Raw genomic sequence first — 111499 nt, forward strand, 5'->3', positions numbered from 1 at the left:
CGCGGCCGAGGCACCGTCGATCACGCGGTGGTCCCAGGTGAGCGACAGCGGCAGCATCAGGCGCGGCTGGAAGGCCTTGCCGTCCCACACGGGCTCCATCTGGCTCTTGCACACACCCAGGATGGCCACCTCGGGCGCGTTGATGATGGGCGTGAAGTAGCGTCCGCCAATGCCGCCCAGGCTGGAGATGGTGAAGGTCGCGCCGCTCATGTCGGCCGGCGAGAGCTTGCCCTCGCGCGCCTTCTTGGCGAGCTCGCCCATTTCCTGGCTGATCTGCAGCACGCCTTTCTTGTCGGCGTCCTTGAGCACCGGCACCACCAGGCCGTTGGGCGTATCGGCCGCGAAGCCGATGTGCCAGTAGTTCTTGAGCACCAGCGCATCGCCGTCGAGCGAGCTGTTGAACTCGGGAAACTTCTTGAGCGCGGCCACGCTGGCCTTGATCAGGAAAGCGAGCATGGTGACCTTGATGCCGGCCTTCTCGTTTTCCTTGTTGAGCTGCACGCGGAAGGCTTCGAGGTCGGTGATGTCGGCGTCGTCGTGGTTGGTGACGGCCGGGATCACGATGGCGTTGCGCGTGAGGTTGGCGCCGCTGATCTTCTTGATGCGGCTCAGCTCCTTGCGCTCGATCGGGCCGAACTTGGCGAAGTCGACCTTGGGCCAGGGCAGCAGGTCGAGACCCACACCCGTGCCGCCGCCGACAGCCGGGGCCTTGGCGGCCTGGGCCTGCGTCTGCACCGCACCGGCCATCACGGCCTTGGTGAAGTTCTGCACGTCGTCGAGCGTGATGCGGCCCTTGGGCCCGCTGCCCTTGACCTCGGCCAGCGGCACGCCGAGCTCGCGCGCGAACTTGCGCACCGAGGGCGAGGCGTGCGGCAGGCCCACGGGCGGCACCGTGGGGTTGTGCGCGGCCGGCGCGGGGGCCGGGGCGCTCGCGGTGGCAGGCGCGGCCACGGCGGCGGGCGCCGAAGCCGCCGGCGCGGGCGCTGCCGCGGTGGCGGGCGCGGCCGCCGGGGCCGGCGAAGACGCCGGCGCGGCACCACCGCCTTCGACGATCGCCAGCAGGTCGCCGATGTTGACCTTGTCGCCGACCTTGACCTTGAGCTCCTTGAGCTTGCCGGCCGCCGACGACGGGATCTCCATCGAGGCCTTGTCGCTCTCGACCGTGATCAGGCTCTGCTCGACCTTGATGGTGTCGCCGGGCTTCACGAGCACCTCGATCACCGCCACGTCCTTGAAGTCGCCGATGTCGGGCACGCGCACCTCCACCGGGCCGCTGGCGGCCGGGGCCGGTGCGGCGGCGGCCGGGGCTGCAACGGCTGCCGCCGCGGGCGCTGCCGCAGGGGCCGCAGCAGGGGCCGCCGCAGGCGCCGTCGCCTGGGCGGCGCCCTCGGCCTCGAGCAGCACCACCACCGAGCCCTCTTTCACCTTGTCGCCGAGCTTGACCCTGAGCTCCTTCACCACGCCCGCGTGCGAGGACGGGATCTCCATCGAGGCCTTGTCGCTCTCGACCGTGATCAGCGACTGCTCGGCCTTGACCGTGTCGCCGGGTTTGACCAGCAGCTCGATCACCGCCACTTCGTCGAAATCCCCGATGTCGGGCACCTTCACTTCAATGCTTGCCATGTCGGTCTCCGGCACTCAGGCGTACAGGGGGTTGATCTTGTCGGCCTTGATGCCGTACTTCTGGATCGCCTCGGCCACCTTGGCCGCGGGCAGCTTGCCCTCTTCGCTGAGCGCCTTGAGCGCAGCCACGACGATGTAGTGGCGGTTGATCTCGAAGTGCTCGCGCAGCTTGCTGCGGAAGTCGCTGCGGCCGAAGCCGTCGGTGCCGAGCACCTTGTAGGTGCGGCCCTTGGGCAGGAACGGGCGGATCTGCTCGGCGTAGTTCTTCATGTAGTCGGTCGACGCGATCACCGGGCCGGTGGTCTTGCCGAGCTGCTCGGTCACGAAGGCCGTGCGCGGGGTCTCGGTCGGGTGCAGCAGGTTCCAGCGTTCCGCGTCCTGGCCGTCGCGCGTGAGCTCGTTGAAGCTCGGGCAGCTCCAGATGTTCGCGGCCACGCCCCAGTCTTTCTCGAGCAGTTCCTGGGCGAAGAAGGATTCGCGCAGGATGCTGCCGCTGCCCAGCAGTTGCACCGTGGGCGCGTCGGCCTTGAGCGCGGGCGCCTGCTTGCACAGGTACATGCCCTTGATGATCTGCTCTTCGGTGCCGGGCTGCAGGCCGGGCATGGCGTAGTTCTCGTTGAGCAGCGTCAGGTAGTAGAAGACGTTCTCCTGGCGCTCCACCATGCGCTTGAGACCGTGGTGCATGATCACCGCGACCTCGTGCGCGAAGGTCGGGTCGTAGCTCACGCAGTTGGGAATGGTGCCCGCGAGGATGTGGCTGTGGCCGTCCTCGTGCTGCAGGCCTTCGCCGTTGAGCGTGGTGCGGCCCGAGGTGCCGCCGAGCAGGAAGCCGCGCGCCTGCATGTCACCGGCCGCCCAGGCCAGGTCGCCGATGCGCTGGAAACCGAACATCGAGTAGTACACGTAGAACGGCACCATGATGCGGTTGTTGGTGGAGTACGAGGTGGCCGCGGCGATCCAGCTCGCCATGCCGCCGGCCTCGTTGATGCCTTCCTGCAGGATCTGACCGGCCTTGTCCTCTCGGTAGTACATCACCTGGTCCTTGTCGACCGGGGTGTACTGCTGCCCTTTGGGGTTGTAGATGCCGATCTGGCGGAACAGGCCTTCCATGCCGAAGGTGCGCGCCTCGTCGACCAGGATGGGCACCACGCGCGGGCCCAGGGCCTGGTCGCGCAGCAGCTGCGTGAGGAAGCGCACGTAGGCTTGCGTGGTGCTGATCTCGCGGCCTTCGGCGGTGGGCTCGAGCACGGCCTTGAAGGTTTCCAGCGAGGGCACGGTGAAGCTTTCGCTGCTCTTGGCGCGGCGGTGCGGCAGGTAGCCGCCCAGGGCCTTGCGGCGCTCGTGCAGGTACTTCATCTCCGGCGTGTCGTCGGCCGGCTTGTAGAACGGGATCTTGGGCAGCTCGCTGTCGGGGATGGGCACGTTGAAGCGGTCGCGCATGTAGCGGATGTCTTCGTCCGACAGCTTCTTGGTCTGGTGCGCGGTGTTCTTGCCTTCACCGGCCTTGCCCATGCCGTAGCCCTTGACCGTCTTGACCAGCAGCACCGTGGGCTGGCCTTCGTGGTGGTAGGCGCGGTGGAAGGCTGCGTAGACCTTCTGCGCATCGTGGCCGCCGCGGCGCAGCGCCCAGATGTCGTCGTCGCTCATCTTGGACACCAGCTCCAGCGTGCGCGGGTCGCGGCCGAAGAAGTTCTTGCGCACGAAGGCACCGTCGTTGGCCTTCATGGCCTGGTAGTCGCCGTCGAGCGTGTCCATCATGATCTTGCGCAGCGCGCCGTCCTTGTCGCGCGCCAGCAGCGCGTCCCACTCGCGGCCCCAGAGCAGCTTGATGACGTTCCAGCCCGAGCCGCGGAACTCGCCTTCGAGCTCCTGGATGATCTTGCCGTTGCCGCGCACCGGGCCATCGAGGCGCTGCAGGTTGCAGTTGACGACGAACACCAGGTTGTCGAGCTTCTCGCGCGCGGCCAGGCCGATGGCGCCCAAGCTCTCGGGCTCGTCCATCTCGCCGTCGCCGCAGAAGACCCAGACCTTGCGCTGCGAGGTGTCGGCGATGCCGCGCGCGTGCAGGTACTTGAGGAAGCGCGCCTGGTAGATCGCCATGATGGGGCCCAGGCCCATGGACACCGTGGGGAACTGCCAGAACTCGGGCATCAGCTTGGGGTGCGGGTAGCTGGAGAGGCCCTTGCCGTCGACTTCCTGGCGGAAGTTGAGCAGTTGGTCTTCGCTGAGCCGGCCTTCCATGAAGGCGCGCGCGTACACGCCGGGCGCGCTGTGGCCCTGGATGTAGAGCAGGTCACCGCCGTGCGTGCCACCGTTGTCGGTGTTGTCGGCATGCCAGAAATGGTTGAAGCCGACCGCGAACATGTGCGCGAGCGACTGGAAGGAGCTGATGTGGCCGCCCAGGTCGCCGCCGTCGGCGGGGTTCAGGCGGTTGGCCTTGACCACCATGGCCATGGCGTTCCAGCGCATGTAGGCGCGCAGGCGGCCTTCGAGTTCGAGGTTGCCGGGGTTGTGCGCCTCTTCGGACGGCTCGATGGTGTTGACGTAGCCGGTGGTGGCCGAGAACGGCATGTCCACGCTGTGCTGGCGGGCTTCTTCGAGCAGCTGTTCGAGCAGGAAGTGCGCGCGTTCGGGGCCTTCCTTTTCGATGACGGCGGTCAGCGCCTCCATCCATTCACGGGTTTCCTGGGCGTCCAGATCCCCGGCCGCACGGCCGTTGTTCGCGTCGTTCGCTGACATCGCTGTCTCCTGTGGTGTGAAGGCCGAGCTTACGAAGGCCGCCCGGCGCTGTCGCGGATTCTTTCACAGACCGACGGTGATTTCAATATGCGCCAGTGCGTTTCACATTATGGTTTGGGACAGGCTTTGCTCACGGCGCCGTGACCCGCCTCACGTAGACTCGCGGCCTCCATGCAGACCCGCTCCAGCCCGCCATCGGCCCTTGCCAACGCTCCCTGGTGGAAGCGCTGGTGGCGCCGCCTGCCGCCCTCGCGCCAGGACCGTTTCGCCACCCTCGGCCCCCTGCTCGCGGTGCTGCTGTTCCTGTCGGCCATCGTGGTGGCCATTGCCTACCTGCGCTACGAAGAGATCGAGCGCGAGCGCGAGGCCGTGACGCGCGACGTGGAATACGCGCAGCAGCGCCTGCGGCTGCGCCTGCTCGAACGCCAGGAGCAGCTGATGCGCCTGGCGCGCGAGATCGACAACCGCGCGATCGACACCGAAGAATTCACGTTCCAGGCCGAAACCCTGGTGAGCCAGTTTCCCGAGCTGCTGGCCATCACCTGGGTCGACGCGCGCCGCCGCGTGCAGGCCGCCTACGCCTCGCCGAGCGCGCCGATCGCGCTCATGCGCAGCGTGGGCAACTCGCTCACGCCCTCGGAAACCGACGGCAGCTTCGACCTCGCGCGCGACCTGCGCCAACCGATCTACTCGCGCCCGCTGCTGCCGCCCGACAGCCGCACCACCACGCTGATGCTGCAGGTGCCGCTGACCGAGCAGGGCCGCTTCGCGGGCACGGTCATGGGCGAGTACTCGGTGGACGGGCTGATGCGCTTCGGCATGCCCCCGGAAATCATGGCGCGCTACGCCGTGGCCCTGCTCGACGACCGCGGCAACGTGCTCGCGGGCAGCCTGCAGACGGCCGAGCCCGTGCTGTCCTTCCTGCCTTGGACCAATCCCTCGCTCGAACACGAGGTGCCGGTCTCGCCCGTGGGCAACGGGCTGATCCTCAAGGCGCAGGGCTACCGCACCTCTCAGGACATCGTGGGCTCGGGCTTCTTCTGGGTCATCGGCGCGCTGTCGGCGCTCACGGTGTGGATGCTGATCGGCACCTGGCGCCACACGCGCCGGCGCGTGCAGGCGCAGCAGGCGCTGGTGGCCGAGACCAATTTCCGCCGGGCCATGGAGAACTCCATGCTCACCGGCATGCGCGCGCTCGACATGCAGGGCCGCATCACCTACGTCAACCCCGCGTTCTGTTCGATGACGGGCTGGACCGAGGCCGAGCTCGTGGGCCGCACCGCGCCCTTCCCCTACTGGCCCGAAGAAGACCACGAGCACCTGCACGCGCGGCTCGAAGACGAGCTCAACGGCCGCTCCACCCCGGGCGGCTTCGAGGTGCGCGTGCGCCGGCGCAACGGCACCATCTTCGACGCGCGCATGTACGTCTCGCCGCTGATCGACCCCAAGGGCCACCAGACCGGCTGGATGACGTCGATGACCGACATCACCGAGCCCAAGCGCATCCGCGAAGAGCTCTCGGCCTCCTACGAACGCTTCACCACCGTGCTCGAGTCGCTCGACTCGGCGGTGTCGGTGGCGCCGCTGGGCAGCGACGAACTGCTGTTCGCCAACAAGATGTACAGGCTGTGGTTCGGCACCCGCGGCCAGGGCCACCGGCACCTGGTCGACCTGGCGGGCAACCAGCCCCAGCCCAACCCCGATGACGGCGATGCGGTGGACGCCTTCGCCGGCATGCCCACCGGCGCGCTGCCCGATGCGGGCGTGGAAAACGCCGAGGTCTTCGTGCCCGAGCTCGACCGCTGGCTCGAGGTGCGCACGCGCTACCTGACCTGGGTCGACGGCCGCCTGGCGCAGATGGTGATCGCCAGCGACATCACGCCGCGCCGCAACGCCGAGGAACAGGCCGCGCGCCAGGCCGAACGCGCGCAGACCGCGAGCCGCCTCATCACCATGGGCGAGATGGCATCGAGCGTGGCGCACGAACTCAACCAGCCGCTCACCGCCATCAGCAACTATTGCAACGGCATGATCTCGCGCCTGCAGGAGCAGCGCATCACGCACGAGGAGCTGCTGGGCGCGCTCGAGAAGACCGCGCGCCAGGCGCAGCGCGCGGGCCAGATCATCCAGCGCATCCGCGCCTTCGTGAAGCGCAGCGAGCCCAACCCCACGCTGTCCGAAGTGCCGCAGATGGTCAACAACGCCATCGAGCTCGCCGACATCGAACTGCGCCGCCAGCAGGTGCGGCTCACGCCCTACGTGGCCGCGCGCCTGCCGCCGCTCATGGTCGACCCGATCCTGATCGAGCAGGTGCTGATCAACCTGCTCAAGAACGCGGGCGAGTCGATCGCGCAATCGGGCCGTCCGCTGGGTGAGCGCCACGTGGAGCTGCGCGTGGCGCCGCGCCGCCTCGACGAGCAGGACGTGGTCGAGTTCGAGGTGCGCGATTCGGGCAACGGCGTGCCCGAAGAACTCATCGAACGCATCTACGAGGCTTTCTACAGCACCAAGAGCGAAGGCATGGGCATCGGCCTCAAGCTGTGCCGCAGCATCGTCGAGTCGCACCACGGCCGGATGCGGGTGGAGAACCTCTACAATGGCGCGGACGTGGTGGGGTGCTGCTTCAGCTTCTGGATCCCCGTCACGCCGCGTCTTCAACCCCAGGGCCCGGCAGACCTTGCCGCCAACGAGCCGCTGACGGACAAAGAAAGAGCGAGATGAGCCTGATCCCCAAGAAGGGCACGGTCTACGTCGTCGATGACGACGAAGCCGTGCGAGATTCCCTCCAGTGGTTGCTCGAGGGCAAGGATTTCAGGGTGCGTTGCTTCGAATCCGCCGAAGCCTTCCTGTCGCGCTACGACGCCCGCGAGGTCGCCTGCCTCATCGCCGACATCCGCATGGGCGGCATGACCGGCATGGAGCTGCAGGACCGCCTGATCGAACGCCAGTCGCCCCTGCCCATCGTCTTCATCACCGGCCATGGCGACGTGCCCATGGCGGTCGAATCGATGAAGAAGGGCGCGCTCGACTTCATCCAGAAACCCTTCAAGGAAGACCAGCTCGTGGCCCTGGTCGAGCGCATGCTCGAACACGCCCGGGAAGCCTTCGCCACCCACCAGCAGGCCGCCAGCCGCGACGCGCTGCTGGCCAAGCTCACCGGCCGCGAATCGCAGGTGCTCGAGCGCATCGTCGCGGGCCGCCTGAACAAGCAGATTGCCGACGACCTGGGCATCAGCATCAAGACGGTCGAGGCGCACCGCGCCAACATCATGGAAAAACTCGGCGCCAACACCGTGGCCGACCTGCTCAAGATCGCACTGGGCCAGTCGCCCGCCAAGGCCTGACCCCGCACCGCACGCCCAGCGCCCGCCCCCTCAGGCGGGCGTTTCGTTTTCCCACCCTGCATTCCCAGCCATGACCGCCCAGCTCATCGACGGCAACGCCCTCTCCCGCCAACTCCGCGCCGACGTGGCGGCGCGCGTCAAGACCCTGGCCGGCCGCGGCATCACGCCCGGTCTGGCGGTGATCCTGGTGGGCGACAACCCCGCCTCGCAGGTCTACGTGCGCAACAAGGTCAAGGCCTGCGAAGACACCGGCATGCACTCGGTGCTCGAGACCTGGCCCGCCACCCTGAGCGAGCAGGACCTGCTGGCGCGCGTGCACGCACTCAACAACGATCCCACCATCCACGGCATCCTGGTGCAGTTGCCGCTGCCGGCACACATCGACGCGCAGCGCGTGATCGAGGCGATCTCGCCCGACAAGGACGTCGATGGCTTCCACGTGGCCAGCGCGGGCGCGCTCATGACCGGCCTGCCCGGCTTCTGGCCCTGCACGCCGCACGGCTGCATGAAGATGCTCGAGCACATCGGCTACGACCTGCGTGGCAAGCATGCGGTGGTGATCGGGCGCAGCAACATCGTGGGCAAGCCCATGGCGCTCATGCTGCTGCAGGCCAACGCCACCGTCACGCTCTGCCACAGCGCCACGAAAGACCTCGCGCACCACACGCGCCAGGCCGACGTGATCGTGGCCGCGGTGGGCAAGCGCAACGTGCTCACCGCCGACATGGTCAAGCCCGGCGCGGTGGTGATCGATGTGGGCATGAACCGCAACGACGAGGGCAAGCTCTGCGGCGACGTGGACTTCGACGGCGTCAAAGCCGTGGCCGGCTGGATCACGCCGGTGCCCGGCGGCGTGGGCCCCATGACCATCACCATGCTGCTGGTGAACACGCTGGACGCGGCCGAGCGCAGCCAGGGCTGAGGGCGGCGCGCCCGCCCGCTGGTCGCGGGCCGGGGCACGGGGCATCGTTTCGTGATGCATTCGTGCTGACGGACAGCCCGGTTCTTCTGGAACATCGCAGGTTCGCGAGATTCAGGAGAGGACCATGATCACGCCCACGACTTCGCCCTTCGGGCTGCTGTCGCGCCCGGCTCCGCTGGGCTTCGAGCGCTCGGCGTCACAACGCCACCGCCACCTCTTCGGCGTCGACGATCTCGGCGACGACGAATTGCTGGCACTCACGCGCCCCTGCTTCTCGCCGCCGCCGGCCACGCGAGCCCCCTGGGGCACCATGAGCCTGCTGTTCGATCAGCCCAGCGTGCGCACCGCCGCGGGCTTTGCAGCGAGCGGTCTGCGCGTGGGCCTGGTGCCCATGGGCGTGAACGCCCGCGGCCACTGCGCGCGCGCCGACGTGGCCCTGGAAGACGAAGTGCACCAGCTCAGCTACATCAGCGACTGCGTGGTCGTGCGCAGCGGCGAGCCGCTCGACGCCGACGCGCTGCGCCACTGCGATGCCCCGGTCATCAACGCCGGCGATGGCGGCCATGAACACCCCACCCAGGCACTGATCGACCTTGCCGCACTGCGCATGCTGGGCCTGGAAGACCAGCGCGTCACGCTCATGGGCAACCTGCGCGACCACCGCACCCAGCACTCGCTCGCGCGGGTGCTGCGGCGCCTGGGCGTGTCGGTGGTGCTGTTGTCGCCGCCCGGCATGGGCATGCCGGCGCGTTTCGTCGACGGCCTCGCCACCGTCGAAACCGACGACCCGGCGCTGGCCGACGAGGTGCTGGCATCGAGCGATTTCATCTACCTCACGCCCACGCGCTGGTGGAGCACGCCCGAACACCACGGCGGCGAGGCCTTCAAGCTCGATCTCGAGCGCGCGCGGCGGGTATTGCGGCCGCAGGCGCGCGTGTTGCACCCCTTTCCGCGCACCGGGGAGCTCGACGTGTCGGTGGACGCCTCGCCCTACAACGGCTACCACCGCCAACTCGCGCTCGCCAACGGCGTGCGCGCGCGCCTGCTCGCCCACCTGCTCGGGCGCGGACCCTGAAACGGTTCAGCGCCGCGGCATGAGGCGCCACAGCAGCGCACCGCTGCACAGCCACTGCACCAGCACCATGGCCGAGCCCAGGCCATGCCAGAGCTTGAGGTTGCCGCCGCTGGCGCGCGCCGTGACGATGTGGGGCGCGACCACGAATTCCTGCAACACCGCCAGCGCCATGGCCACGCAGATCAGGCCGAGCAGCGGATAGGCCTGCGGCGAAGGCCCGCCCTGGCGCACCAGCGCCAGCAGCACCACCCCGATCACCAGGCCCGCCTGGCACTGCAGCGAAAACAGCTTGGCCGCCACCGGCCCGGCCACGGCCGGGTTGCCCAGGGTGGCGAAGAGCGTGGGCACGGCCAGAAAACTCAGCGCCGTGATGCCGCCCCACCAGAGGGCGGCGAGCATGAGGGCCTGGCGCTGAAACCGCATGGCCGCGCCTCAGGCGTAACGCACCGCGACGATCTCGTAGCGGCGCACGCCACCGGGGGCCTGCACCTCGGCGGTGTCGCCCTCTTCCTTGCCGATCAGCGCGCGCGCGATCGGACTGCTGATGTTGATCAGGCCCTGCTTGAGGTCGGCCTCGTCCTCGCCCACGATCTGGTAGGTCACGGTGGCGCCGCTGTCCTCGTCCTCGAGGTCGACCGTGGCGCCGAACACCACGCGGCCGCCGGCGTCGAGCGTGGCCGGGTCGATGATCTGGGCCGCCGAGAGCTTGCCCTCCACCTCGGCGATGCGGCCTTCGATGAAGCCCTGGCGGTCCTTGGCCGCGTCGTACTCGGCGTTCTCGCTCAGGTCGCCTTGCGCGCGCGCTTCGGCGATCGCGGCGATCACCGCGGGGCGGTCCACGGTCTTGAGGCGGTGCAGCTCTTCCTTGAGCTTTTCGGCACCGCGTTTGGTGATGGGGATGGTCGACATGGGCTGTACTCCTTCTTGGCCGCACCGCTGGCGGCGCCACAAAAGCAAACCGCCGGGCGTTGCCGCGCGGCGGTGTCTGCGGGTGATTATGCCCCGCCCGGGGGGCATCGCTCAAGCCAGCTGGGCGTGCATGTCCTGGACCGAGATCACGTCGAGGTTGTTCACGTACTTCATGCCCTCGACCGCGGCTTCGGCACCCGCGATCGTGGTGAAGGTGGTGACACGCGCGAGCAGCGCCGAGGTGCGGATGGCGCGCGAGTCGGCGATCGCATTGCGGCGCTCTTCGACCGTGTTGATCACGAGCGCGATGTCGCCGTTCTTGATCATGTCCACGATGTGCGGACGGCCCTCGGTGACCTTGTTGACCTGCTGCACCTTGAGGCCCGCGGCCTCGATGGCCGCGGCGGTGCCGCGCGTGGCGATGAGCTCGAAACCGAGCTCGACCAGCTGGCGTGCGACCTCGACCGCGCGCGGCTTGTCGCTGTTCTTGACCGTGAGGAAGACCTTGCCCGCGCTCGGCAGCTTGGTGCCGGCGCCGATCTGGCTCTTCACGAAGGCTTCGCCGAAGGTCTTGCCCACGCCCATCACCTCGCCGGTGGACTTCATCTCGGGGCCGAGGATGGTGTCCACACCGGGGAACTTGACGAAGGGGAACACGGCCTCCTTCACGCTGAAGTAGGGCGGCTCCACCTCGGCGCCGATGCCTTGCGCGTCGAGCGTGCGGCCGGCCATGCAGCGCGCGGCCACCTTGGCGAGCTGGATGCCCGTGGCCTTGGACACGAAGGGCACCGTGCGCGAGGCGCGCGGGTTCACTTCGAGCACGTAGATCACGTCCTTGCCCTCGACCTCCTGGATCGCGAACTGCACGTTCATCAGGCCCACCACATTCAGGCCCTGGGCCATGGCTGCGGTCTGGCGCTTGAGCTCGTCGACCGTGGCCTTGCTCAGGTAGTAGGGCGGCAGCGAGCACGCGGAGTCGCCGCTGTGCACGCCGGCCTGCTCGATGTGCTCCATCACGCCGCCGATGAACACGCGGCCGCTGGCGTCGCGGATCGCGTCCACGTCGCACTCGATGGCGTCGTTGAGGAAGCGGTCGAGCAGCACCGGCGAGTCGTTGCTGACCTTCACGGCCTCGCGCATGTAGCGCTCCAGGTCGCGCTGCTCGTGCACGATCTCCATCGCACGGCCGCCCAGCACGTAGCTCGGGCGCACCACCAGCGGGTAGCCGAGCGCGGCGGCTTTTTCAAGCGCCTCGGTCTCGGTGCGCGCGGTGGCGTTGGGCGGCTGGCGCAGGTTCAGGCCGTGCAGCAACTGCTGAAAGCGTTCGCGGTCTTCGGCCGCGTCGATCATGTCGGGCGAGGTGCCGATGATGGGCACGCCCGCGGCTTCCAGGCCGAGCGCGAGCTTGAGCGGCGTCTGGCCGCCGTACTGCACGATCACGCCCTCGGGCTTTTCCTTCTCGACGATCTCGAGCACGTCCTCGAGCGTGAGCGGCTCGAAGTAGAGCCGGTCGCTGGTGTCGTAGTCGGTCGAGACGGTCTCGGGGTTGCAGTTGACCATGATGGTCTCGTAGCCGTCTTCGCGCATGGCCAGCGCGGCGTGCACGCAGCAGTAGTCGAACTCGATGCCCTGGCCGATGCGGTTCGGGCCGCCACCGAGCACCATGATCTTGCGCTTGTTGGTGGGCTCGGCCTCGCACTCGGCGTCGCCGTGGCCTTCGTACGTGGAGTACATGTAGGCCGTGTTGGTCGCGAACTCGGCCGCGCAGGTGTCCACGCGCTTGTAGACCGGGCGCACGCCCAGCTCCTGGCGGCGCGCGCGCACGGCCCGCTCGTTGGACTTGAGCAGCTTGGCCAGGCGGCGGTCGGAGAAGCCCTTCTTCTTCAGGCCGCGCAGCGTGGTGGCGTCGAGCGAGGCCAGCGCGCCCTCGCCCTTTTGTGCGGTAAGCGCGTCCATCGCGAGCTCGAGCTTCACGATCTCCTCGATCTGCACCAGGAACCACTTGTCGATCTTGGTGAACTGGTGCACCTCGTCGAGCGTCCAGCCGGCGGCGAAGGCATCACCCACGTACCAGATGCGCTCGGGGCCGGGCTCGCCCAGTTCCTTCTCGAGCGTCTCGCGGTCCTGGGTCTTCTCGTTCATGCCGTCCACGCCGACCTCGAGGCCGCGCAGGGCTTTCTGGAAGCTCTCCTGGAAGGTGCGACCCATGGCCATCACCTCGCCCACGCTCTTCATCTGCGTGGTCAGGCGGTCGTCGGCGTCCTTGAACTTCTCGAACGCGAAGCGCGGGATCTTGGTGACGACGTAGTCGATCGAAGGCTCGAACGAGGCCGGCGTGGCGCCGCCCGTGATCTCGTTGCGCAGCTCGTCGAGCGTGTAGCCCACGGCCAGCTTGGCCGCGACCTTGGCGATCGGGAAGCCCGTGGCCTTGGAGGCCAAGGCCGAGGAACGCGACACGCGCGGGTTCATCTCGATCACGATCATGCGACCGTCTTTGGGGTTGATCGAGAACTGCACGTTGGAGCCGCCGGTGTCCACGCCGATCTCGCGCAGCACGGCGAGCGAGGCGTTGCGCAGGATCTGGTATTCCTTGTCGGTCAGCGTCTGCGCGGGCGCCACGGTGATCGAGTCGCCGGTGTGCACGCCCATGGGGTCGAGGTTCTCGATCGAGCAGACGATGATGCAGTTGTCGGCCTTGTCGCGCACGACCTCCATCTCGTACTCTTTCCAGCCGAGCAGCGACTCTTCGATCAGCAGCTCGTTGGTGGGCGAGGCCTCGAGGCCGCGCTTGCAGATGGTCTCGAACTCTTCGGGGTTGTAGGCAATGCCGCCGCCCGTGCCGCCGAGCGTGAAGCTCGGGCGGATCACCACCGGGAAGCCCACGGTCTTCTGCACCGCCCAGGCTTCGTCCATGCTGTGCGCAATGCCCGAGCGCGCCGAGCCCAGGCCGATGCGCGTCATGGCGTCCTTGAACTTCAGGCGGTCTTCGGCCTTGTCGATGGCCTCGGGCGTGGCGCCGATCAGCTCCACGCCGTACTTGGCGAGCACGCCGTGGCGCCAGAGGTCAAGCGCGCAGTTGAGCGCGGTCTGGCCGCCCATGGTGGGCAGGATCGCGAAGCCGCCGGCGGTCTTGGGCCGTTCCTTGGCGATGATCTTCTCAACCGTCTGCCAGGTGATGGGCTCGATGTAGGTGACGTCGGCCGTGGCCGGGTCGGTCATGATGGTGGCGGGGTTGCTGTTGATCAGCACCACGCGGTAACCCTCTTCGCGCAGGGCCTTGCAGGCCTGCACGCCGGAGTAATCGAACTCGCAGGCCTGGCCGATGATGATGGGACCCGCGCCGATGATCAGCACGGTCTGGATGTCTGTTCTCTTGGGCATCTTGTGTGGCGTGTCGGTGGTCGGGCTCAGGCGGCGACGGCGGTGCGCTCGGTCATGAGCGCGACGAAGCGGTCGAACAGGTAGCCGATGTCGTGCGGACCCGGCGAGGCTTCGGGGTGGCCCTGGAAGCAGAAGGCGGGCTTGTCGGTGCGGGCCAGGCCCTGCAGCGTGCCGTCGAACAGGCTCACGTGCGTGGCGCGCAGGTTCGCCGGCAGGGTCTTCTCGTCGACCGCGAAGCCGTGGTTCTGGCTGGTGATGGACACGCGACCGTTGTCGAGGTCTTTCACCGGGTGGTTCGCGCCATGGTGGCCGAACTTCATCTTGAAGGTCTTGGCGCCGCTGGCCAGCGCCATGATCTGGTGGCCCAGGCAGATGCCGAAGGTGGGCAGACCCGACTCGATGAGTTCGCGCGCCGCGGCGATCGCGTAGTCGCAGGGCTCCGGGTCGCCGGGGCCGTTGGAGAGGAACACGCCGTCGGGCTTGAGCTTGAACACCTCGGCCGCGGGCGTTTGCGCGGGCACCACGGTGATGCGGCAGCCGCGCGAGGCGAGCATGCGCAGGATGTTGCGCTTGACGCCGAAGTCATAGGCCACCACGTGGAACTGCGGCGCGTCCTGGCGGCCGTAGCCGCTGCCCAGCACCCACTCGGTCTCGGTCCATTCGTAGGGCTGGCTGGCCGACACCACCTTGGCGAGGTCGAGGCCGGCCATGCTGGGGGCGGCCTTGGCGGCGGCGAGCGCGGCCTGGCGGTGCGTGTCGGTGATGGCTTCGCCGGGCGCGAGCGCCAGGATGCAGCCGTTCTGCGCGCCGTGGGTGCGCAGGCGGCGCGTGAGCGCGCGCGTGTCGAGGTCGGCGATGGCCACGGTGTTTTCGCGCTGCAGGTATTGCGAAAGCGTTTCTTCGCAGCGGAAGTTGGACGCCAGCAGCGGCAGATCCTTGATGACGAGGCCGGCGGCGTGGATGCGGGTGGCCTCCACGTCTTCGCGGTTGGCCCCGGTGTTGCCGATGTGGGGATACGTCAGGGTGACGATCTGGCGGCAGTAGCTCGGGTCGGTGAGGATTTCCTGGTAGCCGGTGAGGGAGGTGTTGAACACCACCTCGCCAGTGGTCTGGCCGACGGCACCAATGGAGACACCTTCAAACACCGTACCGTCTGCGAGCGCAAGAAGGGCTTTCGGGTGGACGGGCAGCACGAGGATCTCCAGAAAAGGGGCGGCTGGCCTTCGCGCGCCGGCGGCAGGTGCCGCGCAGGCTGAGCGTGCACTCCCCCGTGGTGACACGGGTGGGAATGCAGCGAAACCTGGGGTGTGGAGCCGGGGCGCGCGGGGCTTGCGCCGATTGCAGATAAACCGCGGAATTATAGCCGCGCGGATGCGCTGGCATGCAGGCAGATGGCCGCCGCGGCCGCCACGTTGAGCGATTCTTCGCCGCCGGGCTGCGCAATGCGCACGAAGGCGCTGGCGCGCTGCATCAGGGCCTCGCTCACGCCCTGCCCCTCGTGGCCCATGACCCAGGCGCAGGGCCAGGGCAGCGCGGTGCGGTGCAGCCAGTCGCCCTGGTGCGAACTGGTGACCAGCAGCGGCACCTGCAGGGCCTGCAGCGCTTCGGCATCCAGGCCTTCGACCAGGCGCAGCGCGAAGTGCGCGCCCATGCCGGCGCGCAGCACCTTGGGCGACCACAGCGCGGCCGTGCCCTTGAGCGCGAGCACCTGCGAGAAACCCAGCGCGGCCGCACTGCGCAGGATGGAGCCCACGTTGCCCGCGTCCTGCAGGCGGTCGAGCACCACCGACGGCGCCTGCGCATCGGGAGCGGCCACGGCCGGGAGGGTCCATACGAAGCCCATGCGCGGCGGCGAGTCGAGCGTGCTGATGCCGGCCATGAGCGCATCGGGCACACGCAGGTTGCGCGCGGCCGCGCCTTGCAGCGTGTCGTCGGCCTGGTCCCAGCCCGCGGCGGTGAACACGCCGAGCGCGGGGCGGCCGCCACGCGCCAGCAGCGCGCGGCACAGGTGATCGCCGTCGAGCCACACGCGGCCTTGTTCGCGGTAGGCGGTGTTGCCGTGCGCGAGCGCACGCAGCTGTTTGATCAGCGGGTTGTCGCGCGAGGCGATGTCCTGCGGGGTCATGTCACGCGCTCCAGCGCCTGGGCCACGGGCGCGAACGAGCGCCGGTGCACGGGCAGCGGCCCGTGCTCGCGCAGGGCGGCCAGGTGCTGCGCCGTGCCGTAGCCCTTGTGGCGGTCGAAGCCGTACTGCGGGTGCTGCGCGTGCAGCTCGTCGAGCAGGCGGTCGCGTGTGACCTTGGCGAGGATGGACGCGGCCGAGATGGCCTGCACCTTGGCGTCGCCCTGCACGATGGCCTCGGCCACCACGTCGAGCGGTGGCAGGCGGTTGCCGTCGACCAGCACCTTCACGGGCTTGAGGCGCAGGCCCTGCACCGCGCGCTGCATGGCGAGCATCGTGGCGTGCAGGATATTGAGGCGGTCGATCTCGTCCACGCTGGCCTGGGCCACGCTGCAGCACAGGGCCTTGGCGCGGATCTCGTCGAACAGCGCGTCGCGGCGCTTCGCGCTGAGTTGTTTGGAGTCGGCCAGGCCCTTGATCGGGTGCAGGTCGTCGAGGATCACCGCCGCCGCCACCACGGGCCCGGCCAGCGGGCCGCGGCCGGCCTCGTCCACGCCGGCCACCAGGCCAGGCGCGTCCCACACCAGCGAGGCCTGCTCAGCCTTCAAGAAGCGTTTCGATCGCATCGGTGGCCAGGCGCGCGGTGTCGCGCCGCAAGCTGTGGTGCAGGTCGGTGAAGCGCGCGTGCACGGCCTGCATGCGCGAGGGAGCGTCGAGCCAGTCGCGCACGGCCTGCGCGAGCGCGGGCGCCTCGGCCTGTTCCTGCAGCAGCTCGGGCACCACGAAGTCCTGGCACAGGATGTTGGGCAGGCCGACCCAGGGCTGCAGGCGTTGACGTCGCATGATCTGCCACGACAGCCAGTTCATGTTGTAGGCGATCACCATGGGGCGCTTGAACAGCGCGGCCTCGAGCGTGGCGGTGCCGCTGGCGATCAGCGTGAGGTCGCAGGCCGCGAGCACGGTGTGCGACTGGCCGTTGACGATCTGCAGCGCATCGGCCATGCCGGCCTCGCGCGCGATCGCGTCGATGCGCTCGCGCAGCGCGGGCATCGCCGGCACAACGAAGCGCAGGCCCGGCCTGTCGCGACGCAGCAGCGCGGCGGCATCGAAGAAGCGGCGCGCCAGGTACTGCACCTCGGACGCGCGGCTGCCCGGCAGGATCGCGAGCACCGTGTCGCCCTCATCGAGGCCCAGCGCGCGGCGCGCCGCGGCGCGGTCGGGCTCGAGCGGGATCACGTTGGCCAGCGGGTGGCCCACGTAGGTCGCGGCGATGCCGTGCTCGGCGAGCAGCGCGGGCTCGAAGGGGAAGATGCACAGCACGTGGTCGGCGCTGGCGCGGATTTTCTCGATGCGCTCGGGCCGCCAGGCCCAGATCGAAGGGCACACGAAGTGCGCGGTGCGCACGCCCGCGGCCTTGAGGTCGGCCTCGAGGCCGAGGTTGAAATCGGGCGCGTCGACACCGATGAAGGCCGCGGGCCGCTCGCCCTGCAGCAGGCGGTCGCGCAGTTGCCGGCGGATGCCCACGATCTCGCGGTAGTGGCGCAGCACCTCGACATAGCCGCGCACCGCGAGCTTGTCGCTGGGCCACCAGGCGTCAAAGCCCTGCAGCGCCATCTGCGGGCCGCCGATGCCCACGGCCTGCAGATCGGGCCAGCGTTGGCGCAAGCCCCCGAGCAGCAGGCCCGCGAGCAGATCGCCGGAAGCCTCGCCCGCCACCATGGCCAAGCGCCCAGCCAGTGCCATGCGGCGCCTCAGCGAACGATGCCGCGCTGCGCCGATGCGCCTCGCAGGAAGCCGAGCATCATGTCCACGTCCTCGCCCGCGTCGGGCTTGTCGTGGCGCAGGCCGTCGATGCGCTCCATGGCCTGCTGCAGCGTGAGGTCGTCGCGGTACAAGGCCTTGTGCATGGCCTTGACGGCAGCGATGCGCTCGGCCGAAAAGCCCCGGCGGCGCAGGCCTTCGAAGTTCATCGAGCGCGCGCCCGCGGGCTGGCCCTGGGCCATCACGAAGGGCGGCACGTCGGCGAACAGCAGCGAGCACATCGCCGTCATGGCGTGTGCGCCGATGCGCACGAACTGGTGCACCACGGTGAAGCCGCCGAGGATCACCCAGTCGCCCACCTCGACGTGGCCCGCGAGCTGCGAGTTGTTGGCGAAGATGGTCTTGTTGCCCACCACGCAGTCGTGCGCGAGGTGCACGTAGGCCATGATCCAGTTGTCGTCCCCGACCCGGGTCACGCCGCGGTCGCCCGGCGAGCCGATGTTGAAGGTGCAGAACTCGCGCACCGTGTTGCGGTCGCCAATGATCAGTTCGCAGGGCTCGCCCGCGTACTTCTTGTCCTGCGGGATCGCGCCCAGCGAGTTGAACTGGAAGATGCGGTTGTCGCGCCCGATCGTGGTGTGGCCCTCGATCACGCAGTGCGCGCCGACCGTGGTGCCGGCACCGATCTTCACGTGCGGACCGATGACGGTGTAAGGCCCGACCTCGACCGAGCTGTCGAGCTCGGCCGCGGGATCGATCACCGCCGTGGGATGGATGCGCGTCATGCCCTCACCCCGCGACGTCAGGCGATGGTGCGCATGGTGCACATGAGCTCGGCCTCGCAGGCCACCTCATCGCCCACGCGCGTGACGCCCTTGAACTTGTAGATGCTGGCTTTGGCGCGCTCGAGGGTCACGTCCATCACGAGCTGGTCGCCCGGCTCCACGGGACGCTTGAAGCGCGCGCCGTCGATGCCCGCGAAGTAGTAGACGGTCTTGTCGTCGGGGGCCACGCCCAGGGTGTGGAAGGTCAGCAGCGCGGCCGCCTGGGCCATGGCCTCGAGCATCAGCACGCCCGGCATCACCGGACGGTGCGGGAAATGGCCCGTGAAGAAAGGCTCGTTGATCGTGACGTTCTTGAGCGCCTGGATGCGCTGCCCTTTTTCGACCGACAGCACGCGGTCGACCAGCAGGATGGGGTAACGGTGGGGCAGGAGTTTGAGGATCTGGTGGATGTCCATCAGGCGTCGTCCGGTTTCTTGTTCGGCTGGGCCTGCGCAAGGGCTTGTTCCACGGCCTTGAGCCGTTCGCGCAGGCGGTTGAGCTGCTTGAGGGAGGCAGCGTTCTTTTCCCAGGCCGCATTGTCGTCGATGGGAAACATACCGGTGTATTGACCGGGCTGGAGCAGCGAGCGCGTGACCACCGACGCGGCCGACACGTGCACGCCGTCGGCCAGCTTGAGGTGACCCAGCACGATGGCGCCGCCGCCCACGGTGCAATGCGCGCCGATGTCGGCGCTGCCCGCCACGCCCGCGTTGCCGGCCATGGCGGTGTGCGCGCCCACGCGCACGTTGTGGCCGATCTGGACCAGGTTGTCGAGCTTCACCCCGTCTTCGATCACGGTGTCGTCGAGCGCGCCGCGGTCGATGCAGGTGTTGGCGCCGATCTCCACGTCGTCGCCGATGCGAACCGCACCGAGCTGTTCGATCTTGATCCAGCGCCCCTGGTGCGGCGCGAAGCCGAAACCGTCGGCGCCGATCACGGCACCGCTGTGCACGATGCCCCGCGCCCCGATATGGCAGCGCTCGCCCAGCGTGACGCGCGGGTGCAGCACGGTGCCCACGCCCACCCGGGCATCGCGGCCGATCACGCAGTGCGCGCCGATGCGCGCGCCGTCACCGACGCGGGCGCCGGCTTCGATGACCGCGCAGGGCCCGACGTCCACGCCATCGCCCATCACGGCCGCCGGGTCGATCACGGCCGTGGGGTGGATGCGCGCGGGTGGCCGCGGATCGTGGCGGGCGCGCCACCACTGGGTGAGGCGGGCGAAATAGAGGTAGGCATCGTCGGCGACGATGCAGGCTCCGCGGGCCTGGGCCTGGGCCTGGAGCGCGGGCGGCACGATCAGCACGCCCGCCCGCGTGCTCGCGATGCGAGAGGCGTAGCGGGCCTGGGCCACGAAGGCGATGTCGCGAGGCCCGGCGGTGTCGAGGGGCGCGGGCCGCTCGATGGCCAGCCCGGCATCGCCGATCCCCTGGCCGCCGAGGGCCTCGACGATGGCACCCAGCGTGGCGGCCACGGGCGTGCTTACTTGCTGCTGTCGAGCTGGGACATCACGCGGTCGGTGATGTCCACCCGGGGGTTGACGTAGTACGCCTCGTTCACGATCAGGTCGTACTTCTCGGCCTCGGCGATGGTGCGGATCACGCGGTTGAGCTTTTCGATGACCTGCTGCAGGGCCTCGTTGCGGCGCAGGTTGAGCTCTTCCTGGAAGTCGCGCTGGCGGCGCTGCAGATCACGCTCCTGCTCGACCAGCTGGCGCTGGCGGGTGTTGCGCTGGGCTTCGGGCAGCGTGGGGGCTTCGCGGTCGAAACGCTCGGCCGCCTGGCGCAGCTGGTCGGCCGAAGAACGCAGGTCACGTTCGCGCTTGGAGAAGTCCTGCTCGAGCTTGGTGGACACCGCCTTGGCGGTGTTGGAGTCGCGCAGGATGCGCTCCACGTTGACGGCGCCGATCTTGGTGTCTTGCGCACCAGCGCCCACCATGGCGAGCGCCAGGGCCGCGGCAACGGCAACGCGGCGATCGAACAGGCGGTTCAAGGTCTTCATCAAAACGAGGTTCCGATCTGAAACTGGAATCGCTGGATTCTATCCCCGTCGAATTTCCGAACGGGATTGGCGAAAGCGATCCGCAATGGGCCGATCGGCGACAGCCAGCTCACGCCAATACCCGCCGATGCACGCAGGGAGGAGAAATCCATGCGTTCGTTCTCGCCGTAGATGTTGCCGATGTCAAAGAATCCGAACAATCGCAACGAACGGTCATTGCCGGCGCCCGGGAACGGCATGATGAATTCGGTGTTGAGCGCAATCGAGCGGTTGCCGCCGATGTTGATGACCGAGCCGGTGGTGGAATTGAGCACCGGCGAGGTCGGGCCCAGGGTGCCGCCTTCGAAGCCGCGCACCGAACCCAGGCCGCCACCGAAGAAGTTCTTGAACACCGGGTACGGGCGGCCGTTGAGGCCCTTACCGTAACCGAGCTCGGTGTTGAACGCCAGCGTGTACTGGTGCGAGAGCGGTATGTACTGCTGGAACTGGTAGTTGGTCTTGAAGTAGCGCGCGTCGCCCGAGAGGCTGACCTCGGCATTGACGCGCTGCAGCCGGCCGCGGGTGGGCACCAGGGCGCTGTCGCGGCTGTCGCGCGTCCAGCCGAGCGTGAGCGGCAGCGTGTTGCTGGTGGCGCCGAAGGTGTTGGAGTAGTCCTGGTAGGCCTGCGGCAGGAAGGCGCCGGGCTCGATGGTGGTCTGTTCGACACCCGCGCCGAAGAACACCGTGTCCATCTCGGTGAACGGCACGCCGAAGCGCACCGCCAGCCCCTTGGTGACCAGGCGGTAATCGCCCTCGATCTGGTTCTGGTAAGGACGGCGCGTGCGGTAGTAACCGTCGAAGCTGCGCGACACGCCGTCGGGCGTGAAGTACGGATTGGTGGTGCTCAGCACCAGCTGGCGGTTGAACTTGCTGGTGTTGATGTTCAGGCCGAGGTAGTTGCCCGAGCCGAACACGTTTTCCTGCGTGATGCCGGCGATGAGCGAAAGCTTTTCTTCCTGCGAGTAGCCCGCGCCCAGCGTGAGGTTGCCGGTGGGCTTTTCGGTCACGTTGACGACCAGGTCGACCTGGTCGGGCGAGCCGGCCACGGGCTCGGTCTGCAGGTTGACCTCGGTGAAGAAGCCCAGCCGGTCGACGCGGTCGCGCGAGAGCTTGATGCGGTCGGCGTCGTACCAGGCCGATTCGAACTGGCGGAACTCGCGGCGGATGACTTCGTCGCGCGTGCGGTTGTTGCCCTCGACGCTGATGCGCCGCACGTACACGCGGCGCTGCGGCGTGGCGCGCAGCATGAAGGCCACGCGCTTGTTGGCGCGGTCGATGTCGGGCGTGGCCTCGACCTGGGCGAAGGCGTAGCCGAAGGCACCGAAGTACTCGGTGAAGGCCTTGACGGTGTCGTTGACGTCTTCGACGTTGTAGGCCTCGCCGGGCTTGAGGGTGACCAGGGTCTTGAATTCTTCCTCGCGGCCCAGGTAGTCGCCCTGCAGGCCCACGGAGGACACCACGTAGCGATCGCCTTCGGTGACGTTGATCGTGACCGACATGTCCTGCTTGTCGGGCGAGATCGCCACCTGGGTCGAATCGACGCGGAAGTCGATGAAGCCGCGCGTGAGGTAGTACGAGCGCAGCTTCTCGATGTCGGCGTTGAGCTTGGCACGCGAGTAGCGGTCGCTCTTGGTGTACCAGCTGAGCCAGTTGCCGGTGTTCAGGTCGAACAGGCCGCGCAGCGTGGACTCCGAGAACGCCTGATTGCCGACGATGCGGATTTCCTTGATCTTCGCGATCTCGCCCTCGGTCACGCTGAAGTTCAGGTTGACGCGGTTGCGCTCGGACGGCGTGACGGTGGTGACGACCTCGGCCGCGTAGAAGCTGCGGTTGATGTACTGGCGCTTGAGCTCCTGCTCGGCGCGGTCGGCCAGGGCCTTGTCGTACGGCCGGCCTTCGGTGAGACCGATGTCGCGCAGCACGTTCTTGAGCACGTCGTCGCCGAACTCCTTGATGCCCGAGAAGCTCACGCCGGCCACGGTGGGCCGCTCTTCGACGATCACCACCAGCACGTCGCCGTTGATCTGCAGGCGCACGTCGCTGAACAGACCGAGGCCGAACAGCGCGCGAATGGCCGAGCTGCCCTTGTCGTCGTCGTAGCGGTCGCCGATGCGAAACGGCAGCGAGGCGAACACCGTGCCGGGCTCGACGCGCTGGAGGCCTTCGACACGGATGTCGCGCAGGGTGAAGGGATCGACCGCCCATGCCGGCAGGGCGGCAAGCAGGGCCATCGCGAGCGCAGACAAACTCAGGCCGCGAAGACCGTGTTTCTGTGATTTCATGCGAAGGATTGGATCAGCCGGCGAGGCGGGCGACATCGTTGAACAGGGCGACAGACATGAGTGCCATGAGCACCACCACACCCCCACGCTGCAGGCGCTCCATCCAGGCCTCGGACACAGGGCGGCCGGTGAGCGACTCCCAAAGATAATACATCAGGTGCCCTCCATCGAGGACCGGCAGCGGCAGCAGGTTGAGCACCCCCAGACTCACGCTGATGAGCGCGAGAAAACCCAGGTAGGCGCTGATGCCGAGGCTGGCCGACTTGCCCGCGTAGTCGGCGATGGTGAGCGGGCCGCTGAGGTTGCTCAGCGAGGCTTCGCCGATGAGCATGCGGCCCATCATCTTGAGCGTGAGCCACGACACTTCCCAGGTCTTGACCACGCCGCGCCAAAGGCCGTCGAGCGGGCCATGGTGCACGGTGGTCATGGCCGGTGCGTCGCCCACATAGGCCTCCACGCGCGCGATCCAGCGCCCGTCGCGCTGCTGCGGCCGCGGCGTCACGTCGATCGAGAGCACCTGCCCCGCGCGCTCCACGTCCCAGCGCTGCGTGACGGGCTGGCCCTGTGGGCCTACCGCGTCGCGGATGCGCTGGCGCAGCGCCTGGCCGTCGAGCACCTCGCGACCGTCGACGCGGCGCACCAGATCGCCGTCCTGCAAGCCCGCGGCCTGGGCCGCGCCGCCGTCCATCACCTGCCCCACGCGCGGCGCGGTGTAGGGCGACAGCAGACCGATGCGGCGAAACAGCGCGGCGTCGGCCTCGCGCACGTCGAGTGCGGACAGGGGCAGCACACGCGGCTGGGCGGCGCCATCGGGCTGGCGGGCCACCCACAGCACCAGGTCGCGCCCGTCGAGCGCGGCCTGGGTGATGCGCCAGCGCAGGTCCTCGAACGACACCACGTCATCCGCGCTGCTTTCGCCACCCTCGCCGCCATCGGCTTCACCCGCGCGCAGCACCCAGTCGCCGGCGCGCAGGCCGGCGCGCTCGGCCAGCGAACCCGCCACAGGCGTGGACAGCACGGGCTGGGGCTCTTGCACGCCGGCCCAGTTCAGGCCCGCGTAGATGGCCACGGCCAGCAGCAGGTTCGCCAGCGGCCCCGCGGCCACGATGGCAGCCCGCGAGCGCAGCGGCTGGGTGTTGAACGCGAGGTGGCGCTCGGCCGGGTCGACCGGCGCTTCGCGCTCGTCGAGCATGCGCACATAGCCGCCCAGGGGCAGCGCGCACACCACGAACTCGGTGGGCTTGCCGGGCCGGTGCCAGCGCAGGATGGGCTTGCCGAAGCCCACCGAGAAGCGCAGCACCTTGACGCCGCAGGCCACCGCGACACGGTAATGACCGTACTCGTGAATGGCGATCAGCAGGCCGAGCGCGACGATGAAGGCAATGACGGTGAGCATGCGAAGCCTGTGCGGAGGGGGGCCGACGGCCTGACGCTCAGGCCTGCCAGCGCTGGATCACGTGGCGCGCGCGGACGCGGGCCTGTTCGTCGAGCAAGAGCAGATCATCGAGCGAACCCGGCTTGGACGGAAGCACGTCCTGCAAAGTTTCCGCGTTGACGGCGTGGATGCGGTCGAAGCGCAGTCGCCCGTCGAGGAAGGCGGCCACGGCCTCTTCGTTGGCGGCATTGAGCACGGCCGTGGTGCCCGACGGCGCGCGCAGCGCGGCCCAGGCCAGCGGCAGGCCCGGGAAGCGCCGCGCGTCGGCGGCCTCGAAGGTGAGCGCGCCCAGGGCGAGGAAATCGAGCGGCGCCGCGCCCGAGGCGATGCGCTCGGGCCAGGCCAGCCCGTAGGCGATGGGCACGCGCATGTCGGGCGTGCCGAGCTGCGCCACCACCGAGCCGTCGCGGTACTGCACCATGGAGTGCACCACGCTTTGCGGGTGGATCACCACCTCGATGCGCTCGGGCGGCAGGCCGAACAGGTAGCGCGCCTCGATCACCTCGAGCGCCTTGTTCATCATGGTCGCCGAGTCGACCGAGATCTTGCGGCCCATGACCCAGTTCGGGTGGGCGCAGGCCTGCTCGGGCGTGACGTTGGCCAAGGTGTCGGGATCGCGCGTGCGGAACGGACCGCCCGAGGCGGTGAGCACGATCTTGTCGACGCGGCGCTCCCAGGTGGACGCATCGTCGGGCAGCGACTGGAACACCGCGGAGTGCTCGCTGTCGATCGGCAGCAGCGTGGCGCCGCCGCTTCGCACGGCCTCGAGGAACAGCTCGCCGCCCACCACCAGCGCTTCCTTGTTGGCCAGCAGCAGCTTCTTGCCGGCGCGCGCCGCGGCCAGGCTGGGCGCCAGACCGGCCGCGCCGACGATGGCGGCCATCACGGCGTCGACCTCGGGCGCCTCGCTCACGGCGCACAGCGCCTGCGGGCCGTCGAGCACCTCGGTGGCCAGGCCCGCCTCGCGCACGCGCGCGCGCAGCGCGGCGGCGCTGTCGCGGTCCACCATCACCGCATACCGCGGCCGGTGGCGCCGGCACTGCTCGAACAGGGTGTCGACCTGGCGCGCCGCGGTGAGCGCGAACACGCGGTAACGCTCGGGGTGCCGGGCCACCACGTCGAGCGTGTTCTGGCCGATCGAGCCCGTGGCACCGAGCACGGTGAGGGATTGCACGGAAGAAGACATGGGGATCAGAAGGTGACCAGCATCATGGCCAGCGGCAGCACCGGCAGCAGCGCGTCCACGCGGTCGAGCACACCGCCGTGGCCGGGCAGCAGCTGGCTCGAATCCTTGACGCCCGCGGCGCGTTTGACCAGCGATTCGATCAGGTCGCCGCACACGCTCATGGCACACAGGCCGGCCAGCGCGGGCACAGCCACCCAGGGCCCGAGGTGCCAGAGGTAGGCGTACAGGTGATCGGGCGAGGTCCAGCCGGCGCGCGTCAGCCACAGCCACACGCCCGCCAGCACGAAGACACCGATCAGGCCGCTGACGGCACCCTCCCAGCTCTTGCCGGGGCTGATCGCGGGCGCGAGCTTGCGGCGGCCGAAACGTTTGCCGCCGAAGTAGGCCGCGATGTCGGCCATCCACACGAGCAGCAGGACCGACAGCAGAAAACCCAGCCCGAGGATGCGCGCCTGCACCAGCGCCAGCCAGGCGCAGGCGATCAGCAGCAGGCCCAGCCACAGGCGCAGCAGCTGGGGCCGGCGGCCGTAGGCCTCGACGCCGCGGCGCAGCATGATCGCAGCGAGCACCACCCAGACCACGGCCACCGCGGCCCAGAGCTCGCGCCAGGAACGCTCCACCCCGCCCAGCAGCCAGAAGACCAGCAGGGCCACGGCCAGCGCGAGGCCGGCGGCCACCGAGCGCGTGGGACCGCAGCCGTTGATGCGCGCCCATTCCCAGCCCGCGGCCGCGATCAGCACCAGCGTGAAGGCGCCGAAGGGTTCGATGGAGGGATAGAACAGTACCGGCAGGAAGACCGCGAGCAGCAGCAGCGCGGTGATGATGCGCTGCTTAAGCATGCCGGGCTTCGGCGTCGTGCGCCGGTGCGGACTGGGCGCGCTGCTCGGAGGTCTGTCCGAAGCGGCGCTCGCGGCGCGCGAAGGCGGCCAGGGCCAGGTCCAGTTGTTCGGCGTCGAAGTCGGGCCAGAGGCAGTCGGTGAACACGAGTTCGCTGTAGGCGGCCTGCCAGAGCAGGAAGTTGCTGATGCGCTGTTCGCCGCCGGTGCGGATCAGCAGGTCGGGGTCGGGCACGTGGGCCAACGCCGTGGCGCGCGACAGGCTCTCTTCGGTGATGGGCTCGCCGCGCGCAGCCAGGCGCTGCGCGGCCTGGACCATGTCCCAGCGGCCGCCGTAGTTGAAGCAGACGTTGAGCACCAGGCGGCTCTGCGCCGCCGTGGCCTGCTCGGCCGCTTCGAGGTTGCGCACCAGCTTGTCGGACAGGCGCGAGCGGTCGCCAGGGAAATACAGGCGCACGCCGCTCTCGATCAGCCGCGGCACCTCGCGGCCCAGGGCCAGGCCCAGCAGGTCCATGAGGCCGCTCACCTCTTCCTGGGGGCGGTTCCAGTTCTCGGACGAGAACGCGAACACCGTGAGCACGCGGATGCCGCGCTCCACACAGGCCTGCACGATGGCGCGCAGCGCATCCACGCCCTGCTTGTGGCCTGCCACGCGCGGCAGCCAGCGCTTCTGCGCCCAACGGCCATTGCCATCCATCACGATCGCGACGTGGTGGGGCAGCAAAGGGGTGGGCGGGTTGTGCATGCGCAGGCTCGCGGGTGAAGCGGCCTCAGACGGCCATGATGTCCTGTTCCTTGGCAGCCACGAGGCGGTCCACCTCGCTGATCATGCGGTCGGTCAGCTTCTGGATGTCGTCCTGGGCACGGCGCTCGTCGTCCTCGGAAGCGGTCTTGTCTTTCACGAGCTTCTTGACCGCCTCGTTGGCGTCGCGCCGCAGGTTGCGGATCGCCACCTTGGCGGCCTCGCCTTCGCCCTTGACCACCTTGGTGAGCTCCTTGCGGCGCTCTTCGGTCATGGGCGGCATGGGCACGCGGATCAGGTCGCCCTGCGAGGCGGGATTGAGGCCGAGGTCGGACTCGCGGATGGCCTTTTCGATCTTCGCGCCCATGCCCTTTTCCCAGGGCGCCACACCGATGGTGCGGGCGTCGAGCAGCGAGAGGTTGGCCACCTGCGACAGCGGCAGCATGGAACCGTAGTACTCCACGTGTACGGTGTCGAGCAGCGCCGGGTTGGCGCGGCCGGTGCGCACGCGCGTGAGGCTGTTCTTGAACGCCTCGATGGACTGCTGCATCTTGTGCTCGGCGGTGGTGCGGATGTCGGCGATGGTCATGCGGTCTCCTGGTGGCGCGAACGGGGCGTCAGACGTGGACGAGCGTGCCTTCGTCGGCACCCATGACCACGTTGCGCAGCGCGCCGGATTTGAAGATGGAAAACACCCTGACGGGCAGCTTCTGGTCGCGGCACAGGGCGAACGCGGTCGCGTCCATCACCTGCAGGTTCTTGACCATGGCTTCGTCGAAGGAAATCGAGGTGTAGCGCGTGGCCGACGGATCCTTGTTGGGATCGGCGGTGTACACGCCATCGACCTTGGTGGCCTTGAGCACCACCTCGGCGCCGATCTCGGCGCCGCGCAGCGCGGCCGCGGTGTCGGTGGTGAAGAAGGGGTTGCCCGTGCCCGCGGCGAACACCACGACCTTGCCCTCTTCGAGGTACTGCAGGGCCTTGGGCCGCACATAGGGCTCGACGACCTGTTCGATGCCGATGGCCGACATCACGCGGGCCACCAGGCCGGCCTTGTTCATGGTGTCGGCCAGCGCCAGCGAGTTCATCACCGTGGCCAGCATGCCCATGTAGTCGGCGGTGGCGCGGTCCATGCCGACCGAGCCGCCCGCAACGCCGCGGAAGATGTTGCCGCCACCGATCACGATGGCCACCTGCACGCCCAGGCGGGTGACGTCGGCGATTTCATCGACGATGCGCACGATGGTGGCGCGGTTGATGCCGAAGGCGTCGTCGCCCATCAGGGCTTCGCCCGAGAGCTTGAGCAGGATCCGTTGGTAGGCGGGCATGGGGGGCTTTCAGGATCGGTACGCGTGCGCGCTCAGCCGCGAAGTGTAGCGGCGCGCGAACCGGGATCGGACAGGGGTTCAGGTGCGTAACAGACGCACACAAGACAACGGGCCTTGCGGCCCGTTGTGTCTGGAAGCAGGGAGCGCTCAGGCACCCTTGGCGGCGGCGACCTGGGCCGCCACCTCGGCGGCGAAGTCGTCCACCTTCTTTTCGATGCCCTCGCCCACCACGAACAGGGTGAAGGATTTCACCGTGGTGTTGGCGGCCTTGAGCATCTGCTCGACGGTCTGCTTGTCGTTCTTCACGAAGGGCTGGTTGAACAGCGACACTTCCTTGAGGTACTTCTGCACCGCACCGTCGATGCGCTTGGCCACGATCTCGGCGCTCTGGGCCGGCTTGCCGGCGGCCACGAGTTCCTTGTTGGCTTCGTCGGCCTTGGCGGTGGCCACCGAGCGCTCGCGCTCGATGAACTCGGCGGGCACGTCGGCGCTGGTCAGCGACACGGGCTTCATGGCGGCCACGTGCATGGCCACGTCCTTGGCGGCGGTCTCGTCGCCCTCGTACTCCACGATCACGCCGATGCGCGTGCCGTGCAGGTAGCTCGCGAGCTTGGACGCGCCGCTGTAGTACTTGAAGCGGCGGAACGACATGTTCTCGCCGATCTTGCCGATCAGGCCCTTGCGCACGTCTTCGAGCGTCGGGCCGAAGCCGTCCTGGCTGTAGGGCAGCGCACCCAGGGCCGCGATGTCGGCCGGGTTGTGCTGGGCGATCAGCTGGGCGCCGGCGTTGGCCAGGGCCAGGAAGCTGTCGTTCTTGGTGACGAAGTCGGTTTCGCAGTTGACTTCGAGCAGGGCGCCGGTGTTGCCCTGGATCGAGGCGGCCACCACGCCTTCGGCGGTGACGCGGCTGGCGGCCTTGCCGGCCTTGGTGCCGAGCTTGACGCGCAGCAGTTCCTCGGCCTTGGCCATGTCGCCATCGGCCTCGGTCAGTGCTTTCTTGCACTCCATCATGGGCGCGTCGGTCTTGGCGCGCAGTTCGGCGACCATGCTTGCGGTGATTGTTGCCATGGTGAATCTCCTGGAATCGGGCGCCTCACGGGGCGCCGCGTGATGAATGTTCGAACCTGGGTGTGAAAAGGGGGCTACACGAGCCCCCGATTCCGCGAGCGCAGAGCGATCAGGCCTGGTCTTCCGACACTTCGACGAATTCGTCGCCACCTTCGGCGGCAGCGGCCTTGACCACGTCGGACACGGCGTTCGCACGGCCCTCGAGCACGGCGTCGGCGATGCCGCGGGCGTACAGCGCCACGGCGCGGGCCGAGTCGTCGTTGCCGGGGATCACGTAGTCGATGCCTTCAGGCGAGTGGTTGGTGTCGACCACGCCCACGAGCGGAATGCCCAGCTTCTGCGCTTCGAGCACGGCGATCTTGTGGAAGCCCACATCGATCACGAAGATGGCATCGGGCAGCGCGGTCATGTCCTGGATGCCGCCGATGTCCTTCTCGAGCTTCTCCATTTCGCGGTTGAACATGAGCTGCTCTTTCTTGCTCATGCTGTCCAGGCCGGCTTCTTTCTGGGCCTGCATGTCCTTCAGGCGCTTGATGGAGGTCTTGACCGTCTTGAAGTTGGTCAGCATGCCGCCGAGCCAGCGCTGGTCGACGTAGGGCACGCCGGCGCGGCGGGCTTCCTGCACCACGATGTCGCGCGACTGGCGCTTGGTGCCCACGATCAGCAGCGTGCCGCGGTTGGCCGACAGCTGGCGCACGAACTTCTGCGCTTCGTGGAACAGGGGCAGCGTCTTCTCGAGGTTGACGATGTGGATTTTGTTGCGGTGCCCGAAGATGTACGGCGCCATCTTGGGGTTCCAGAAGCGGGTCTGGTGGCCGAAGTGGACACCGGCTTCCAGCATTTCGCGCATGGAGATCGACATGAGATTTCTTTCCAGAGGTTAGGTCTAAAATCCGGCCCCGATTGCCCCGTAGAACAGAACAACACCCGGTTGGGCCGGTTTGCGATTGACTCTGCAAGGTCAAGGCCCGAAAAGGCGCTGTGACAGGTGCAAAGCCTGTCGATTATACATCGCGCACCCGCCCCCTCCTCTGCCTCCACTTCATGAAGATCGCCATCGTGGGCGCCGGCGTCAACGGCCTCGCCACTGCCCATGAGTTGCTGCTCGCCGGACACCAGGTGACCGTGTATGAGCGCCGCGCCACGGCCGCCGAAGAAGGCAGCTTCGCCCCCGCGGGCCTGCTGCACCCGGCCTGGGCCCTGGCCTGGGCCCAGCCCCAGCCCCGCCTGCTGCCCTCGTGGTCGGCTGCCGGCCCGGGCCTGCGTTGGCGCAGTGGCGCCCGCCTCGGGGTCTGGGCCTGGTGGCGCCGCTGGCGCCACGCGCAACGCGCCCGCGCCGCCGAAGCGCAGGCGGCGCTGATCGACCTGCTCGCCATGGGCGAGGAGCGTCAGGCGGCGCTCACGGCCGAACTCGACCTCGACCACGACCGCAGCGACGGCCTGCTGGTGCTGGCCCGCGACGAGCGCGAGTTCGCGCGCGCGCTGGCCGCGGCCCGGGCCTTGAACGAACTCGGCGTGGCCGCGCGCCAGCGCAGCGCCGACGAGGCACGTGCACTGGAGCCTGCGCTCAACCCCGCGGCCCCGCTGGCCGGGGCGATCGAACTGCCGGGCCCGGCCGTCGCGAACTGCCGCGAATGGACCCTGCTGATGCGGCAGGCGCTGCTCAAGGCCGGCGGCCAGTTCGTGGCGCGGCAGGCCGTGCTGGCGGTGCGGCCCCAGGCCGGCGGCGTGGAGCTGACGCTGGGTGACGGCGCCAGCGAGCGCCACGACGCGGTGGTGCTGTGCGCCGGGCTCGACGCCCCCGCCCTGCTGCGCGGCCTGGGCCTGCCGACGCCGTTCGCCACCTGGTGGTCGCATTCGCTCAGCGCACCCATGCGCGAGCCGGTCGATGCGCCGCTGTCGGGCGTGCTGGACCTGCACACCGGCGTGGCCGTGACGCGCCTCGGCCAACGCCTGCGCGCCAGCGGCGGCTGGGACCTGGGTGGCGCGCCCGGGCCCGCGGCCAAGCCCGAGATCGCGCGCCTGGCCGACGGCTTGTCGCACTGGTTCCCCGCCGCGGCGCGCTGGGCGGGTTCGCCGTCGGCGCTGCAGTCGTGGCGCGGCGCCACGCTGGTTGCGGCCGACGGCCTGCCGCTGCTGGGCGAGAGCCGCGTGCCCGGCGTCTGGCTCAACCTGGCCCATGGCCCCATGGGCTGGGCGCTGGCCTGCGGCGCCGCCCACCGCCTCACGCAGGCCCTCACGCTCGGCGATCCCTCCACGATCGTCCAGGCGCTGCGCCCGGCACGCCTCGGTCTTTGAGCGCGGCGTGGTGAAATCCGTCGCATGAGACGGGTTGTCCCCACGCACCTCGAAGCCCTTCACGGCGCGGCCGCCACGCGCGCCATCGAGCAGGCACTGGCCGCGCGACAGCCGCCACACGCGCTGATGGCACGCGCGGGCCTGGCCGTGGCCCGGCTGGCCACGGCCCTGGCGCCGCACGCGCGGCGCATCTGGATCGCCTGCGGGCCGGGCAACAACGGCGGTGACGGCCTGATCGCGGCCACGCACCTGCAGGCATGGGCGCGCACGAGCGGTTGCGAGCTGGTGCTGACCCTGGACGCGGACCCCGGCCGCCAGCCGCCCGATGCGGCCTGGGCGCTCGAACAGGTGCGCGCCGCCGGCCTGCCGATCGCGAGCGACGCCCCCGCCGATGCCGACCTGGTCATCGACGCCCTGCTGGGTCTGGGCGCACGGCCGGTCGCCGACGGTCCGCTGGCAGCGCGCCTGGCCGCCGTGCGGCAGCAAACCGCCCCCGTGCTGGCGGTGGACCTGCCCAGCGGCCTGAACGCCGACACCGGCGACATCCCCGAGCCAGGGCCGGTCCGTGGCCCTCGCCACACGCTGAGCCTGCTCACGCTCAAGCCGGGCCTGTTCACCGCACACGGCCGCGACTTGGCGGGCGAGGTGTGGTTCGACGACCTCGGCGCCGGCGACGCCTCGGATCAGGCCACGGCCTGGTGGGGCGGCTTCGAAGACGGCCCCGACACCCGGATCGGCGATGCGCACGCCGGACACAAGGGGCGCTACGGCGACGTGGGCGTGCTCGGAGGGCAGTTGCCGGGCGAGGCCGGGGTGGCCATGGGCGGCGCGGCCGTGCTGGCCGCCACGGCGGCCCTGCACGCCGGGGCGGGCCGCGTGCTGGTGGCGCTGGTGGGCGACGGGCCGGTGCCCGCGCTGAACGTGGTCCAGCCCGAACTGATGTTCCGATCGCCGCTGCGTCTGCTCGACGCACTCAACGAGGACGGCCTGACCGTGGTGGCGGGCTGCGGCGGCGGCGACGCCATCCGCGCCGTGCTGCCGCGCTGCCTCCATGGCGCGCGGCGCCTGGTGCTCGACGCCGACGCGCTCAACGCGGTGGCCACCGACACGGTGCTGCAGGGCTTCGTGAACGCGCGCAGCCACCGCGGCTGGGTGACGGTGCTCACGCCCCACCCGCTCGAGGCCGCGCGCCTGCTGGGCACGACCACGGCCGCCGTGATGGCCGACCGCCTGGGCCACGCGCAGGCGCTCTCGCAGCGCCACCACGCGGTGGTGGCGCTCAAGGGCTCGGGCACGGTGGTGGCGGCGCCGGGGCAGTTGCCCTGGATCAACGCCTGCGGAAATGCGCGCCTGGCCTCGGCCGGCACGGGCGACGTGCTCGCGGGCCTGATCGGCGCCGCGCTGGCCCGCAACGACCGCGATCCGTATTCGGCCACCTGCGCGGCCGTGGCGCACCACGGCGCACTGGCCGACCACTGGCCCGCGCACCGCGCGCTCACCGCGCAGGCGCTTTCCCAGGCCGCGCGGCCCTTCTAGCGCCGAGCTTCAGCCCAGCAGCATCAGGCCGATCTGCAGCAGCACGATCACCACCAGCACCGACAGGTCGACACCGCCCACCAGCGGCACCACGCGCCGCACCGGCGCGACGATGGGGGCGGCAAGGCGATCGAGCAGGCCCATGGCCGGTGCACGCGGGTTCACCCACGACAGCACCGCATACACGAACAGCAGGAGCATCAGCGCCTGCAACAGCGTGCGCAGGAAGAAGCGCAGCGCCAGCGACACCCACGCCAGCCCAACCCATTCGCCGCCATTGGCGATCAGCAGCCAGATGGCCGCGTGCAGCATGGCCAGCAGCACGGCCGCCACCACGCTCGCGCCGTCGATGCGGCCCTTGGCGATGGCGCCGGGCAGCACGCGGCGCAAGGGCTGCACCAGCCAGTCGGTCACGGCCATGGCGAAGCGCCCGGGCTGCGGCTGCATGGGGATGCGGAGGTGGTTCATCCACGCCCGCAGCAGCGCTGCCGCGATGAGCACGAAGAACACGGTGTCGAGCAGGAAGAGCAGGATGCGCATGGGCGCGGAGTTTAGGCCGAGAGCAGCAGCGGCGCGCTCGGCACGCGAGGGTCGAGCTCGAGGCCTGCGTCGAAGCGCGCCAGCGCCGCGTCGCGCGCCGCGCGCAGGAAGTCGAGCATGATGGGCGAGCTGTCGGCGAGCCGCTTGCGGTCGTGGTGGAACTCGGGGTGCCACTGCACACCCCGCGCGTAGGCTTCACCGGTGCAACGGAAAGCCTCCACCAGGCCATCGAGCGTGGACACCGCCTCGACCTCGATGCCCTTGCCGAGCTCGGCCACCGCCTGGTGGTGGATGCTCGTGACCCGCAACTGCGTGGCCTTGGGATAGAGCTCGGCCAGCGGCGAGCCCTGGATGAAGGTCACATCGTGCTCGAACTGGTCGTAGAGCTCGACGTCGATGTGCTCGTGCGCGCTCTGGCACTGCGTGGCGATGTCCTGGTACAGCGTGCCGCCGAAGGCCACATTGAGCAGCTGCGCGCCGCGGCACACACCCAGCACTGGCTTCTTCTGCGCGAGAAAGCAGCGCAGCAGCGCGAGCTCGTAGCGGTCTCGCACCAGGTCGCCACGCCATTCGTCCTTGAGCGGCTTCTGCCCATAGGTTTCGGGCGCCACGTCGGCGCCGCCCTGCAGCACCAGCGCGTCTAGCTCGTGCACCACCTGCTCCACCTTGAGGTGGCGCGCCGCGTGGCGGCTGTCGTGCGTGACGGCCGGCACCATGAAGGCCACCGCGCCGTGCGCCAGGACCCAGTGCGCAAGCGAGGCCTCGATGTACTGCAGGCTCTTGTTGCGAAAGCCCAGTTCGGAAGGCACCTGGTGCATCAGCCGCGCCGACACGCCGATGCGCAGGGGCCGCTCCTTGCCGGCCGCGCGCACCGCACGCGAGGCCTTCGCGGCCGGCGGGCGGGCGGGCGTCCGGGCCGCGGCGGTCATCCGCGGCGGCCCCGCTTGGACTTGGGCGCGGGCGGGCGCCCCTTGCTGTTGCCCTTCTTGCCGGCCGCCTTGCGCACCGCGGCCTTGAGCTCGGGAATGACCGCGGCCGCGCCCGAAGCGGGCCGCTGCGCGCCCCTGCCGCCCTTGCCACCCTTGCGGGCCGGCGCTTCGTCGCGCGCCGGGCCGCCGCCGGTTTTGTCGCGCATCGCGCGCAGCACGACATCGTCGTTGCCGGTCACGAGGCGGAAGTCGATGCGGCGGCCGTCGAGGTCGACGCGGCTCACCTGCACCTGCACGCGCGAACCCAGCGCGTAGCGGATGCCGGTGCGCTCGCCGCGCAGCTCCTGGCGCGCTTCGTCGAAGCGGAAGTACTCACCGCCGAGCTCGGTGATGTGCACCAGGCCTTCGACGTACATCGCATCGAGCGTGACGAAGATGCCAAAGCTCGTGACCGCGGTGACGATGCCGCTGAACTCCTCGCCGAGGTGCTCGCGCATGTACTTGCACTTGAGCCAGGCCTCGACGTCGCGGCTGGCCTCGTCGGCACGGCGCTCGTTGGCGCTGCAGTGCAGGCCCGCGGCCTGCCAGGCCAGGGTGTCGGCCGAGGGCTTGCGCACCGGCTGCGTGGGCGGCTTCACGCGCGAGGCCAGGCGCTTGCTCAGCTTGGCGTGCGCCTCGCCCGGCGTGGGCAGGGCCGGCAGCTGGTACTTCTGCTTGTGCAGGATGGCCTTGATCACACGGTGCACGAGCAGATCGGGGTAGCGCCGGATCGGGCTGGTGAAGTGTGTGTAGGCCTCGAAGGCCAGGCCGAAGTGCCCGCTGTTGATGGGCGTGTAGATCGCCTGCTGCATGGAGCGCAGCAGCATGGTGTGGATCTGCTGCGCGTCGGGCCGGTCTTTGGTGGCGGCAGCGATCTGCTGGAACTCGCCCGGCGCGGGATCGTCGCTGATCGTCATGCCCACGCCCAGCGCCTTGAGGTAGTTGCGCAGCAGCTCCTGCTTCTCGGGCGTGGGGCCTTCGTGCACGCGGAACAGGCCGGGATGCTTGCTTTGCGAGATGAACTCGGCCGAGCACACGTTGGCCGCGAGCATGGCTTCTTCGATCAGCTTGTGCGCGTCGTTGCGCGTGCGCGGCACGATCTTCTCGATGCGGCCCGACTCGTCGCAGACGATCTGCGTCTCGACGGTTTCGAAGTCGACCGCGCCGCGGCGGTTGCGTGCGCTCAGCAGCGCGCGGTACACGTCGTGCAGGTTGAGCAGGTAAGGCACCAGGGCCTTGCGGTTCTGCGCCTCGGGGCCGCGCGTGTTCTGCAGGATCGCGGCCACCTCGGTGTAGGTGAAGCGCGCGTGGCTGAACATCACCGCCGGGTAGAACTGGTAGGCGTGGATCTCGCCCTTGGCGTCGATCAGCATGTCGCAGACCATGCACAGGCGCTCGACGCCGGGATTGAGCGAGCACAGGCCGTTCGAGAGCTTCTCGGGCAGCATGGGGATCACGCGGCGCGGGAAGTACACCGAGGTCGCGCGGTCGTAGGCGTCGACGTCGATCGGCGAGCCGGTCTGCACGTAGTGGCTCACGTCGGCGATGGCCACCAGCAGGCGCCAGCCTTTGCCCTTGCCCACTTTGGCGGGCTCGCAGTACACGGCGTCGTCGAAGTCGCGCGCGTCCTCGCCATCGATGGTCACGAGCGGCACGTCGCGCAGGTCCACGCGCTGGCGCAGGTCGGTCGGGCGCACGTGGTCGGGCAAGGCGCGGGCCTGGGCCAGCGCGGCCTGCGAGAACTCGTGCGGCACGCCGTACTTGCGCACGGCGATCTCGATCTCCATGCCCGGGTCGTCGATCTCGCCAAGCACTTCTTTCACGCGGCCCACGGGCTGGCCGTAGAGCGCGGGCGGCTCGGTGAGTTCGACCACCACGACCTGACCCGGCTTCGCGGAACCGGTGGCGCCTTTGGGGATGAGCACGTCCTGGCCGTAGCGCTTGTCTTCGGGAGCCACGAGCCACACGCCGCTCTCCTGCAGCAGGCGGCCGATGATGGGCGCGTCGGAGCGCTCGAGGATTTCGGTGACGCGGCCCTCGGGCCGGCCCTTGCGGTCGAGCCGCACGATGCGCGCTTTCACACGGTCCTTGTGCAGCACCGCGCGCATCTCGTTGGACGGCAGGTAGATGTCGGGCTGTCCGTCGTCGCGGACCACGAAGCCATGTCCATCGCGATGGCCCGAGACCACCCCTTCAAACTCGGCCAACAGGTTGTTTTTTTCGTTCACGTTTTTTTGTTCGCTTTTTCTTTGCTATACTGCTGGTTTCCTGAGATGCCCAGGTGGCGGAATTGGTAGACGCACTAGTTTCAGGTACTAGCGCCGAGAGGCGTGGAGGTTCGAGTCCTCTCTTGGGCACCAATCATATAAGGCCTTGCAGTTGAAAGACTGCAAGGCTTTTTCTTTGTTCCCTCGGCATGAGGGCCCGGCAACCGCGCACCCCTGAGGCGCGCGGGCCCGGGCCTCAGACCGGCAGGGCCACGAGGTCGTGGCCATCGGTGTCGACGATGCGGGCGCGCGTGAACTCGCCCACCTTCAAGGTCTTGCTGATCTTCTCGGGCGGCAGCAGCCGTACCACGCCGTCGATCTCGGGCGCGTCCGCGTAACTGCGGCCCACACCACCCTTCTTGCCCAGCCCGGGCGCGCTGTCGACCAGCACCTGCATGTTCGCGCCCACGCGCGTGCGCAGTTTCTCGGCAGACACCTGCTCGGCCACGGCCATGAAGCGCGCGCGGCGCTCTTCGCGCAACGCATCGGGCACGGGGTCGGCCAGCGTGTTGGCCACCGCGCCGTCCACCGGCGAATAGGCGAAGCAGCCTGCGCGGTCGATGCGGGCCTCGCGCACGAAATCGAGCAGGTGCTCGAACTCGGCCTCGGTCTCGCCGGGGAAGCCCGCGATGAAGGTGCTGCGCACCACGATCTGCGGGCACAGCTCGCGCCAGCGCGCGATGCGCTCGAGGTTCTTCTCGCCGCTGGCCGGCCGCTTCATGCGCTTGAGCACGTCGGGGTGGCTGTGCTGCAGCGGCACGTCGAGGTAGGGCAGCACAAGGCCTTCGGCCATCAGCGGCACGATCTCGTCCACGTGCGGGTAGGGATAGACATAGTGCAGCCGCACCCAGGCGCCGAAGGGCTTGGCGATTTCGCCCAGCGTGCGCACCAGATCGAACAGGCGCGTCTTGACGGGCTTGCCGTCCCAGAAGCCGGTGCGGTACTTCACGTCGACGCCGTAGGCCGAGGTGTCCTGGCTCACCACCAGCAGCTCTTTCACGCCGGCCTCGAACAGCTTGCGCGCCTCGGTGAGCACGTCGCCGATGGGCCGGCTCACGAGGTCACCGCGCATCGACGGAATGATGCAGAAGGTGCAGCGGTGGTTGCAGCCTTCGCTGATCTTCAAGTAGGCGTAGTGGCGCGGCGTGAGCTTGATGCCCTGGGGCGGCACGAGGTCGGTGAAAGGGTCGTGCGGCTTGGGCAGGTGCTGATGCACCGCCTCCATCACCTCGTGCGTGGCGTGCGGGCCGGTGACGGCGAGCACGCTCGGGTGCATCTGCCGCACCAGGTTGCCACCGCCCTCGCCTTCGCGCGCGCCCAGGCAACCGGTGACGATCACCTTGCCGTTCTCGGCCAGGGCGTCGCCGATGGCGTCGAGGCTTTCCTTGACGGCGTCGTCGATGAAGCCGCAGGTGTTCACGATCACCAAGTCGGCGCCCGCGTACGACTTCGAGGTCGCATAGCCTTCGGCGCTGAGCTGGGTGAGGATGAGTTCGGAATCGGTCAGCGCCTTGGGGCAGCCCAGGCTGACGAAACCCACCTTGGGCGTGGCAGCGCCTGCAGGGGTCGTGGGGGCAGTGGTGTCGGACATGAGGGCCCGATTGTCTCAGACCCCGCCCGGCAGGGCGATGTCAGCGCTTGAGGCCGAGCGCCGCGAGCATCTGCTCGCTGTTCTTCTGCATTTGCTCCTGCATCTGGGCGAAGGCGCTGCGCGACTGCTCGAGGTAGGTGCCAATCATGCCCTGCATCATGGGCGACTGCAGGTTCATGAACTGCTGCCAGGCCTCGGGGCTGATGGGACCTCCGGCCTTCTCGGTCATCTTCTGCTGCAGGTCCATGAAGATCTGGATGTTCTTCTCGAGGTACGAGCCCATGAAGCCCTGCATCGAGTGGCCGTAGAACCGGATGATGTTGGCCAGCACCTGCTCGGTGAAGATGGGCGCGCCGGCCGATTCTTCCTCGAGGATGATCTGCAGCAGGATGCTGCGCGTGAGGTCTTCATTCGACTTGGCGTCGCGCACCACGAAGGGCTCGTTGTCCATCACCAGCGCCTTGACCTCGGCCAGCGTGATGTACGACGAGGTGTCGGTGTCGTACAGCCGCCGGTTCGGATACTTCTTGATCACGCGCACGCCGTGCGCGCCGCTCTGCTCGGTCTTGGGTTTCGTAGCCATCCTTGGATTCTAGGAATCGCACGCGCTGGCACCGGCATGGTTTTCCCTGTGCGGCGCATCAAAAAGGAAACCCCCGCAAGCCATGGACCTGCGGGGGTTGTGTCTGGTAGGCGCGGAGGGACTCGAACCCCCGACCCCCACCATGTCAAGGTGGTGCTCTAACCAGCTGAGCTACGCGCCTTCGATCAACTCGAAGCCTCGCAGTATAGCAGCACTTGCCGGGCTCATTTGCGGCGCACCGCGCGAACGCCGCTCACGTCGCCCACCACGGCCATGGCGCGCGCCACCTGGCGCGCATCGCTGATCTCGATGGTGAAGGTCATCCAGGCCACGCCCTTGACGGACTGGGTCTGCACGCCGATCACGTTCATCTTCTCGCGCGCGAACACGTCGGAGATGTCGCGCAGCAGGCCCTGGCGGTCGGTGGCCTCGATCGCCACATCCACCGGGTACATGGCCGACCTGCCGTCGCGCGCCGCGCCGGCGTCGCCGTTCCAGTCGACCTCGATCACGCGGTCCGGGCTCTTGCGTTCGAGGTGGGCGAAGTCGGTGCAGTCGGCGCGGTGGATGCTCACCCCCTTGCCACGCGTGACGAAGCCGCGGATCTCGTCGGGCGGCGCGGGCTTGCAGCAGCGCGCGAGCTGGGTCATGAGCGAGCCCACGCCCACCACCAGCACGTCGCCGGCCGAGCCGTCGTGGCCACGCTTGGGCTTGCGCACCCAGTTGGCCGGCTCCTCGGACGCGACCTCGGGTTCGGGCGGGCGCAGGTGGGTCTCGATGGCGCGCAGCGAGAGCTCGTCCTTGCCGACGAGCTCGAACATTTCGTCGGCGTCCTTGAGCCCGAGCTCGATCGCGAGTTCGTCGAACTTCAGCGCCGTGCGGCCCTCGCGCTGCAGCAGCTTTTCGACCGCTTCGCGGCCACGCGCGATGGTTTCGGCCAGCGCCTGCGCGTTGAACCACGCGCGCACCTTGCTCTTGGCGCGGTGGCTCACCAGGTAACCGAGTTCGGCGTTGAGCCAGTCGCGCGAGGGGCCGCCCTCCTTGGCCGCGGTGATCTCCACCGTCTGGCCGTTTTGCAGCGGCGTGTTGAGCGTCACCATGGCGCCATCGACCTTGGCGCCGCGGCAGCGGTGGCCCAGGTCGGTGTGCACGGTGTACGCGAAGTCGACCGCGGTGGCGCCGCGTGGCAACTCGACGATCGCCGCGTTCGGCGTGAGCACGTAGATGCGGTCGTCAAACAGGCCCTGGGCCGTGCCGCTGAGGTCGCGCTCCCAGGCGAGCAGTTGCCGCAGCACGGCGATCTTGGCGTCGTACTCCGAATTCGCCGTCACGCCCGAGTAGCCCTTGGCGCCCGCCTCTTTGTAGGCCCAGTGCGCGGCCACACCGTGCTCGGCGTGGTCGTGCATGGCCTGGGTGCGGATCTGGATCTCGAAGGCGCGGCCCTGTGCGTCTCGCACCACGGTGTGCAGCGACTGGTAGCCGTTGGGCTTGGGCTTGGCGATGTAGTCGTCGAACTCCTCGGGCACCGGCGAGAACTGCGCGTGCACGTAGGCCAGCGCGGCGTAGCAGTCGGCGGTTTCGGGCACCACCACGCGCAGCGCGCGGATGTCGAACACCTGCTCGAAATCGAGCGACTTGCCACGCATCTTCTTCACGATGCTGTAGATGTGCTTGGGCCGGCCCTGCACCACGGCATTGACGCCCTGGCTGCACAAGGCCGTCTGCAGTTGCTCGCGCAACTGCTCCACGTGCGCCTCGCGCTCGGCGCGTTTCTCGTCGAGCAGGCGCGCCACCTCCTTGTAGGTCTGCGGCTCGAGGAAGCGGAAGGCCAGGTCTTCCATTTCCCACTTGATCTGCCAGATCCCCAGCCGGTTGGCCAGCGGCGCGAACACGTGCAGCGACTCGCGGGCCAGGGCCTCGCCCGGGTCGCCCTTGATGGCCGCGAAGTAGCGCAGCGTCTGCAGGCGCGATGCAAGCCGCAGCATGACCACACGCAGGTCGCGCGAAAACGCCAGCAGCATCTTGCGCACGTTCTCGGTCTGGCTGGCCGCGAGTTCGGACACCGGCGCCTTCGACAGGCTGGGCACGGGCTGCCCCAGGTCCTGCGTGGCCTGCCGCTCTTCGAGCTTGCGCGCCTGGGCCTCGGCCGCGATGTTGCGGGCCTGGCGCTGCAGTTGCACCAGCTTGGTGGTTTCCAGGGCCAGCGCCGCGTGCTGCTCGCCAAAAGCCTTGGTGATCACCTCTTGCGGGCGGTTCAGGTGCTGGCAGGCATACACCAGGTAGGCCGCGGCCTGCATGGCCTCGGAGCCGCCGATGTCGGCCAGGATCTGCGCCACGGCGTTCGCGTGCGCCAGGGTGTTCTCGCCGGTGTCGAGCTCTTCGCTTTCGAGCAGGGGCTCGGCGAAGGCGCGGGCGCGCGCGAGCGCATGGGCCTGGTTGGGCAGGCCGGCAGCGGTCGCGGTCACGATGGCCGCGGACGGCGGCGCATCGCCAGGGGCAGGCAGGCGTTTCATGGGGCCCAGAGAAAGTCGCGCACGGCCGCCACCTGATCGGGCGCCACGAGCGTGGGCGCGTGGCCCACGCCGGCAAAGCCGACGCAGCGGGCCCGCGGCCCGCGCGTGGCCATGGCCTGCGCGGTGGCGGGGCTCAACAGGTCGGAGTCTTCCCCGCGCAGCAGCAGCGTGGGACAGGTGATCGCGTCGTAGAGGTTCCAGAGCAGGGCTTCGCCCTCGCGGGCCATCTGCTGCAGCGCGGCCGGGTCGGGGTTCGCGGTGAGTGCCTTGAAGGGTACGGCGATGGCCGGGTCGTAGTGCAGCCGCCAGCGGCCGTCGCGCTGCCGCAGCATGGGCCGGTTCAGGCGGCGCCATTGCTCGGGCGTGTGCGGGCCGAAGCCGGTGGAGATGCGCGCCAGGTAGTCGATGGCCTGCTGCTCGCTGTCGAAAAAGGGATCGAGCCCGAGGTAGGTACCGATGCGCTGCAGCGCTTCGCTCTGCACCACGGGGCCCACGTCGTTGAGCACCAGGCGCGCGGGCGCGAGCGCCGGCTGCGCGGCCAGGCCCATGCCGATGAGCCCGCCCATGCTCGTGCCCACCCAGTCGATGCGCGCCTGCGGGTCGGCGGCACGCAGCCGGGTGAGCAGCACCGCGAGGTCGGCCACGTAGGTGGGCACCTGGTAGGCCATGGGATCGGCCAGCCAGTCGCTTTCGCCGCGGCCCGCCACGTCGACGGCGATCACGCGGCAGCGCGGCTGCAGCGCACGCGCCAGTTCGTCGAAGTCGCGCCCCTGGCGCGACAGGCCGTGCACGCAGACCACTGCATGCTGGCTGGCGGGATCGGCGCTTGCCCAATCCCAGTACGCCAGACGGCGCGGCGCCCCGCCTCGCGCAGCCGCACCATCCACGACGATGTGCTGGAGGATGGGTTCGTTCATGGCGCCTCGGGTGTTGTGCGGTCCACCATAATCGGCGACCGTGTTCGACCAATCGTAATGGAACTGGAGAGACCCATGCTTGCAGGAAAGACCGCCCTCGTGACCGGATCCACCAGCGGGATCGGACTGGGCATCGCGAAGGCGCTCGCGCGCCAGGGCGCCCACATCGTGCTCAACGGCTTCGGCGACCACGAGGGCCCGCGCAAGGAGGTCGAAGCCCTGGGCGTGAAGGTCGGCTACCACGGCGCAGACATGAGCAAGCCCGCCGAGATCGAGGCCATGATGGCCTACGCCGCCCAGACCTTCGGGCGCGTGGACATTCTGGTGAACAACGCCGGCATCCAGCACGTGGCGCGGGTCGAAGACTTTCCGGTCGAGCGCTGGGACGCGATCATGGCGATCAACCTCAGCAGCGCCTTCCACACCAGCCGCCTCGCCCTGCCCGCCATGCGCGCGGCCAACTGGGGCCGCATCATCAACGTGGCCTCGGTGCACGGACTGGTGGGTTCGGCCGAGAAATCGGCCTACGTGGCGGCCAAGCACGGCATCGTCGGCCTGACCAAGGTGACCGCGCTCGAAACCGCCACCACCGGCGTGACCTGCAATGCGATCTGCCCGGGCTGGGTGCTGACCCCGCTGGTGCAGAAACAGGTCGACGCGAAGGCCGCGGCACTGGGCCTGTCGAACGACGAAGCCACCAGGCGGCTGCTGGGCGAAAAGGAGCCCTCCATGCAGTTCACCACGCCCGAAGAACTCGGCGAGCTCGCGGTCTTCTTCTGCTCGCCCGCCGGCAACAACGTGCGCGGCGTGGCCTGGAACATGGACGGCGGCTGGGCCGCCCAGTGAGCGCGCGCGCTCAGCGCAGCTGAACCGAGCCCGACACCGTGACGCTCACGGTGGCGGTGCCGGCCGCGGTCGGCACCGGCATGTCGGCCGCAGCGGCCTTGGCCTCCATGGCCATCATGCGCGGCACCGGGCGCTCGGGCATGTCGGCCGAACTCACCGACACCTCGCGCAGGGTGTAGCCCGAGAAGCCGAAGCCCTTGGCGACCTCGGCGGCGCGGGCGCGGAAGCGCTCGATGGCCTGGGCCTGCACCTGCGACTCGAGCGCCAGGCGCGCGTCGCGCGAGAGCGAAAAGCCCATGTTCGACACGCTCATGGTCTGGATGCGGCCGGCGACCTCGCTCACGCGCGCGACGTCGCGCCCCTCGAGCACCAGTTCGGCCTGGCCCTGCCAGCCGCTGATGCGGCCGTTGCTGCCATACCGCGGGTACAGGCGCAGGTTGCCGGTACGCACCTCGAGTTGCTGGGGCCGGGCCTGCGCCTGGGCCGTGGCCAGCGCGGCGTCCACGGCCTGCTTGAGCTGGTTCTGCACCGTCGCGGCGTCGGCGCCTTCTTTCGTGGTGCTGAGCATCACCGTCAGCCAATCCTGCGGCACTTCGAGGTGACCGCTGGCCGACAGGCTCACCACGTTGGCGGGCACCTCGGGCTGGGCGGCCTGGGCCAGGGCGGGCGCACCCAAGGCCATGAGGAGAGCGGCGGAGGCACAGGTGCGCCGCCACGCGGCCGGCGTGCGGCGGTTGGGAGAAAAGGTCATGGGTGCGATCAGGGTTTGCGGCTGGACTCGAACACGGGCTGGCCCCGCAGCTGCTCGCGAAGGCGCTGGCGCTCCTCCACCGACAGCCGGAAGGGCTTGCCGCCCTCGTCCATGTCGTCAAACGGCTGGCGCAGGGCATCGCGCAGGCGCATGGGCGCGCGGGCCTCGCCGCCGTCGATCGAGATGGGCATCACCGCTGGCGCCTCCTGACCGGGCTCGCGCAGATCGCGCGTGCGCTCCGGATTCGCGAGCGAGACACCCGCGGTCAGCATGGCTAGGGTTCCCATCCAGATGGACTTCATGGTGCGTCGAGTATGGCCAGGCCGACCATTGTGCGAGTGACCCGCACGTCAATCCGCTGAGAGGACGGGCAACTTGTGTAACAAGCCGTCAGAAAAACAAAAATCAAGCATTGACAAGGACTTGCAGCTGCCAGAATCGCGTTTGTTACATTTACGGGAAGTTGCTCCTATGCCACAAAACCACGCCCGCCCCAACAAGATCCTGGTCGTCGACGACGACGTGCGCATCCGCGACCTGCTGCGCCGCTACCTCATGCAGGAAGGCTTCGAGGTCATGCTGGCCGAGGATGGCAAGGCATTGAACCGGGTGTTGCAGCGCGAGGCGGTCGACCTCATCGTGCTCGACCTGATGATGCCCGGCGAAGACGGCTTGTCGATCTGCCGCCGCCTGCGCGCCAACGGCGACCGCACGCCCATCATCATGCTGACCGCCAAGAGCGAAGACGTGGACCGCATCGTCGGCCTCGAGGTCGGCGCCGACGACTACCTGGGCAAACCCTTCAACCCGCGCGAACTGCTGGCCCGCATCCACGCGGTGCTGCGCCGCCGCCCGCCCGCCGAGGTGCCGGGCGCGCCCTCGCAGGACGCCGAGGTGGTCAAGTTCGGCCCCTACGAGTTCGACCTCAGCCTGCGCACCCTGCGCAAGGACGGCCAGGACCTGCCGCTGACCACGGGCGAGTTCGCCATGCTCAAGGCCCTGGTGCGCCACCCGCGCCAGCCGCTGTCGCGCGAAAAGCTTGCGCAGCTCGCCCGCGGCCGCGAGTTCGAGCCCTTCGACCGCAGCCTCGACGTGCAGGTCTCGCGCCTGCGCAAGCTCATCGAGGAAGACGCCTCGTCCCCGCGCTACCTGCAGACCGTGTGGGGCGTGGGCTATGTGTTCGTGCCCGACGGCAACTCCTGATGGACAGCGAATCACGCGTTTCCTTCGAAACCGAGCCCACCACGCTGGAGACCGCCCCCGCCCCGCTGGAGGTGCGGCCCACGCGTGGCGTGAGCCTGTTCTGGCGCACCTTCTTCTTCCTCACGCTGCTGCTCACGGGCTGCATCATCGCGTGGCTGCAGACCTTCCGGGCGCTCGAGTACGAACCGCGCGCGCTGCAAAGTGCCCAGCAGCTGGCCTCGCTGGTGAACCTGAGCCGCGCGGCGCTGGTGCACTCGGACGCGATCGCGCGCGTGTCGCTGATCAAGACCCTGGCGGCCGAAGAGGGCCTGCGCATCGCGCCGCGCGAGCCCAACGACACCTACAAGCTCTACGACGTGGACGCGCTCAGCCGCAACGTCGCGGCCCAGCTGGAGACGCGGCTCGGCCGCGACACCGTGGTGGCGCGCGAGGTGAACGGCCAGCCGGGCCTGTGGATCGGCTTCGGCATCGACGGCGACCAGTACTGGCTGCTCACCGACCCGTCGCGCATCGGGCCCGTGGCGGGCACCACCTGGCTGATCTGGCTGGGCACGGCCGCCCTGCTCTCGCTCACCGGCGCGGCGCTGATCGCGCGGCTCATCAACCGCCCGCTCAAGAAGCTCTCGTTCGCGGCCAGCCGCGTGCGCGAGGGCGACTTCAACGCCAGCCAACTCAACGAAGCCGTGGCCACGAGCGAGATCCGCGAGGTCAACATCGGCTTCAACCGCATGGCGCAGCGCCTGTCCAAGATCGAGCAGGACCGCGCGCTCATGCTCGCGGGGATCTCGCACGACCTGCGCACCCCGCTCGCGCGGCTGCGGCTCGAAACCGAAATGAGCGTGAGCGACCCGCAGGCGCGCGAACACATGTCGGCCGACATCGAGCAGGTCAACGCCATCATCGACAAGTTCCTCGACTACGCGCGGCCCGACCACCTCAAGGCCACCGAGGTCAGCCTGAACCAGACGCTGGAGGCCGCGGTGTTCGCCCTCGGCGACGACCCCAACACCGTGGTGAAGATGCGCCTGGAGCCCGACACCCGCGTGATGGGCGATGCCGTGGAGCTGCAGCGCGTGTTCAGCAACCTGCTCGAGAACGCGGTGCGCTACGGCCGCAACCCCGACACCGGCGTGGTGCACATCGACATCGCGTGCAAGACCAAGGACGACGCGGTGCTGGTGAAGCTGCGCGACCACGGCCGGGGCGTCAAGCCCGAGCTGCTCGAACAGCTCACCCAGCCCTTCTTCCGCGGCGACGCGGCGCGATCCGACGCCACCGGCACCGGCCTGGGCCTGGCCATCGTGGAGCGCGCCATCGCGCGCATGGGCGGCCGCTTCGCGCTGGCCAACAGCAGCACGGGCGGGCTGGCGGCGCACATCAAGCTGCGCCGCGCAGGGCACTGAAGCTCAGCGGCGCACGAGCAGCGCGACCGCGCGCGCTTCGATCGCCTCGCCCTGCCCCACGGGGCCCATCTTCTCGGCCGTCTTGGCCTTCACGTTGACCTGGCCGGGCTCGAGCGCGAGCAGCGCCGCGATGCGCTCGACCATGGCCGGGATGTGCGGCGCAAGCTTGGGTGCCTGCGCGACCACGGTGCTGTCGATGTTGACGATGGCGTAGCCCGCCTCGCCGACGCGGCGCGCGGCCTCTGCCAGCAGCACGCCCGAGTCGGCGCCCTTGAAGCACGCGTCGGTGTCCGGAAAGTGGCGGCCGATGTCGCCCAGCGCGGCCGCGCCCAGCAGCGCGTCGGTGATGGCGTGCAGCAGCGCGTCGGCGTCGGAGTGACCGAGCAGGCCGTGGGTGTGCGGCACGGTGATGCCGCCGAGCACCAGCGGGCGCCCGGTGACCAGGCGGTGGATGTCCCAGCCTTCGCCGATGCGCAGCGGGGCAAGCGGTGTCATGAGCGGCTCCTCAGAATGGCCTCGGCCAGGGTGAAGTCGTGCGGGTAGGTGACCTTGAAGTTGCTGGCCCGGCCTTCCACCAGCCGCGGCTGGCGGCCGCTGCGCTCGATCGCGCTGGCTTCATCGGTGATGCCAGCGAAGCCGCCCGCGCGCGCGGCGGCCAGCGCGGCGTGCAGCTCGCCCAGGCGGAACATCTGCGGCGTCTGCGCGAGCCACTTGTGCTCGCGCGCGATGGTCTGCTGCACCCGGCCGCCGGCCTCGGCCTTGAGCGTGTCGGGCAAGGGCAGCGCGAGCAGGCCACCCACCGCGTCGCCGCGGCAGGCGTCGATCAGGGCATTGACCTCGTCGGGCGTGACCAGACAGCGCGCGGCGTCGTGCACCAGCACCCAGTCGGTGTCGGGCACGCCCGCGGCGCGCAGCGCTTCGAGGCCGTTGAACACGCTTTCGGCGCGCGTGGCGCCGCCGCAGCGCAGCGCGTCCACGCCGGGCACATCGGTCCAGTGCGCGTCGTCGGGGGCCAGCACCACGAGCACACGCTGCAGGCCGGGCACCGCGCGCAGCGCGGCCAGGGTGTGCTGCACCAGCGGGCGGCCCAGCAGCGGCTGGTATTGCTTGGGCAGGGCGGTGCCGGCGCGCGAACCGCTGCCCGCGGTGGGCAGCAGTGCATGGCACAGGGCGGTGTCGGGGCTTGCGGGCGTGTCGGGGCTCATGGGCGGGCGCCATTCTAGAATTCGAGCACACCCCCGGCTTCGAGCGTCCGGGGGTGTTTGCCATTGGTGCCCCTCTGATGCCCATCCCCCTGCCCTCCCTGAGCCCCGGCAAACGCCACGCCATGCCCCTGCCCGTGGGCTCGGCCGACGCCCTGTGGCTGGCCCACCTCGCCGAGCGTGAGCGTGCGCAAGGCCGCCTCACGGCCATCGTCACCGCCGACGCCAACGACGCCCAGCGCCTGATCGACGAACTCGCCTTCTTCGCGCCCGAGCTGCGCGTGACGCTGTTCCCCGACTGGGAAACCCTGCCCTACGACACCTTCTCGCCGCACCAGGACCTGATCAGCGAGCGCCTGGCCACGCTCTGGCGGATCTCGCAACGCGAGCACGACGGCGGCGCCGACGTGGTGCTGGTGCCCGCCACCACCGCGCTCTACCGGCTCGCGCCGCCGTCCTTCCTGGCCGGCTACACCTTCCACTTCAAGGTCAAGCAAAAGCTCGACGAAGCGCGCCTGAAGAGCCAGCTCACGCTCGCGGGCTACCACCACGTGACGCAGGTGGTGAGCCCGGGCGAGTACGCGGTGCGCGGCGGCCTGATCGACCTGTTCCCCATGGGCAGCCTGGTGCCCTACCGTGTCGACCTGTTCGACGACGAGATCGACAGCATCCGCACCTTCGACCCCGACAGCCAGCGCAGCCTCTACCCGGTCAACGAGGTGCGCCTGCTGCCGGGCCGCGAATTCCCCATGGACGACGCGGCGCGCGCCAAATTCCGCAACCGCTGGCGCGAGCTGCTCGACGGCGACCCGACCAAGAGCCGCATCTACAAGGACATGGGCAACGGCGTGGCCACCGCCGGCATCGAGTACTACCTGCCGCTGTTCTTCGACGACACGGCCACGGTGTTCGACTACCTCGGCGAAAGCGCGACCCTGGTGCTGCACGGCGAGCTCGAACCCGCCTTCCAGCGCTTCTGGCAGGACACGCGCGAGCGCCACCGCCTGCTGCACGGCGACCCCGACCGGCCCATCCTGCCGCCCGAATCGCTGTTCCTCAACGCCGAGCAGTTCTTCACCGCGGCCAAGCCCCACGCGCAGGTCGTGCTGCGCCCTGGCAGCGCCGACGTGGGCGACAACGCCTTCGCGCAGAAGCTGCCCGAGCTCGCCGTGGTGCGCGGCGCCGACGACCCGCTCGCGCGCCTGCAGGCCCACCTGCGCGGCAGCGGCGACCGCATGCTGATCCTGGCCGAGAGCGACGGCCGCCGCGAAAGCCTGCTCGACTTCCTGCGCGCGAGCGGCCTGAACCCGCCGGCCTTCGACAGCCTGGCCGAGTTCGAGGCCAGCGACGAGAAAACCGGCATCGCCACCGCCGCGCTCGCCAACGGCTTCGCCTGGATCGGCGGGGGCATCCACTTCATCACCGAGACCGAGCTCTTTGCCACCGGCCCCACCACGCGCCGCCGCAAGAAGCAGGAACAGGTGAGCGATGTGGACGCGCTCATCAAGGACCTGTCCGAGCTCAACGTGGGCGACCCGGTGGTGCACGCGGCGCACGGCATCGGCCGCTACCGCGGTCTGGTCAACCTCGACATGGGCGAGAAGAACCCCGACGGCTCGCCCGCGCTGCAGGAGTTCCTGCACCTCGAGTACGCCGACAAGGCCGTGCTCTACGTGCCGGTGAGCCAGCTCGGCCTGATCGGCCGCTACACCGGCGTGAGCGCCGACGAGGCGCCGCTGCACAAGCTGGGCAGCGGCCAGTGGGAGAAGGCCAAGCGCAAGGCCGCCGAGCAGGTGCGCGACGCCGCGGCCGAGCTGCTCAACATCTACGCGCGCCGCGCCGCGCGCCAGGGCCACCCGTTCCGCTACTCGCCGCAAGACTACGAGACCTTCGCCAACGATTTCGGCTTCGACGAAACCCCCGACCAGCGCGCCGCGATCCACGCCGTCATCCAGGACATGATCAGCCCGCGCCCCATGGACCGCCTGGTCTGCGGCGACGTGGGCTTCGGCAAGACCGAGGTCGCGCTGCGCGCGGCCTTCGTGGCCGTGACCGGCGGCAAGCAGGTGGCCTTTCTCGCGCCCACCACGCTGCTGGCCGAGCAGCACTACCAGACCCTGGTGGACCGCTTCGGCAAGTGGCCGGTGAAGATCGCCGAGATGAGCCGCTTCCGCTCGCAGAAAGAGATCACCGCGGCCATGAAGGGCATTGCCGACGGCTCGGTCGACATCGTGGTGGGCACGCACAAGCTGCTGTCGGAGAAGGCGCAGTTCAAGAACCTGGGCCTGCTCATCATCGACGAAGAGCACCGCTTCGGCGTGCGCCACAAGGAGGCCATGAAGCAGCTGCGCGCCGAGGTCGACGTGCTCACGCTCACCGCCACGCCCATCCCGCGCACCCTGGGCATGGCGCTCGAAGGCCTGCGCGACCTGAGTGTGATCGCCACCGCGCCGCAGCGCCGCCTGGCCATCAAGACCTTCGTGCGCAACGAAGGCAACGGCGTGATCCGCGAGGCCGTGCTGCGCGAGTTGAAGCGCGGCGGCCAGGTGTACTTCCTGCACAACGAGGTCGAGACCATCGAGAACCGCAAGGCGCGGCTCGAAGAGATCCTGCCCGAGGCGCGCATCGCCATCGCCCACGGCCAGATGCCCGAGCGCGAGCTCGAGCACGTGATGCGCGACTTCGTGGCGCAGCGCTTCAACGTGCTGCTGTGCTCGACCATCATCGAGACCGGCATCGACGTGCCCACGGCCAACACCATCGTCATCAGCCGCGCCGACAAGTTCGGCCTGGCGCAGCTGCACCAGCTGCGCGGCCGCGTGGGCCGCAGCCACCACCAGGCCTACGCCTACCTGCTGGTGCCCGACATGGACAGCCTGACCAAGCAGGCCGCGCAGCGGCTCGACGCCATCCAGCAGATGGAAGAACTGGGCAGCGGCTTCTACCTCGCCATGCACGACCTGGAGATCCGCGGCGCGGGCGAGGTGCTGGGCGAGAACCAGAGCGGCAACATGCTCGAGGTGGGCTTCCAGCTCTACAACGAGATGCTGTCCGAGGCGGTGAAGGCGCTCAAGGCCGGCCGCGAGCCCGACCTGCTCGCGCCGCTGTCGGTCACCACCGACATCAACCTGCACGCGCCCGCGCTGCTGCCCAACGACTACTGCGGCGACGTGCACCTGCGCCTGTCCTTCTACAAGAAGCTCGCCACCGCCAAGACCGCCGACCAGGTGGACGCGCTGCTCGAAGAAATCGTGGACCGCTTCGGCAAGCTGCCGCCGCAGGCGCAGACGCTGATCGACGTGCACCGCCTGCGCGTGCTCAGCACGCCCTACGGCGTGGTGAAGGTCGACGCCGCGCCCGGCGTCACGAACATCACTTTCAAGCCCAACCCGCCGATCGAGCCCCTGCGCATCATCGAGCTGATCCAGAAGCACCGCCACATCAAGCTCGCGGGCAACGAAAAACTGCGCATCGAACGGGCCCTGCCCGAGGTGAAAGACCGCGTGCAGCTGGTGCGCGACGTGCTGCGCGCGCTCGGCCAACCCATCGCCCCGAAACAACCCGCATGACCACCCCAGCCACCGCCATCGCCCCCGGCCTCACCGTGCGCGGCTTCACGCCGCCGCTGCGCCTGAGCGATTTCAAGCTCATCGCCTTCGACATGGACTCCACGCTGATCAACATCGAGTGCGTGGACGAGATCGCCGACGCCGTCGGCCGCAAGGCCGAGGTGGCCGCGATCACCGAGGCCGCGATGCGCGGCGAGATCACCGACTTCAAGGACAGCCTGCGCCGCCGCGTGGCCCTGCTCAAGGGCGTGACCATGGCCGACATGGAGCGGGTGTATGTCGAGCGCCTGCGCCTCAACCCCGGCGCGGCCGAACTGGTGCGCGCCTGCAAGACCGTGGGCATGAAGGTGCTGCTGGTCTCGGGCGGCTTCACCTTCTTCGCGCACCGCGTGCGCGACACCCTGGGCATCGATTTCGTGCGCGCCAACATCCTCGAGGTCGCCAGCGGCCCGAACTGCGGCGAGCTCACGGGCCGGCTGGTCGAACAGGCCTGGGGCGACATCTGCGACGGCGCCGAGAAGCGCCGCACCCTGCTCGAAGTGGCCTCGCTGCTGGACATCGCGCCGCACGAATGCATCGCCATGGGCGACGGCGCCAACGACCTGCCCATGATGGGCGCGGCCGGCCTCTCGGTGGCCTACCACGCCAAGCCCAAGGTGCGCGAGCAGGCCATGGTGTCCATCGAAAGCGGCGGGCTCGACCGGCTGCTCGAGCTGATGCGCTGAGCCAGGGCATCGCGCACCAAGATCACGCCCGCGGCCCCGGCGCGCGGGCCGGCCATGCCACCGGACGGTGCACCGCGGGCCGCTGCGGGGGCGCCCGGCCCCCGCCGGCCGGCCTTTCGGGCCTGGCACACAACCTGCTCTGTCATCCGCGCATGGAGAGCGGTCTGCAACCGGTGGTCGCAGCGGCTCGTGCGTAGGTCCACTAGGGTTCCGTCTGCGGCAACGCAGGGTCTGGTCCGAGAGTGGGCCGGCCTCGCCAGAGGCTCCACGGAGGGACAAAAGCCCGGGAGAACGACGTCAGATCGGTTCTCCTGCGCCCATCCCTCACCCATCGGAGCGTCATCATGAAACTGGCAGGTCTTCTCTCTCCCTCCACCAGCGGTCCGGCTTCTTCCACGTCCGGGTCCTGGCTGCGCCGTCTGATCAAGCCCGCCGTGGGCGCGGCCCTCACCGTGGCGGCCGCAGCGGCCATCGCCGCGCCCACCAGCATGAAGATCGCCACCGTGGTGTGGATCGGCTACGGCCCCTTCTACGTGGCCGACGCGCTCGACCTCTACAAGAAATACAACCTCAAGGTCTCGCTGCAGGTCTTCACCGACCCGGCGCTGATCCCGCCCGCCATCGCTTCGGGCGCGGTCGACGGCGGCATGCTCACCTACGACCAGGTGGTCGGCCAGGTCGCCGCGGGCAAGGCCATGAAGGTCGTGATGCCCATCGACTACTCCAACGGCGGCGACGCCATCGTGGCCGACGCCTCGATCAAGTCCGTCAAGGACTTCAAGGGCAAGAAGGTCGGCTACAACCCGCTGTCGCCGAGCGACTTCCTGCTGTCGTACGCGCTCAAGATCAACGGCATGGGCGAGAAGGACATCAGCCCCGTGAGCATGACGCCCGAGGCGGTGCCCGCGGCCATGGCCTCGGGCCAGCTGCCGGTGGGCGTGACCTACGAGCCCAGCCTGTCGCAGATCCTGAGCCAGGGCGGCGGCAAGAAGTTCAAGGTGGTGTTCTCCTCCAAGGACGCGCCCGGCCTGATCGCCGACGTGCTGGTGTTCGACGAGAAGGCCATCAAGGCCAAGCCCGCCGAGATCACCGGCATCATCAAGGCCTACCTCGACGGCATGGCGTTCATGAAGGCCAAGCCCGACGAGGCCGCCAAGATCATCGGCAAGTTCATGGGCGTGTCCGCCAAGGAAGTGAAAGAGCAGCTCGGCGGCGTCTACAACATCCCGCTGGCCGAGATGCCCAAGGCCTTCGTGCCCGCCAAGGAGACCACCTCCTACTACGCCAGCGGCGAGGTGATCGGCCAGCTGCTCAAGGCCAAGGGCCAGATCACCACGGTCCCGCCCACCGAGGCCACCATGGACGCCTCGCTGGTCAAGGCCCTGGTCAAGTAAACCCGCCCCGCCCGCCCGCGCGCACCGCTGCCCCCGGGCGGTGCGCGGCGGCGGTGCGGCGCGCCACGAGCCCCTTGCCATGACGCAAGCCCTGTTCCGCCACGCCGACGGCGTGCTGCCCAACACCCTGGCGCTGGCCATCACCGTGACCGGCTGGCCGCTGGGCATCTGGCTGCTGGGCCAGCCGAACGCCGCGCTCAATGTGGCCGGCGTGCTGCTGGTCACGCTCACGCTCACCTGGTCGGCCTACTTCATCCACGAGTTCGCCCACCAGGCCATCTTCCGCACGCCGCAGGCCAACGAGCGCTGGGGCGTGTTCATGAGCTGGATCAACGGCAGCTGCTACGCGCGCTTCGCCGACCTGCGCCGCAAGCACATGCGCCACCACATCGAGCGCGCCGACGTCATCACCTTCGACGTGCAGGCCTTTCTGCGCGCGCACCCACTGGTGCGCCGCACGGTGCTGGCGCTCGAATGGCTGTACGTGCCCGCGGTCGAGTTCGTCATGCGCGGCTACGTGATCGCCCTGCCCTTCCTGGACGCGCGCAAGCGCGACGCGCGCGGCCGTGTCGTCGGCGTGGCCGTGGTGCGCCTGACGGCCTGGGGCCTGCTGGCCTGGTGGTCGCTCAAGGCGCTGGCGCTGTACGCGCTGGCCTACCTGCTGTTCGTGCACCTGCTGCGCTTTGCCGACTGCTTCCAGCACACCTACGACGCCTACCCCATCCTCGACGACAAGCCCATCCCGCAGGACAAGCTGCGCGACCGCGCCTACGAGCAGGCCAACACCTACAGCGACGTGGTCGGCCTGGACGCGAAGTGGCTCAACCTCGTGTGGCTCAACTTCGGCTTTCACAACGCGCACCACGAGCGCCCGGTCGCGCCCTGGTACAGCCTGCCGCGCCTGCACCGCGAGCTCTATGGCGACACCAGCACGCAGGTGGTGACGGTCGGCGAACTGCTGCGCGCCTACCACCGCCACCGCGTCACGCGCGTGCTGGCCAAGGACTACGGCGCCGTGCTGCCCCCGGGCACGCCGCGCCGCGCCGACGGCTTCATCGGCGCTGTGGGCGTGTCCTTCCTGACTGCCGTATGACGGCGGTGCGCTATGGCCTGGAGGGCCGCACGGTGCTGCTCACCGGCGCGGCCGGCGGCATCGGTCAGGCGCTGGCGCGCGCCTTCGCGGCCCAGGGTTGCCGGCTGCTGCTGCTCGATCGCGAGGCCGCGCCGCTGCAGGCGCTGTGCGAGGCCTTGGCGCCCCTGACCGAGGTGCACGCCGCGGTCTGCGAGCTCGGCAACGACGCCGCCGTGGCCGCGCTGGCGCGCGACCTGGGCGCGCGCTGGGGCCGGCTCGACGTGCTGGTGCACAACGCCGGCACCGAGTACCCGACGCCGCTCGACGACACCGCGCCCGACGCCAACGCGCGCTGGGCCGCGCTGCTCGACAACAACGTCACCGGCATGCTGCGCCTCACGCGCGCGCTGCTGCCGCTGCTGCCGCGCGGCGCGAGCGTGATCTGCCAGTCCTCGATCTGGGGCCGCATCGGCGTGGCCGGCTTCAGCGCCTACAGCGCGAGCAAACACGCGGTCGTGGGCCTCACGCGCTCGCTGGCGCTCGAGCTCGGCCCGCGCGGCATCCGCGTCAACGCGGTCTGTCCGGGCTGGGTGCGCACCGCCGCGGCCATGCGCTCGCTCGCGGCGATGGCGGCCGAACAGGGGCGCCCCGAGGCCGAGGTCGAGCGCGATCTGCTCGCGCGCCAAGCCGTGCCGGTGATGCTCGCGCCCGAAGACCTGGCCGGCGTCTTCCTGTTCCTGGCCAGCGAGGGCGCGGCCGCGCTCACCGGCCAAAGCCTGAGCGCGAGCCACGGCGAGGTGATGGCATGAGCATCGGTGTCTCGCTGCAAGGCCGTACCGCCCTGGTCACCGGCGCCGCCACCGGCATCGGCCGCGCCTGCGCGCTGCGACTGGCCGAGGCCGGCGCGGTGGTGTGGATCAACCACCTGGGCCAGGCCGAGGCCGCAGCCGCCCTGGTGCAGGCCATCGCTGCCGCGGGCGGCCATGCGCAGGCGATCGAGGCCGACGTGGCCGACGCCGCCGCGGTGCAGCGCATGGCCGACCGCGTGGGCGGCGTCGACGTGCTCGTCAACAACGCCGGCGTGATCCTCGAGAAGCCCTTTCTTGAGACGACCGAGGCCGACTGGGACCGCGTGCTCGGTGTCGACCTCAGGGCCGTGTTCCTGGTCTGCCGCGCGCTGCTGCCCGGCATGCTGGCGCGCGGCGGCGGCAGCGTCGTCAACATCGCCTCCGACCTCGGCCTGCTCGGCCGCGAAGGGTACGCGCCCTACTGCGCGGCCAAGGCCGGCGTGATCGCCCTCACCAAGTCGCTCGCGCGCGAGTTCGCGCCCCAGCGGGTGCGCGCCAACGCGGTCGCGCCCGGGCCGGTGGCCACGGCCATGGTCTCGCTCGAACACATGAGCGCCGAGTGGGTGGAGAAAGAACTCGCCATTCCGCAGCACCGGCTGGCCGACCCCGCCGAGATCGCCGACACGGTGCTCTTCCTCGCGAGCGACCTGTCGCGCTTCTACACCGGCCAGGTGCTGGGCCCCAACGGCGGCTCGGCCATGCCCTGAGCCCGATCCGACCCCACCCGACCCATGCCCCTGCTGCCCGACCACCCCACCGAGCGCACGGCCACCGGCGTGCTGCTGTTCTCGGCCTCGCTCTGGGGCCTGAGCTGGATGCCGCTCAAGGCCTTCTTCGCGCAAGGCCTGCCCGGCCCGGTGGTGTCGCTGCTCACCTACGGCTGCGTGGGCGTGCTCGCGCTCTGGCTGCTCTGGCGCGACCGCGCCGCCTGGCGCGTGCAATGGGGCCTGGTGCTGGCGCTGGTGGCCGTGGGCGGCTGGGCCAACACCTCGTTCGTCAACGCCATCATGCTCGGCGACGTGGCGCGGGTGATGTTCCTGTTCTACCTGTCGCCGGTGTGGTCGGTGCTGGGCGGCTGGCTGTTCCTGCGCGAGCACATCCCGCCGGTGCGCTGGGCCGCCGTGGGCGTGGCCGTGGTCGGCCTGTGGCTGGTGCTCGGCGCCGACGCGGGCGCCGCCGCCGCCGGGCTGGGCTGGACCGACGCACTCGCCTTGTCGGCCGGCCTGGCCTTCGCGGCCAACAACATCATCGCGCGCGCGGCGCACCGCGTGCCGCTGCGCACCAAGACCTTCGCGGTCTTCATCGGCTGCGGCCTGCTGTCGGCGCTCGCCGCGGCGCTCACCGGCGGCGAACGCCCCGCCATCGGCCCCGGCCTGTGGCTGGCGCTGCTGGCCTACGGCTTCGGCTGGATGCTGCTGGCCACCGTCACCTGGCAGTACGGCGTGAGCCATCTGCCCAGCAGCCGCGCCGGCATGGTGTTGCTGGCCGAGCTGCTGGTCTCGGTGGGCACCGCCGTGGCCTTCGGCGGCGAACAACTTTCCCCCATGGCCTGGGCCGGCGGCGCGCTGATCGCCGTCGCCGCCCTGGGCGAAGCCCTGTTTCCACCGGCCCCCGTGGCCACCACCGGAGTGCACACCCCATGAGCTCCCCCGCCACCGTCTGGATGAACCAGCTGTCCTGGGTCGAGTACCAGCAGCGCATCCGCCGCGACCACCCGCCCGTGCTGATGCCCGTGGGCGCGCTGGAGCAGCACGGCCCGCACCTGCCGCTGGGCACGGACGGCCTGCTCGCCGCCGCGGTCGCGGCCGACACCGCGGCGCGCGTGGGCGGCCTGGTCGCGCCCACGCTGAGCTACGGCTACAAGTCGCAGCCCAAGTGCGGCGGCGGCCAGCACTTCTGCGGCACCACCAGCGTGGACGCGGCCACGCTGATCGGCCAGGTGCGCGACGCGGTGCGCGAGTTCGCGCGCCACGGCGTGGACAAGCTCGTGGTGGTCAACGGCCACTACGAGAACCAGTGGTTCCTGATCGAGGGCATCGACCTCGGTCTGCGCGACGCGCGCGCCGCCGACCCGGCCTGCGCGCTGCAGGTGATGCGCCTGGAGTACTGGGACTTCATGACACCCGAGACCCTGGGCCATGTGTTCCCCGAGGGCTTCCCGGGCTTCGCGCTCGAACACGCGGCGGTGCTGGAGACCTCGATGATGCTGCACCACCACCCGTCGCTGGTGCGCATGGACCTGCTGCCCGACGACGGCCCGGCCGACTTCCCGCCCTACGACATGTATCCGCCGCGCACCGACTGGGTGCCGGCCTCGGGCGTGCTCTCGTCGGCGCGCGGCGCCGACGCCGCCAAGGGCCGCCTGCTCGCCGAGGAGGTCGCGCGCCGCATGGCCGAGGCCATCGCCACCGGCTTCAGCCGGCCCGCGCCATGACGCCCGACGCCATCGCCCCCGACGCCGCGACCACCGCGCTGCTGGTGATCGACATGCAGCGCGACTTCTGCAGCCCCGGCGGTTACGCGGACCAGGCCGGCCTGGACATCGCGCGCATGCGCGCCGTGGTGGCGCAGGTGCAGCGGCTGCTGGCCGCGGCGCGCGGCGCGGGCCTGCCCGTGGTGCACACCCGCGAGGGCCACCTGCCCGACCTCAGCGACTGCCCGCCCGCCAAGCTCGCGCGCAGCATCGCGGCGGGCGCGCCCATCGGCAGTGCCGGGCCGCTGGGCCGGCTGCTGGTGCGCGGCGAACAAGGCCACGACTTCGTGCCCGAGCTGCGCCCGCTGGCCGGCGAACACGTGATCGACAAGCCCGGCTACGGCGCCTTCCACCGCACCACGCTGGGCCCGCTGCTCGAGGCCCTGGGCGTGCGCCGCCTGATCCTCTGCGGCGTGACCACCGAAGTCTGCGTGCACTCCACGCTGCGCGAGGCGGTGGACCGCGGCTTCGAATGCCTCACCGTGGGCGACGCCACCGCCGCGAGCCGGCCCGCGCTGCAGGCCCCGGCGCTGGCCATGATCGGCGTCGAGGGCGGCATCTTCGGCGGCCTGTGCGACACCGAGACCTGCGTGGCCGCGCTCGACGCCCTGCCACGCGCGCGCCGGGAGGTGGCGTGAACGTGCACTGGACCGACCTGCCCCCGCCGGCCGAGCCCGTGCCCGCGCGCTACCACGGCGTGTGGCGCCGCACCCTGCTCGAAACGCCCGAGGGCCGCGACACCTCCACGGCGGTGCACTGGCTGCAGACCGCGGGCTGGCACGCCGACCTGCGCGTGCCCAGGGGCATCGACCCCGCCACGCCCGCCGGCCGCGCACAACTGCAGGGCTTCTGCGGCCTCACGCGCATCACGCCGGCGCAGGCCGGCCAGCCCGAGGTCTGCACCTGGCAGCGCGAATGGGACGTGCAGCCGCCGCGCAGCACGCCCGACGCCGGGTACATGGTGTTCGAGACCGCGGACCGCGTGATCGAGACCGGCGTGCACGGCCGCTACCTCGAGGTCTGGGAGCGCCTGCCCGGCTCCAGCGGCCCCAGCCGGGCGCAGGCGGCCCACGACGCGCAGGGCCGGCCCACGGGCTGGCTGCGCTTCATCGCCGGCGGCTACCAGATGCGGGTGCGCCCGCGCCGCGCGCCCTGGCCCGCCGACACCCGGCCCGACGAAACCCTGGCCGATCTGGTGCAGCGCCACCCCAAGGCGGCGGCCGGTCTGCTCGACTTCGAGCTGGTGTTCGAAACCCTGCCGGGCCCGGCCCCGGCCTTTCCCTGAGCCGCCCATGCTGCCCACCGCCACCGGCGACTGGTTCCACTTCCGCGACCTCGGCGACGGCCTCACGCTGATCAGCGAGCCGCACGTCATTCCCTTTCTTCGCTGCAACATCTGGCACATCCGCGGCCGCGCGCTCGACCTGGTGGTGGACACCGGCCTGGGGGTGAGCAGCCTCTACGCGGCCTCGCGCCACCTGTTCGGCCAGCGCGTGGCCGCGCTCGCCACCCACGTGCACCTGGACCACGTGGGCGGCCACCACGAGTTCGCCGAGTGCTGGTGCCACCGCCTCGAAGCGCCCGGCCTGCGCGGCGCCGACCCGGCCTTCACGCTGGGCGACGTGAGCCTCGCGCAACTGGCCATCGACGCGCCCGGCTACGACACGCAGGGCCCCGCGCTCACCGCCCTGCCCGCGCCCGACTACGACCTGTCGGCCTGGCAGATCCGCCAGGCCACGGTCACGCGCGAGCTGGAGGACGGCGACGTGATCGACCTCGGCAACCGCCACTTCGAGGTGCTGCACCTGCCCGGCCACTCGCCGGGCAGCATCGGCCTGTGGGAGGCCGCCACCGGCACGCTGTTCTCGGGCGACGCGGTCTACGACGGCCCGCTGCTCGACGCCCTGCCGCACTCCGACCGCGCGGCCTACGCGCGCACCATGGAGCGGCTACTGGCGCTGCCGGTGCACGTGGTGCACGCCGGCCACGACCCGAGCTTTGGCCGCGCGCGCCTGCACCAACTGGTGCGCGACTGGCTGGCGCGCCAGGACAGCGGCCCGCACCCAGCGCCTGGCATCAAACCTGCTTTGACCTGAGCACAGAGAGGCGTGCACACCAAACCGGTGCGTCGCCACCTTGATGACCGCTAGGGTTCCGGGCCGGTGCGCCACACACCGGCCGCCTGGTCCGAGAGCGGTCGGCCACGATCGCGTGGCTCCACGGAGGGACAAAAGCCCGGGAGAAGCAGGCACGCCGCCGCAACGGCCGTGCACGCCTCTCTGGCCTTTGTTCCCACCGCACCGGAGCCCGCGCATGTCTTCTTCGCCCCCTTCGCTGCCCGCCGCGGCGGCCCCGCTGGCGCCGCTGCCGCGGCGTCCGCTCTCGGCCCTGTGGACGGTTCGCGCGCCGATCGGCCGGCGCAGCTTCTGGCTGCTGGCCCTGCTCGGTCTGACCACACCGCTGCTGGCCTGGGCCGCGCTGGCCGCCTGGGGCGGGCTGGACCCGACCTTCCTGCCCTCGCCCGCCGCGGTGCTCGCCAAGACCTGGGCCTGGCTGACCGAGGGCGGCCTGATCGACGACATGGCCATCAGCACCTACCGCGTGGTCGCGGGCTTCGTGCTCTCGGCCGTGATCGCGCTGCCGCTGGGCCTGTTCATCGGCTCGTTCCGCGCGGTGCAGGCGCTGCTGGAGCCGCTGACCGATTTCGTGCGCTACATGCCGGCCGTGGCCTTCATCCCGCTGGTGATGCTGTGGGTGGGCATCGACGAGAGCTCCAAGATCGCGATCATCTTCATCGGCACCTTCTTCCAGATGGTGCTCATGGTCGCCGAGGACGTGCGCCGCGTGCCGGCCGCGCAGGTCGAGGCGGCGCAGACCATGGGCGCGAACCGCCGCGAGCTGATCGAGAAGGTGATCTTCCCCAGCGCCAAGCCGGCCCTGCTCGACACGCTGCGCGTGACCATGGGCTGGGCCTGGACCTACCTGGTGGTGGCCGAGCTGGTGGCCGCGAACTCGGGCCTGGGCTTCGCCATCCTGCGCGCGCAGCGCTTCCTGCAGACCGACACCATCTTCGCCGGGATCATCGTCATCGGCCTCATCGGCCTGCTGACCGACCAGGCCTTCCGCTGGCTGCACCGGCGCGCTTTCCCCTGGCTCTACCTGAAAGGCTGAGGCCCATGAACACCCCCAAGGTCAGCATCCGCGCGCTGAGCAAGCGCTTCGAGGGCGCCAGCGTGAACGCGCTGCAGCAGATCGACCTCGACATCGCAGCCAACGAGTTCGTCACCTTCGTGGGCGCCTCGGGCTGCGGCAAGAGCACGCTGCTGCGCACCATCGGCGGGCTGGAAACGCACAGCAGCGGCGAACTGCTGGTGGACGGCCGCCCCGTGACCGGCCCCGACGTGGACCGCGCCATGGTGTTCCAGCACTACAGCCTCTACCCCTGGATGTCGGTGATCGAGAACATCCGGTTCTGCCGCCAGCTCGCCGCGCACACGCGCCAGCGCAGCTCGGCCGATGTGGAAGCCGCCTCGGGCCGCGCCGATGCGCTGCTGCGCCTCATGGGCCTGGAGGCCTCGGCGCAGGCCTGGCCCAACCAGCTCTCGGGCGGCATGCAGCAGCGCGTGGCGATCGCGCGCGCGCTCATGGGCCGCCCCGGCATGCTGCTGATGGACGAGCCCTTCGGCGCGCTCGACGCGCAGACGCGCGAGGTCATGCACGACCTGATCCGCCACGTGCACCGGCTGGAGAAGGCCACCATCGTCTTCGTCACCCACGACGTCGAAGAGGCCATCTACCTCGGCGGGCGCGTGGTGCTGATGGCGCCGCGCCCCGGCCGCATCGACACCATCTACGAGGTGCCCTTCGGCGACCGCCGCGACCAGGACCTCAAGCACGCGCCCGAGTTCCTGCGCCTCAAGCGCGAGATCCTCGAACGCATCCGCGAAACCTCGGGCATGAAGACCGACCTCGAACAGCTGCAGCGGCTGTCGGGCCTGGCCGAGTCCGCCTGAACCCCATCCCCGGAGACCCGTCATGTCCGCAACCCCGCAAGCCAGCCCCTGGACCGAGCCGCACGTGCCCGTGCCCGACAACCCGCCGCCGTCCGCGCCGGTGGACGCCCCCGCGCTGTGGCAGCGCTTTCCGGCCGCGGCGCTGGCCGGCGTGGACACCGCGCGCGCCATGTGGAGCGAGACCGTGCCCGGCGGCGGCCACTGGAGCTGGCGCATGCCGCGCGGCAGCGCCATCCGCTTCGTCGCGCTCGAAGACGGCCCCAACGTGAGCGTGGTGCTCTATTCGGCGCTCGAAAAACTGGAGCGCTACAACATGCCCGACAGCCTCAAGGCACAGCACACCGCGCACTACCGCGCGGGCCATGTGCTCATGAGCGACATGGGCCGCAGCCTGGCCAGCATCACCGCCGACAGCCTGGGCTGGCACGACCCGCTGGGCGCGCTGCTCGACAACGCGCGCATGGCCGCCAAGTACGGCGAGCGCCGTTATGCCGACGCGCGCAACGCCATGTACCGCTCGGGCCAGGACGGGCTGTTGATCGAGATCGGCAAGCACGGCCTGGGCAAGCGCGACCTGATCGCGCCGGTCAACCTGTTCAGCAAGGTCGCGGTCGACGAAGAGGGCCGCTTCCGGTTCGCGAGCGATCACGCCAAGGCGGGCGACTTCGTCGAGCTGCGCTTCGACATGGACGTGATCCTGGCCATCAGCACCGCGCCGCACGCGCTCGACCCCAAGCCGGTGTACGCGCCGGCCAAGGTGGGCCTGCTGGCCTGGCGCTGCGGCCCGGCCCCGGCCAACGACCCCTGCCGCGCCTTCCGCCCCGAGAACGCGCGCGCCCTGCACAACAGCGACCAGCTGTACCTGTGAGCGAGGAGAGCCCCATGACCACCGCCACCGCCTTCCGCGTGCAACACAGCGCGCTCGACCCGGCGAATGCCGTGCTCGACCAGCACCACCCCGCGGGCGAGCCCATCCTGTTCCCGCTCGCGGCCGGCCAGACGCTGCGCATCGTCGACCTCGAAGGCAACCAGGCCGCCGACGTGCTGTTCTACAACCGCGACGACCCGGCCGAGCACTACAGCGCCACCGACACCCTGCTGCACCAGGGCGGCATCTACCTCACCACCGGCTCGGTGATCCGCAGCAACGAGGGCCGGCCCATGCTCACCATCGTGGCCGACACCTGCGGCCGCCACGACACCCTGGGCGGCGCCTGCGCGGCCGAGAGCAACACCGTGCGCTACGCGCTGCAGAAGAAGTTCATGCACAGCTGCCGCGACAACTACCTGATCGCGCTGCAGCACGCCGACATCGGCCTGGGCAAGCGCGATCTGGTGCCCAACATCAACTTCTTCATGAACGTGCCGGTCACCGAGGCGGGCGAACTCACCTTCGCCGACGGCGTCTCGGGCCCGGGCAAGTACGTGGAGCTGCGCGCCGAGATGAACCTGTGGGTGCTGATCAGCAACTGCCCGCAGCTCAACAACCCCTGCAACGCCTACCACCCGACGCCGATCCGCCTGCTGGTCTGGGACCCGGCCTGATCCCCACGGCGGCGGGACGACCCGTCCGTTGTTCTCGAACCGGCAGGACGGCCTGCCACCGGAGACCCCATCCATGTTCCGCAAGGTCCTGATCGCCAACCGCGGCGCCATCGCCTGCCGCATCATCCGCAGCCTCAAGGCGCTGGGCGTGCACAGCGTGGCCGTGTATTCCGAGGCCGACGCCCAGGCGCGCCACGTGCGCGAGGCCGACGAGGCCCACCTGCTGGGCCCCGCGCCCGCGGCCGAGAGCTACCTGCGCGCCGATCGCATCCTGCAGATCGCGCGCGACTGCGGGGCCGAGGCCATCCACCCCGGCTACGGCTTCCTGTCGGAGAACCCGGCCTTCGCCCAGGCCTGCGAGGACGCGGGCATCGCCTTCATCGGCCCCAGCCCGGCACAGATGCGCGCCTTCGGCCTCAAGCACACGGCACGCGAACTGGCCGAACAACAGGGCGTGCCGCTGCTGCCCGGCAGCGGCCTGGTGCACGACGCGGCGCAGGCGCGCGCCGAGGCGCAGCGCATCGGCTACCCGGTGATGCTCAAGAGCACCGCCGGCGGCGGCGGCATCGGCATGCGCCTGGTGCGCAACGAAGCCGAGCTGGCCGATGCCTACGCCTCGGTGCAGCGCCTGGCCGCGGCCAACTTCAAGGACGCCGGCCTGTTCCTCGAAAAATTCGTCGAGCGCGCGCGCCACATCGAGGTGCAGGTGTTCGGCGACGGCGCGGGCACGGTGCTCGCGCTCGGCGAGCGCGACTGCTCGGTGCAGCGGCGCAACCAGAAGGTGATCGAAGAAACGCCCGCGCCCGGCCTCAGCGATGCGCAGCGCAGCGAACTGCACGCCACCGCGGTGCGGCTCGCGCAAGCGGTGCACTACCGCTCGGCCGGCACGGTGGAGTTCGTGTTCGACGCCGACAGCGGCGCCTTCTACTTCCTCGAGGTGAACACGCGGCTGCAGGTGGAACACGGCGTGACCGAGCAGGTCACGGGCATCGACCTCGTGGCCTGGATGGTGCGCCTGGCCGCGGGCGAGCTGCCGCCGCTGGCCACGCTGGCCCCCACGCCGCAGGGCGCGTCGATCCAGGTGCGGCTCTACGCCGAAGACCCGGCGCGCAACTTCCAGCCCAGCGCGGGCCTGCTGACCGAGGTGGTGTTCCCCGCCGAGGCGCGCGTGGACGCCTGGGTCGAGCGCGGCACCGAGGTGCCCGCCTGGTACGACCCCATGCTGGCCAAGCTCATCGTCACCGCACCCGACCGCGCGCAGGCGCTGGCGCGGCTCGACGCCGCGCTCGCGGCCACGCGCCTGGCCGGCATCGAGACCAACCTGGACTACCTGCGCCAGGTGGTGCGGGACCCGGTGTTCCGCGAAGGCCGCCAGATCACGCGCTTCCTTGGCGACTTCGCCTACCGGCCCGCCACGGTGGAGGTGATCGAGCCCGGCGTGCAGACCAGCGTGCAGGACTGGCCGGGCCGCCTGGGCCACTGGGACGTGGGCGTGCCGCCCAGCGGCCCCATGGACGCCTATGCGCACCGCATGGCCAACCGCCTGGTGGGCAACGCGCCCGAGGCGGCCGCGCTGGAGATCACGCTGGCCGGGCCGACGCTGCGCTTTCACGCCGACGCGGTGATCGCGGTCACCGGCGCGCCCGCGCCGGTCACGCTGGACGGCGAGCCGATCGCCCTGTGGCAGAGCCACCGCGTGGCCGCGGGCAGCACCCTGGCCATCGGCCGCGCCAGCGCGGGCGCACGCCTGGCGCTGGCCGTGGGCGGCGGCTTCGACCTGCCGCTGTACCTGGGCAGCCGCAGCACCTTCACGCTGGGCCAGTTCGGCGGCCACGCGGGCCGCCACCTGCGCAGCGGCGACGTGCTGCACCTGGCCGCGCCCGGCAGCGGCAGCGCCGGGCAGGCGGCCCCGCCGGCCACCGTGCCCGCCTACGGTCGCCACTGGGACGTGGGCGTGCTCTACGGCCCGCACGGCGCGCCCGATTTCTTCACGCCCGCCGACATCGACAGCTTCTTCGCCACCGACTGGGGCGTGCACTACCACTCCAGCCGAACCGGCGTGCGCCTGATCGGGCCCAGGCCCCAATGGGCGCGGCCCGACGGCGGCGAGGCCGGCCTGCACCCCTCGAACATCCACGACAACGCCTACGCCATCGGCGCCATCGACTTCACCGGCGACATGCCGGTGATCCTCGGCCCCGACGGGCCCAGCCTGGGCGGCTTCGTCTGCCCCGCGGTGGTGGTGGACGCCGAGCTGTGGAAGCTCGGCCAGCTGCGCCCGGGCGACACGGTGCGCTTTCACCGCCTCTCGCTCGACCAGGCGCTGGACCGCAGCGCCTGCGTCGAGGCCGCGCTGCGCACGCTCGCGCAGCCCCTGCCCGGCGCGCCGGCCGACGACGCGGCCGCCCACCCCACGCCGGTGGTGCACGAGGACCCGGCCCGCGAGCGCGAGCACGTGCCCGCCATGGTGGTGCGCCAGGCCGGCGACCGCTACCTGCTGATCGAGTTCGGCCCGCTGGTGCTCGACATCGAACTGCGCCTGCGCGTGCACGTGCTCATGCAGGCGCTGCAGGCGCGCATCGACGACGGCACGCTGCCCGGCATCATCGACATGACGCCGGGCATCCGCTCGCTGCAGCTGCACTACCAGCCCGAGCGCATCACACGCCAGGCGCTGCTGGACACCGTGATCGCCACCGAGGCCGCGCTGCCCGCGGTCGACGACATGGAGGTGCCCAGCCGCATCGTGCACCTGCCGCTGTCCTGGGACGACCCGCAGACGAAACTCGCCATCGAGAAGTACATGCAGTCGGTGCGCGCCGACGCGCCCTGGTGCCCGAGCAACATCGAGTTCATCCGCCGCATCAACGGGCTGGACAACCTCGAAGACGTGCACCGCGTGGTGTTCGACGCGCACTACCTGGTGCTGGGCCTGGGCGACGTCTACCTGGGCGCGCCCGTCGCCACGCCGGTCGATCCGCGCCACCGGCTCGTGACCACCAAGTACAACCCGGCGCGCACCTGGACGCCCGAGAACGCCGTCGGCATCGGCGGGGCCTACCTCTGCGTCTACGGCATGGAAGGCCCGGGCGGCTACCAGTTCGTGGGCCGCACGCTGCAGATGTGGAACCGCTGGCGCCATGGCGAAGGCGTGTTCGAACAGCCCTGGCTGCTGCGCTTTTTCGACCAGATCCGCTTCGTGCCGGTGGACCAGGACGAGCTGCTGCGCCTGCGCGCCGCGTTTCCGCACGGCGGCCACGCGCTGCAGATCGAGCCCACCACCTTCCGCCTGCGCGACCACCGCCGCTTCCTGGCCGAGAACGCCGACAGCATCGCCGCCTTCAAGGCGCGCCAGCAGGCGGCCTTCGAGGCCGAGCGCGAGCGCTGGGCCGCCAGCGGCCAGGACACCGTGGCCGTCGACACGCTCGACACGGCCACGGGCAAAGCCGACGACACCGAGCTGCCGCCCGGCGGCAAGCCCCTGGCCAGCAACGTGCCCGGCAGCGTGTGGAAGGTGCTGGTCAACGAAGGCCAGCGCGTGCAGGCCGGTGAGGTGCTGCTGGTCGTCGAGTCCATGAAGATGGAGTTCAGCGTGCTCTCGCCCGCCGATGCCACCGTGCACCGCCTGATGTGCCGCGAAGGCGCGCCCGTGTCCGCCGGCCAGGACGTGCTGGTGCTGATCACCGAATGACCCCCCGATGCCTGCCCACGCCATGAACCTGCAAGACCTCTCCTTCGACATCGCGAGCCTGCGCGCCGCCTACGCCGCCGGCACCCCGGTGCGCGACGTGATCGCCGAGGCCCTGCGCCGCTGCGCGGGCGATGCGCACCACGCCTTCATCCACCGGCTGAGCGAGGCCGAGCTCGAGTCCCATCTCGCGCGGCTCGAGGGCCTGGCCCCCGCGGGCCTGCCGCTGTACGGCGTGCCCTTCGCGATCAAGGACAACATCGACCTCGCCGGGGTGCCCACCACCGCCGCCTGCCCCGAATACGCCTACGTGCCCGAGCGCAGCGCCTTCGTGGTGGAGCAACTGATCGCGGCGGGCGCGGTGCCCCTGGGCAAGACCAACCTCGACCAGTTCGCCACCGGCCTCAACGGCACGCGCTCACCCTACGGCGCCTGCCGCAACGCCTTCGACCCGGCCTTCGTCTCGGGCGGCTCCAGCTCGGGCTCGGCGGTGGCCGTGGCCAAGGGCTGGGTGTCGTTTGCGCTCGGCACCGACACGGCGGGCTCGGGCCGCGTGCCCGCGGCCTTCAACCACCTGATCGGCCTCAAGCCCACGCTGGGCCTGCTCTCGGCCAGCGGCGTGGTGCCGGCGTGCCGCTCGGTGGACACGGTGTCCATCCTCGCGCTCACCGCGGCCGACGCGCAAGCCGTGCTGGCGGCCGCCGCGGTGCCCGATGCGGCCGACGCCTTCAGCCGCGCGGCGCAGCCCTTCGGCGTGGACTTCTCCAGCGGGCCGTTCCGCTTCGGCGTGCCGCGTGCGCAGGACCTCGAGTTCTTCGGCAACGCCGCTGCCGCGGCGCTGTTCGCGCAGAGCGTGGAACGGCTGCAGGCGCTGGGCGGGCAGGCGATCGAGATCGACCTCACGCCCTTTCTGGAGGCCGCGCGCCTGCTCTACGACGGGCCCTGGGTGGCCGAGCGGTATGCGGCCATCCACGGCTTCATCGAGGCGCGGCCGGAGGCCGTGTTCGCGCCCGTGCGCCAGATCATCGAGGGCGGCAAACGCCCGCTCGCGGCCGACGCCTTCGCGGCCGGCTACCGGCTCAAGGCGCTCAAGCGGGTCTGCGATGCGCAACTCGCGTCGGTGGACTGCCTGCTGCTGCCCACGGCCGGCACCATCTACCGCATCGCCGACATGCAGGCCGACCCGATCCGCCTGAATTCCAACCTGGGGCGCTACACCAACTTCGTGAACCTGCTCGACTACGCCGCGGTGGCCGTGCCCGCGGGCTTTCAGGACGGCGGCGATGCGCCGGGCCTGCCCTGGGGCGTCACCCTGGTCGCCCCCGCGTTCCGCGACGTGCCGCTGCTGCGCCTGGCCGACCGCCTGCACCGCGCGCAAGCGACCACGCTGGGCGCGACCCCCACCGCGCTCGCCAGCACGCCCGCCATCGGCGCGCCGCCCGCGGGCAGCGCGCTGGGCGCGGGCACGGTGCAGGTGGCGGTGTGCGGCGCGCACCTGTCGGGCCTGCCGCTCAACGGCCAGCTCACGCAGCGCGGTGCGCGGCTGCTGCGCACGGTGCGCTCCGCGCCCGAGTACCGCTTCGTGGCGCTGGCCGGAGGCCCGGTGCAGCGGCCCGGCATGGTGCGCGTGGCCGAGGGCGGCGCCGCGATCGAGATGGAAATCTGGGAGCTGCCGTTGGAGCACTTCGGCAGCTTCGTCGCCGGCATCCCGGCGCCGCTGGGCATCGGTCAGGTGCGGCTCGAAGACGGCAGCTCGGTCTGCGGCTTCGTCTGCGAGGCCCTGGGTGCCGAGGGCGGCACCGACATCACGCACCTGGGGAGCTGGCGCGCCTGGCTGGCGAGCCAGCCCGGCGCGGCGCCCGCGCTCAGGCCAGCCAGCCCTTGATCGAGGCCGCCATGCGCTCGGCCGAGATGCCGTAGCGCTCGTGCAGCGTGGGCAGTGCGCCCGCGTCGAGGAAAGCGTCGGGCAGCGCGAGCTGGCGAAAGCGGCTGGGCACCACGCCCTCGCGCAGCAGCAGCGCGGCCACCGCCTCGCCCAGGCCGCCCACGGTGGAATGGTTCTCGGCCACCACCACGAGCCGGCCGGGCTTGCGCGCCTCGGCCAGGATCGTCGCCTCGTCGAGCGGCTTGATCGTGGGGCAGTGCAGCACCGCCACGCCGATGCGGTCGGCCGCGAGTTGCTGCGCCACCTCGAGCGTGCGCATGGTCATGAAGCCGCTGGCGATCACCAGCACCTCGGCGCCGTCGCGCAGCAGCTTGGCCTTGCCGAGCTCGAAGCGGTAGCCGTACTCGTCGAGCACCAGCGGCACGTTGCCGCGCAGCAGCCGCATGTAGACCGGGCCCGGGTGCGCCGCGATCTGCGGCACCGCCTGCTCGATGTCGAGCGCGTCGCAGGGGTCGACCACCGTCAGGCCCGGGATGGCGCGCATCATGGCCAGGTCTTCGGTGGCCTGGTGGCTGGGGCCGTAGCCGGTGGTGAGGCCGGGCAGCGCGCAACAGATCTTCACGTTGAGGTTTTCCTCGGCGATGACCTGGTGGATGAAGTCGTAGGCGCGGCGCGTGCCGAACACCGCATAGGTGGTGGCAAAGGGCACCAGGCCGACCTTGGCCATGCCGCCGGCCGCGCCCATGAGCAGCTGTTCGGCCATACCCATCTGAAAGAATCGCTCGGGGTAGGCCTGGCCGAACAGGTGCAGATCGGTGTACTTGGCGAGGTCGGCCGTCATGCCGACGACCTCGGGATGGCTGGCGGCGTATTCCACCAGCGCCTTGCCGAAGGGCGCGGCCTTCACGCGCTGGCCCTCGGCCGCGATGGACGCGATCATGGCCGACGTGGTCAGCCGCGGTTTCTTTTCGGTCACGGTGTTCATGGTCGGGCTCCTCAGGGGCGGTTGGCGTCCAGCACGTCGAGCGCCTGCTGCCATTCGGGCGGATCGACCCGGATGAAGTGGTTCTTGTCGCGGCTCTCGAGGAAGGGCACGCCTTTGCCCATGAGCGTGTCGCACAGGATCACGCGCGGGCGCGCGTCGGCGAGCTGGCGCGCGGTGTCGAAGGCGCGCACCACCGCGGGCAGGTGGTTGCCGTCCACGCGCTGCACGTGCCAGCCGAAGGCCGACCATTTGTCTGCAAGCGGCTCGAAACCCATCACCCGGGTCGACGGGCCGTCGGCCTGCTGGTTATTGATGTCGACGATGCAGATGAGGTTGCCCAGGCCGTGGTGGCTGGCCGACATCGCCGCTTCCCAGGTCGAGCCTTCGTCGAGCTCGCCGTCGGACATGGAGTTGTAGACAAAGGCCGGGTTGCCGCGGTGGCGCAGGCCCAGGGCCATGCCCACCGCGATCGGCAAGCCCTGCCCGAGCGAGCCGCCCGAGATCTCCATGCCGGGCGTGTAGGTGGCCATGCCTGACATCGGCAGGCGGCTGTCGTCGCTGCCGTAGGTTTCGAGTTCGGACTCAGGCACGATGCCCGCTTCGATCAGCGCGGCGTAGAAGGCGATGGCGTAGTGGCCGTGCGAGAGCAGGAAGCGGTCGCGGCCGTCCCAGTCGGGGTCGTCGGCGCGGAAGTTGAGGGCGTGGCCATAAGCGGTGGCGAGCACGTCGGCATAGCCCAGGGCCTGGCCCACGTAGCCCTGGCCTTGCACCTCGCCCATGCGCACCGCGTAGCGGCGGATGCGCCAGGCGCAGCGCGCGATCTCGGCCAGGTTCGGCGGATTGACAGACATCGGAAAACTCCTGAAGGGGATGGGGGCCGGTTACTTGAGGATCACCGCGGGCACGTAGGACACCAGCAGCAGCACGCCGAAGGCCACCAGGTAGAACGGCCCCATGGCGCGCACCGTCTGGCCCACCTTGACCTTGGCGAGCGAGCTGGTGATGAAGAGGGTGGTGCCCACCGGCGGCGTGTACAGGCCGATGGCGAGGTTGACGACCATCATGATCCCGAGCTGCACCGGGTCCATGCCCATGCTCTGGGCCAGGGGCAGGAACACCGGCGTGAGCAGCAGGATGGCGGCGGGCAGGTCGATGAACATGCCCACGAACAGCATCATCAGGTTCATCAGCAGGATCACGATCCAGTCGCTGTTCACGTTGGCCGACACCCAGGCCACCACGCCCTGCGGCAGTTGGTCGAATGTGAGCAGCCAGCCGATGGCGGCCGAGGCCATGATCACCAGCAGCACCACGCCGGTGGCCACGCCGGCCTCGACGATGGCCGAGTGAAGCCGGCGCCAGGTGAGGTCGCGGTAGAGCAGCGCCGACACCGCGGCGGCGTACAGCGCCGACAGCACCGCCACCTCGGTGGGCGTGGCGATGCCGAAGCGCAGGAACACCACGATCAGCACCGGCAGCAGCACCGCGGGCGAGGCCAGCAGCAGGTTGCGGCGCATGACGGCGCTCTCGGCGGCCGCGGTTTCGCGCGGCAGGTTCTTGGTCTTGCCCACCCACCAGCAGGCCACCATGAAGCCGCCGCACAGCAGCAGGCCGGGCAGGATGCCCGCGTAGAACAGCGCCGCGATCGAGGTGTTCGACGACAGCGCGTACAGGATCATGGGGATCGAGGGCGGGATGATGATGTCGATGGTGGCCGCCGACGCCAGCGAGGCCGCCGAGAACGGCATGGGGTAACCGAGCCGGCGGTGCCAGGGCATGATCAGCGAGCCGATGGCCGAGGCGTCGGCCACCGCCGAGCCCGACACGCCGCCGAACAGCGTGGACGACAGCACGCTCACCTGGGCCGGGCCGCCATGCCAGCGGCCCACGGTGGCCGACAACACGCCGATCAGCGACTCGCCCAGGCGGCCGCCCATCATCAGCGCGCCGGTGAGCATGAAGAACGGGATCGCGATCAGCGGAAAGCTCTGCACCTGCGCCACCATCTGCTGCACCAGCAGATCGAGCGGTACGCGGTCGGTGCTGAGCGCGGCGGCCATGGCAGCCACCAGCAGCGCGTGGGCGATGGGCACGGCAGCCACCGCCCCCACGATGAAAACGAAAAGGATCAGGGCACTCATCAGGCGCTCCCAGTTTGGTCGGGGCCGAATCGCCACAGGCGCCAGGCCGATTGCAGCGCCAGCAGGGCCAGCAGCACCATGGCGCCCATCACGCAGCCGTAGGTGATCGACGAGGGCACGTGCAGGATGGCGGACTTCTCGTCGTGCACGATCTCCAGCAAGCCGAAGGTGGCCTTGGCCAGCGTGCCGTAGAGCGCCGCCACCACCACCCAGCCCGCCACGCCCAGCCAGCGCCGCGCAGGCGCCTTGAGCGACTCCATGAGGAAGGTGGTGGCGATGTGCGAACCGTGTTGCGCCGCGAGCACCACGCCGGCCATCACCAGCCAGGGGAACAGCAGTTCGGGCACCTCGTTGGCCCACTGCAGGCTCGAGCCGGTGCTGTAGCGCAGCAGCGTGTTGGCCGTGAGGATGAAGAAGATCAGCGTGGTGGATACCCAGAGCACCGCCTGGCACACCCAGGCGATGACCCTGCCCACCACGCCTTGCGAGGCGTTCGACATGGATGGCTCCAGAAGGGGCACCGCGCGGGCGGCGCCCGGTTCACCGGGGAACGGTGCTCAGTTGGCGCGCGACGCGGCCACGACCTGCTTCACGAAGGCGCCGATCGGACTGCCTTCCCACTTGGTGACCACGGCGGCGGTGGCCTTCTGGAACGAGGCCTTGTCGGGGTTGTCGATCTGCACGCCCTTGGACTTGAGGTCGGCCACGAGCTTGTCGTCGCTTTCCTTGGAGAGCTTGCGCTGCAGAGCCGTGGCCTCGTTGGCCGCTTCCTGCACCAGCTTGCGGTCGCCTTCGCTCAGGCGGTCCCATGTGCGCTTGCTCATGAGGAAGGGCGTCATCTCGTATTTGTGCCCGGTGAGCGAGATGTACTTCTGTACCTCGTAAATCTTGCTCGCGTGGATGTTCATGAGCGGGTTCTCCTGCCCGTCGACCACGCCCTGCTGCAGCGCCACGTACAGCTCGGAAAACTTGATCTGCTGCGCCTCGGCGCCCAGGCTCTGCATGATGTCCACCGTCACCGTGTCGGGCGGCGTGCGCATCTTCAGGCCCTTGAGGTCTTCGGCCTTGAGCAAGGGGCGCTTGCTATTGCTCATGTGGCGAATGCCGTTGTCCCAGTAGCCCAGCACCACCAGGCCCTTCTCGGCCGACTTGGCGGCCAGCTCCTTGCCGGCGGGGCCATCGAGGGTTCTCCAGGCCTGCGCCAGGTCGCCGAACAGGAAGGGCATGCCGAAGGCGGCGTACTCGGGCACGGTGTTGGCCACCGCGCCTTGCGAGTTGGCCGAGATGTCGAGCGCGCCGGTGCGCAGCGCCGTCACCATGGCCGCGTCGTCGCCGAGCTGGGCCGAAGGCGCCACCGTCACCTCGATGCGGCCATTGCTCTTGACCTTGAGCACCTCGGCGAACTTCACCGAGGCCTCGTGGCGCGGGTTGCCGGGCGCGGCGCCGTGGCCCAGCGTGAGCTTGATCGCCGATTGCGCCATGGCCGCGCCACACAGGGTCAGCGCGGCAGCGGCGATAGCGCCGCGGCGGGCAAGGGAAAAGGACTTCATCGTTGTCTCCTGGTTGTGGTGGCGGTCCGGTCGGCCGCCGGTTTGTGTGGCTCCGCGAAGCCGTGGAAAACGAAGCAAGGGGTCAGTGGATCAACATGCCGCCGTTCACGTCGAGCGTGATCCCGGTGCAGTACTTGGACAGGTCGCTGGCGAGGAACACCACGCAGCCGGCCACGTCGTTGGGCTCGCCGATGCGCGCCAGCGGGATGCCGTCGAGGATGCCCTGGCGTTTGTCTTCGGGGATCTTGCCCTTGTTGATGTCGGTCGCGATCAGGCCCGGCGTCACGCAGTTGACGCGGATGTTGCTGCCGCCGTACTCGCGCGCCATGGCGCGTGCCAGGCCGAGCACACCGGCTTTGGCCGCCGAGTAGTGCGGACCGCCCAGGATGCCGCCGCCGCGCTGCGCCGAGACGGACGAGATGCACACGATGGCACCGCTCTTCTGGGCCTGCATCAGCGGCAGCACGGCCTGGGACGCGTAGAGCGTGCCGCGCAGGCTCACGTCCATGATGCGGTCGTAGTCGGCGCCGGTGATGTCGAGGAACTTGGCCGGCTGGGTCACGCCGGCGTTGTTCACCAGGATGTCGATGCGGCCGTAGCGGGCCTGGATCTGCGCCACCGCGGCTTCGCACGAGGCTTTGTCGGTCACGTTGGCCACCAGGCCCAGGTGGTCGGGGCCGAGCTGGGCGGCGGCGGCCGCGGGCTGGGCCATGTCGAGGTCGAGGATCACCACCTTGGCGCCTTGCGCGGCCATCATGCGCGCGGTGGCAAAGCCCAGGCCGTTCAGGCCGGCCCCGCCGGTGATCACGGCAACCTTGTCGTTGAGCAGCATGTTTGTCTCCTTCGTTGTCATGCGGTGCGTTGCGGTTGCGGCGGATTCTGTTGGGCCGGATCGGTGAGAACAAACGATATAAACTCACTCTCGATTCGATCTGGTTCATGTTGCAGCGCAATACATGAATCGCCTTCAGCCACCATGATTCCCCCGCTCAGTGCCCTCCAGGCCTTCGAGGCCATCGCCCGCCGGCGCAGTTTTTCGCTGGCGGCGCAAGAGCTGCACCTCACCCCGTCGGCGGTCAGCCACCAGGTGGCCAAGCTCGAGGGCCTGCTGGGCGTGCGGCTGTTCGAGCGCTCGGCGCGCGGGGTGGAGCTCACGCCCGCGGGCCAGAACTACCTGCAGCGCGTGGGCAATGCGCTGGGCGCCATCAACACCGCCACCGAGGATTTGCGCCACGGCGTGCAGGACACGCTGCACCTGCACTGCAGCCCGAGCTTCGCCAGCCTGTGGCTGATGCCGCGCATTGCGCGCTTTCGCGACGCCTTCCCCGACATCTCGCTCGCGCTCTCGGCCTCGCACGTGCACTCGGACTTCCAGCTCGGGCTGGTCGACATCGACATCCGCTACGGCCTGCCCAACTGGCCCCACCTCGAGGTCGAGCCGGTGTTCACCGAAAAAATCATGCCGCTGGCCAGCCCGGAGTTCATCCGCGCCCACGGGCTGCACACCCCGGCGGACCTGATGCGGGTGCCGCTGATCCAGTCGGCGGTGAACGTGGCGCAGTGGGCCGACTGGTTCGCCCGCTTCCACCCCGGCGTGCGCCCCGAGCGCATGGCCCTCAAGTTCGACCGCGCCATGATGAGCCTGGACGCGGCGGTGCAATCGCTGGGCGTGGCGCTGGAGAGCGCCAGCATCGGCCGCGCGCTGATCACCAGCGGCCGCCTGCAGCCGCCGTTCGGCCCGGACATGGTGCTCGAGGTGCAGGGCCATTTCCTGGTCTACCCGGCGCGCCACGCGGCGCGGCCCGAGGTCAAGGCCTTCCTGGGGTGGATCCGGCACGAGGCACTGGCCGGCTGAACGGAATTCACCCACCGCTGAATATTCGTCGCTTGCCTTCAACTTCGGGCGCCCAAAAGAATCCGCCACCCGATTCCAACAGGAGACAAGCGCGCGGCCGGCGCCGGCCCCGTGCCGCCCCATGCCCGACGCCCACCCGCTGCAACCGCTGGCGCACGCCATCCGCTTCCTTTCCATCGACGCGATCGTCAAGGCCGGTGAAGGCCACCAGGGCGTGCCGCTCGGCATGGCCGAGATCGCCACCGCGCTGTACACCCGGCACCTCAAGTTCAACCCGACCGACCCGGGCTGGTGGGACCGCGACCGGGTGGTGCTGTCCAACGGCCATGGCTCGATGCTGCTGTACTCGCTGCTCCACCTCACGGGCTACCCCGACTTCCCGATCGGCGAGATACAGCGCTTCCGCGAACTCGGCTCGGTGTGCGAGGGGCATCCGGAGCGGCCGCACGGCCCGCCCAACGGAATCGAGGTGACCACCGGGCCGCTCGGCCAGGGCATTGCCAACGCCTTGGGCATGGCAGTGGCCGAGGCCTACCTGAACGCGCGCTTCGGCGACGGTCTGGTCAACCACCGCACTTGGGCCTTCGTGGGCGACGGCTGTCTGCAGGAAGGCGTGGGCCAGGAAATGATCTCGCTGGCGGGGCACCTGCAACTGGGCAAGCTGACCCTGCTGTGGGACGACAACCGCATCACCGACGACGGCCCCACTTCGCTGTCCATCAGCGAGGACGTGGCGCAGCGCTTTCGCGTCGCGGGCTGGCATGTGGAAGAAGTCGATGGCCACGACCTCGACGCCGTGTCGCGCGCGCTCGACGCGGCCCGCGCCGATCCCCGGCCCTCGATGCTCGCCTGCCGCTGCGTGATCGGCAAAGGTCTGCCGCGCGTGCAGGGCCAGCGCGGCGGGCACAGCGCCCGCCTCTACGAGCAAGATGCCCAGGAAGCGCGTGCCCTGCTCGGCTGGCCCCACGGGCCGTTCGAGCTGCCGGCCGAGCTGCAACGCGCCTGGCGCGAAGCGGGCCAGCGCTCGCAGGCCGAACACCGCGCCTGGCTCGAACGCTTGGCCGCGCTGCCGCCCGCCGAACGCGCCGAGTTCGAACGCGTGATGCGCGGCGAGCTGCCCGCGGGCTGGCAGCAGGTGTTGCACGGCTACCGCCAGCGCGCCCGCAGCGAAGCGGCGCCGCCCAGCGGCATCTTCCTGTCCGCCGAGATCAACGACCTGCTCGCCCCGCTGCTGCCCGAGCGCATGGTCGGCTGCGCCGACCTCGAAGCGCCCACCAGCCACAAGCGCAGCCTGCGGGCCTTCACCGCGAGCGATCGCTCGGGCGCCTACGTGCACTGCGGCGTGCGCGAGCACGTCATGGGCGCCATGGCCAACGGCATGGCCGCTCACGGCGGCATCGTCCCGCTGAGCGTGACCTACCTGGCCTTTGCCGACTACGAACGCCCCGCGATGCGCATGGCCGCGCTCATGGGCCTGCCGGTGAAGTTCGTGTTCAGCCACGACTCGATCGGCATCGGCAAGAACGGCCCCACGCACCAGCCGGTGGAGATCCTGGCGTCGCTGCGGGCCATGCCCAACATGTGGGTGATGCGGCCCGCCGACGCGGTGGAGGCCGCCGAATGCTGGGAACTGGCCCTGGCCCACCGCGACGGCCCGGTGAGCCTGGTGTTCGCGCGCCAGGCACTGCCGCTGGTGCGGCACGACGACCCCGACGCCGACAACCGCAGCGCGCGCGGCGGCTATGTGATGCACGAAGCGGCCTGCGGCCCGCGCCGCGTGACCCTGCTGGCCACCGGCTCGGAAGTGGCGCTGGCCGTGAGTGCGCGTGACACGCTGGAGCGCATGGGCGTGGGCACGGCCGTGGTCTCGCTGCCCTGCTGGGAATTGTTCGACCAGCAGCCCGAGGCCTACCGCCAGCAGGTGCTCGGCGATGGCGTGCGCGTGGGCGTGGAGGCCGCGGGCCGCTTCGGCTGGGACGCCTACCTGGGCGCGCGCGGCGGCTTCGTGGGCATGAAGGGCTTCGGGGCCTCGGGCCCCGCGGATGCGCTGTACAAGCTCTTCGGCATCACGCCCGAGGCGGTGGTGGCCGAGGCACAGCGCCTGCTTGCCCGCTGACGGCCCGGGCCCGCAAGGGCCGGGGCCGAAAACACAAAGGCCACCCGAGGGTGGCCTTTGTGCTGTTCAGTGAACATGTTCTGGTGGGCGGTGCAGGGTTCGAACCTGCGACCCCTGCCGTGTGAAGGCAGTGCTCTACCACTGAGCTAACCGCCCGAACGGTGCTGATGCATTGCTGTTTCAGCGCCGTCGGAAGCCTCGCATTATAGCCAGAAAAATCAGGCGTTTTCGAACTGGCGCCACAGCGTTTTGCCTTTGCTCGATTTGTCGAGCTCGGCGAGCACGGTGGCGTGGGCCGAGAGCTCCTGTTCGTTGGCGCGCAGCACGGGCAGTTCGAAGCGGCGCAGGTCGATCTGTTCCACCGCACCGCCCTCGCCCGGCGCGTCGGCGATGTCGATGAGCAGCGCGTCCTGGCCGCGCGTCATGTTGATGTAGACGTCGGCCAGCAGCTCGGCGTCGAGCAGCGCGCCGTGCAGCGTGCGGCCCGAGTTGTCCACGCCCAGTCGGTCGCAGAGCGCGTCGAGGCTGTTGCGCTTGCCCGGGAACATCTCCTTGGCCATCACCAGCGTGTCGAGCACATTGCTCACGATCTGCGTGACCGGCGGCAGGCCCAGGCGCTCGAACTCCTTGTTGAGGAAGCCGACGTCGAAGGGCGCGTTGTGGATGATCACCTCGGCGCCGCGCAGGTACTCGACCAGCTCCCCGGCAATGGCCGCGAACTTGGGTTTGTCGCGCAGGAACTCGTTGCTGATGCCGTGCACCTTGAGCGCGTCTTCGTGGCTGTCGCGCTCGGGGTTGATGTAATGATGCAGGTTGTTGCCGGTGAACTTGCGACTCACCAGCTCGACGCAGCCGATCTCGATGATGCGATCGCCGTTCTCGGCCGACAGGCCGGTGGTCTCGGTGTCGAGAATGATCTGGCGCATCAGTGGTTCTCTTTGGCGTGGTTGATCGTGTACTTGGGGATCTCGATCGTCACGTCCTGCTGCGCGAGGATGGCCTGGCACGACAGGCGCGACTGCGGCTCCAGGCCCCAGGCGCGGTCGAGCAGGTCTTCTTCGGCTTCGTCGGCCTCGTTGAGGCTGCTGTAGCCCTGGCGCACGATCACGTGGCAGGTGGTGCAGGCGCAGCTCATGTCGCAGGCGTGTTCGATCTTCACGCCGTTCTCCAGCAGGGCCTCGCAGATGGAAGTGCCCGCGGGCGCGGTGATGCTCTTGCCCTCGGGGGCGTATTCGGCGTGCGGCAGGATCTTGATCGTGGGCATGGGGTTCGTTCGCTCAGACTTCTTCGAGTTTCTTGCCGGCCAGGGCCTGCTGGATGCCGCGGTTCATGCGCTCGGCCGCGAAGCCCTCGGTGCCTTTGGCCAGGGCCTCGATCGCGGCCTCGATGGCGGCGGCGTCGTCGCCCTTCGCGGTCTCGCGCAGGGCGGCCATGAGGGCGTCGATGGCGCTGCGCTCGTCGGCCTTGAGCAGGTCGCCGTCGGCGGCGAGCGCGCTGTTTGTGGCGAGCAGCAGCCGGTCGGCGTCCACGCGCGCCTCGACCAGCGCGCGCGCCTGCATGTCCTGCTGCGCGGTGGCGAAGCTGTCCTGCAGCATCGTGGCGATCTGCTCGTCGCTCAGGCCGTAGGCGGGCTTCACATCGATGCTGGCCTCGACGCCCGAGGTGAGTTCTTTCGCGGCCACCGAGAGCAGGCCGTCGGCGTCGACGGTGAAGGTGACGCGGATGCGCGCCGCGCCCGCGGCCATGGGCGGGATGCCGCGCAGCGTGAAGCGCGCGAGGCTGCGGCAGTCGGCCACCAGATCGCGTTCGCCCTGCACCACGTGCAGGGCCAGGGCGGTCTGGCCGTCCTGGTAGGTGGTGAAGTCCTGGCCGCGCGCGGTGGGGATGCTGCTGTTGCGCGGCACGATGCGCTCGACCAGACCGCCCATGGTCTCGATGCCCAGCGACAGCGGGATCACGTCGAGCAGCAGCAGCTCGCCGTCCTTGTTGTTGCCCGCGAGCGCGTTGGCCTGGATGGCCGCGCCCAGCGCCACCACCTCGTCGGGGTTGAGGTTGATCAGCGGCTCGGTGCCGAAGAACGCGCCCACGGTGCGTCGCACCACGGGCATGCGCGTGGAGCCGCCCACCATGACCACGCCCTGCACCTCGTCCTTGCCCACGCCCGCGTCGCGCAGCACCTTTCGCACGGCGGCCATGGTGCGCGCGGTGAGCGCGGCGGTGGCGGCCTCGAAGTCGTCGCGGGCCACGGGCTGCTCGATGCGCCGGCCCGCGACCTCGGCCGAGAAGACCACGCGCTCGTCGCTGGTGAGTGCCTCTTTGACGCGGCGCGCTTCCTTGTGCACGCGCGCGCGGTCGGCGGCCGCGAGCGGGCCTTGCACGCCCTGCTGCTGCAGCGCCCAGGCCGCCAGGGCCTGGTCGTAGTCGTCGCCGCCGAGCGCGGAGTCACCGCCCGTGGCGAGCACTTCGAACACGCCCTGCGTGAGGCGCAGGATGGAGATGTCGAAGGTGCCGCCGCCGAGATCGTAGACCGCGTAGACGCCCTCGCTGCCGTTGTCCAGGCCGTAGGCGATGGCCGCGGCCGTGGGCTCGTTGATCAGGCGCAGCACGTTCAGGCCCGCGAGCTGCGCCGCGTCTTTCGTGGCCTGGCGCTGTGCGTCGTCGAAGTAGGCGGGCACGGTGATGACGGCGCCGAAGAGTTCGTCGTCGAAGCTGTCCTCGGCCCGGAAGCGCAGCGTGGCGAGCACCTCGGCGCTCACCTCCATGGGCGTCTTGCGGCCGGCCACGGTCTCGACCACGGCCATGCCGTTGTCATCGGCCACGGTGTAGGGCAGCTTGTCCACGTCGGCCACCTGCTCGCGCCGCCGGCCCATGAGGCGTTTGACCGAGCTCACGGTGTTGGCCGGGTCGTCGACCTGCGCGGCGAGCGCGTCCCAGCCGATCTGGCGGCCGCTGCCGCCCTGGGCGGGTGCGAGGTAACGCACCACGCTCGGCAGGATCACGCGGCCCTGTTCGTCGGGCAGGCATTCGGCCACGCCGTGGCGCACAGCGGCCACCAGTGAATGCGTGGTGCCGAGGTCGATGCCCACGGCCACGCGGCGCTGGTGCGGGTCGGGAGACTGGCCGGGTTCGGAGATCTGCAGGAGCGCCATCGGATCGGTGTGGGTGCGGGAGCGGAAAACGCCTATTGTCCCTGTTGATCGAGCCGCGACTCCAGGTCGCGCGCAAAGCGCTCAATGAACATGAGGGCTCTGACCTCGCGCGCGGCCGCCGCGGCATCGCCCTGCTCGTCCAGGCCACGCTGCAGCGTGGCGATGCGGGCGCGCCGCGCCGCGGCCACCTCGTCGGCCATGCGTTCGAGCGCGTCCGCACCGTCGGCCTCGTCGAGGTCTTCGCGCCACTGCATCTGCTGCACCAGGAAATCGGTGGGCATGGCGGTGTTGTTCTCGGCCTCGATCGGCGCGCCGCGCAGCTCGCACAGGTAGGCCGCGCGCTTGATCGGGTCCTTCAGGCGCTGGTAGGCCTCGTTGATGCGCACCGACCACTGCATGGCCTGGCGCTGCGAGGCCGGGTCGGCGCTGGCGAAGCGGTCGGGGTGGGCCTGGCGCTGCAGGTCCTTCCAGCGTGCGTCCAGATCGGCGCGGTCCAGCGCGAAGCGCTCGGGCAGGCCGAAGATCTCGAAGTCGTTCGATTGCAGGTTCATCGGTGCGGTGCCCCGCACCACGCGCCGCGCTCAGGGCCGCGCGCAGCGCGGCGGGCGGGTCAGATCCTGAAGCTCTCGCCGCAGCCGCAGCGATCGCGTTCGTTGGGGTTGTTGAACTTGAAGCCCTCGTTGAGGCCTTCGCGCACGAAATCGAGCTGGGTGCCGTCGATGTAGGCCAGGCTCTTGGGGTCGACCAGCACCTTCACGCCGTTCTCCTCGAACACCACGTCTTCGGGCGCGATTTCGTCGGCGTACTCGAGCTTGTAGGCCAGGCCCGAGCAGCCCGTGGTCTTGACGCCCAGGCGCACGCCCACGCCCTTGCCGCGCTTGGCGATGTAACGCGTGACGTGGCGCGCCGCGGCTTCGGAAATCGTGACGGCCATGCTCAGTTCGCGTGCTTCTTGCGGTAGTCGTCCACGGCCGCCTTGATCGCGTCTTCGGCGAGGATGGAGCAGTGGATCTTCACCGGCGGCAGGGCCAGTTCTTCGGCGATCTGGCTGTTCTTGAGCGCCGCCGCCTCGTCGAGCGTCTTGCCCTTGACCCATTCGGTCACGAGCGAGCTCGACGCGATGGCCGAGCCGCAGCCGTAGGTCTTGAAGCGCGCGTCTTCGATCACGCCGGTGGTGGGGTTCACCTTGATCTGCAGCTTCATCACGTCGCCGCAGGCGGGCGCGCCCACCATGCCGGTGCCCACGCTGTCATCGCCCTTGTCGAACGAGCCGACGTTGCGGGGGTTTTCGTAGTGGTCAACGACTTTGTCGGAATAGGCCATGTTGTTCTCCTTCAGATCAGTGGGCTGCCCATTGGATGGTCGAGAGGTCGATACCGTCCTTGAACATCTCCCACAGGGGCGAGAGCTCGCGCAGCTTCGCCACGTTTTCCTTGATGGTCGCGATCGCGTAGTCGATCTCTTCTTCGGTCGACCAGCGACCGATGGTCATGCGCAGGCTGCTGTGCGCGAGTTCGTCGCTGCGGCCCAGGGCGCGCAGCACGTAGCTGGGTTCGAGGCTGGCCGAGGTGCAGGCCGAGCCCGAGGACACCGCCAGGCCCTTGATGCCCATGATCAGCGACTCGCCCTCGACGTAGTTGAAGCTCATGTTGAGGTTGTGCGGCACGCGCTGCGTCTCATGGCCGTTGATGAACACCTCTTCGATGTCCTTGAGGCCATTGAGCAGGCGGTCGTGCAGCGCGCGGATGCGCTGGTTCTCTTCGTGCATCTCGGCCTTGGCGATGCGGTAGGCCTCGCCCATGCCCACGATCTGGTGCGTGGGGAGCGTGCCCGAGCGCATGCCGCGCTCGTGGCCGCCGCCGTGCATCTGCGCCTCGATGCGGATGCGCGGCTTGCGGCGCACGTACAGCGCGCCGATGCCCTTGGGCCCGTAGGTCTTGTGGCTGGTCAGGCTCATGAGGTCGACCGGCAGCGTCTGCAGGTCGATGTCGACCCGGCCCGTGGCCTGCGCGGCGTCGACGTGGAAGATCACGCCCTTCTCGCGGCAGATGGCGCCCAGCGCAGCGATGTCCTGGATGACGCCGATCTCGTTGTTCACGAACATGACCGAGGCCAGGATGGTGTCGGGGCGGATCGCCGCCTTGAACGCCTCGAGGTCGAGCAGGCCGTCGGCCTGCACGTCGAGGTAGCTCACCTCGAAGCCCTGGCGCTCGAGCTCGCGCATGGTGTCGAGCACGGCCTTGTGCTCGGTCTTCACCGTGATCAGGTGCTTGCCCTTGCCCTGGTAGAAGTGGGCCGCACCCTTGAGCGCGAGGTTGTTCGACTCGGTGGCGCCGCTGGTCCACACGATCTCGCGCGGGTCGGCGTTGATGAGCGCGGCCACCTGCTCACGCGCGGTCTCCACGGCCTTCTCCGCCTCCCATCCCCAGGCGTGGCTGCGCGACGCGGGATTGCCGAAGTGCTCGCGCAGCCAGGGGATCATGGCGTCCACCACCCGCGGGTCGACCGGGTTGGTGGCGCTGTAGTCCATGTAGATGGGGAAATGCGGGGTGCTCATGGGACTGTTGTGGGTTGGAAACTCTCGATGATCGGCGCGCATTTGACGCAAACCGCAAAACCCATGGCGCTGCCATGGGCGCGGCGGGCCGTGGGGCCCGCCGCCCGGGGGTTCACTTGGAGAGCGCGCCTCCCAGGGCGAAGACCGAGTTGGGCGCGTTCACGCGGATCGGCTTGACCACCGGCTGGCTGGAGATGGCGCGCTTGATCAGCGGCGCGTTTTCCACCACCACGCCCTTGGCCAGCTGCTGGTCGACCAGCGACTGCAGGGTGACGGAGTCGAGGAAGTCGACCATCTTGGCGTTGAGCTGCGCCCACAGTTCGTGGGTCATGCAACGCTGGCCGTCGCCCATGCAGTTTTCCTTGCCGCCGCACTGGGTGGCGTCGATGGGTTCGTCGACCGAAACGATGATGTCGGCCACGGTGATGTCGGCCGCCTTGCGGCCCAGCGTGTAGCCGCCGCCCGGACCGCGCGTGGACTCCACCAGCTCGTGCCGGCGCAGCTTGCCGAACAACTGCTCGAGGTACGACAGCGAGATCTGCTGCCGCTGGCTGATGGCCGCGAGCGTGACGGGGCCGTTGTTCTGGCGCAGGGCCAGATCGATCATGGCAGTGACCGCAAAGCGGCCTTTGGTAGTGAGGCGCATCTCAAGCTCCTTGAATGTTGGCTTGACCGTCGTGGTTGGCTCGCCGGCCCCATGCCGTTCGAACCCTCTTGTCCACCCGCCCCAACCCCCGAGGGGGTCTCCTTCTCACGCAGGTTCCCGACTGTTTTCGTCGAGTTTACAGCAAAAGCTGACCGATTTGCTCGGCATTCTACTGCCTTGGAGGCATTTGTCCAAGACAACATCGCCTGGCAATGGCTATCGGTCCGATAGGGATTGCAAAAACCGGGGAATCGTTCAGGCCACGAGGTCGTGGCCGTCGGCGCCGAAGACCCGGGCCTTGAGCCGCGCGAGCTGGTCGCGCACCTGGGCGGCTTTCTCGAACTCCAGGTTGCGCGCGTGTTCGAGCATGAGCTTTTCGAGCCGCTTGATCTCCTTGGCCACGTCCTTCTCGCTCATCTCGTCGAGCTCGGCGCGCGCCGCGCTCTCGGCCGCCAGGCGGTCGGCCTCCTTGCCGGCCTTTTCGCTGTAGACGCCGTCGATCAGGTCCTTGATGCGCTTGTTCACGCTGCGCGGCGCGATGCCGTGCGCCTCGTTGTGCGCGATCTGCTTGGCGCGCCGGCGCTCGGTTTCGTCCATCGCCGCCTTCATGGACGCGGTGATGTTGTCGGCGTAGAGGATGGCCTTGCCGTTGAGGTTGCGCGCGGCGCGGCCGATGGTCTGGATCAGGCTGCGCTCGGAGCGCAGGAAGCCTTCCTTGTCGGCGTCGAGGATGGCCACCAGCGAGACCTCGGGAATGTCCAGGCCCTCGCGCAGCAGGTTGATGCCCACCAGCACGTCGAAGGCGCCCAGGCGCAGGTCGCGGATGATCTCCACGCGCTCCACGGTATCGATGTCGCTGTGCAGGTAGCGCACCTTCACGCCGTTCTCGGTGAGGTAGTCGGTGAGCTGCTCGGCCATGCGCTTGGTGAGCGTGGTGATGAGCACGCGCTCGTTCTTCTCCACCCGGCCGCGGATCTCCTGCAGCACGTCGTCCACCTGGTGGGTGGCGGGGCGTACCTCGAGCTCGGGATCAACCAGGCCCGTGGGCCGCACCAGCTGCTCCACCACCTTGCCCGCGTGCTGCTTCTCGTAGTCGGCCGGCGTGGCCGACACGAACACCACCTGGCGCATGCGCTGCTCGAACTCGTCGAACTTGAGCGGGCGGTTGTCGAGCGCACTGGGCAGGCGAAAGCCGTATTCCACCAGCGTGGTCTTGCGCGCGCGGTCGCCGTTGTACATGCCGCCGAGCTGGCCGATCAGCACGTGGCTTTCGTCGAGGAACATCACCGCGTCGCGCGGCAGGTAGTCGGTCAGCGTGGACGGCGGATCGCCGGGCCGCGCGCCCGAGAGGTGGCGCGTGTAGTTCTCGATGCCCTTGCAGTGGCCGACCTCGCTGAGCATCTCCAGGTCGAAGCGCGTGCGCTGTTCGAGCCGCTGGGCCTCCACCAGCTTGCCCATGCCCACGAACTCCTTCAGGCGCTGGTCGAGCTCGAGCTTGATCGACTCGACCGCGTTGAGCACCTGCTCGCGCGGCGTCACGTAGTGGCTGCTCGGGTAGACGGTGAAGCGCGGGATCTTCTGGCGCACCTTGCCGGTGAGCGGGTCGAACAGCTGCAGGCTCTCGATCTCGTCGTCGAAGAGCTCGATGCGGATTGCCATCTCGGAGTGTTCGGCGGGGAACACGTCGATGGTGTCGCCGCGCACGCGGAACTTGCCGCGGCCGAACTCGTGGTCGTTGCGCGCGTACTGCATGCGAACCAGCTGCGCGATCGCGTCGCGCTGGCCGATCTTGTCGCCCACGCGCAGCGTCATCACCATCTGGTGGTAGCTCTCGGGCTTGCCGATACCGTAGATGGCCGACACCGTGGCCACGATCAGCACGTCGCGCCGTTCCAGGATGCTCTTGGTGCAGCTCAGGCGCATCTGCTCGATGTGCTCGTTGATCGCGCTGTCCTTCTCGATGAACAGGTCGCGCTGCGGCACGTAGGCCTCGGGCTGGTAGTAGTCGTAGTAGCTGACGAAGTACTCGACCGCGTTCTTCGGAAAGAACTCGCGGAACTCGCTGTAGAGCTGCGCCGCCAGCGTCTTGTTGGGCGCGAACACGATGGCCGGGCGGCCCACGCGCGCGATCACGTTGGCCATGGTGAAGGTCTTGCCCGAGCCGGTCACGCCGAGCAGGGTCTGGAACACCTCGCCGTCGTTGATGCCTTCGACGAGCTGCGCGATCGCCTCGGGCTGGTCGCCCGCGGGCGGGTACGGCAGGAACAGCTCGAAGGGCGAGCCGGGAAAACGCACGAATTCGCCCTCGGCGGGCATCTCGGGGGTAACGTCTTGCAGCAGGGGCGTGGGCATCGCGCCATTGTGCCCCCGCCGGGTATGCTGCCGCCCATGACCCCCCGCGAGACCCAGCCCACCCCGAGCAAGGAAGCCATCGACGCCCTGCCCCCCTTCCCCGTGCTCGGTCTGGACCGCATCACCCTGGTGCAGACCGGCGCCCAGGCCGCCGAAGCCGCCGCCGCGCTGCGCGCCCACCCGCTCTGGGGTTTCGACACCGAGTCGCGCCCCACCTTCCTCAAGGACCAGGTGTCCGACGGCCCGCACGTGGTGCAGCTGGCCACCGAGAGCCATGCCTGGGTCTTCCAGCTGCACGACCCGGCCTGCCGCGCACAGGCGGCCGAGCTGCTGGCCGACCCCGCGCACCGCAAGGCCGGCTTCGGCCTGCGTGACGACCAGGTGCGCATCCGGGACAAGCTGGGCGTGCAGGCCGCCAGCGTGCTCGAACTCAACGTGGTGTTCCGCGAGCGCGGCTACCGCAAGGACATGGGCGTGAAGGCCGCCGTGGCCGTGCTGTTCGGCCAGCGCTTTGCCAAGAGCAAGAAGGCCGCGACGAGCAACTGGTCGGCGCGTGTGCTGGGCGAATCGCAGCTGGTGTACGCGGCCAACGACGCCTGGGCCGCGCGGCTGGTGGCTCAGGCCTTGGGCCTGGGCTGATCGGCGGGCTCCCCGAGCAACCAGCTTTTCACCAAGTCGTTGAACTCGGCGGGCTTTTGCTTCATGAGCCAGTGGCCGGCCTCGAGGCCGCGCGCCGCGCAGCCGGGCTGGCGGCCCAGGTGGCGCACCCAGGCGTCCGAATGAAACATGAAGGGCTTGCGCCGGCCGTAGATGAAGAGCCCGGGCAGGCTTTCGCCCATGAGCTTGCGCACCGGCGCCATGCCGTGCAGCCCGCCGTAGGCCTTGAACCAGCCCATGGCATAGGGGTAGTTCATTTCCCAGCCGATGAGCTGCGGGTCGTTGCGGCAGCCGATGGTGCGCGCCATCCAGCGCGTCATGCGGTTGGCCAGACCCGGCAGGTGGGGGCCGAGCTTCCAGGCCACCGCGAGCCAGAGCTGGTAGCCCGCGATCATGAGTTTCTCGCGCAGAGTCAGGCCGCCCAGGTAGTCGCGCGAGTTGTGGTCGCCGATGTCCACGCCCACCACACGCGCCACACGCTCGCGGTGGCGCGCCGCGAACTCGTAACCGAAGGCACAGCCCCAGTCATGCAGCACCAGGGTCACGGGCTGCTCGGGACTCACCGCGTCGGCAATGCGGCGCATGAGGGTGCTGAGTTCGTCGAGCGAAGCGGGCCGCACGCCCTTGACCAGATCAAAGCCCGGCAGGTGAAAGCGCACGCAGCGAAAGTGCGGCGCGAGTTCGGCCACGGTGGCGTCCCACAACGCGGGCGTGTCGGGCCAGCCGTGCACCATGAGCAGGGTGTGCTCGCCGCGGCCGTCGATGAAGACGTCGACATCGTCGATCACCAGATCGGGCGCCACCCCGGGCACGGTGTCCGCCTCGGGCGGCGCGGACGCGGTCACAGCGCGCGCCCCAGCCGGGCAATGCCCTCTTCGATCTTGTCGATCGGCGCGGTGGCGAAGCTCAGGCGCAGCGTGGCGTGTTCGGGCTGGGTGGCGTAGAACGGCGCGCCTGGCACGAAGGCCACGCCCTGCTCGATCGCCTTCTTCGCGAACACCGCGCCGTCGCTCACCTTGCCGCCCGCGCCGGTGAGCCGCGCCCACACGAACAGGCCGCCCTGCGGCTCGACGAATTCGATGGCGTCGCCGAGCTCGCGGCGCAGCGCCTGGCACATGGCCCGGGCACGCTCGGCGTACACCTGGCGCACGCGCGCCAGCGTGCCGGGCATGCGGCCGGCCTTGAGGTACTGCTCGGCCGTGGCCTGGGCGAAGGTGCTGGTGTGCGCGTCGCTGAACTGCTTGCACATGGTGGCCTTGGCCAGCAGCTCGGCCGGCGCCACCATCCAGCCCACACGCAGGCCGGGGCTGAGCACCTTGCTCAGCGAACCGCAGTGCACCAGGCGCTCGCGTGCGCCGGGCACGCTGTCGGCCAGGGCCAGCAGGCTGGGCGGCGGCGCGTCGCCGAAGTACAGGTCGCCGTAGGGGTCGTCTTCCACGATCAGGGTGTCGTGCTTCACGGCCATCTGCAGGATGGCCTGGCGCCGCGCCAGGCTGGTGAGCGCGCCACTGGGGTTGCCGAAGGTGGGAATGAGGTAGACGAACTTGGGCTTGTGCTCGGCGATCAGCGCCTCGAGCCGGTCGGTCTGCGCGCCCTCGCCGTCCACCGGCACGGTGATGAGCTCGGCGCCGTAGAGGCGGAAGCATTGGATCGTGGCGAGGAAGGTCGGGCCCTCGACGATGACCTTGTCGCCGGGGGAGATGAGCGTCTTGCCCAGCAGGTCCAGTGCCTGCTGGCTGCCGGTGGTCACGATCAGGTCGTTCGCGGCCACGCCGCGCGCGCCCTTGGACGCCATGAACTGCGCGAGCTGCTCGCGCAGCGGCGGGTGGCCTTCGGTGGCGCCGTACTGCAGCGTGGCGCCGGGGTTGTCGGTGAGCGCGGCGTTCACCGCCTCGCGAATGCCGTCCACGTCGAACATGTTGCTGTCGGGGAAGCCGCCCGCGAAGCTGATGATGCCGGGCTTGCCCAGCAGCTTGAAGAGCTCGCGGATGGCGGAGGTTTCGACGTTGTTCAGGCGGTCGGCGAAAGGCGTGGTGAAGGGCATGGGCGAAACGGCTCGGGCGTGGCAAAAGCCGCATTGTCACCAAACCGGCGGCGTTCGTCGCCGCCGCCGCCCCCGGGCTGACCCCGATAGACTGCGCGCCCATGAAACGCGAGCAGATCGAAGCCTTCTTTGCCACCCTCAAGGCCGCCAACCCCACGCCGCAGACCGAGCTCGAATACACCAGTGTGTTCGAGCTGCTGGCCGCCGTGCTGCTGTCGGCCCAGGCCACCGACGTGGGTGTCAACAAGGCGACGCGCAAGCTCTTCGCCGTGGCGAACACGCCGCAGGCCATCCTCGACCTCGGGCTCGAAGGCCTGGAGGGCTACATCAAGACCATCGGCCTGTACCGCAGCAAGGCGCGCCACCTCATGGAGGCCTGCCGCCTGCTGGTGGAGCGCCATGGCGGCGAGGTGCCGCGCAGCCGCGAGGCGCTCGAAGCCCTGCCCGGCGTGGGCCGCAAGACCGCCAACGTGGTGCTCAACGTGGCCTTCGGCGAACCCACCATGGCAGTGGACACGCACATCTTCCGCGTCAGCAACCGCACCGGCCTGGCCCCGGGCAAGACGCCGCTTGCGGTGGAGCTGCAGCTCATGAAGCGCGTGCCGCCGGCCTATGCGGTCGACTCGCACCACTGGCTGATCCTGCACGGCCGCTACGTGTGCCTGGCGCGCAAGCCGCAATGCTGGCGCTGCGCCGTGGCCGCCTATTGCGACTTCAAGCCGAAGACGACAGGCTGAGCCGCGGCCCGCGCTCGCCGCCGAGCCGCGCCACCAGCCAGGCGATGCCCGGGTCGTCCACCGCGCGCCGGCTCAGCGCAAGCTGGTGGCGGAAGGGGTCGAGCGCGAACGGCACCGCGGCCGCCTTGAAGCGCTCGCCCGCGTGCCGCGGCAGCAGGTCGCGCGGCGCGGTCAGCAGCAGGTCGGTCGACTCGAGCAGGCCCAGGGCGACCTCGAAGTGCGCCGCGACCAGCCGGATGCGCCGTTCGTGGCCCAGCCGCGCAAGCGTCTGGTCGACCCCGCCAAAGGCGCCGGGCTGCACCAGCACCTGCAGGTGCTCGGCCTGCAGATAGGCCTGCAGCGTCAGCGGCCGGCGCGCCAGCGCGTGTCCGCGCCGCATGAAGCAGGCGTAGGGCACCTCGGCCAGGGTGCGCACGGCGATGGTGTCGTCGGCGCTGTTGAAAACGCCGAGCGCGAGATCGAGCGCGCCCGAGCGGATCATGTCGGCCGCGTGCGTGCGCCCCACGTGCAGCAGTTGCAGGCGCACCTGCGGCGCCTCGTGCAGCAGCCGCCCGATCACGGGCTGCAGCACCACCCGCGCGGCGTGGTCCGAGCAGCCCACCTGGAAGTGCCGCTGCGAGGCGGCGGGGTCGAAGGCACTGGCCATGGCGAACACGCGCTGCGCGCGCAGCAGCAGCGCACGCACCTCGTCCTGCAGCGCCACCGCCTTGGGCGTGGGCACCATGGCGCGGCCGCGGCGCACCACGATGTCGTCGCCGCAGGCGGCGCGCAGGCGCGCCAGCGCGTGGCTCACCGCGGGCTGCGTGAGCGCGAGCCGGTCGGCCGCGCGCGACACGCTGCGCTCGGTCATCACGGTGTCGAACACCACCAGCAGGTTCAGGTCGAGGCGTCGCAGGTCCATCGAAACATTATGAATGCGCTTCATGCGCACGCATGGCGAAACGTCATTGGACGCGTTATGACCAGCTTCCTACAGTGCGGACCAGCCCTGCATTCACCCGCTGCATGGCCGCCGCCCACAACGAAGGAGACCGCATGAACCTGCCCCCCGCGCGCCGCGCCCTCCGGCCCGGCGCCCCCACCACGACCCCGCGCCGCCGCCTGCTGGCCGCGCTCGGCGCCGCCCTGCTCGGCGCCGGCGTGGGCCCGGCACGCGCCGCCAGCGGCTGGCCCGACAAGCCGGTGCGCATCATCGTGCCCTTCGGCGCCGGCGGCAGCACCGACGCGCTCGCGCGCATCGTGGGCAGCAAGCTCAGCGAGGCCATCGGCCAGCCGGTGGTGATCGACAACCGCGCAGGCGCCGCCGGCGCCATCGGCGCCCAGGCCGTGGCGCGCGCGCCCGCCGACGGCCACACCCTGCTGCTGGCCACCAGCAGCACGCACGCGGTGCTGCCCCACCTGCGCAGCCTGCCCTACGACGCGGTGAAAGACTTCACGCCCATCGCGCGCATCGCCTCGGCACCCAACGTGCTGGTGGTGAGCCCGGGCCTCAAGGTCACGAGCGTGAAGGAGCTGGTGCAGATCGCCGCGGCGCGCGAGGGCGGACTGAGCTACTCGTCCAGCGGCAACGGCACCGTCACCCACCTGATTGCCGCCGACTTCGTGCAGCGCGCGGGCCTGCGCGCGCGCCACGTGCCCTACAAGACCGGCATCCAGGCCCTGCCCGAGTTGAACAGCGGCCAGATCGATTTCGCCTTCGACAGCATCGTGTGGACCCTGCCCCAGGCCCAGGCCGGCAAGCTGCGCGCGATCGCCATCGGCAGTGCCGAGCGCTCGCCGCTCGCGCCCGATCTGCCCACGCTGCGCGAGGCCGGCTTCAGCGGTTTCGACGGCACCACCTGGTTCGCGCTCATGGGCCCGGCCGGCCTGCCGGCCACGGTGGTGGCCGAGCTGAGCCGCCACCTCAACGCGGTGCTGCGCGACCCCGACCTGCGCGCGCAGTTCGAACGCCAGGGCGCCGAGCCCCTGGGCGGCACGCCCCAGGCGCTCGAACGCCTGGTGCAAGACGACGGCAAACGCTGGGCCGGCGTGATCGCGGCCGGCGGCATCAAGATGGACCAATGAACGCGATCGACCCCACCATGACCTCTGCTTCCCCTGCGCCCCTCCCCCACTTCCGCGACCTGGTCGCCAGCGAACGCCCGCTGGTGCTGCCCGGGGCGCACGACGCGCTCTCGGCCCTGCTGATCCGCCAGGCCGGCTTCAAGGCCTACTTCATCGGCGGCTTCCCCGTGGTGGGCGTGCGCCACGGCCTGCCCGACATCGGCCTGGCCACGCTGGGCGAGATCTCGGCCGCCGTGCGCGACATCCTCGCGGTGTCCGACCTGCCGGTGCTGGTCGACGTGGACAACGGCTACGGCGACGTGAAGAACGTGGTGCACGCGGTGCACACCTACGAGAAGATGGGCGCGCAGGCGCTGTTCTTCGAAGACCAGGTCTCGCCCAAACGCTGCGGCCACATCGCGGGCAAGGAACTGCTGCCCTGCGAAGAGATGGAGCGCCGCATCCGCGCCGCCGCGAACGAGCGCCGCGACCCGCGCACCTTCATCATCGCGCGCACCGACGCGCGCGAGGTCTACGGCATGGACGAGGCGCTGCGCCGCGGCGAGCGCTACGCGCGCGCGGGCGCCGACGGCCTGTTCATCGAGGCCCCCGAATCGGTGCAAGAGCTCGAGCAGATCGGCCGCGCGCTCGCGGGCACGCCGCTCATGGCCAACATGCTCGAAGGCGGGCGCACGCCCATCCTGCGCCCGGCCGAGCTCGAAACCCTGGGCTTTCGCATCGTGATCTACGGCATCTCGCTGCTCATGCGCAGCGTGCGCGTGATGCAGGACTCGCTGGCCGACCTGCGCAGCGGCGAGCTGCGCCTGGTGGGCAGCGGCGTGGGTTTCGAGGAGTACAAGCGCATCGTGGGCTTCGATCGCTGGTCGGCGCTCGAAAACCGCTACGCAGGCTGAGCCCGCGCGCCTCAGAAGCCGAGTTCGAGCAGCCCGCCCGGCGCGGGCGCTTCGCGCGGCCACTCGGCGGCCGACGCGATGCGGCGCGGCCCGTGGGCCTTGAGGTAGAGCGCCGCGCGGATCACGCCCGCGTGCGTCACCCAGGCCGCTTCCTGCACGCCCGCTGCGTGCAGCTCCAGGATCAGCGCGGCCACGCGGTCGATCACCTGCTGGGTGCATTCCTCGCCGCCGAAGCGGTGCTGCGCGAAGTCGCCGGTCCAGGCGTCGAACGCGGCCTGCGGCACCGCGGCCCAGGGCTGCATTTCCCAGCGGCCGAAGTCCATCTCGTTGAGGCGCTTGTCCACGCGCGCGGCGCCCAGGTCGGGCCGCTCGCGCTGCAGCACCGCGGCCAGTTGCTGCGCGCGCATCAGGCCCGACACCCACAGCGGCACGAAGCGCGGCAGCCGCGCGGCCGCGGCCTGCGCCGCCGTGAGCGTGGCGTCGGCGCGCGCGGGCGCGTCGGTGATGCCGTAACAAAGGCCGTCGGGCAAAGCCACGGCGGCGTGGCGGATCAACCAGAGTTTCATGAAGCCGGAGAAAGTGCCAGGGCAAAGCCCAAGTAGAACAGCAGTTCGCTCAGTTGCTGTGTCGCGCCCAGGCCGTCGCCGGTGAAGCCCTGCAAGCGGCGCATGAGCCAGCGGCGCATCCAGGCCGCGGCCAGGACCGCGCCCAGCAGGCCGCTCCACCAGGGTGCGGCCGGGTACAGCCCCGCCACCAGCAGCAGCGCCAGGGCGGTCCACAGGCCGCCCGCGAACAGCGCGCCCGCCGACAGGCTGTCGGCCAGCGGCTTGCTCTTGGAGCCGGCCGCGTCGCCCACGTGGGCCATGCTGAAGATCAGCAGCAGCGGCGTGCCGCGCGACACCACCTGGGCCATGAACAGCACCGCCACCGCGCGCAGCGCATCGGTCTGCGCGAGCAGCGCGAGCAAGGCGACCTTGGCCAGCAGCGCGAGCACCAGCGCGATCGCGCCGAAGCTGCCGATGCGCGAGTCTTTCATGATCTCGAGCGCACGCGCCCGGTCGGCGCTGCCGCCCAGGCCGTCGCAGAGGTCGGCCAGGCCGTCTTCGTGGAAGGCGCCGGTCATGCACACGCCGGCCACCGTGGCCCCGACCGCCGCCACCCAGGGCGCCGCGGCCACGGGTGGCAGGCCCCACAGCAGGCCGAAGAACACCGCGCCCACCACCACGCCCACCAACCAGCCCACGCCGGGAAAGTGCGCGGCGCTGGCGCGCAGCATGGCCGGGCTGAAGCCCACCCAGTCGGCGAGGCGGCCGGTCACGGGCACGCGCGTGAAGAACTGCAGCGCGAGCAGGTAATGCCTGAGGAAGCGGCTCAGCGGGTTCACGGCGCGCTCAGGTGCGGGCCACGGCGGCATCGCTGCCGGCGGTGGACACGCCCGCGCTCTCGAAGCTCGCCATTTCGTTGAGCACGGCGCAGGCGCTCGTGAGCAGCGGCCAGGCCAGCGCCGCGCCCGAGCCCTCGCCCAGGCGCAGGCCGAGGTCGAGCAGCGGCTCGGCGCGCAGGTGCGCGAGCATCAGCGCGTGGCCGCGCTCGCCCGATCGGTGCGCGAACACGCAGCGCTGCAGCACGTGCGGGCGCAGCTGGCTGGCCACCAGCACCGCGCTGGTCGCGATGAAGCCGTCGACCACGATCACGCGGCGCTCGGCCGCGGACTGCAGCACCGCACCCACCAGCGTGGCGATCTCGAAGCCGCCGAAGGCCGCGAGCGCGGCCAGCGGGTCGCGCGCGGCCTCGTGGCGCTGCAGCACGGCGCGCAGCACGCCGATCTTGCGCACCACGGCCTCGGCGTCGAGCCCGGTGCCGGCACCGGTCACGTCGGCCACGTCGAAGCCGCCCAGGCGCGCGAGCAGCAGCGAGGCCGCGCTGGTGTTGCCAATGCCCATCTCGCCGAGCAGCAGCGCGTTGCCCGGCAGCGCGCGCACCAGCCCGCGGCCGTTGGCGATCGCCTCATCGCGCTGGGCCGCGCTCATGGCCGGGCCTTCGAGCGCATCGGCCGTGCCGGGCGCGATCTTGCGGATCTGCAGGCCCGCGCGCGGCGCGAAGTCGTGGCGCACGCCGCAGTCGACCACGGTGAGCGCCAGGCCGTGCTGGCGCGCGAGCACGCTCACGGCCGCGCCGCCCGCGAGGAAGTTCTCCACCATCTGCCAGGTCACGTCGCTCGGGTAGGCCGACACGCCGCGCGCGGCCAGGCCGTGGTCGGCCGCGCACACCAGCATCTGCGGCTCCCGCAGCCGCGGCGCGGCGCTGCCCAGGATGGCGCCGATGCGCAACGCGAGGCGCTCGAGCCGCCCCAGCGAGCCCAGCGGCTTGGTCTTGTGGTCGAGCGCGTGCTGCAGCGCGCGCGCGAGCGCGTCGTCGTGCAGGTCGTCGATCTCGGGAATGGGGGGCATGGCGGGCGAGGACATGGGGTGTCTCCTTCGGCGGGGTGGTCAGGGCGCCACGAGCGCGTCGAGCGCGGCGGCGTCGAGGTGGGCAGCGAGCGCGTCGGCCAGGCGGTCGAACACCGTGTCCAGCGTGGGAACGGTGGCGCCGAACAGGGCCTGCAGCACGCGCGGGTCTTCGAACAGGCCGTGCAGGTACAGGCCCAGCACGTTGCCGGCGGTGTTCTGCCAGGCCAGGCCGGGCAGCACCTCGTTCGCGAGCGCGCCGGCCGCGGCCATGGCGGGGTGCGGCGCGGTCTGGCCGTGGTGGATCTCGTAGCCGCTGAGGTCCACGTGCGAGAGCGCGGCCCAGGGGCCGGTGAGCGCAGCAAAGCGCGCGTCGGTGCGGCGCACGGTCTTGTCGCGCGCGAAGCTGGTCACCAGCGGGAGCAGGCCCAGGCCGGGCGCGTTGCCGTCGATGCCTTCGGTGTCGATCAGCGCCTCGCCCAGCACCTGAAGGCCGCCGCACACGCCCAGCACCCGGCCGCCGCGCGCGGCGTGCCCGGCCACCCAGCGGTCCAGGCCCTGCTCGCGCAGCCAGGCCAGGTCGGCCGCGGTCGACTTGCTGCCGGGCAGCACGACCACGTCGCTTGCGCCCAGGTGCGCGAGCTCGGCCGGCGAACGCGCCCACTGCAGGCGCACGCCGGGCACGTTCTTGAGCGGCTGGAATTCATCGAGGTTGCTGATGCGCGGCCAGGCGACCACGGCCACCGTGGTGTGCACCGCGCCCGAGGCGTTGCTGCGGTCGTCGAAAACACCATCCTCTTCGGGCAGACCGTGGCGCCACTGCATGGGGATCACGCCCACCGTGGGCACGCCCGTGAGGGCTTGCAGCTGTTCGGGCGCGGGCGCGAGCAGGGCCGCGTCGCCGCGAAACTTGTTGAGCACGAAGCCGCGGATGCGCGCGCGGTCGGCCTCGGGCAGCAGGGCCCAGGTGCCGTAGAGGTGGGCGAAGGCGCCGCCGCGGTCGATGTCGGTCACGAGCAGGCAGCGCGCGTTCGCCTCGCGCGCCACGCGCAGGTTCACGATGTCGCTGGCCATGAGGTTGATCTCGGCCGGCGAGCCCGCGCCTTCGATCACCACCACGTCGTGCTCGGCGATCAGGCCGTGCAACGCGGCGCGCACCGTGGGCCAGGCGCGCTCGCCGCGCTCGCGCCAGGGCAAGGCCGTGAGCGCAGGGTCGACCCGGCCCATGAGCACGTACTGGCTGTGCGTGTCGGCCTCGGGCTTGAGCAGCACGGGGTTCATGCGCACCTCGGGCTCGGCGCGCGCCGCGAGCGCCTGGAAGTACTGGGCAGAACCGATTTCGCCGCCCTGCACCACCCGCGCGTTGTTGCTCATGTTCTGCGCCTTGAACGGCGCGACCCTCAAGCCCTGGCGCGCGTAATGGCGGCACAGCGCCGTGGCGAGCCAGCTCTTGCCCGCACCGCTGCTGGTGCCCAGCACCATCACGCAGACCGCGGCCATGGGCTTCAGCCCTGCCGCGCGCGCAGGCCCAGCCGGGCCAGCAGCGCCTGATCGGCCGCCACGTCGGGGTTGCCGGTGGTGAGCAGCTTGTCGCCGTAGAAGATGCTGTTGGCGCCGGCCTGGAAGCACAGGGCCTGCACCGCCTCGCCCATCTGCTGGCGCCCGGCCGACAGGCGCACGCGCGCGCGCGGCATGGTGATGCGCGCCACCGCGATGGTGCGCACGAACTCGAAGGGGTCGAGGTCGGGCTGATCGGCCAGCGGCGTGCCCGCCACCTTCACGAGGTGGTTGATGGGCACCGACTCGGGGTAGTCGGGTGCGAGGTTGGCGAGCTGTGCGATCAGGCCCGCGCGCTGGCGGCGCGACTCGCCCATGCCCACGATGCCGCCGCAGCAGACCTTCACGCCCGCGCCGCGCACGCGCTCCAGCGTGTCGAGCCGGTCCTGGTAATCGCGCGTGCTGATGATGTCGCCGTAGAAACCGGGGTCGCTGTCGAGGTTGTGGTTGTAGTAATCGAGTCCGGCGTCGCGCAGTTGCTCGGCGTGGCCCTCGGCCAGCATGCCCAGCGTGGCGCAGGCCTCCAGGCCTTCGGCCTTGACGGCGCGGACCAGCTCGGCCACGGCCTCGACGTCGCGGTCTTTGGGCGCGCGCCAGGCCGCGCCCATGCAAAAGCGCGTGGCGCCCGCGGCGCGCGCGGCCTGAGCGGCGGCGCGCACGGCGTCCACGCCCATGAGCTTGCCGGCCTGCACGCCGGTGTCGAAGTGCACCGACTGCGGGCAGTAGCCGCAGTCTTCGGGGCAGCCGCCGGTCTTCACCGACAGCAGCGTGGCCAGCTCGACCTCCTGCGGGTCGTGGTGTTCGCGGTGCACGGTCTGCGCGCGGTGCAGCAGCTCGGCGAAGGGCAGCGCGAACAGGGCCTCGATCTGCTCGACCGACCAGCGCCCTGTTTCCAGGGCCACGGCGGCGGCGCGCGGGTGCAGCGTGACGGGGTGTTCGGTGATCGGGGTCATGGGCTTTCCTCTTGAACAGGGCGGCGATTGTCACCGGCGGCGGCGCGCCAGGCCTGCTGCAGCGCGCGCTGCTCGTCGGGCGGCCGCACGCCGAGCCGCACGTGGCCCGGCAGGCCGAACGAGGCGCAGTCGCGCAGCTTCACGCCGTGCGCGCGGCGCAACGCGGGCAAGAGCCCGGCCTGGGCCGCATCGGCCAGCCGGGCAACGAAGAAGTTGGCCCCGCCGGGCAGCACGGTCCAGCCCAGCGCCTCGCACAGCGCCACCTGCTGCGCTTTCCAGGCGCGCAGCGTGTCCAGGCTGTCGCGCAGCCACTGCTGCGCGGCGGGCGTGGTCCAGGCCAGCAGCATGGCTTCGGCGTGCGCGCCCAGCGGCCACGAGGGCGCGAGCGCGCGCAGGTCCTGCGCGGCGTCTTCGGCGCCCGCTGGCGCGATGGCGTAAGCCCCGCGCACGCCCGTGAGACCCAGGGCCTTGTTGGGTGTCCAGAGTTGCCACACACGATCGAGGTCGCGCGTGTCCAGGCTGGAGCGCCCGCTCAGGCGCAGCGGTTCGTAGGCGCGGTCGAGCACCACGGTGGCGGCCTGCGCCGCCACGTCGGCAGCGGCCGGCTCGGGCCCGCCGGTGGGGCTCGCGGGTTCGCAGAGCCAGGCGAGGTCGGCCTGCGCGGGGCCGTGCACCGGCGCGAGCCGCCAGGCCGCGGCCGCGTGCGCGTAGTCGCCATAGGCGTGGGCGGGCCGCCACACGCGCGTACCGCCCGCGCGCGCCACCCAGGCCGTGATGCGGCCGATGAATTCGCTCGCGCTCGCGGCGGGCACGATGCGTTCGGGCGCCACGCCGTGAAAGCGCGCGAGCGCCTCGATCAGCGCGGTGCTCGCCGGGTCGGGGTAGTGGCGCGGGTCGGCCGCCTGCACCGCGGCGAGCGCGGCGGGACACGGCCCGCAGGCGTTGGCGTTGGTCGAAAAATCGAAGGCCGGCACGCCGAGCGCGTCGCTGCCGCCGTGGGTGGCTTGCAGCGGGTTCATGCGATCACTCCCCACGCGCCCGCCACCGCGGCCACCGTGGCCAGCCACGCGATCGCGCCCACCGCGCGGCCCGCGCGGCGCAAGGCGCGCGCAGTATCGGCGGCCTCGGGCGCGCGGCCCTGGGCGTGCAGCGCGTAGACGCCGGGCTTGCGCAGGCACAGGCCCAGCGCGAGCGCCATGGCTGCCATGGGCCAGCCGCTGTTGGGCGAAGGCGTGCGGCGCGCCTCACGCCGCAGCGCGCCCCAGTGGCGCGGCGCGCACAGCAACAGCGCGGTCAGGCGCGCGGGCAGCCAGGAGAGCGCGTCGTCGGCGCGCGCGGCCCATTTGCCGGCCCAGGTCCAGTCGCGGCCGTTGCGTTCGCCGCAGTAGCCCCACATGGCGTCGGCGGTGTTGGCGAAGCGGTAGAGCGCGGCGCCGGGCAGGCCCGCAAGCGCGAACCAGAACAGCGGCGCGACCACCGAATCGTTGAGGTTCTCGGCCAGCGACTCGATCGCGCTCTCGCGCACCTGCGCGGCGTCGAGCGCGGCCACGTCGCGGCTCACGAGCCAGCCCAGGCGCGCGCGGCCGGCATCCAGCGACTGGCCGAGCGCGGCCTCGACCGCCGCCACCTCGTCGCGCAGCATGCGCCAGGCCAGCAGGGGTTTGAGCAGCAGGCCCAGCAGCAGCACCTGGGCCCAACCGGACGCGCTGCGCGCGACCCAGCCCAGCGCCACGGCCAGGGCCAGCACCAGCAGCGCGCCCAGGCACCAGGCCAGCGCGCCACCGACGAAGGCGCGCGCGCGCCGCGACTCGGCCTGGACGGGCAGCGGCGCGATGCGCCGCCCCATGAAGCCCAGGTAATGCCCCATGGCCACCACCGGGTGCCAGCGCGCGGGCGGCTCGCCGAAGACCCGGTCGATGGCGAGCGCGAGCAGCGCCGCAAGCGGCAGCACCAGGCCCGCGGGCCATGCGCCTGTCACCGCATCCGCCACCGCGTCCGTCAGCGCGCTCATCCCGTCGCCTGCGCCCCATGCGGCGGCAGCTTGGCGAGGATGCCGTTGCGCAGCCGCTCGGGCCGCTGGTTGCGCAGCAGCTGGCCGTCGGCGGCCTCGGCGTGCATCGCGGCGCAGCGCAGCGCGTCGCGCGCGGTGGCGGCGTCGGGCTGCAGGTCGCCGAACAGGTAGCTCGGTTTGCCAGGCGCCTGCAAGGCCAGGGTGCAGGCGCGGCCGCAGGCGCTCATGCAGGCCTGGCCGCGCACGCGCACGCGGCGCAGGGCCTCGGCGGGCAGGTCGAACTGCGCGTGCTGCACGGCTTCGAACAGCGTGGCGCCGGCCGCGGGCGCCTCGCGCGAATCGCCTTCGGGGCGGCAGGTGGTGCAGACCACCAGTTCGGTGATGACCGCGTCGGCAACGGGAGGCTGGGGCAGCTCGCTCATCAATCTTCGATGCCGCGCTGGGCCGGCACGCCGGCGTTGAAGTGGTGCTTGACCAGCGCCATCTCGGTGACGGTGTCGGCCAGGGCGATCAGCTCGTCGGGCGCGCCGCGGCCGGTGAGCACCACGTGCACGTGCGGCGGCCGCTCGCGCAGCGCGGTGAGCACCGCGTCCAGCGGCACCCAGCCGTAGCGCAGCGGGTACATGATTTCGTCGAGCACCACCATGAAGTGCTCGCCCGCGCGCAGCGTGGCCTCGGCCCGGGCCCAGCCGGCGCGGGCCAGTTCGGCCGAGTGCTCGAGGTCGCGGCTCTTCCAGCTGAAGCCGTCGCCCAGGCCTTCGATGGGTATGCCCAGTTGCTCGAACAGGCGGTGTTCGCCGAAGCGCGCCGAAGGCACCTTCATGAACTGGTAGACCTTGACCGCCTTGCCGCGCCCGTGCGCGCGCAGCGCCAGGCCGAAGGCCGCCGTGCTTTTGCCTTTGCCGTTGCCGGTGTGCACCAGCACCAGGCCACGGCGCTCGCCTTGCGGCTTGGGGGTGTCGCGGTCCACCGGCGGAGATTCGATCTGCATGGGGTTTCCTTGAAAGCGGGCGGCTCAGACCGGCAGCGCGACCCAGCGGTCGTTCAACTGGTGGATCGCGATGCGGTGGTCGAACACGGCCTCGAGCGCGCGGTGGGTGGCGGGGTCGTCGCAGGCACCGTGGTGGCGCACGCGGCCCTGGTCCACCACCAGCAGGCGGTCGGCGTGCAGCGCCACGCCGATCTCGTGCAGCACGCTCACCACCGTCTTGCCCTGCGCCACCAGGCCGCGCACCAGTTGCAGCCAGTCGGCCTGGTGCGGCGGGTCGAGGTTGGCCAGGGGCTCGTCCATCAGCAGCACCTGCGCGTTCACCGCGAGCAGGCGCGCGAGCAGCACGCGCTGGCGTTCGCCGCCCGAGAGCGCGCCGAGCGCACGCTCGCGCCAGTCCCAGGCCTGGGTGGCGCGCAGCGCCTGCTCCACGGCGGCGCGGTCGGCGGCCGAGGGCTGGGCCAGCCAGGCCTGGTGCGGCAGGCGGCCCAGCATGGCCACGTCCCACACGCTCAGGTCGTCGGCGCCGTGTTCGCCCTGCCCCAGCCAGGCCAGGGCGCGTGCGCGTTCGCGGCCGCGCCAGGCCGCGAGCGGGCGGCCCAGCAACTGCACCTCGCCGCTGTGCGGCAGCAGGCCTGCGAGCGCCTTGAGCAGCGTGGACTTGCCCGCGCCGTTGGGGCCGACCACGCTGGTCCAGCGCGCCGCGGGCAGCGCGATGGACACGCCGTGCAGCACCTCGGCCTCGCCGAGCACCACGCCGAGCGCGGTGGTCTGCAGCGCGGCGTTCACAGGCCACCCCCGGGCCGGCGCCGCCGGTGCATGAGCCAGAGCAGGTAGCTGCCGCCGAGCACCGCGGTGAGCACGCCCACAGGCAGTTCCTGCGGCGCGATGACCCAGCGCGCGAGCACGTCGGCCGCCATCAGCAGCAAGCCGCCCATGAAGGCGCTGAGCACCACGAGGCGGCCGTGCGTGGTCTTCACCAGCGAGCGCACCAGGTGCGGCGCGGCCAGGCCCACAAAGGCGATCAGCCCGGTCTGCGCCACGGCCGCGCCGGTGGCCAGGGCGAGCACGCCCACCAGCACGGCGCGCACGGCGGCCAGCGGCAGGCCCAGGCTGATGGCGGTGGCCTCGCCGAGCGCGAGGCCGTCGAGCACGCGGCCCAGCAGCGCCGACACCAGCAACGCGGCCAGCAGCATGGCGGCCATGACGCCGCAGGCGGCCCAGCCCACGAAGCCCGTGGTGCCGAGCATGAAGCCCTGCATGGCCTGCAGCGTGTCGGGCTCGGCGATGGTGACGAGGTCGCGCGCGGCGCCGAGCACCACGCCCACGATCACGCCCGCGAGCAGCAGGCGCAGCGTGTGCTGCACGCCGCGCGCCAGCACCAGCGTGAGCACCACGCCCACCACCGCGCCCGCAAACGCCGCGCCCGTGAGGCCCAGGCGCACCAGCCACTGCGTGGCCAGGGCGCTGGTGCCGACCAGGGCCAGTGCGATCGCCACGCCCAGGGCCGCGCCCGAGGCGCTGCCCAGCAGATAGGGGTCGGCCAGCGGGTTGCGGAACAGGCCTTGCGCGACCGCGCCGGCCAGGCCCAGCAGGCCACCCGCCACCCATGCGCCCAGGGTGCGCGGCAGCCGGATGTCCCAGAGGATCTGCCAGGCCACGGGGTCGTGGCGCGCGTTGAGCACGCTGTCCAAGCCGGTGCTGCCCACGCCCGCGCCGAGCAGCAGCACGAGCAGGCCGGCCGCGATCAGCGCCGCGGCGAGCCAGAGGCTGTGCGCGCGGCCGTTCATGCGCCCTGGCCTTTCTTTTCGATGCAGCGCGCGAGGATGCGCGCGGCCTCGGCCATGCGCGGGCCGGGCCGCACGAGCACGTCGGACTCGTCGGTGCTGAAGATGCACACGCGCTGCTCCCGCAGCGCGCGCAGGTTGCGCCAGCCCGGGCGCTGCTCCAGGCCCGCGGCGTTGCGCACGCCGATCAGGATCAGGTCGGGGTTGGCGCGCACCACGTACTCGGGGTTGATGCGCGGAAACGGCCCCAGATCGGGCGTGACGATGTTCTGCACGCCCAGGCGCGTGAGGGTTTCGCCGATGAACGAGCCCGGCCCGGCCGCGTAACCGCCGGTGCTGACCTCGTAGTACACGCGCAGCGGGCGCGCGCGCTGGGGCAGCGACTGCGCGGCCGCCGACACGCCGGCGTCGATCGCGCGCCAGATGCGCTGCGCGTCGGGCACCTCGAGCAGGGTGCCGAGCTTGGTCATCACGCGCTGCGCATCGGCCGCGCTGCGCGGCTCCAGCGCCACCACCTTGAGGCCGAAGCCTTCGAGCCGCTGCACGCCGCGCGACGAGGTGGCCATGAGCACGAGGTCGGGCTTGAGCGCCACGATGGCCTCGATGTTGGGGTCGATGCCGCCGCCGGTCTTGGGCAGCGCGCGCACCGCGGCGGGAAAGTTCGAGTAACGGTCCACGCCCACCAGGCGGTGGCACTGGCCGAGCTCGCACACGGTTTCGGTGAGCGAGGGCAGCAGCGAGACGATGCGCTGCGGCGCCTGCGCCAGCGTCACGGCCACGCCGCGGTCGTCGGTGATGCGGATCTCGGCCGCGTGCAGCGCGCTGCACAGGCCCAGCGCGAGCGCGAAGAACAGGCGGATCGGGTTCATGGCGATTTGAGGATGAGCGGCAGGCCGGCGGCCATGAAGGTGACGCGCTCGCAGGCGCGCGCCACGGCCTGGTTGAGGCCGCCGAGCGCGTCGACGAAGGCGCGGGTCTCGCGGCCCAGCGGGATCACGCCCAGGCCGATCTCGTTGCCCACCAGCACCACCGGGCCGGGGGCCGCGGCGATCGCGCGCACCAGCGCATCCTGCGGTGCGGCGGGGTCGGCGGCTTCGCCGCTGGCGGGCATGAGCAGGTTGGTGAGCCAGAGCGTGAGGCAGTCGACCACCACCAGGGTGTGCGGCGCGGCCTGCGCGCCCAGCGCCTCGGCCAGCGCCAGCGGTTCTTCGAGCGTGACCATGCCGGGCACGCGCGCGGCGCGCTCGCGCTGGTGGCGCGCGATGCGCGCGCGCATCTCCTCGTCCCAGGGCTGGGCGGTGGCGATCAGCACGGCGCGGTGGGTGGCGTCGGCGTCGAGCCACTGGCGCGCGAGCGATTCGGCGCGGCGCGACTTGCCGCTGCGCTGGCCGCCCAGGATGAATTCGCTGCGCGCGAACACGGGCGCGGTGTCAGCCATGGCGCGCGCTCCACTGCAGCACGATGCGGTGCAATTGCTCGACGCCGTCGGTGAGCGCGGCCGGGCCGGGCTGCAGGATGTCGGCCGACTTGATCTCGAACAGCTGCGCGTCGCGCACCGCGGGCACGGCCTGCCAGCCGGCGCGCGCGGCCACGCGCTCGGGCCGGAATTTCTTGCCGCACCACGAGCCCACGACGATGTCGGGCGCGCGCTCGACGATGCGCTGCGGCTCGCCGATGATGCGGTCTTTGCCCAAGGGCATGGCGGCGAGCTCGGGGAAGCAGTCGTCGCCGCCGGCGATGCCCATGAGCTCGGAGACCCAGCGGATGCCGCTGATGCACGGGTCGTCCCATTCTTCGAAGTACATGCGCGGGCGGCGCGGCAGCGCGCGGCCCGCGGCGGCGATGGCGTCGAGCCGCGCGCGCGTGCGGTCGATCCAGGCCTGGCCCTCGGCCACGCGGTCGACCAGCGCGGCCACCTGGAACAGCATGTCGAAGATCTGCGCCACGCTGCGCTGGTTGAACACCACCACCTGCACGCCATGGCGGATCAGCGCGGCGGCGATGTCGGCCTGCAGGTCGGAGAAGCCGAACACGCAGTCGGGCCGCAGCTCGAGGATCTTGTCGATCTTGGCGCTGAGGAAGGCGCTGACCTTGGGCTTTTCCTCGCGCGCGCGGCGCGGCCGCACGGTGTAGCCCGAGATGCCCACGATGCGCGCCTCTTCGCCGAGCAGGTAGAGCCACTCGGTGGTTTCTTCGGTGAGGCAGACGATGCGCTGCGGGCCTCGGCTCATGGCGCGGGTTCCTCCAGGAACAGCGAAGCCGTGGCCGCAGGGCTGGATGCGAACCAGGCGTGGAAGTAGCTCGCGCGCAATGCGCCGTGGCGGTACAGCGCCTCGCCCGGGCCGCCGCGCGGGGGCTCGGTGTGCCCCGCAGGCGCCAGCGGCGAGGTGGTGCGCGAATGGTGGAAGGTGTGGCCGCGCAGCGTGCCCGCGGGCAGCGCGAGTTGCTGAGGCCCCAGCGCCACCAGGCGCGGCTGCAGCGCGGCCTCGCCGGGCAGCAGGCCCCACATGCGGTGCGTGCTGCCGTCGTGCGGGCGCAGCGTGTCCATGAGCAGCAGCATGCCGCCGCACTCGGCCCACACCGGTTTGCCGGCCTGCAGGTGCGCGGCCAGGCCCGCGCGGCAACGCTGCGCGGCGCTCAGCGCGGCCGCGTGCAGCTCGGGATAGCCGCCGGGCAGCCACACCGCGTCGCACGGTGGCAAGGGCTCGTCGGCCAGCGGCGAGAAGAAGGCCAGCTCGGCGCCCAGGCTGCGCAGCGTGTCGAGGTTGGCGGGGTAGATGAAGCAGCAGGCGGCGTCGCGCGCGATCGCCACCGTGCGGCCCGCGAGCGGGCGGCCGATGTGGGGGGCGGGCTCGGGGGCGTCGAAGATCACGGTCCAGCGCGCGAGTGCGGCGCTGTCCATCGCGCCCAGTGGCGTGGTCGCGAGGGCGTCGGCCGCGGCGTCGAGCCGGGCCAGCGCGTCGGGCAGCTCGGACGCCACGGTGAGGCCGAGGTGGCGCTCGGGCAGCGAGAAGGCGGCGTCGCGCATCACCGCACCGAGCCAGTCCGGTGCGCCCTCGCCCAGCGCGTCCTGCAGCATCTGCGCGTGGCGCTCGCCGGCCACGCGGTTGGCGAGCACGCCGGCCCAGGGCAGGCCGGCGCGGAAGTGGCGCAGGCCGAAGGCCAGCGCGCCGAAGGTGCCGGCCATGGCCGAGGCGTCGATCACCGCGAGCACGGGCAGGCCGAAGCGCTGCGCGAGGTCGGCCGCGCTGGGCTGGCCGTCGAACAGGCCCATCACGCCCTCGACCACGATCAGGTCGGCCTCGCCCGCGGCGGCGTGCAGCCGCGCGCGCGCATCGGCCTCGCCGGTCATCCAGAGGTCGAGGTTGTGCACCGGGTGGCCGCTCGCGATTGCGAGCCAGTGCGGATCCAGAAAATCGGGCCCGCACTTGAAGGCGCGTACGCGCCGGCCGGCGCGCGCGTGCAGGCGGGCCAGCGCCGCGGCCACGGTGGTCTTGCCCTGGCCGGAGGCCGGGGCCGCCACGAGGATGGCCGCGGTGCTGTGCGTCACGGCTTGGGCGCCCAGTGCAGCGTGACGTAGGCCGCGCGGCCCGGCTGGTTGTAGCCGTTGGCGGTCTGGTAGTCCTTGTCGCCGATGTTGTTCACGCGCAGCGCGAGCGACCAGTCCTTGGTGAGGGCGTACCGCACGTAGGCATCGACCGTGCCGAAGCCCGGCAGGCGCACGGTGTTGGCCGCGTTGTCGAAACGCTCGCCCACGAGTTGCAGCGCGGTGCCCCAGGTCCAGGCGCCGATGCGGTGGTCGAGCCCGGCGGTGAGGGTTTCGTCGGCGCGGCGCGCGAGTTTCTGGCGCGTGAGCAGGTTGCGCGCGTCCAGCAGTTCGAGGTTGCCGTACCACGACCAGGCGCCGGCCGAACCGGTGTAGCCCAGCGACCAGCCTTCGAGCCGCGCCTGCGGCACGTTGACCACCACGGGCTGCAGCGTGATGAAGCCGCGCACGCGGTTGTCGAAGCGCGTGAGCTTGAGCTCGTGCGCACCGCGCGTGTAGGTGAGGCCGAACTCGCGGTTCTTGCCGCGCTCGGGCTGCGTGGTGGGGTTGCCCGTGAAGAAGGGCGACACGTAGTAGAGCGTGTTGAACGACGGCATCTTGAACGAGGTGCCGTAGGCCAGGTGCGGGCGCCAGTTCGGCGTGAGCTGGTAGCCGTAGCTCGCGAAGCCGGTGGTGGCGCCGCCGAACTGCGAGTTCTCGTCGCGCCGCAGGTTGGCCTGCCACAGGTGCTGGCCCAGGCCGCCCGTGAGGCCGACGAAGGCCGCGTCGGTGGTGCGCGAATTCACCGCATAGGCCTGCGTGCCCGACACCGCTTCCTTGATCGATTCCACGCCCAGCAGCACCGTGCCCAGGCGCGTGGCCTGGTCGTGCTGCAGCGTGATCTGCGTCTGCGCGGTGTTGAACACCGAGGCCACGGGCGTGGTGCCGTAGCTGTCGCCGTCGTCGTCGCTGCGCGCGACCGTCAGGCGCGTGCGCGCGTCGGCGTTCCACTGGCGCGTGAGGCCCCAGCCGAGCACGCGCGTGGTGGTGACCGAGCGGGTGTCGAAGCTGCCCGCCCCCTGGTCGAAGCGGCTAACGCCCTCGGCCTGCGTGAGGTTCAGGTCGGTCGACCAGCCCTCGGCGAAGGCCCAGCGGAACGAGCCGCTGAGCACGTCCTGCCTGGCGCCGTCGCGGTCGGGGTTGAAGTTGCTGCCCACGCGCGGGTTGGTCGAGGAAAAGCCCTTTTCGCCCAGCGAGCTCGCGTGCAGGCTGTAGCTGAAGCTGTCGGTGCCGCCGCGCACGCCGGCAGCCACTTCGTGGTGGCCTTCGCTGCCCACGGTCACGCTGGCCTCGGGCTGGAAGCCCTTGACGCCGCGCTTGGTGAAGACCTGCACCACGCCGCCCACGGCATCGCTGCCGTACAGCGCCGAGGCCGGGCCCTTGAGCACCTCGATGCGGTCGATGGCCGACAGCGGCAGGTTGTCCCAGTTGGGCGCGCCCGCGGTGGACGAGCCGTAGCGCACACCGTCCACCAGCAGCAGCACCTGGCGCGCTTCGGCGCCGCGCACGAACAGGCTCGATTGTTTGCCGCGGCCGCCGTTGGCCACCAGCTGCAGGCCGGCCTGGCGCGCGAGCAGCTCAGACAGCGTGCGGCCGGTGGATTTCGCCACCGTGTCGGCGTCGATCACGACCACGTCGCTGAGCAGCGCGTCGCTGCGGGTGTCGACGCGCGTGGCCGTGACCACGGTGTCTTTGAGGGTCACGTCGGTCGCGCTCTGGGCGGACACGGGCGCGGCGGCGAACGTGGCCAGCGAGGCCACACAGGCGAGGGGGAGCACGGCCAGGGGCGCGCGCAAGGCAGGGGATTTCATGTTGAACACACAAGCACAGAGCCCTCACCGCCTTCCCCGACGGTGCCTGGGCATCACGGTGGCGCCGCTGGCGCGGCACCACCACCTCGTTGGCCGGTATCCGGGCTGGCAGACCGAACCCCATCGCCTTCCCGGTGCGCGGTGCGCGCCAGTGGCGGTGTGATGGGGCCGGAGCTTCCGGCGGCCTGGGGCCGCCGGTCGTCTCGTCTGCTTACCGTTGCGGGGGCAGCGCAGGTTAGGTTCGCCGCGTCGGCGGCTCGCCCTCCTGCTTCCCGTTGAACTGCGGCGCGTGAACCGCGCCGCGAGCACCAACGGCGTGCATTCTATGCGCGAGCGCCGCCTACAATGACCGACGCATCAAGGATCGCAACCGCCATGGCCGCCTCCAAGCAACTCGACCAGATCACCGAGAAGGTGGAGCGGCTCCTGCTGCGCCACGAAGAGCTACAGCGCACCAACGCGCTGCTCGTCGAGCAGGTGCATGCCCTGCAGGCCGAGCGCGATTCGCTCAAGTCGCGCCTGCTCGCGGCGCGCGCGCGCATCGACGCGCTGCTCGAGCGGCTGCCCGCCACCGAAGAGCGCAAGGAGAGCACATGAACAAGCCCGGCTACAAGCAGATGGAGGTCCAGATCATGGGCCAGAGCTATCTGCTCTCGTGCCCCGTGGGCGGCGAGGCGCTGCTGCTCGAGGCCGTGGAGCGCGTCGATTCGGCCATGTGCCGCATCCGCGACGCGGGCAAGGTCAAGGCGCGCGACCGCATCGCGGTGCTGGCCTCGCTCAACCTCGCCTTCGAGCTCTCGCAACTCGAACGCAAGCAGGCCGAGCGCGAAGCCGAGGCCCAGCAGCAGTTCCAGGCCTCGTCGTTCGCACAGGGCGACGCGAGCGCCTTTGCCGAAGCCGGCGGCGCTTTCGACAACGACCCGATCGATGCGCAGACGCAGCAGCGCGTCGACGACCTGATGCGACGGCTCGACCAGACGCTCGACAAGGACGGAAGGCTGCTCTGAGCCGCACCGCCCGTCATCGCACGGGGGTATGCCGACCGATGGCCCGATCGCGCGGCGCACTGCTTCTAGAATCGCGCTTGTCTGCGGTTCCGTCGGGCTCTCATGTCCTTGAACCAATGCTCATTGAGCACGGGCTTGGTACATTGCGCGGCTGGTGCGAGCGTCTCGCGTCAGACGAACCCGAAGCCGCGTTGCCCTCGCCCACCTGAACCCCGGTTCAGGCTACCGGCCCGGCGCCCAACCGCAGACACCTTTTCTCTCCCATGCCCCTTGAACCCCTGTTGATCGCCGAGCTCGCGCTGCTCGGTGTGGGTACCGGTTTCCTCGCAGGCCTGCTCGGCATCGGTGGCGGCATGCTGATGGTGCCCTTCATCACCTTCATCCTCACGGGCCGCGGCGTCGCACCCGACCTCGCCGTCAAGATGGCCATCGCCACCTCGATGGCCACCATCATCTTCACCAGCATCTCGAGCGTGCGCGCGCACCACAAGCGCGGCGCCGTGCGCTGGGACATCGTGCAGCGGCTCGCGCCCGGCATCGTGATCGGCGCGGGCGTGGCCAGCCTGGGTGTGTTCGCGGTGCTCAAGGGCAGCTGGCTCGCGCTGTTCTTCGCCGCCTTCGTGAGCTTCTCGGCCACGCAGATGCTGATCGACAAAAAGCCCAAGGCCTCGCGCACGCTGCCGGGCACCGCGGGCCAGCTCGGCGCGGGCGGTGTCATCGGCTTCCTCTCGGGTCTGGTAGGCGCGGGCGGCGGCTTCGTCTCGGTGCCCTTCATGACCTGGTGCAACGTGCCCATCCACAACGCGGTGGCCACCAGCGCCGCGCTGGGCTTTCCGATCGCGCTCGCCAACGCCCTGGGCTACGTGGTGTCGGGCCAGGGCGTGGCCAACCTGCCCGCGGCCTCGCTCGGCTACATCTACCTGCCCGCGCTGCTGGTGATCGCGAGCACCAGCGTGCTGATGGCGCCGCTGGGCGTAAAGGCCGCGCACGCGCTGCCCGTGAAGATGCTCAAGCGCGTGTTCGCGGGCATCCTCTTCGTGCTCGCCGCGTACATGCTCTGGAAGGGCCTGACGGCCTGACGCACCGCGCCCTGGGGCGCCCCAGGGCGCTCCCTGGGCGTTCCCCGGGGGGAGAAGTGTTGTTTTCCCCTCTACAAACCCGCGAAACCCCGGGGCGTTCACGCGCGTGAAGCGCGTTTCCTCCTTGGAAGGCGCAAACAACTCCATTAGCATCAACACGCTTGTGCGAGAGCGCGTTCTCCGCAGGCGTACATCAACTTCTAGAAGGATCATCAACATGGCAACTGCGAAGAAAGCCGCCGCGAAAAAAGCGCCGGCCAAGAAGGCGGCTCCGGCGAAGAAGGCCGCTGCCCCGGCGAAGAAAGCCGCTCCGGCCAAGAAGGCGGCCGCCCCCGCCAAGAAGGCCGCTCCGGCGAAGAAGGCCGCTCCGGCCAAGAAAGCCGCCCCGGCCAAGAAGGCCCCCGCGAAGAAGGCCGCTCCCGCCAAGAAGCGCACCCCGAACGCCGCCTTCCTCAAGCCCCTGACCCCCAGCGCCGCTCTGGCCGCGATCGTGGGCGCCAGCCCCCTGCCGCGCACCGAAGTGACCAAGAAGGTCTGGGACTACATCAAGAAGAACAAGCTGCAGGACAGCGTGAACAAGCGCCTCATCAACGCCGACGCCAAGCTGAAGGAAATCTTCAAGAAGGCCCAGGTCACGATGTTCGAACTGACCAAGCTGGTCAACGACCACCTCAAGTGATCGTGCCCCGAACGCGCCGCGCGGCGCGTTCCCCCCGACAAAGCCGACGTTCCGTCGGCTTTGTCGTTTCCGGACGCCCATCGGCCCCAGGGCATCGGTCGGTCGATCACCTATGCGAAACTGAGACGTTCTGTAACAAGCGCGCATGAGCACCCCCTCCGCCCCACCGTCTCTCACCACCGCGCCCGCCGCCGGTGGCATGGCCCTGCCGCCCATGCGGCACAAGACGGTGCTGGTGATCGACCTGGTGGAATCGGTGCGGCTCATGGCCACGCACGAGGCGCAGGTGGTGGCGCTGTGGCGCGGCTTCGTGCACTTCGCCACCACCCAGGTGCTGCCCGAGCGCGGCGGCCGTCTCGTGAAGAGCCTGGGCGACGGCCTGCTGGCCGAGTTCGAGCACC

Annotated in this window: 104 protein-coding genes, 3 tRNA genes and 3 riboswitches (2 of these 110 cut by a window edge); of the genes, 38 read left to right on the top strand and 69 right to left on the bottom strand. The window is 70.3% G+C overall.

What is annotated here, in order from left to right; translation table 11 throughout:
• A protein-coding gene (gene aceF / locus G9Q37_RS08740) for a dihydrolipoyllysine-residue acetyltransferase (protein ID WP_166226825.1) crosses the window boundary here: on the bottom strand, nt 1-1623 show its 5' portion. 57 nt of this gene lie to the left of the window's left edge; the window shows 1623 of its 1680 coding nt (coding positions 1-1623); it begins with the start codon at nt 1621-1623; the stop codon falls past the left edge of the window.
• Between the two features lie 15 nt (nt 1624-1638).
• Nucleotides 1639-4362, bottom strand: coding sequence for a pyruvate dehydrogenase (acetyl-transferring), homodimeric type (gene aceE / locus G9Q37_RS08745; protein ID WP_166226826.1), 2724 nt, complete (start codon nt 4360-4362; stop codon nt 1639-1641).
• Nucleotides 4363-4533: 171 nt separating this feature from the next.
• On the opposite strand from aceE, the gene G9Q37_RS08750 reads away from it, so the two are divergent.
• From G9Q37_RS08750 to G9Q37_RS08765, 4 genes are all read left to right on the top strand, one after another.
• Complete coding sequence (locus G9Q37_RS08750; RefSeq protein WP_166226827.1) at nt 4534-7083, top strand: PAS domain-containing sensor histidine kinase; 2550 nt, start codon at nt 4534-4536, stop codon at nt 7081-7083.
• On the top strand, nt 7080-7706 hold the full coding sequence (locus G9Q37_RS08755) for a response regulator transcription factor (protein WP_166226828.1): 627 nt from the start codon (nt 7080-7082) through the stop codon (nt 7704-7706). The genes G9Q37_RS08750 and G9Q37_RS08755 overlap by 4 nt, the downstream gene beginning before the upstream one ends.
• A gap of 70 nt (nt 7707-7776) precedes the next feature.
• Nucleotides 7777-8628, top strand: a complete 852-nt coding sequence (gene folD, locus G9Q37_RS08760; protein WP_166226829.1) for a bifunctional methylenetetrahydrofolate dehydrogenase/methenyltetrahydrofolate cyclohydrolase FolD — start codon at nt 7777-7779, stop codon at nt 8626-8628.
• 124 nt (nt 8629-8752) lie between these two features.
• Nucleotides 8753-9703 carry an aspartate carbamoyltransferase gene (locus tag G9Q37_RS08765; protein ID WP_166226830.1) on the top strand — a complete coding sequence of 317 codons (951 nt, stop codon included), beginning with the start codon at nt 8753-8755 and terminating at the stop codon, nt 9701-9703.
• Between the two features lie 6 nt (nt 9704-9709).
• On the opposite strand, the gene G9Q37_RS08770 is transcribed toward G9Q37_RS08765, so the two are convergent.
• From G9Q37_RS08770 to rpsB, 20 genes are all read right to left on the bottom strand, one after another.
• Nucleotides 9710-10126: a DUF4149 domain-containing protein gene (locus G9Q37_RS08770; protein WP_166226831.1), complete on the bottom strand. Its 417-nt coding sequence runs from the start codon at nt 10124-10126 to the stop codon at nt 9710-9712.
• 9 nt (nt 10127-10135) lie between these two features.
• Nucleotides 10136-10612, bottom strand: coding sequence for a transcription elongation factor GreA (gene greA / locus G9Q37_RS08775; RefSeq protein ID WP_166226832.1), 477 nt, complete (start codon nt 10610-10612; stop codon nt 10136-10138).
• Nucleotides 10613-10723: 111 nt separating this feature from the next.
• Nucleotides 10724-13993, bottom strand: a complete 3270-nt coding sequence (gene carB, locus G9Q37_RS08780; RefSeq protein WP_166226833.1) for a carbamoyl-phosphate synthase large subunit — start codon at nt 13991-13993, stop codon at nt 10724-10726.
• A gap of 26 nt (nt 13994-14019) precedes the next feature.
• A complete protein-coding gene (gene carA / locus G9Q37_RS08785) occupies nt 14020-15186 on the bottom strand; it encodes a glutamine-hydrolyzing carbamoyl-phosphate synthase small subunit (RefSeq protein WP_166226834.1) in 1167 nt (388 codons plus the stop codon).
• Between the two features lie 164 nt (nt 15187-15350).
• The gene (locus G9Q37_RS08790) at nt 15351-16118 is read right to left on the bottom strand and encodes a TrmH family RNA methyltransferase (RefSeq protein ID WP_166226835.1); all 768 of its coding nucleotides are present in this window, start codon (nt 16116-16118) and stop codon (nt 15351-15353) included.
• A complete protein-coding gene (gene rnhB, locus G9Q37_RS08795) occupies nt 16115-16741 on the bottom strand; it encodes a ribonuclease HII (RefSeq protein WP_166226836.1) in 627 nt (208 codons plus the stop codon). The genes G9Q37_RS08790 and rnhB overlap by 4 nt, the downstream gene beginning before the upstream one ends.
• Complete coding sequence (gene lpxB, locus G9Q37_RS08800) at nt 16713-17858, bottom strand: lipid-A-disaccharide synthase (RefSeq protein ID WP_205710741.1); 1146 nt, start codon at nt 17856-17858, stop codon at nt 16713-16715. Before lpxB ends, rnhB begins: the two co-directional genes overlap by 29 nt.
• 8 nt (nt 17859-17866) lie before the next feature.
• Nucleotides 17867-18661 (bottom strand): acyl-ACP--UDP-N-acetylglucosamine O-acyltransferase, encoded by a 795-nt coding sequence (gene lpxA / locus G9Q37_RS08805; protein WP_166226837.1) that lies wholly within the window; start codon nt 18659-18661, stop codon nt 17867-17869.
• Nucleotides 18662-18678: 17 nt separating this feature from the next.
• Nucleotides 18679-19119, bottom strand: coding sequence for a 3-hydroxyacyl-ACP dehydratase FabZ (gene fabZ, locus G9Q37_RS08810; protein WP_166231110.1), 441 nt, complete (start codon nt 19117-19119; stop codon nt 18679-18681).
• A complete protein-coding gene (gene lpxD, locus G9Q37_RS08815) occupies nt 19116-20174 on the bottom strand; it encodes a UDP-3-O-(3-hydroxymyristoyl)glucosamine N-acyltransferase (protein WP_166226838.1) in 1059 nt (352 codons plus the stop codon). The genes fabZ and lpxD overlap by 4 nt, the downstream gene beginning before the upstream one ends.
• Before the next feature lie 8 nt (nt 20175-20182).
• Nucleotides 20183-20701, bottom strand: coding sequence for an OmpH/Skp family outer membrane protein (locus tag G9Q37_RS08820; protein WP_166226839.1), 519 nt, complete (start codon nt 20699-20701; stop codon nt 20183-20185).
• Complete coding sequence (bamA, locus tag G9Q37_RS08825; RefSeq protein ID WP_166226840.1) at nt 20701-23022, bottom strand: outer membrane protein assembly factor BamA; 2322 nt, start codon at nt 23020-23022, stop codon at nt 20701-20703. The genes G9Q37_RS08820 and bamA overlap by 1 nt, the downstream gene beginning before the upstream one ends.
• A gap of 13 nt (nt 23023-23035) precedes the next feature.
• Nucleotides 23036-24418, bottom strand: coding sequence for an RIP metalloprotease RseP (rseP, locus tag G9Q37_RS08830; RefSeq protein WP_166226841.1), 1383 nt, complete (start codon nt 24416-24418; stop codon nt 23036-23038).
• A gap of 37 nt (nt 24419-24455) precedes the next feature.
• On the bottom strand, nt 24456-25643 hold the full coding sequence (gene ispC, locus G9Q37_RS08835; protein WP_166226842.1) for a 1-deoxy-D-xylulose-5-phosphate reductoisomerase: 1188 nt from the start codon (nt 25641-25643) through the stop codon (nt 24456-24458).
• Between the two features lie 5 nt (nt 25644-25648).
• Nucleotides 25649-26482 carry a phosphatidate cytidylyltransferase gene (locus tag G9Q37_RS08840; protein WP_166226843.1) on the bottom strand — a complete coding sequence of 278 codons (834 nt, stop codon included), beginning with the start codon at nt 26480-26482 and terminating at the stop codon, nt 25649-25651.
• Complete coding sequence (gene uppS, locus G9Q37_RS08845) at nt 26475-27224, bottom strand: polyprenyl diphosphate synthase (RefSeq protein WP_166226844.1); 750 nt, start codon at nt 27222-27224, stop codon at nt 26475-26477. Before uppS ends, G9Q37_RS08840 begins: the two co-directional genes overlap by 8 nt.
• A 25-nt stretch (nt 27225-27249) precedes the next feature.
• Nucleotides 27250-27810 carry a ribosome recycling factor gene (frr, locus tag G9Q37_RS08850; protein WP_166226845.1) on the bottom strand — a complete coding sequence of 187 codons (561 nt, stop codon included), beginning with the start codon at nt 27808-27810 and terminating at the stop codon, nt 27250-27252.
• A gap of 28 nt (nt 27811-27838) precedes the next feature.
• Entirely contained in the window at nt 27839-28549 is a 711-nt protein-coding gene (gene pyrH / locus G9Q37_RS08855) for a UMP kinase (RefSeq protein WP_166226846.1), read from the bottom strand.
• 147 nt (nt 28550-28696) lie between these two features.
• Nucleotides 28697-29617 carry a translation elongation factor Ts gene (gene tsf / locus G9Q37_RS08860; protein ID WP_166226847.1) on the bottom strand — a complete coding sequence of 307 codons (921 nt, stop codon included), beginning with the start codon at nt 29615-29617 and terminating at the stop codon, nt 28697-28699.
• Nucleotides 29618-29726: 109 nt separating this feature from the next.
• Complete coding sequence (gene rpsB, locus G9Q37_RS08865) at nt 29727-30479, bottom strand: 30S ribosomal protein S2 (protein WP_166226848.1); 753 nt, start codon at nt 30477-30479, stop codon at nt 29727-29729.
• Between the two features lie 182 nt (nt 30480-30661).
• On the opposite strand from rpsB, the gene G9Q37_RS08870 reads away from it, so the two are divergent.
• On the top strand, nt 30662-31915 hold the full coding sequence (locus G9Q37_RS08870; RefSeq protein WP_166226849.1) for an NAD(P)/FAD-dependent oxidoreductase: 1254 nt from the start codon (nt 30662-30664) through the stop codon (nt 31913-31915).
• Nucleotides 31916-31939: 24 nt separating this feature from the next.
• Entirely contained in the window at nt 31940-33451 is a 1512-nt protein-coding gene (locus tag G9Q37_RS08875; protein ID WP_166226850.1) for an NAD(P)H-hydrate dehydratase, read from the top strand.
• 9 nt (nt 33452-33460) lie between these two features.
• Here G9Q37_RS08875 and G9Q37_RS08880 read toward each other — a convergent pair whose 3' ends face one another.
• The 3 genes from G9Q37_RS08880 to rnr are packed head-to-tail and all read right to left on the bottom strand — an operon-like array spanning nt 33461 to nt 37187.
• Nucleotides 33461-33991, bottom strand: a complete 531-nt coding sequence (locus G9Q37_RS08880) for a YggT family protein (RefSeq protein ID WP_166226851.1) — start codon at nt 33989-33991, stop codon at nt 33461-33463.
• 11 nt (nt 33992-34002) lie between these two features.
• Nucleotides 34003-34920: a gamma-glutamyl-gamma-aminobutyrate hydrolase family protein gene (locus G9Q37_RS08885; protein ID WP_166226852.1), complete on the bottom strand. Its 918-nt coding sequence runs from the start codon at nt 34918-34920 to the stop codon at nt 34003-34005.
• Entirely contained in the window at nt 34917-37187 is a 2271-nt protein-coding gene (gene rnr, locus G9Q37_RS08890) for a ribonuclease R (RefSeq protein ID WP_166226853.1), read from the bottom strand. The genes G9Q37_RS08885 and rnr overlap by 4 nt, the downstream gene beginning before the upstream one ends.
• A 47-nt stretch (nt 37188-37234) precedes the next feature.
• Here rnr and G9Q37_RS08895 point away from each other — a divergent pair.
• Nucleotides 37235-37319: transfer RNA gene (locus tag G9Q37_RS08895), tRNA-Leu, on the top strand.
• A gap of 103 nt (nt 37320-37422) precedes the next feature.
• Here the strand turns inward: G9Q37_RS08895 and rimO are convergent.
• From rimO to G9Q37_RS08920, 5 genes are all read right to left on the bottom strand, one after another.
• Complete coding sequence (gene rimO / locus G9Q37_RS08900) at nt 37423-38817, bottom strand: 30S ribosomal protein S12 methylthiotransferase RimO (protein ID WP_166226854.1); 1395 nt, start codon at nt 38815-38817, stop codon at nt 37423-37425.
• Nucleotides 38818-38857: 40 nt separating this feature from the next.
• A complete protein-coding gene (phaR, locus tag G9Q37_RS08905; RefSeq protein WP_166226855.1) occupies nt 38858-39400 on the bottom strand; it encodes a polyhydroxyalkanoate synthesis repressor PhaR in 543 nt (180 codons plus the stop codon).
• A 104-nt stretch (nt 39401-39504) separates the two neighbouring features.
• Nucleotides 39505-39581: transfer RNA gene (locus G9Q37_RS08910), tRNA-Val, on the bottom strand.
• Nucleotides 39582-39624: 43 nt separating this feature from the next.
• The gene (locus G9Q37_RS08915) at nt 39625-41913 is read right to left on the bottom strand and encodes a RelA/SpoT family protein (RefSeq protein WP_166226856.1); all 2289 of its coding nucleotides are present in this window, start codon (nt 41911-41913) and stop codon (nt 39625-39627) included.
• Entirely contained in the window at nt 41910-42830 is a 921-nt protein-coding gene (locus G9Q37_RS08920) for an alpha/beta fold hydrolase (protein ID WP_166226857.1), read from the bottom strand. Before G9Q37_RS08920 ends, G9Q37_RS08915 begins: the two co-directional genes overlap by 4 nt.
• A 75-nt stretch (nt 42831-42905) precedes the next feature.
• Between G9Q37_RS08920 and G9Q37_RS08925 the strand changes: the two genes are divergently transcribed.
• The gene (locus tag G9Q37_RS08925; protein ID WP_166226858.1) at nt 42906-43676 is read left to right on the top strand and encodes a 3-hydroxybutyrate dehydrogenase; all 771 of its coding nucleotides are present in this window, start codon (nt 42906-42908) and stop codon (nt 43674-43676) included.
• A 10-nt stretch (nt 43677-43686) separates the two neighbouring features.
• On the opposite strand, the gene G9Q37_RS08930 is transcribed toward G9Q37_RS08925, so the two are convergent.
• Both G9Q37_RS08930 and G9Q37_RS08935 read right to left on the bottom strand, forming a co-directional pair.
• A complete protein-coding gene (locus tag G9Q37_RS08930; protein WP_166226859.1) occupies nt 43687-44427 on the bottom strand; it encodes an SIMPL domain-containing protein in 741 nt (246 codons plus the stop codon).
• A gap of 8 nt (nt 44428-44435) precedes the next feature.
• Nucleotides 44436-44729, bottom strand: a complete 294-nt coding sequence (locus G9Q37_RS08935; RefSeq protein ID WP_166226860.1) for a hypothetical protein — start codon at nt 44727-44729, stop codon at nt 44436-44438.
• 169 nt (nt 44730-44898) lie between these two features.
• Between G9Q37_RS08935 and ompR the strand changes: the two genes are divergently transcribed.
• Entirely contained in the window at nt 44899-45630 is a 732-nt protein-coding gene (gene ompR / locus G9Q37_RS08940; protein ID WP_166226861.1) for an osmolarity response regulator transcription factor OmpR, read from the top strand.
• Nucleotides 45630-47033 (top strand): sensor histidine kinase, encoded by a 1404-nt coding sequence (locus tag G9Q37_RS08945; protein ID WP_166226862.1) that lies wholly within the window; start codon nt 45630-45632, stop codon nt 47031-47033. The genes ompR and G9Q37_RS08945 overlap by 1 nt, the downstream gene beginning before the upstream one ends.
• Nucleotides 47034-47036: 3 nt before the next feature.
• On the opposite strand, the gene ispF is transcribed toward G9Q37_RS08945, so the two are convergent.
• A complete protein-coding gene (gene ispF, locus G9Q37_RS08950) occupies nt 47037-47528 on the bottom strand; it encodes a 2-C-methyl-D-erythritol 2,4-cyclodiphosphate synthase (protein ID WP_166226863.1) in 492 nt (163 codons plus the stop codon).
• Nucleotides 47525-48238 carry a 2-C-methyl-D-erythritol 4-phosphate cytidylyltransferase gene (gene ispD / locus G9Q37_RS08955; RefSeq protein ID WP_166226864.1) on the bottom strand — a complete coding sequence of 238 codons (714 nt, stop codon included), beginning with the start codon at nt 48236-48238 and terminating at the stop codon, nt 47525-47527. Before ispD ends, ispF begins: the two co-directional genes overlap by 4 nt.
• A gap of 77 nt (nt 48239-48315) precedes the next feature.
• Between ispD and mfd the strand changes: the two genes are divergently transcribed.
• The 17 genes from mfd (at nt 48316) to atzF (ending at nt 69447) form a co-directional block, all read left to right on the top strand.
• On the top strand, nt 48316-51804 hold the full coding sequence (gene mfd / locus G9Q37_RS08960; protein ID WP_420810313.1) for a transcription-repair coupling factor: 3489 nt from the start codon (nt 48316-48318) through the stop codon (nt 51802-51804).
• The gene (serB, locus tag G9Q37_RS08965) at nt 51801-52529 is read left to right on the top strand and encodes a phosphoserine phosphatase SerB (RefSeq protein ID WP_166226865.1); all 729 of its coding nucleotides are present in this window, start codon (nt 51801-51803) and stop codon (nt 52527-52529) included. Before mfd ends, serB begins: the two co-directional genes overlap by 4 nt.
• A 191-nt stretch (nt 52530-52720) precedes the next feature.
• Nucleotides 52721-52821, top strand: a riboswitch (guanidine-I (ykkC/yxkD leader).
• A 52-nt stretch (nt 52822-52873) separates the two neighbouring features.
• On the top strand, nt 52874-53923 hold the full coding sequence (locus tag G9Q37_RS08970; RefSeq protein WP_166226866.1) for an ABC transporter substrate-binding protein: 1050 nt from the start codon (nt 52874-52876) through the stop codon (nt 53921-53923).
• 79 nt (nt 53924-54002) lie between these two features.
• The gene (locus G9Q37_RS08975) at nt 54003-55016 is read left to right on the top strand and encodes a fatty acid desaturase (RefSeq protein ID WP_166226867.1); all 1014 of its coding nucleotides are present in this window, start codon (nt 54003-54005) and stop codon (nt 55014-55016) included.
• Nucleotides 55013-55804 (top strand): SDR family NAD(P)-dependent oxidoreductase, encoded by a 792-nt coding sequence (locus G9Q37_RS08980; RefSeq protein ID WP_166226868.1) that lies wholly within the window; start codon nt 55013-55015, stop codon nt 55802-55804. Before G9Q37_RS08975 ends, G9Q37_RS08980 begins: the two co-directional genes overlap by 4 nt.
• The gene (locus tag G9Q37_RS08985) at nt 55801-56550 is read left to right on the top strand and encodes an SDR family NAD(P)-dependent oxidoreductase (protein ID WP_240936576.1); all 750 of its coding nucleotides are present in this window, start codon (nt 55801-55803) and stop codon (nt 56548-56550) included. The genes G9Q37_RS08980 and G9Q37_RS08985 overlap by 4 nt, the downstream gene beginning before the upstream one ends.
• A 24-nt stretch (nt 56551-56574) precedes the next feature.
• Nucleotides 56575-57486: a DMT family transporter gene (locus G9Q37_RS08990; RefSeq protein ID WP_166226869.1), complete on the top strand. Its 912-nt coding sequence runs from the start codon at nt 56575-56577 to the stop codon at nt 57484-57486.
• Nucleotides 57483-58277 carry a creatininase gene (locus G9Q37_RS08995; RefSeq protein WP_166226870.1) on the top strand — a complete coding sequence of 265 codons (795 nt, stop codon included), beginning with the start codon at nt 57483-57485 and terminating at the stop codon, nt 58275-58277. Before G9Q37_RS08990 ends, G9Q37_RS08995 begins: the two co-directional genes overlap by 4 nt.
• Complete coding sequence (locus tag G9Q37_RS09000; RefSeq protein WP_166226871.1) at nt 58274-58954, top strand: cysteine hydrolase family protein; 681 nt, start codon at nt 58274-58276, stop codon at nt 58952-58954. The genes G9Q37_RS08995 and G9Q37_RS09000 overlap by 4 nt, the downstream gene beginning before the upstream one ends.
• Entirely contained in the window at nt 58951-59601 is a 651-nt protein-coding gene (locus G9Q37_RS09005) for a hypothetical protein (RefSeq protein WP_166226872.1), read from the top strand. Before G9Q37_RS09000 ends, G9Q37_RS09005 begins: the two co-directional genes overlap by 4 nt.
• 7 nt (nt 59602-59608) lie before the next feature.
• On the top strand, nt 59609-60412 hold the full coding sequence (locus G9Q37_RS09010) for an MBL fold metallo-hydrolase (protein WP_166226873.1): 804 nt from the start codon (nt 59609-59611) through the stop codon (nt 60410-60412).
• 39 nt (nt 60413-60451) lie between these two features.
• Nucleotides 60452-60560, top strand: a riboswitch (guanidine-I (ykkC/yxkD leader).
• A 69-nt stretch (nt 60561-60629) separates the two neighbouring features.
• The gene (locus G9Q37_RS09015) at nt 60630-61487 is read left to right on the top strand and encodes an ABC transporter permease (RefSeq protein ID WP_166226874.1); all 858 of its coding nucleotides are present in this window, start codon (nt 60630-60632) and stop codon (nt 61485-61487) included.
• A 5-nt stretch (nt 61488-61492) separates the two neighbouring features.
• Nucleotides 61493-62329, top strand: coding sequence for an ABC transporter ATP-binding protein (locus tag G9Q37_RS09020; RefSeq protein ID WP_166226875.1), 837 nt, complete (start codon nt 61493-61495; stop codon nt 62327-62329).
• 22 nt (nt 62330-62351) lie between these two features.
• Nucleotides 62352-63197, top strand: a complete 846-nt coding sequence (locus G9Q37_RS09025) for an urea amidolyase associated protein UAAP1 (protein ID WP_166226876.1) — start codon at nt 62352-62354, stop codon at nt 63195-63197.
• Nucleotides 63198-63211: 14 nt separating this feature from the next.
• Nucleotides 63212-63874: an urea amidolyase associated protein UAAP2 gene (locus G9Q37_RS09030; protein WP_166226877.1), complete on the top strand. Its 663-nt coding sequence runs from the start codon at nt 63212-63214 to the stop codon at nt 63872-63874.
• Between the two features lie 73 nt (nt 63875-63947).
• On the top strand, nt 63948-67565 hold the full coding sequence (gene uca, locus G9Q37_RS09035) for an urea carboxylase (protein ID WP_166226878.1): 3618 nt from the start codon (nt 63948-63950) through the stop codon (nt 67563-67565).
• A 22-nt stretch (nt 67566-67587) separates the two neighbouring features.
• Nucleotides 67588-69447 carry an allophanate hydrolase gene (gene atzF / locus G9Q37_RS09040; RefSeq protein WP_166226879.1) on the top strand — a complete coding sequence of 620 codons (1860 nt, stop codon included), beginning with the start codon at nt 67588-67590 and terminating at the stop codon, nt 69445-69447.
• Here the strand turns inward: atzF and G9Q37_RS09045 are convergent.
• The 6 genes from G9Q37_RS09045 to G9Q37_RS09070 all read right to left on the bottom strand — a co-directional run bounded on the left by G9Q37_RS09045 (nt 69428) and on the right by G9Q37_RS09070 (nt 74955).
• Nucleotides 69428-70432 (bottom strand): transketolase family protein, encoded by a 1005-nt coding sequence (locus G9Q37_RS09045; protein ID WP_166226880.1) that lies wholly within the window; start codon nt 70430-70432, stop codon nt 69428-69430. The two genes, atzF and G9Q37_RS09045, sit on opposite strands and share 20 nt — an antisense overlap.
• Nucleotides 70433-70443: 11 nt before the next feature.
• Entirely contained in the window at nt 70444-71283 is an 840-nt protein-coding gene (locus tag G9Q37_RS09050) for a transketolase (RefSeq protein WP_166226881.1), read from the bottom strand.
• A gap of 30 nt (nt 71284-71313) precedes the next feature.
• Nucleotides 71314-72573 (bottom strand): TRAP transporter large permease, encoded by a 1260-nt coding sequence (locus G9Q37_RS09055; protein WP_166226882.1) that lies wholly within the window; start codon nt 72571-72573, stop codon nt 71314-71316.
• A complete protein-coding gene (locus G9Q37_RS09060; protein ID WP_166226883.1) occupies nt 72573-73073 on the bottom strand; it encodes a TRAP transporter small permease in 501 nt (166 codons plus the stop codon). The genes G9Q37_RS09055 and G9Q37_RS09060 overlap by 1 nt, the downstream gene beginning before the upstream one ends.
• A gap of 57 nt (nt 73074-73130) precedes the next feature.
• Nucleotides 73131-74123 carry a TRAP transporter substrate-binding protein gene (locus tag G9Q37_RS09065; RefSeq protein ID WP_166226884.1) on the bottom strand — a complete coding sequence of 331 codons (993 nt, stop codon included), beginning with the start codon at nt 74121-74123 and terminating at the stop codon, nt 73131-73133.
• An 82-nt stretch (nt 74124-74205) separates the two neighbouring features.
• Complete coding sequence (locus G9Q37_RS09070; protein ID WP_166226885.1) at nt 74206-74955, bottom strand: SDR family NAD(P)-dependent oxidoreductase; 750 nt, start codon at nt 74953-74955, stop codon at nt 74206-74208.
• Between the two features lie 144 nt (nt 74956-75099).
• Here G9Q37_RS09070 and G9Q37_RS09075 point away from each other — a divergent pair, with 144 nt between their 5' ends.
• Both G9Q37_RS09075 and tkt read left to right on the top strand, forming a co-directional pair.
• Nucleotides 75100-75978, top strand: coding sequence for a LysR substrate-binding domain-containing protein (locus G9Q37_RS09075; RefSeq protein WP_166226886.1), 879 nt, complete (start codon nt 75100-75102; stop codon nt 75976-75978).
• Between the two features lie 121 nt (nt 75979-76099).
• On the top strand, nt 76100-78094 hold the full coding sequence (tkt, locus tag G9Q37_RS09080; protein WP_166226887.1) for a transketolase: 1995 nt from the start codon (nt 76100-76102) through the stop codon (nt 78092-78094).
• A gap of 81 nt (nt 78095-78175) precedes the next feature.
• On the opposite strand, the gene G9Q37_RS09085 is transcribed toward tkt, so the two are convergent.
• The 10 genes from G9Q37_RS09085 to uvrB all read right to left on the bottom strand — a co-directional run bounded on the left by G9Q37_RS09085 (nt 78176) and on the right by uvrB (nt 86798).
• Nucleotides 78176-78250: transfer RNA gene (locus G9Q37_RS09085), tRNA-Val, on the bottom strand.
• 62 nt (nt 78251-78312) lie between these two features.
• The gene (gene dnaQ / locus G9Q37_RS09090) at nt 78313-79020 is read right to left on the bottom strand and encodes a DNA polymerase III subunit epsilon (RefSeq protein ID WP_205710742.1); all 708 of its coding nucleotides are present in this window, start codon (nt 79018-79020) and stop codon (nt 78313-78315) included.
• Entirely contained in the window at nt 79020-79358 is a 339-nt protein-coding gene (gene fdx, locus G9Q37_RS09095; protein WP_166226888.1) for an ISC system 2Fe-2S type ferredoxin, read from the bottom strand. The genes dnaQ and fdx overlap by 1 nt, the downstream gene beginning before the upstream one ends.
• A gap of 13 nt (nt 79359-79371) precedes the next feature.
• On the bottom strand, nt 79372-81243 hold the full coding sequence (gene hscA, locus G9Q37_RS09100; protein WP_166226889.1) for a Fe-S protein assembly chaperone HscA: 1872 nt from the start codon (nt 81241-81243) through the stop codon (nt 79372-79374).
• Nucleotides 81244-81275: 32 nt separating this feature from the next.
• Complete coding sequence (hscB, locus tag G9Q37_RS09105; RefSeq protein WP_166226890.1) at nt 81276-81794, bottom strand: Fe-S protein assembly co-chaperone HscB; 519 nt, start codon at nt 81792-81794, stop codon at nt 81276-81278.
• Nucleotides 81795-81853: 59 nt separating this feature from the next.
• Complete coding sequence (gene iscA, locus G9Q37_RS09110; protein WP_166226891.1) at nt 81854-82177, bottom strand: iron-sulfur cluster assembly protein IscA; 324 nt, start codon at nt 82175-82177, stop codon at nt 81854-81856.
• Between the two features lie 2 nt (nt 82178-82179).
• Entirely contained in the window at nt 82180-82566 is a 387-nt protein-coding gene (gene iscU / locus G9Q37_RS09115; RefSeq protein WP_166226892.1) for a Fe-S cluster assembly scaffold IscU, read from the bottom strand.
• 16 nt (nt 82567-82582) lie between these two features.
• A complete protein-coding gene (locus tag G9Q37_RS09120; RefSeq protein ID WP_166226893.1) occupies nt 82583-83800 on the bottom strand; it encodes an IscS subfamily cysteine desulfurase in 1218 nt (405 codons plus the stop codon).
• Nucleotides 83801-83912: 112 nt separating this feature from the next.
• Complete coding sequence (gene iscR, locus G9Q37_RS09125) at nt 83913-84446, bottom strand: Fe-S cluster assembly transcriptional regulator IscR (RefSeq protein WP_166226894.1); 534 nt, start codon at nt 84444-84446, stop codon at nt 83913-83915.
• A 255-nt stretch (nt 84447-84701) separates the two neighbouring features.
• Nucleotides 84702-86798 (bottom strand): excinuclease ABC subunit UvrB, encoded by a 2097-nt coding sequence (gene uvrB / locus G9Q37_RS09130; RefSeq protein ID WP_277345041.1) that lies wholly within the window; start codon nt 86796-86798, stop codon nt 84702-84704.
• 36 nt (nt 86799-86834) lie between these two features.
• Here uvrB and G9Q37_RS09135 point away from each other — a divergent pair, with 36 nt between their 5' ends.
• Nucleotides 86835-87437: a 3'-5' exonuclease gene (locus G9Q37_RS09135; RefSeq protein ID WP_166226895.1), complete on the top strand. Its 603-nt coding sequence runs from the start codon at nt 86835-86837 to the stop codon at nt 87435-87437.
• On the opposite strand, the gene G9Q37_RS09140 is transcribed toward G9Q37_RS09135, so the two are convergent.
• Entirely contained in the window at nt 87416-88300 is an 885-nt protein-coding gene (locus G9Q37_RS09140) for an alpha/beta fold hydrolase (protein WP_240936578.1), read from the bottom strand. The genes G9Q37_RS09135 and G9Q37_RS09140 overlap by 22 nt on opposite strands.
• Nucleotides 88297-89499: an aminotransferase-like domain-containing protein gene (locus tag G9Q37_RS09145; protein WP_166226896.1), complete on the bottom strand. Its 1203-nt coding sequence runs from the start codon at nt 89497-89499 to the stop codon at nt 88297-88299. Before G9Q37_RS09145 ends, G9Q37_RS09140 begins: the two co-directional genes overlap by 4 nt.
• A gap of 101 nt (nt 89500-89600) precedes the next feature.
• Here G9Q37_RS09145 and nth point away from each other — a divergent pair, with 101 nt between their 5' ends.
• Nucleotides 89601-90236 carry an endonuclease III gene (gene nth / locus G9Q37_RS09150; protein WP_166226897.1) on the top strand — a complete coding sequence of 212 codons (636 nt, stop codon included), beginning with the start codon at nt 89601-89603 and terminating at the stop codon, nt 90234-90236.
• On the opposite strand, the gene G9Q37_RS09155 is transcribed toward nth, so the two are convergent.
• Complete coding sequence (locus tag G9Q37_RS09155) at nt 90214-91137, bottom strand: LysR family transcriptional regulator (RefSeq protein ID WP_166226898.1); 924 nt, start codon at nt 91135-91137, stop codon at nt 90214-90216. The two genes, nth and G9Q37_RS09155, sit on opposite strands and share 23 nt — an antisense overlap.
• Nucleotides 91138-91271: 134 nt before the next feature.
• Here G9Q37_RS09155 and G9Q37_RS09160 point away from each other — a divergent pair, with 134 nt between their 5' ends.
• The gene (locus G9Q37_RS09160; RefSeq protein ID WP_166226899.1) at nt 91272-92300 is read left to right on the top strand and encodes a Bug family tripartite tricarboxylate transporter substrate binding protein; all 1029 of its coding nucleotides are present in this window, start codon (nt 91272-91274) and stop codon (nt 92298-92300) included.
• Nucleotides 92301-92317: 17 nt separating this feature from the next.
• Complete coding sequence (locus tag G9Q37_RS09165; protein WP_166226900.1) at nt 92318-93193, top strand: isocitrate lyase/PEP mutase family protein; 876 nt, start codon at nt 92318-92320, stop codon at nt 93191-93193.
• A gap of 11 nt (nt 93194-93204) precedes the next feature.
• On the opposite strand, the gene G9Q37_RS09170 is transcribed toward G9Q37_RS09165, so the two are convergent.
• Genes G9Q37_RS09170 through G9Q37_RS09245 form a run of 16 tightly spaced genes read right to left on the bottom strand, consistent with a single transcriptional unit; the run spans nt 93205 to nt 108333 of the window.
• A complete protein-coding gene (locus G9Q37_RS09170; protein WP_166226901.1) occupies nt 93205-93759 on the bottom strand; it encodes a histidine phosphatase family protein in 555 nt (184 codons plus the stop codon).
• The gene (locus G9Q37_RS09175; RefSeq protein WP_240936645.1) at nt 93756-94568 is read right to left on the bottom strand and encodes an adenosylcobinamide-GDP ribazoletransferase; all 813 of its coding nucleotides are present in this window, start codon (nt 94566-94568) and stop codon (nt 93756-93758) included. The genes G9Q37_RS09170 and G9Q37_RS09175 overlap by 4 nt, the downstream gene beginning before the upstream one ends.
• A 16-nt stretch (nt 94569-94584) precedes the next feature.
• Nucleotides 94585-95658: a nicotinate-nucleotide--dimethylbenzimidazole phosphoribosyltransferase gene (gene cobT, locus G9Q37_RS09180; RefSeq protein WP_166226903.1), complete on the bottom strand. Its 1074-nt coding sequence runs from the start codon at nt 95656-95658 to the stop codon at nt 94585-94587.
• Between the two features lie 24 nt (nt 95659-95682).
• Nucleotides 95683-97140, bottom strand: a complete 1458-nt coding sequence (locus G9Q37_RS09185) for a cobyric acid synthase (RefSeq protein ID WP_240936581.1) — start codon at nt 97138-97140, stop codon at nt 95683-95685.
• 5 nt (nt 97141-97145) lie between these two features.
• On the bottom strand, nt 97146-98150 hold the full coding sequence (gene bioB / locus G9Q37_RS09190; RefSeq protein WP_166226904.1) for a biotin synthase BioB: 1005 nt from the start codon (nt 98148-98150) through the stop codon (nt 97146-97148).
• The gene (locus G9Q37_RS09195) at nt 98147-99169 is read right to left on the bottom strand and encodes an aminotransferase class I/II-fold pyridoxal phosphate-dependent enzyme (protein WP_166226905.1); all 1023 of its coding nucleotides are present in this window, start codon (nt 99167-99169) and stop codon (nt 98147-98149) included. Before G9Q37_RS09195 ends, bioB begins: the two co-directional genes overlap by 4 nt.
• Nucleotides 99166-100161 carry an adenosylcobinamide-phosphate synthase CbiB gene (cbiB, locus tag G9Q37_RS09200; protein ID WP_166226906.1) on the bottom strand — a complete coding sequence of 332 codons (996 nt, stop codon included), beginning with the start codon at nt 100159-100161 and terminating at the stop codon, nt 99166-99168. The genes G9Q37_RS09195 and cbiB overlap by 4 nt, the downstream gene beginning before the upstream one ends.
• A complete protein-coding gene (locus G9Q37_RS09205; protein ID WP_166226907.1) occupies nt 100158-100583 on the bottom strand; it encodes a DUF1636 family protein in 426 nt (141 codons plus the stop codon). The genes cbiB and G9Q37_RS09205 overlap by 4 nt, the downstream gene beginning before the upstream one ends.
• Entirely contained in the window at nt 100583-101152 is a 570-nt protein-coding gene (gene cobO / locus G9Q37_RS09210) for a cob(I)yrinic acid a,c-diamide adenosyltransferase (RefSeq protein ID WP_166226908.1), read from the bottom strand. The genes G9Q37_RS09205 and cobO overlap by 1 nt, the downstream gene beginning before the upstream one ends.
• A gap of 24 nt (nt 101153-101176) precedes the next feature.
• A complete protein-coding gene (locus tag G9Q37_RS09215; protein ID WP_166226909.1) occupies nt 101177-101938 on the bottom strand; it encodes an ABC transporter ATP-binding protein in 762 nt (253 codons plus the stop codon).
• A complete protein-coding gene (locus G9Q37_RS09220) occupies nt 101935-102939 on the bottom strand; it encodes a FecCD family ABC transporter permease (protein ID WP_166226910.1) in 1005 nt (334 codons plus the stop codon). The genes G9Q37_RS09215 and G9Q37_RS09220 overlap by 4 nt, the downstream gene beginning before the upstream one ends.
• The gene (locus tag G9Q37_RS09225) at nt 102936-103805 is read right to left on the bottom strand and encodes an ABC transporter substrate-binding protein (protein ID WP_166226911.1); all 870 of its coding nucleotides are present in this window, start codon (nt 103803-103805) and stop codon (nt 102936-102938) included. Before G9Q37_RS09225 ends, G9Q37_RS09220 begins: the two co-directional genes overlap by 4 nt.
• Nucleotides 103802-104374 carry a bifunctional adenosylcobinamide kinase/adenosylcobinamide-phosphate guanylyltransferase gene (gene cobU, locus G9Q37_RS09230; RefSeq protein WP_166226912.1) on the bottom strand — a complete coding sequence of 191 codons (573 nt, stop codon included), beginning with the start codon at nt 104372-104374 and terminating at the stop codon, nt 103802-103804. Before cobU ends, G9Q37_RS09225 begins: the two co-directional genes overlap by 4 nt.
• Nucleotides 104367-105167 (bottom strand): ABC transporter substrate-binding protein, encoded by an 801-nt coding sequence (locus tag G9Q37_RS09235; protein WP_166226913.1) that lies wholly within the window; start codon nt 105165-105167, stop codon nt 104367-104369. The genes cobU and G9Q37_RS09235 overlap by 8 nt, the downstream gene beginning before the upstream one ends.
• Nucleotides 105164-106486, bottom strand: a complete 1323-nt coding sequence (locus G9Q37_RS09240; protein WP_166226914.1) for a cobyrinic acid a,c-diamide synthase CobB — start codon at nt 106484-106486, stop codon at nt 105164-105166. Before G9Q37_RS09240 ends, G9Q37_RS09235 begins: the two co-directional genes overlap by 4 nt.
• Complete coding sequence (locus G9Q37_RS09245; protein ID WP_166226915.1) at nt 106483-108333, bottom strand: TonB-dependent receptor domain-containing protein; 1851 nt, start codon at nt 108331-108333, stop codon at nt 106483-106485. Before G9Q37_RS09245 ends, G9Q37_RS09240 begins: the two co-directional genes overlap by 4 nt.
• A gap of 74 nt (nt 108334-108407) precedes the next feature.
• Nucleotides 108408-108661, bottom strand: a riboswitch (cobalamin riboswitch).
• A 47-nt stretch (nt 108662-108708) separates the two neighbouring features.
• On the opposite strand from G9Q37_RS09245, the gene G9Q37_RS09250 reads away from it, so the two are divergent.
• From G9Q37_RS09250 to G9Q37_RS09270, 5 genes are all read left to right on the top strand, one after another.
• The gene (locus tag G9Q37_RS09250; RefSeq protein ID WP_166226916.1) at nt 108709-108930 is read left to right on the top strand and encodes a DUF904 domain-containing protein; all 222 of its coding nucleotides are present in this window, start codon (nt 108709-108711) and stop codon (nt 108928-108930) included.
• A complete protein-coding gene (locus G9Q37_RS09255; RefSeq protein ID WP_166226917.1) occupies nt 108927-109340 on the top strand; it encodes a cell division protein ZapA in 414 nt (137 codons plus the stop codon). Before G9Q37_RS09250 ends, G9Q37_RS09255 begins: the two co-directional genes overlap by 4 nt.
• Nucleotides 109341-109603: 263 nt before the next feature.
• A complete protein-coding gene (locus tag G9Q37_RS09260) occupies nt 109604-110419 on the top strand; it encodes a sulfite exporter TauE/SafE family protein (protein ID WP_166226918.1) in 816 nt (271 codons plus the stop codon).
• Between the two features lie 217 nt (nt 110420-110636).
• On the top strand, nt 110637-111098 hold the full coding sequence (locus G9Q37_RS09265) for an SWIB/MDM2 domain-containing protein (RefSeq protein WP_166226919.1): 462 nt from the start codon (nt 110637-110639) through the stop codon (nt 111096-111098).
• A gap of 145 nt (nt 111099-111243) precedes the next feature.
• Nucleotides 111244-111499, top strand: partial view of an adenylate/guanylate cyclase domain-containing protein gene (locus G9Q37_RS09270; RefSeq protein ID WP_166226920.1) — the beginning only. 1565 nt of this gene lie beyond the right edge of the window; 256 of the gene's 1821 nt are visible here — the first part of the coding sequence; the start codon lies at nt 111244-111246; its stop codon lies beyond the right edge, outside the window.

It is taken from the genome of Hydrogenophaga crocea, assembly GCF_011388215.1.
Classification (GTDB): domain Bacteria; phylum Pseudomonadota; class Gammaproteobacteria; order Burkholderiales; family Burkholderiaceae_C; genus Hydrogenophaga; species Hydrogenophaga crocea.

Excerpts from the sequence above, each read along its gene's own strand:
- aceE (WP_166226826.1), bottom strand. The coding sequence starts at position 4,362 with ATGTCAGCGAACGACGCGAACAACGGCCGTGCGGCCGGGGATCTGGAC.
- G9Q37_RS08750 (WP_166226827.1), top strand. The coding sequence starts at position 4,534 with ATGCAGACCCGCTCCAGCCCGCCATCGGCCCTTGCCAACGCTCCCTGG.
- G9Q37_RS08755 (WP_166226828.1), top strand. The coding sequence starts at position 7,080 with ATGAGCCTGATCCCCAAGAAGGGCACGGTCTACGTCGTCGATGACGAC.
- folD (WP_166226829.1), top strand. The coding sequence starts at position 7,777 with ATGACCGCCCAGCTCATCGACGGCAACGCCCTCTCCCGCCAACTCCGC.
- G9Q37_RS08765 (WP_166226830.1), top strand. The coding sequence starts at position 8,753 with ATGATCACGCCCACGACTTCGCCCTTCGGGCTGCTGTCGCGCCCGGCT.
- G9Q37_RS08770 (WP_166226831.1), bottom strand. The coding sequence starts at position 10,126 with ATGCGGTTTCAGCGCCAGGCCCTCATGCTCGCCGCCCTCTGGTGGGGC.
- greA (WP_166226832.1), bottom strand. The coding sequence starts at position 10,612 with ATGTCGACCATCCCCATCACCAAACGCGGTGCCGAAAAGCTCAAGGAA.
- carB (WP_166226833.1), bottom strand. The coding sequence starts at position 13,993 with ATGCCCAAGAGAACAGACATCCAGACCGTGCTGATCATCGGCGCGGGT.
- G9Q37_RS08790 (WP_166226835.1), bottom strand. The coding sequence starts at position 16,118 with ATGACCCCGCAGGACATCGCCTCGCGCGACAACCCGCTGATCAAACAG.
- rnhB (WP_166226836.1), bottom strand. The coding sequence starts at position 16,741 with ATGCGATCGAAACGCTTCTTGAAGGCTGAGCAGGCCTCGCTGGTGTGG.
- lpxB (WP_205710741.1), bottom strand. The coding sequence starts at position 17,858 with ATGGCACTGGCTGGGCGCTTGGCCATGGTGGCGGGCGAGGCTTCCGGC.
- lpxA (WP_166226837.1), bottom strand. The coding sequence starts at position 18,661 with ATGACGCGCATCCATCCCACGGCGGTGATCGATCCCGCGGCCGAGCTC.
- G9Q37_RS08820 (WP_166226839.1), bottom strand. The coding sequence starts at position 20,701 with ATGAAGACCTTGAACCGCCTGTTCGATCGCCGCGTTGCCGTTGCCGCG.
- bamA (WP_166226840.1), bottom strand. The coding sequence starts at position 23,022 with ATGAAATCACAGAAACACGGTCTTCGCGGCCTGAGTTTGTCTGCGCTC.
- rseP (WP_166226841.1), bottom strand. The coding sequence starts at position 24,418 with ATGCTCACCGTCATTGCCTTCATCGTCGCGCTCGGCCTGCTGATCGCC.
- ispC (WP_166226842.1), bottom strand. The coding sequence starts at position 25,643 with ATGTCTTCTTCCGTGCAATCCCTCACCGTGCTCGGTGCCACGGGCTCG.
- G9Q37_RS08840 (WP_166226843.1), bottom strand. The coding sequence starts at position 26,482 with ATGCTTAAGCAGCGCATCATCACCGCGCTGCTGCTGCTCGCGGTCTTC.
- uppS (WP_166226844.1), bottom strand. The coding sequence starts at position 27,224 with ATGCACAACCCGCCCACCCCTTTGCTGCCCCACCACGTCGCGATCGTG.
- frr (WP_166226845.1), bottom strand. The coding sequence starts at position 27,810 with ATGACCATCGCCGACATCCGCACCACCGCCGAGCACAAGATGCAGCAG.
- pyrH (WP_166226846.1), bottom strand. The coding sequence starts at position 28,549 with ATGCCCGCCTACCAACGGATCCTGCTCAAGCTCTCGGGCGAAGCCCTG.
- tsf (WP_166226847.1), bottom strand. The coding sequence starts at position 29,617 with ATGGCAACAATCACCGCAAGCATGGTCGCCGAACTGCGCGCCAAGACC.
- rpsB (WP_166226848.1), bottom strand. The coding sequence starts at position 30,479 with ATGTCGATCTCCATGCGCGAAATGCTGGAAGCCGGTGTCCACTTCGGC.
- G9Q37_RS08870 (WP_166226849.1), top strand. The coding sequence starts at position 30,662 with ATGAAGATCGCCATCGTGGGCGCCGGCGTCAACGGCCTCGCCACTGCC.
- G9Q37_RS08875 (WP_166226850.1), top strand. The coding sequence starts at position 31,940 with ATGAGACGGGTTGTCCCCACGCACCTCGAAGCCCTTCACGGCGCGGCC.
- G9Q37_RS08880 (WP_166226851.1), bottom strand. The coding sequence starts at position 33,991 with ATGCGCATCCTGCTCTTCCTGCTCGACACCGTGTTCTTCGTGCTCATC.
- G9Q37_RS08885 (WP_166226852.1), bottom strand. The coding sequence starts at position 34,920 with ATGACCGCCGCGGCCCGGACGCCCGCCCGCCCGCCGGCCGCGAAGGCC.
- rimO (WP_166226854.1), bottom strand. The coding sequence starts at position 38,817 with ATGTCCGACACCACTGCCCCCACGACCCCTGCAGGCGCTGCCACGCCC.
- phaR (WP_166226855.1), bottom strand. The coding sequence starts at position 39,400 with ATGGCTACGAAACCCAAGACCGAGCAGAGCGGCGCGCACGGCGTGCGC.
- G9Q37_RS08915 (WP_166226856.1), bottom strand. The coding sequence starts at position 41,913 with ATGAAACGCCTGCCTGCCCCTGGCGATGCGCCGCCGTCCGCGGCCATC.
- G9Q37_RS08920 (WP_166226857.1), bottom strand. The coding sequence starts at position 42,830 with ATGAACGAACCCATCCTCCAGCACATCGTCGTGGATGGTGCGGCTGCG.
- G9Q37_RS08925 (WP_166226858.1), top strand. The coding sequence starts at position 42,906 with ATGCTTGCAGGAAAGACCGCCCTCGTGACCGGATCCACCAGCGGGATC.
- G9Q37_RS08930 (WP_166226859.1), bottom strand. The coding sequence starts at position 44,427 with ATGACCTTTTCTCCCAACCGCCGCACGCCGGCCGCGTGGCGGCGCACC.
- G9Q37_RS08935 (WP_166226860.1), bottom strand. The coding sequence starts at position 44,729 with ATGAAGTCCATCTGGATGGGAACCCTAGCCATGCTGACCGCGGGTGTC.
- ompR (WP_166226861.1), top strand. The coding sequence starts at position 44,899 with ATGCCACAAAACCACGCCCGCCCCAACAAGATCCTGGTCGTCGACGAC.
- G9Q37_RS08945 (WP_166226862.1), top strand. The coding sequence starts at position 45,630 with ATGGACAGCGAATCACGCGTTTCCTTCGAAACCGAGCCCACCACGCTG.
- ispF (WP_166226863.1), bottom strand. The coding sequence starts at position 47,528 with ATGACACCGCTTGCCCCGCTGCGCATCGGCGAAGGCTGGGACATCCAC.
- ispD (WP_166226864.1), bottom strand. The coding sequence starts at position 48,238 with ATGAGCCCCGACACGCCCGCAAGCCCCGACACCGCCCTGTGCCATGCA.
- mfd (WP_420810313.1), top strand. The coding sequence starts at position 48,316 with ATGCCCATCCCCCTGCCCTCCCTGAGCCCCGGCAAACGCCACGCCATG.
- serB (WP_166226865.1), top strand. The coding sequence starts at position 51,801 with ATGACCACCCCAGCCACCGCCATCGCCCCCGGCCTCACCGTGCGCGGC.
- G9Q37_RS08970 (WP_166226866.1), top strand. The coding sequence starts at position 52,874 with ATGAAACTGGCAGGTCTTCTCTCTCCCTCCACCAGCGGTCCGGCTTCT.
- G9Q37_RS08975 (WP_166226867.1), top strand. The coding sequence starts at position 54,003 with ATGACGCAAGCCCTGTTCCGCCACGCCGACGGCGTGCTGCCCAACACC.
- G9Q37_RS08980 (WP_166226868.1), top strand. The coding sequence starts at position 55,013 with ATGACGGCGGTGCGCTATGGCCTGGAGGGCCGCACGGTGCTGCTCACC.
- G9Q37_RS08985 (WP_240936576.1), top strand. The coding sequence starts at position 55,801 with ATGAGCATCGGTGTCTCGCTGCAAGGCCGTACCGCCCTGGTCACCGGC.
- G9Q37_RS08990 (WP_166226869.1), top strand. The coding sequence starts at position 56,575 with ATGCCCCTGCTGCCCGACCACCCCACCGAGCGCACGGCCACCGGCGTG.
- G9Q37_RS08995 (WP_166226870.1), top strand. The coding sequence starts at position 57,483 with ATGAGCTCCCCCGCCACCGTCTGGATGAACCAGCTGTCCTGGGTCGAG.
- G9Q37_RS09000 (WP_166226871.1), top strand. The coding sequence starts at position 58,274 with ATGACGCCCGACGCCATCGCCCCCGACGCCGCGACCACCGCGCTGCTG.
- G9Q37_RS09010 (WP_166226873.1), top strand. The coding sequence starts at position 59,609 with ATGCTGCCCACCGCCACCGGCGACTGGTTCCACTTCCGCGACCTCGGC.
- G9Q37_RS09015 (WP_166226874.1), top strand. The coding sequence starts at position 60,630 with ATGTCTTCTTCGCCCCCTTCGCTGCCCGCCGCGGCGGCCCCGCTGGCG.
- G9Q37_RS09020 (WP_166226875.1), top strand. The coding sequence starts at position 61,493 with ATGAACACCCCCAAGGTCAGCATCCGCGCGCTGAGCAAGCGCTTCGAG.
- G9Q37_RS09025 (WP_166226876.1), top strand. The coding sequence starts at position 62,352 with ATGTCCGCAACCCCGCAAGCCAGCCCCTGGACCGAGCCGCACGTGCCC.
- G9Q37_RS09030 (WP_166226877.1), top strand. The coding sequence starts at position 63,212 with ATGACCACCGCCACCGCCTTCCGCGTGCAACACAGCGCGCTCGACCCG.
- uca (WP_166226878.1), top strand. The coding sequence starts at position 63,948 with ATGTTCCGCAAGGTCCTGATCGCCAACCGCGGCGCCATCGCCTGCCGC.
- atzF (WP_166226879.1), top strand. The coding sequence starts at position 67,588 with ATGAACCTGCAAGACCTCTCCTTCGACATCGCGAGCCTGCGCGCCGCC.
- G9Q37_RS09045 (WP_166226880.1), bottom strand. The coding sequence starts at position 70,432 with ATGAACACCGTGACCGAAAAGAAACCGCGGCTGACCACGTCGGCCATG.
- G9Q37_RS09050 (WP_166226881.1), bottom strand. The coding sequence starts at position 71,283 with ATGTCTGTCAATCCGCCGAACCTGGCCGAGATCGCGCGCTGCGCCTGG.
- G9Q37_RS09055 (WP_166226882.1), bottom strand. The coding sequence starts at position 72,573 with ATGAGTGCCCTGATCCTTTTCGTTTTCATCGTGGGGGCGGTGGCTGCC.
- G9Q37_RS09060 (WP_166226883.1), bottom strand. The coding sequence starts at position 73,073 with ATGTCGAACGCCTCGCAAGGCGTGGTGGGCAGGGTCATCGCCTGGGTG.
- G9Q37_RS09065 (WP_166226884.1), bottom strand. The coding sequence starts at position 74,123 with ATGAAGTCCTTTTCCCTTGCCCGCCGCGGCGCTATCGCCGCTGCCGCG.
- G9Q37_RS09070 (WP_166226885.1), bottom strand. The coding sequence starts at position 74,955 with ATGCTGCTCAACGACAAGGTTGCCGTGATCACCGGCGGGGCCGGCCTG.
- G9Q37_RS09075 (WP_166226886.1), top strand. The coding sequence starts at position 75,100 with ATGATTCCCCCGCTCAGTGCCCTCCAGGCCTTCGAGGCCATCGCCCGC.
- tkt (WP_166226887.1), top strand. The coding sequence starts at position 76,100 with ATGCCCGACGCCCACCCGCTGCAACCGCTGGCGCACGCCATCCGCTTC.
- dnaQ (WP_205710742.1), bottom strand. The coding sequence starts at position 79,020 with ATGCGCCAGATCATTCTCGACACCGAGACCACCGGCCTGTCGGCCGAG.
- fdx (WP_166226888.1), bottom strand. The coding sequence starts at position 79,358 with ATGCCCACGATCAAGATCCTGCCGCACGCCGAATACGCCCCCGAGGGC.
- hscA (WP_166226889.1), bottom strand. The coding sequence starts at position 81,243 with ATGGCGCTCCTGCAGATCTCCGAACCCGGCCAGTCTCCCGACCCGCAC.
- hscB (WP_166226890.1), bottom strand. The coding sequence starts at position 81,794 with ATGAACCTGCAATCGAACGACTTCGAGATCTTCGGCCTGCCCGAGCGC.
- iscA (WP_166226891.1), bottom strand. The coding sequence starts at position 82,177 with ATGGCCGTCACGATTTCCGAAGCCGCGGCGCGCCACGTCACGCGTTAC.
- iscU (WP_166226892.1), bottom strand. The coding sequence starts at position 82,566 with ATGGCCTATTCCGACAAAGTCGTTGACCACTACGAAAACCCCCGCAAC.
- G9Q37_RS09120 (WP_166226893.1), bottom strand. The coding sequence starts at position 83,800 with ATGAGCACCCCGCATTTCCCCATCTACATGGACTACAGCGCCACCAAC.
- iscR (WP_166226894.1), bottom strand. The coding sequence starts at position 84,446 with ATGCGCCTCACTACCAAAGGCCGCTTTGCGGTCACTGCCATGATCGAT.
- uvrB (WP_277345041.1), bottom strand. The coding sequence starts at position 86,798 with ATGCCCACGCCCCTGCTGCAAGACGTTACCCCCGAGATGCCCGCCGAG.
- G9Q37_RS09135 (WP_166226895.1), top strand. The coding sequence starts at position 86,835 with ATGACCCCCCGCGAGACCCAGCCCACCCCGAGCAAGGAAGCCATCGAC.
- G9Q37_RS09145 (WP_166226896.1), bottom strand. The coding sequence starts at position 89,499 with ATGCCCTTCACCACGCCTTTCGCCGACCGCCTGAACAACGTCGAAACC.
- nth (WP_166226897.1), top strand. The coding sequence starts at position 89,601 with ATGAAACGCGAGCAGATCGAAGCCTTCTTTGCCACCCTCAAGGCCGCC.
- G9Q37_RS09155 (WP_166226898.1), bottom strand. The coding sequence starts at position 91,137 with ATGGACCTGCGACGCCTCGACCTGAACCTGCTGGTGGTGTTCGACACC.
- G9Q37_RS09160 (WP_166226899.1), top strand. The coding sequence starts at position 91,272 with ATGAACCTGCCCCCCGCGCGCCGCGCCCTCCGGCCCGGCGCCCCCACC.
- G9Q37_RS09165 (WP_166226900.1), top strand. The coding sequence starts at position 92,318 with ATGACCTCTGCTTCCCCTGCGCCCCTCCCCCACTTCCGCGACCTGGTC.
- G9Q37_RS09170 (WP_166226901.1), bottom strand. The coding sequence starts at position 93,759 with ATGAAACTCTGGTTGATCCGCCACGCCGCCGTGGCTTTGCCCGACGGC.
- cobT (WP_166226903.1), bottom strand. The coding sequence starts at position 95,658 with ATGTCCTCGCCCGCCATGCCCCCCATTCCCGAGATCGACGACCTGCAC.
- G9Q37_RS09185 (WP_240936581.1), bottom strand. The coding sequence starts at position 97,140 with ATGGCCGCGGTCTGCGTGATGGTGCTGGGCACCAGCAGCGGTGCGGGC.
- bioB (WP_166226904.1), bottom strand. The coding sequence starts at position 98,150 with ATGACCCCGATCACCGAACACCCCGTCACGCTGCACCCGCGCGCCGCC.
- G9Q37_RS09195 (WP_166226905.1), bottom strand. The coding sequence starts at position 99,169 with ATGAACCCGCTGCAAGCCACCCACGGCGGCAGCGACGCGCTCGGCGTG.
- cbiB (WP_166226906.1), bottom strand. The coding sequence starts at position 100,161 with ATGAGCGCGCTGACGGACGCGGTGGCGGATGCGGTGACAGGCGCATGG.
- G9Q37_RS09205 (WP_166226907.1), bottom strand. The coding sequence starts at position 100,583 with ATGAGCGAGCTGCCCCAGCCTCCCGTTGCCGACGCGGTCATCACCGAA.
- cobO (WP_166226908.1), bottom strand. The coding sequence starts at position 101,152 with ATGCAGATCGAATCTCCGCCGGTGGACCGCGACACCCCCAAGCCGCAA.
- G9Q37_RS09220 (WP_166226910.1), bottom strand. The coding sequence starts at position 102,939 with ATGAACGGCCGCGCGCACAGCCTCTGGCTCGCCGCGGCGCTGATCGCG.
- G9Q37_RS09225 (WP_166226911.1), bottom strand. The coding sequence starts at position 103,805 with ATGAACCCGATCCGCCTGTTCTTCGCGCTCGCGCTGGGCCTGTGCAGC.
- cobU (WP_166226912.1), bottom strand. The coding sequence starts at position 104,374 with ATGGCTGACACCGCGCCCGTGTTCGCGCGCAGCGAATTCATCCTGGGC.
- G9Q37_RS09235 (WP_166226913.1), bottom strand. The coding sequence starts at position 105,167 with ATGAGCCGAGGCCCGCAGCGCATCGTCTGCCTCACCGAAGAAACCACC.
- G9Q37_RS09245 (WP_166226915.1), bottom strand. The coding sequence starts at position 108,333 with ATGAAATCCCCTGCCTTGCGCGCGCCCCTGGCCGTGCTCCCCCTCGCC.
- G9Q37_RS09250 (WP_166226916.1), top strand. The coding sequence starts at position 108,709 with ATGGCCGCCTCCAAGCAACTCGACCAGATCACCGAGAAGGTGGAGCGG.
- G9Q37_RS09255 (WP_166226917.1), top strand. The coding sequence starts at position 108,927 with ATGAACAAGCCCGGCTACAAGCAGATGGAGGTCCAGATCATGGGCCAG.
- G9Q37_RS09260 (WP_166226918.1), top strand. The coding sequence starts at position 109,604 with ATGCCCCTTGAACCCCTGTTGATCGCCGAGCTCGCGCTGCTCGGTGTG.
- G9Q37_RS09265 (WP_166226919.1), top strand. The coding sequence starts at position 110,637 with ATGGCAACTGCGAAGAAAGCCGCCGCGAAAAAAGCGCCGGCCAAGAAG.